This is a genomic window from Clostridium sp. AF35-15 (genome assembly GCF_003477745.1).
Taxonomy (GTDB): domain Bacteria; phylum Bacillota; class Clostridia; order Lachnospirales; family Lachnospiraceae; genus Otoolea; species Otoolea fessa.
Genome location: NZ_QUDY01000008.1, coordinates 1 through 115343 on the forward strand (window position 1 = coordinate 1; position 115343 = coordinate 115343).

The 115343-nt window shown below is 49.3% G+C and carries 106 protein-coding genes, 1 pseudogene, 2 riboswitches and 1 other annotated feature (1 of these 110 running past the window's edge); of the genes and pseudogenes, 95 read left to right on the forward strand and 12 right to left on the reverse strand.

Annotated features, from left to right (window positions below; translation table 11 throughout):
* Window positions 1–579, forward strand: a 579-nt coding sequence (locus tag DWZ76_RS10065; RefSeq protein WP_243017810.1) for a virulence-associated E family protein, incomplete at its 5' end; no start/stop codon positions are given.
* 29 nt (window positions 580–608) lie between these two features.
* Here the strand turns inward: DWZ76_RS10065 and DWZ76_RS10070 are convergent.
* Window positions 609–806, reverse strand: a complete 198-nt coding sequence (locus DWZ76_RS10070) for a tweety protein (RefSeq protein WP_082868657.1) — start codon at window positions 804–806, stop codon at window positions 609–611.
* A gap of 15 nt (window positions 807–821) precedes the next feature.
* On the opposite strand from DWZ76_RS10070, the gene DWZ76_RS10075 reads away from it, so the two are divergent.
* From DWZ76_RS10075 to DWZ76_RS10090, 4 genes and pseudogenes are all read left to right on the forward strand, one after another.
* The gene (locus DWZ76_RS10075) at window positions 822–1055 is read left to right on the forward strand and encodes an excisionase (protein WP_016218019.1); all 234 of its coding nucleotides are present in this window, start codon (window positions 822–824) and stop codon (window positions 1053–1055) included.
* Window positions 1056–1165: 110 nt separating this feature from the next.
* Window positions 1166–2365, forward strand: a complete 1200-nt coding sequence (locus DWZ76_RS10080; protein ID WP_066562017.1) for a site-specific integrase — start codon at window positions 1166–1168, stop codon at window positions 2363–2365.
* Between the two features lie 185 nt (window positions 2366–2550).
* Complete coding sequence (locus DWZ76_RS10085) at window positions 2551–3015, forward strand: low molecular weight protein-tyrosine-phosphatase (RefSeq protein WP_118472572.1); 465 nt, start codon at window positions 2551–2553, stop codon at window positions 3013–3015.
* Between the two features lie 45 nt (window positions 3016–3060).
* Window positions 3061–3285, forward strand: a pseudogene (locus DWZ76_RS10090) (SAM-dependent methyltransferase); the annotation flags it as partial.
* On the opposite strand, the gene DWZ76_RS10095 reads toward DWZ76_RS10090, so the two are convergent.
* Entirely contained in the window at window positions 3282–3548 is a 267-nt protein-coding gene (locus DWZ76_RS10095; RefSeq protein ID WP_118472573.1) for a phosphopantetheine-binding protein, read from the reverse strand. The pseudogene DWZ76_RS10090 and the gene DWZ76_RS10095 overlap by 4 nt on opposite strands.
* A 716-nt stretch (window positions 3549–4264) precedes the next feature.
* On the opposite strand from DWZ76_RS10095, the gene DWZ76_RS10100 reads away from it, so the two are divergent.
* From DWZ76_RS10100 to DWZ76_RS10125, 6 genes are all read left to right on the forward strand, one after another.
* Complete coding sequence (locus tag DWZ76_RS10100; protein ID WP_118472623.1) at window positions 4265–5434, forward strand: iron-containing alcohol dehydrogenase; 1170 nt, start codon at window positions 4265–4267, stop codon at window positions 5432–5434.
* A 17-nt stretch (window positions 5435–5451) separates the two neighbouring features.
* Window positions 5452–5649: a tautomerase family protein gene (locus tag DWZ76_RS10105; RefSeq protein ID WP_117796107.1), complete on the forward strand. Its 198-nt coding sequence runs from the start codon at window positions 5452–5454 to the stop codon at window positions 5647–5649.
* Window positions 5650–6147: 498 nt separating this feature from the next.
* Window positions 6148–6507 carry a metalloregulator ArsR/SmtB family transcription factor gene (locus DWZ76_RS10110; protein WP_022358591.1) on the forward strand — a complete coding sequence of 120 codons (360 nt, stop codon included), beginning with the start codon at window positions 6148–6150 and terminating at the stop codon, window positions 6505–6507.
* A gap of 127 nt (window positions 6508–6634) precedes the next feature.
* On the forward strand, window positions 6635–6853 hold the full coding sequence (locus DWZ76_RS10115; RefSeq protein ID WP_022358590.1) for a cation transporter: 219 nt from the start codon (window positions 6635–6637) through the stop codon (window positions 6851–6853).
* Window positions 6854–7022: 169 nt separating this feature from the next.
* A complete protein-coding gene (locus DWZ76_RS10120; RefSeq protein WP_118472624.1) occupies window positions 7023–9026 on the forward strand; it encodes a heavy metal translocating P-type ATPase in 2004 nt (667 codons plus the stop codon).
* A 286-nt stretch (window positions 9027–9312) separates the two neighbouring features.
* Window positions 9313–10992, forward strand: a complete 1680-nt coding sequence (locus tag DWZ76_RS10125; RefSeq protein WP_118472574.1) for a DUF5722 domain-containing protein — start codon at window positions 9313–9315, stop codon at window positions 10990–10992.
* Between the two features lie 219 nt (window positions 10993–11211).
* Here the strand turns inward: DWZ76_RS10125 and DWZ76_RS10130 are convergent, their stop codons facing one another.
* The gene (locus DWZ76_RS10130) at window positions 11212–12555 is read right to left on the reverse strand and encodes a butyryl-CoA:acetate CoA-transferase (protein ID WP_118472575.1); all 1344 of its coding nucleotides are present in this window, start codon (window positions 12553–12555) and stop codon (window positions 11212–11214) included.
* A gap of 505 nt (window positions 12556–13060) precedes the next feature.
* On the opposite strand from DWZ76_RS10130, the gene DWZ76_RS10135 reads away from it, so the two are divergent.
* The 7 genes from DWZ76_RS10135 (at window position 13061) to DWZ76_RS10165 (ending at window position 21266) form a co-directional block, all read left to right on the forward strand.
* Window positions 13061–14242, forward strand: coding sequence for an acetyl-CoA C-acetyltransferase (locus tag DWZ76_RS10135; RefSeq protein WP_022358586.1), 1182 nt, complete (start codon window positions 13061–13063; stop codon window positions 14240–14242).
* 101 nt (window positions 14243–14343) lie between these two features.
* Window positions 14344–15120, forward strand: a complete 777-nt coding sequence (locus DWZ76_RS10140) for an enoyl-CoA hydratase-related protein (protein WP_022358585.1) — start codon at window positions 14344–14346, stop codon at window positions 15118–15120.
* Window positions 15121–15160: 40 nt separating this feature from the next.
* A complete protein-coding gene (locus DWZ76_RS10145) occupies window positions 15161–15997 on the forward strand; it encodes a 3-hydroxyacyl-CoA dehydrogenase NAD-binding domain-containing protein (RefSeq protein ID WP_117796102.1) in 837 nt (278 codons plus the stop codon).
* Between the two features lie 130 nt (window positions 15998–16127).
* Window positions 16128–17279 (forward strand): acyl-CoA dehydrogenase, encoded by a 1152-nt coding sequence (locus DWZ76_RS10150; RefSeq protein ID WP_107001362.1) that lies wholly within the window; start codon window positions 16128–16130, stop codon window positions 17277–17279.
* A gap of 71 nt (window positions 17280–17350) precedes the next feature.
* Window positions 17351–18142, forward strand: a complete 792-nt coding sequence (locus DWZ76_RS10155; protein ID WP_107001363.1) for an electron transfer flavoprotein subunit beta/FixA family protein — start codon at window positions 17351–17353, stop codon at window positions 18140–18142.
* A gap of 29 nt (window positions 18143–18171) precedes the next feature.
* Window positions 18172–19227 (forward strand): electron transfer flavoprotein subunit alpha/FixB family protein, encoded by a 1056-nt coding sequence (locus tag DWZ76_RS10160; protein WP_117796101.1) that lies wholly within the window; start codon window positions 18172–18174, stop codon window positions 19225–19227.
* A 665-nt stretch (window positions 19228–19892) separates the two neighbouring features.
* Window positions 19893–21266, forward strand: coding sequence for an MBOAT family protein (locus tag DWZ76_RS10165; RefSeq protein ID WP_337955608.1), 1374 nt, complete (start codon window positions 19893–19895; stop codon window positions 21264–21266).
* On the opposite strand, the gene DWZ76_RS10170 is transcribed toward DWZ76_RS10165, so the two are convergent.
* The gene (locus tag DWZ76_RS10170) at window positions 21263–21994 is read right to left on the reverse strand and encodes an SDR family oxidoreductase (protein WP_118472577.1); all 732 of its coding nucleotides are present in this window, start codon (window positions 21992–21994) and stop codon (window positions 21263–21265) included. The two genes, DWZ76_RS10165 and DWZ76_RS10170, sit on opposite strands and share 4 nt — an antisense overlap.
* Window positions 21995–22310: 316 nt before the next feature.
* Here DWZ76_RS10170 and trxB point away from each other — a divergent pair, with 316 nt between their 5' ends.
* The 4 genes from trxB (at window position 22311) to DWZ76_RS10190 (ending at window position 27657) form a co-directional block, all read left to right on the forward strand.
* On the forward strand, window positions 22311–23228 hold the full coding sequence (trxB, locus tag DWZ76_RS10175) for a thioredoxin-disulfide reductase (protein ID WP_107001366.1): 918 nt from the start codon (window positions 22311–22313) through the stop codon (window positions 23226–23228).
* Window positions 23229–23439: 211 nt separating this feature from the next.
* Window positions 23440–24966: an SH3 domain-containing C40 family peptidase gene (locus DWZ76_RS10180; protein ID WP_118472578.1), complete on the forward strand. Its 1527-nt coding sequence runs from the start codon at window positions 23440–23442 to the stop codon at window positions 24964–24966.
* A 254-nt stretch (window positions 24967–25220) separates the two neighbouring features.
* On the forward strand, window positions 25221–25865 hold the full coding sequence (locus DWZ76_RS10185; RefSeq protein WP_118472579.1) for a cyclodeaminase/cyclohydrolase family protein: 645 nt from the start codon (window positions 25221–25223) through the stop codon (window positions 25863–25865).
* Window positions 25866–25989: 124 nt separating this feature from the next.
* Complete coding sequence (locus tag DWZ76_RS10190; RefSeq protein WP_118472580.1) at window positions 25990–27657, forward strand: formate--tetrahydrofolate ligase; 1668 nt, start codon at window positions 25990–25992, stop codon at window positions 27655–27657.
* Between the two features lie 181 nt (window positions 27658–27838).
* Here DWZ76_RS10190 and raiA read toward each other — a convergent pair whose 3' ends face one another.
* Both raiA and DWZ76_RS10205 read right to left on the reverse strand, forming a co-directional pair.
* Complete coding sequence (raiA, locus tag DWZ76_RS10195) at window positions 27839–28366, reverse strand: ribosome-associated translation inhibitor RaiA (protein WP_022360630.1); 528 nt, start codon at window positions 28364–28366, stop codon at window positions 27839–27841.
* Window positions 28367–29040: 674 nt separating this feature from the next.
* Window positions 29041–29883: a LysR family transcriptional regulator gene (locus tag DWZ76_RS10205; RefSeq protein WP_117796095.1), complete on the reverse strand. Its 843-nt coding sequence runs from the start codon at window positions 29881–29883 to the stop codon at window positions 29041–29043.
* 373 nt (window positions 29884–30256) lie between these two features.
* Between DWZ76_RS10205 and DWZ76_RS10210 the strand changes: the two genes are divergently transcribed.
* From DWZ76_RS10210 to DWZ76_RS10250, 9 genes are all read left to right on the forward strand, one after another.
* Window positions 30257–31381 (forward strand): PrpF domain-containing protein, encoded by a 1125-nt coding sequence (locus tag DWZ76_RS10210; protein WP_117796094.1) that lies wholly within the window; start codon window positions 30257–30259, stop codon window positions 31379–31381.
* A 126-nt stretch (window positions 31382–31507) separates the two neighbouring features.
* Complete coding sequence (locus DWZ76_RS10215) at window positions 31508–32761, forward strand: SLC13 family permease (protein ID WP_118472582.1); 1254 nt, start codon at window positions 31508–31510, stop codon at window positions 32759–32761.
* Between the two features lie 134 nt (window positions 32762–32895).
* Window positions 32896–33945: a lactonase family protein gene (locus DWZ76_RS10220; RefSeq protein ID WP_118472583.1), complete on the forward strand. Its 1050-nt coding sequence runs from the start codon at window positions 32896–32898 to the stop codon at window positions 33943–33945.
* A 98-nt stretch (window positions 33946–34043) separates the two neighbouring features.
* The gene (locus tag DWZ76_RS10225; RefSeq protein WP_118472584.1) at window positions 34044–36314 is read left to right on the forward strand and encodes a hydratase; all 2271 of its coding nucleotides are present in this window, start codon (window positions 34044–34046) and stop codon (window positions 36312–36314) included.
* Window positions 36315–36487: 173 nt separating this feature from the next.
* Complete coding sequence (locus DWZ76_RS10230) at window positions 36488–37273, forward strand: RraA family protein (protein WP_207661054.1); 786 nt, start codon at window positions 36488–36490, stop codon at window positions 37271–37273.
* A 335-nt stretch (window positions 37274–37608) separates the two neighbouring features.
* Window positions 37609–40191, forward strand: a complete 2583-nt coding sequence (gene secA / locus DWZ76_RS10235) for a preprotein translocase subunit SecA (RefSeq protein ID WP_117796090.1) — start codon at window positions 37609–37611, stop codon at window positions 40189–40191.
* A 212-nt stretch (window positions 40192–40403) separates the two neighbouring features.
* The gene (gene prfB / locus DWZ76_RS10240) at window positions 40404–41531 is read left to right on the forward strand and encodes a peptide chain release factor 2 (protein WP_117796089.1); all 1128 of its coding nucleotides are present in this window, start codon (window positions 40404–40406) and stop codon (window positions 41529–41531) included.
* Window positions 41532–41735: 204 nt separating this feature from the next.
* Entirely contained in the window at window positions 41736–42179 is a 444-nt protein-coding gene (locus DWZ76_RS10245; RefSeq protein WP_107001373.1) for an ACT domain-containing protein, read from the forward strand.
* 5 nt (window positions 42180–42184) lie between these two features.
* Complete coding sequence (locus DWZ76_RS10250; protein ID WP_107001374.1) at window positions 42185–43402, forward strand: homoserine dehydrogenase; 1218 nt, start codon at window positions 42185–42187, stop codon at window positions 43400–43402.
* A 93-nt stretch (window positions 43403–43495) separates the two neighbouring features.
* Here DWZ76_RS10250 and DWZ76_RS10255 read toward each other — a convergent pair whose 3' ends face one another.
* Complete coding sequence (locus DWZ76_RS10255; RefSeq protein ID WP_107001375.1) at window positions 43496–43876, reverse strand: hypothetical protein; 381 nt, start codon at window positions 43874–43876, stop codon at window positions 43496–43498.
* 232 nt (window positions 43877–44108) lie between these two features.
* Between DWZ76_RS10255 and DWZ76_RS10260 the strand changes: the two genes are divergently transcribed.
* The 33 genes from DWZ76_RS10260 (at window position 44109) to DWZ76_RS10420 (ending at window position 75265) form a co-directional block, all read left to right on the forward strand.
* A complete protein-coding gene (locus tag DWZ76_RS10260) occupies window positions 44109–46262 on the forward strand; it encodes a Tex family protein (RefSeq protein WP_107001376.1) in 2154 nt (717 codons plus the stop codon).
* Window positions 46263–46355: 93 nt separating this feature from the next.
* Entirely contained in the window at window positions 46356–46853 is a 498-nt protein-coding gene (locus DWZ76_RS10265) for a YcxB family protein (protein WP_107001377.1), read from the forward strand.
* Entirely contained in the window at window positions 46850–47275 is a 426-nt protein-coding gene (gene tsaE, locus DWZ76_RS10270) for a tRNA (adenosine(37)-N6)-threonylcarbamoyltransferase complex ATPase subunit type 1 TsaE (RefSeq protein WP_022360622.1), read from the forward strand. Before DWZ76_RS10265 ends, tsaE begins: the two co-directional genes overlap by 4 nt.
* 23 nt (window positions 47276–47298) lie before the next feature.
* On the forward strand, window positions 47299–48048 hold the full coding sequence (tsaB, locus tag DWZ76_RS10275; RefSeq protein WP_107001378.1) for a tRNA (adenosine(37)-N6)-threonylcarbamoyltransferase complex dimerization subunit type 1 TsaB: 750 nt from the start codon (window positions 47299–47301) through the stop codon (window positions 48046–48048).
* On the forward strand, window positions 48048–48536 hold the full coding sequence (gene rimI, locus DWZ76_RS10280) for a ribosomal protein S18-alanine N-acetyltransferase (protein ID WP_107001379.1): 489 nt from the start codon (window positions 48048–48050) through the stop codon (window positions 48534–48536). Before tsaB ends, rimI begins: the two co-directional genes overlap by 1 nt.
* 85 nt (window positions 48537–48621) lie before the next feature.
* Entirely contained in the window at window positions 48622–49026 is a 405-nt protein-coding gene (locus DWZ76_RS10285; protein WP_022360619.1) for an ACT domain protein, read from the forward strand.
* Between the two features lie 116 nt (window positions 49027–49142).
* The gene (locus tag DWZ76_RS10290) at window positions 49143–49385 is read left to right on the forward strand and encodes a hypothetical protein (RefSeq protein ID WP_181357235.1); all 243 of its coding nucleotides are present in this window, start codon (window positions 49143–49145) and stop codon (window positions 49383–49385) included.
* Between the two features lie 221 nt (window positions 49386–49606).
* Entirely contained in the window at window positions 49607–50518 is a 912-nt protein-coding gene (locus tag DWZ76_RS10295; RefSeq protein WP_107001381.1) for a ribonuclease Z, read from the forward strand.
* A 5-nt stretch (window positions 50519–50523) separates the two neighbouring features.
* Window positions 50524–51693, forward strand: a complete 1170-nt coding sequence (gene tsaD, locus DWZ76_RS10300) for a tRNA (adenosine(37)-N6)-threonylcarbamoyltransferase complex transferase subunit TsaD (protein WP_233430265.1) — start codon at window positions 50524–50526, stop codon at window positions 51691–51693.
* A gap of 114 nt (window positions 51694–51807) precedes the next feature.
* Window positions 51808–52575 carry a 2-C-methyl-D-erythritol 4-phosphate cytidylyltransferase gene (gene ispD, locus DWZ76_RS10305; RefSeq protein ID WP_107001382.1) on the forward strand — a complete coding sequence of 256 codons (768 nt, stop codon included), beginning with the start codon at window positions 51808–51810 and terminating at the stop codon, window positions 52573–52575.
* Window positions 52576–52612: 37 nt separating this feature from the next.
* Window positions 52613–52747, forward strand: a sequence feature (ribosomal protein L10 leader region).
* 47 nt (window positions 52748–52794) lie between these two features.
* Window positions 52795–53283: a 50S ribosomal protein L10 gene (gene rplJ, locus DWZ76_RS10310; RefSeq protein WP_022360614.1), complete on the forward strand. Its 489-nt coding sequence runs from the start codon at window positions 52795–52797 to the stop codon at window positions 53281–53283.
* A gap of 104 nt (window positions 53284–53387) precedes the next feature.
* Window positions 53388–53759 (forward strand): 50S ribosomal protein L7/L12, encoded by a 372-nt coding sequence (gene rplL, locus DWZ76_RS10315; RefSeq protein ID WP_107001383.1) that lies wholly within the window; start codon window positions 53388–53390, stop codon window positions 53757–53759.
* A gap of 167 nt (window positions 53760–53926) precedes the next feature.
* Window positions 53927–54589: a hypothetical protein gene (locus DWZ76_RS10320; RefSeq protein ID WP_107001384.1), complete on the forward strand. Its 663-nt coding sequence runs from the start codon at window positions 53927–53929 to the stop codon at window positions 54587–54589.
* A gap of 165 nt (window positions 54590–54754) precedes the next feature.
* Window positions 54755–55429: a uracil-DNA glycosylase gene (locus tag DWZ76_RS10325; protein ID WP_107001385.1), complete on the forward strand. Its 675-nt coding sequence runs from the start codon at window positions 54755–54757 to the stop codon at window positions 55427–55429.
* A 12-nt stretch (window positions 55430–55441) separates the two neighbouring features.
* Entirely contained in the window at window positions 55442–56281 is an 840-nt protein-coding gene (locus DWZ76_RS10330; protein WP_022360611.1) for an undecaprenyl-diphosphate phosphatase, read from the forward strand.
* Window positions 56282–56515: 234 nt separating this feature from the next.
* The gene (locus tag DWZ76_RS10335) at window positions 56516–57223 is read left to right on the forward strand and encodes a polysaccharide deacetylase family protein (protein ID WP_182431311.1); all 708 of its coding nucleotides are present in this window, start codon (window positions 56516–56518) and stop codon (window positions 57221–57223) included.
* A 9-nt stretch (window positions 57224–57232) separates the two neighbouring features.
* On the forward strand, window positions 57233–58555 hold the full coding sequence (locus tag DWZ76_RS10340) for a replication-associated recombination protein A (RefSeq protein ID WP_118472586.1): 1323 nt from the start codon (window positions 57233–57235) through the stop codon (window positions 58553–58555).
* Between the two features lie 372 nt (window positions 58556–58927).
* Complete coding sequence (gene rho, locus DWZ76_RS10345) at window positions 58928–60739, forward strand: transcription termination factor Rho (protein ID WP_118472587.1); 1812 nt, start codon at window positions 58928–58930, stop codon at window positions 60737–60739.
* Window positions 60740–61055: 316 nt separating this feature from the next.
* Entirely contained in the window at window positions 61056–61265 is a 210-nt protein-coding gene (rpmE, locus tag DWZ76_RS10350) for a 50S ribosomal protein L31 (RefSeq protein WP_022360607.1), read from the forward strand.
* Window positions 61266–61351: 86 nt separating this feature from the next.
* Window positions 61352–62308 (forward strand): DUF1385 domain-containing protein, encoded by a 957-nt coding sequence (locus tag DWZ76_RS10355; RefSeq protein WP_118472588.1) that lies wholly within the window; start codon window positions 61352–61354, stop codon window positions 62306–62308.
* Window positions 62309–62340: 32 nt separating this feature from the next.
* Window positions 62341–63339, forward strand: coding sequence for a HemK/PrmC family methyltransferase (locus DWZ76_RS10360; protein ID WP_118472589.1), 999 nt, complete (start codon window positions 62341–62343; stop codon window positions 63337–63339).
* An 18-nt stretch (window positions 63340–63357) separates the two neighbouring features.
* Entirely contained in the window at window positions 63358–64434 is a 1077-nt protein-coding gene (gene prfA, locus DWZ76_RS10365) for a peptide chain release factor 1 (protein WP_118472590.1), read from the forward strand.
* Between the two features lie 31 nt (window positions 64435–64465).
* Complete coding sequence (locus DWZ76_RS10370) at window positions 64466–64954, forward strand: deaminase (RefSeq protein WP_022360603.1); 489 nt, start codon at window positions 64466–64468, stop codon at window positions 64952–64954.
* A complete protein-coding gene (locus tag DWZ76_RS10375) occupies window positions 64944–65702 on the forward strand; it encodes a class B sortase (protein ID WP_182431312.1) in 759 nt (252 codons plus the stop codon). Before DWZ76_RS10370 ends, DWZ76_RS10375 begins: the two co-directional genes overlap by 11 nt.
* Before the next feature lie 177 nt (window positions 65703–65879).
* The gene (gene rfbA, locus DWZ76_RS10380; RefSeq protein WP_022360600.1) at window positions 65880–66773 is read left to right on the forward strand and encodes a glucose-1-phosphate thymidylyltransferase RfbA; all 894 of its coding nucleotides are present in this window, start codon (window positions 65880–65882) and stop codon (window positions 66771–66773) included.
* A gap of 14 nt (window positions 66774–66787) precedes the next feature.
* On the forward strand, window positions 66788–67810 hold the full coding sequence (gene rfbB / locus DWZ76_RS10385; protein WP_022360599.1) for a dTDP-glucose 4,6-dehydratase: 1023 nt from the start codon (window positions 66788–66790) through the stop codon (window positions 67808–67810).
* Entirely contained in the window at window positions 67810–68664 is an 855-nt protein-coding gene (gene rfbD, locus DWZ76_RS10390) for a dTDP-4-dehydrorhamnose reductase (protein WP_118472592.1), read from the forward strand. The genes rfbB and rfbD overlap by 1 nt, the downstream gene beginning before the upstream one ends.
* Before the next feature lie 179 nt (window positions 68665–68843).
* Window positions 68844–70196 (forward strand): phosphoglucosamine mutase, encoded by a 1353-nt coding sequence (gene glmM / locus DWZ76_RS10395; protein ID WP_118472593.1) that lies wholly within the window; start codon window positions 68844–68846, stop codon window positions 70194–70196.
* A gap of 3 nt (window positions 70197–70199) precedes the next feature.
* Window positions 70200–70703, forward strand: a complete 504-nt coding sequence (greA, locus tag DWZ76_RS10400) for a transcription elongation factor GreA (protein WP_118472594.1) — start codon at window positions 70200–70202, stop codon at window positions 70701–70703.
* A 29-nt stretch (window positions 70704–70732) separates the two neighbouring features.
* Entirely contained in the window at window positions 70733–71245 is a 513-nt protein-coding gene (locus DWZ76_RS10405; RefSeq protein WP_118472595.1) for a nitroreductase family protein, read from the forward strand.
* A 360-nt stretch (window positions 71246–71605) separates the two neighbouring features.
* On the forward strand, window positions 71606–72751 hold the full coding sequence (locus DWZ76_RS10410) for an SEC-C metal-binding domain-containing protein (RefSeq protein WP_182431313.1): 1146 nt from the start codon (window positions 71606–71608) through the stop codon (window positions 72749–72751).
* Between the two features lie 21 nt (window positions 72752–72772).
* On the forward strand, window positions 72773–74065 hold the full coding sequence (locus DWZ76_RS10415; protein ID WP_118472597.1) for a 2-hydroxycarboxylate transporter family protein: 1293 nt from the start codon (window positions 72773–72775) through the stop codon (window positions 74063–74065).
* Between the two features lie 114 nt (window positions 74066–74179).
* Window positions 74180–75265 carry an ethanolamine utilization protein EutH gene (locus DWZ76_RS10420; protein ID WP_118472598.1) on the forward strand — a complete coding sequence of 362 codons (1086 nt, stop codon included), beginning with the start codon at window positions 74180–74182 and terminating at the stop codon, window positions 75263–75265.
* A gap of 210 nt (window positions 75266–75475) precedes the next feature.
* On the opposite strand, the gene hypD is transcribed toward DWZ76_RS10420, so the two are convergent.
* The gene (gene hypD / locus DWZ76_RS10425) at window positions 75476–77923 is read right to left on the reverse strand and encodes a trans-4-hydroxy-L-proline dehydratase (protein WP_117796067.1); all 2448 of its coding nucleotides are present in this window, start codon (window positions 77921–77923) and stop codon (window positions 75476–75478) included.
* Window positions 77924–77928: 5 nt separating this feature from the next.
* Window positions 77929–78849 (reverse strand): trans-4-hydroxy-L-proline dehydratase activase, encoded by a 921-nt coding sequence (locus DWZ76_RS10430; RefSeq protein WP_118468393.1) that lies wholly within the window; start codon window positions 78847–78849, stop codon window positions 77929–77931.
* Between the two features lie 724 nt (window positions 78850–79573).
* Window positions 79574–79695, forward strand: a riboswitch (molybdenum cofactor riboswitch).
* Between the two features lie 127 nt (window positions 79696–79822).
* On the opposite strand from DWZ76_RS10430, the gene DWZ76_RS10435 reads away from it, so the two are divergent.
* The 12 genes from DWZ76_RS10435 to DWZ76_RS10490 all read left to right on the forward strand — a co-directional run bounded on the left by DWZ76_RS10435 (window position 79823) and on the right by DWZ76_RS10490 (window position 93372).
* Window positions 79823–80743, forward strand: coding sequence for a substrate-binding domain-containing protein (locus DWZ76_RS10435; protein ID WP_022360332.1), 921 nt, complete (start codon window positions 79823–79825; stop codon window positions 80741–80743).
* Window positions 80744–80953: 210 nt separating this feature from the next.
* Window positions 80954–81637, forward strand: a complete 684-nt coding sequence (locus tag DWZ76_RS10440) for an ABC transporter permease (protein WP_022360331.1) — start codon at window positions 80954–80956, stop codon at window positions 81635–81637.
* The gene (locus tag DWZ76_RS10445; RefSeq protein WP_118472599.1) at window positions 81624–82334 is read left to right on the forward strand and encodes an ABC transporter ATP-binding protein; all 711 of its coding nucleotides are present in this window, start codon (window positions 81624–81626) and stop codon (window positions 82332–82334) included. Before DWZ76_RS10440 ends, DWZ76_RS10445 begins: the two co-directional genes overlap by 14 nt.
* A gap of 142 nt (window positions 82335–82476) precedes the next feature.
* Window positions 82477–82617: riboswitch (molybdenum cofactor riboswitch) on the forward strand.
* Window positions 82618–82866: 249 nt separating this feature from the next.
* Entirely contained in the window at window positions 82867–84096 is a 1230-nt protein-coding gene (gene glp, locus DWZ76_RS10450) for a gephyrin-like molybdotransferase Glp (RefSeq protein ID WP_118472600.1), read from the forward strand.
* A gap of 74 nt (window positions 84097–84170) precedes the next feature.
* The gene (locus tag DWZ76_RS10455; protein ID WP_118472601.1) at window positions 84171–86078 is read left to right on the forward strand and encodes a molybdopterin biosynthesis protein; all 1908 of its coding nucleotides are present in this window, start codon (window positions 84171–84173) and stop codon (window positions 86076–86078) included.
* A gap of 13 nt (window positions 86079–86091) precedes the next feature.
* On the forward strand, window positions 86092–86544 hold the full coding sequence (locus DWZ76_RS10460) for a hypothetical protein (RefSeq protein WP_118472602.1): 453 nt from the start codon (window positions 86092–86094) through the stop codon (window positions 86542–86544).
* Window positions 86544–86930 (forward strand): 4Fe-4S binding protein, encoded by a 387-nt coding sequence (locus DWZ76_RS10465; protein ID WP_022360326.1) that lies wholly within the window; start codon window positions 86544–86546, stop codon window positions 86928–86930. Before DWZ76_RS10460 ends, DWZ76_RS10465 begins: the two co-directional genes overlap by 1 nt.
* Before the next feature lie 15 nt (window positions 86931–86945).
* Window positions 86946–89156: an aldehyde ferredoxin oxidoreductase C-terminal domain-containing protein gene (locus DWZ76_RS10470; protein WP_207662794.1), complete on the forward strand. Its 2211-nt coding sequence runs from the start codon at window positions 86946–86948 to the stop codon at window positions 89154–89156.
* A gap of 39 nt (window positions 89157–89195) precedes the next feature.
* The gene (gene thiS / locus DWZ76_RS10475; RefSeq protein ID WP_022360324.1) at window positions 89196–89393 is read left to right on the forward strand and encodes a sulfur carrier protein ThiS; all 198 of its coding nucleotides are present in this window, start codon (window positions 89196–89198) and stop codon (window positions 89391–89393) included.
* A 20-nt stretch (window positions 89394–89413) separates the two neighbouring features.
* On the forward strand, window positions 89414–90169 hold the full coding sequence (locus tag DWZ76_RS10480; RefSeq protein WP_182431314.1) for a HesA/MoeB/ThiF family protein: 756 nt from the start codon (window positions 89414–89416) through the stop codon (window positions 90167–90169).
* A gap of 204 nt (window positions 90170–90373) precedes the next feature.
* Window positions 90374–90967: a TetR/AcrR family transcriptional regulator gene (locus DWZ76_RS10485; RefSeq protein WP_107001407.1), complete on the forward strand. Its 594-nt coding sequence runs from the start codon at window positions 90374–90376 to the stop codon at window positions 90965–90967.
* Window positions 90968–91113: 146 nt separating this feature from the next.
* Window positions 91114–93372: an excinuclease ABC subunit UvrA gene (locus DWZ76_RS10490; RefSeq protein WP_118472604.1), complete on the forward strand. Its 2259-nt coding sequence runs from the start codon at window positions 91114–91116 to the stop codon at window positions 93370–93372.
* A 52-nt stretch (window positions 93373–93424) separates the two neighbouring features.
* On the opposite strand, the gene DWZ76_RS10495 is transcribed toward DWZ76_RS10490, so the two are convergent.
* Complete coding sequence (locus DWZ76_RS10495) at window positions 93425–94978, reverse strand: BCCT family transporter (RefSeq protein ID WP_118472605.1); 1554 nt, start codon at window positions 94976–94978, stop codon at window positions 93425–93427.
* 347 nt (window positions 94979–95325) lie between these two features.
* Window positions 95326–96219, reverse strand: a complete 894-nt coding sequence (locus tag DWZ76_RS10500; RefSeq protein ID WP_118472606.1) for a glycyl-radical enzyme activating protein — start codon at window positions 96217–96219, stop codon at window positions 95326–95328.
* A gap of 270 nt (window positions 96220–96489) precedes the next feature.
* On the opposite strand from DWZ76_RS10500, the gene DWZ76_RS10505 reads away from it, so the two are divergent.
* The 10 genes from DWZ76_RS10505 to DWZ76_RS10550 all read left to right on the forward strand — a co-directional run bounded on the left by DWZ76_RS10505 (window position 96490) and on the right by DWZ76_RS10550 (window position 106082).
* Window positions 96490–96822, forward strand: a complete 333-nt coding sequence (locus DWZ76_RS10505; RefSeq protein WP_118472607.1) for a hypothetical protein — start codon at window positions 96490–96492, stop codon at window positions 96820–96822.
* Window positions 96823–97039: 217 nt separating this feature from the next.
* Window positions 97040–98485 carry a sodium:proton antiporter gene (locus tag DWZ76_RS10510; RefSeq protein WP_243017811.1) on the forward strand — a complete coding sequence of 482 codons (1446 nt, stop codon included), beginning with the start codon at window positions 97040–97042 and terminating at the stop codon, window positions 98483–98485.
* A gap of 13 nt (window positions 98486–98498) precedes the next feature.
* The gene (locus tag DWZ76_RS10515) at window positions 98499–99713 is read left to right on the forward strand and encodes a cytidylate kinase-like family protein (RefSeq protein ID WP_227589680.1); all 1215 of its coding nucleotides are present in this window, start codon (window positions 98499–98501) and stop codon (window positions 99711–99713) included.
* A gap of 244 nt (window positions 99714–99957) precedes the next feature.
* Window positions 99958–100437 (forward strand): acyl-CoA thioesterase, encoded by a 480-nt coding sequence (locus tag DWZ76_RS10520; protein ID WP_107001412.1) that lies wholly within the window; start codon window positions 99958–99960, stop codon window positions 100435–100437.
* An 88-nt stretch (window positions 100438–100525) separates the two neighbouring features.
* Window positions 100526–100807 carry a sporulation transcriptional regulator SpoIIID gene (gene spoIIID / locus DWZ76_RS10525; protein ID WP_117796058.1) on the forward strand — a complete coding sequence of 94 codons (282 nt, stop codon included), beginning with the start codon at window positions 100526–100528 and terminating at the stop codon, window positions 100805–100807.
* A gap of 219 nt (window positions 100808–101026) precedes the next feature.
* Window positions 101027–101821: a sirohydrochlorin cobaltochelatase gene (locus DWZ76_RS10530; RefSeq protein ID WP_118472608.1), complete on the forward strand. Its 795-nt coding sequence runs from the start codon at window positions 101027–101029 to the stop codon at window positions 101819–101821.
* Between the two features lie 170 nt (window positions 101822–101991).
* Window positions 101992–103308 carry an ABC transporter substrate-binding protein gene (locus DWZ76_RS10535; protein ID WP_118472609.1) on the forward strand — a complete coding sequence of 439 codons (1317 nt, stop codon included), beginning with the start codon at window positions 101992–101994 and terminating at the stop codon, window positions 103306–103308.
* Between the two features lie 36 nt (window positions 103309–103344).
* Window positions 103345–104421 carry an iron ABC transporter permease gene (locus tag DWZ76_RS10540; RefSeq protein ID WP_181986215.1) on the forward strand — a complete coding sequence of 359 codons (1077 nt, stop codon included), beginning with the start codon at window positions 103345–103347 and terminating at the stop codon, window positions 104419–104421.
* 28 nt (window positions 104422–104449) lie between these two features.
* Window positions 104450–105592, forward strand: coding sequence for an ABC transporter ATP-binding protein (locus tag DWZ76_RS10545; RefSeq protein WP_117796055.1), 1143 nt, complete (start codon window positions 104450–104452; stop codon window positions 105590–105592).
* Between the two features lie 55 nt (window positions 105593–105647).
* A complete protein-coding gene (locus DWZ76_RS10550; RefSeq protein WP_118472610.1) occupies window positions 105648–106082 on the forward strand; it encodes a protease complex subunit PrcB family protein in 435 nt (144 codons plus the stop codon).
* Between the two features lie 120 nt (window positions 106083–106202).
* On the opposite strand, the gene DWZ76_RS10555 is transcribed toward DWZ76_RS10550, so the two are convergent.
* On the reverse strand, window positions 106203–107147 hold the full coding sequence (locus tag DWZ76_RS10555) for a D-2-hydroxyacid dehydrogenase (protein ID WP_022360306.1): 945 nt from the start codon (window positions 107145–107147) through the stop codon (window positions 106203–106205).
* Between the two features lie 697 nt (window positions 107148–107844).
* Here DWZ76_RS10555 and DWZ76_RS10560 point away from each other — a divergent pair.
* From DWZ76_RS10560 to DWZ76_RS10600, 9 genes are all read left to right on the forward strand, one after another.
* The gene (locus DWZ76_RS10560; RefSeq protein WP_118472611.1) at window positions 107845–108798 is read left to right on the forward strand and encodes a hypothetical protein; all 954 of its coding nucleotides are present in this window, start codon (window positions 107845–107847) and stop codon (window positions 108796–108798) included.
* A gap of 114 nt (window positions 108799–108912) precedes the next feature.
* On the forward strand, window positions 108913–109200 hold the full coding sequence (locus DWZ76_RS10565) for a hypothetical protein (RefSeq protein WP_243098996.1): 288 nt from the start codon (window positions 108913–108915) through the stop codon (window positions 109198–109200).
* 20 nt (window positions 109201–109220) lie between these two features.
* Window positions 109221–109403: a DUF4250 domain-containing protein gene (locus DWZ76_RS10570; protein WP_022360303.1), complete on the forward strand. Its 183-nt coding sequence runs from the start codon at window positions 109221–109223 to the stop codon at window positions 109401–109403.
* A complete protein-coding gene (locus DWZ76_RS10575; RefSeq protein ID WP_118472612.1) occupies window positions 109375–109818 on the forward strand; it encodes a type II secretion system protein in 444 nt (147 codons plus the stop codon). Before DWZ76_RS10570 ends, DWZ76_RS10575 begins: the two co-directional genes overlap by 29 nt.
* Before the next feature lie 296 nt (window positions 109819–110114).
* Entirely contained in the window at window positions 110115–110858 is a 744-nt protein-coding gene (locus tag DWZ76_RS10580; RefSeq protein ID WP_117796051.1) for a lysophospholipid acyltransferase family protein, read from the forward strand.
* A gap of 3 nt (window positions 110859–110861) precedes the next feature.
* The gene (locus DWZ76_RS10585) at window positions 110862–111986 is read left to right on the forward strand and encodes a bifunctional chorismate mutase/prephenate dehydratase (protein WP_117796050.1); all 1125 of its coding nucleotides are present in this window, start codon (window positions 110862–110864) and stop codon (window positions 111984–111986) included.
* A 106-nt stretch (window positions 111987–112092) separates the two neighbouring features.
* Window positions 112093–113391: an ATP-binding protein gene (locus DWZ76_RS10590; RefSeq protein WP_181986214.1), complete on the forward strand. Its 1299-nt coding sequence runs from the start codon at window positions 112093–112095 to the stop codon at window positions 113389–113391.
* 1 nt (window position 113392) lies between these two features.
* Window positions 113393–114958, forward strand: coding sequence for an HD domain-containing protein (locus DWZ76_RS10595; protein ID WP_107001430.1), 1566 nt, complete (start codon window positions 113393–113395; stop codon window positions 114956–114958).
* Between the two features lie 2 nt (window positions 114959–114960).
* Window positions 114961–115343: the 5' portion of an RNA degradosome polyphosphate kinase gene (locus DWZ76_RS10600; protein WP_118472613.1), read on the forward strand. 1747 nt of this gene lie beyond the right edge of the window; 383 of the gene's 2130 nt are visible here — the first part of the coding sequence; it begins with the start codon at window positions 114961–114963; the stop codon falls past the right edge of the window.

Genomic DNA, 115343 nt, shown 5'->3' on the forward strand with positions numbered 1-115343 from the left:
CGTCAGTGCGTGTTTGGCGGCACTTCCAATGCCCTTGACTTCCTGCCCCTTGATCGTTCCGGCAACCGCCGCTTTATCCCGGTCATGGTGTACCCGGAGCAAGCCGAGGTTCACATTTTGGAGGACGAAGCTGCTTCCAGAGCCTATATCGAGCAGATGTGGGCAGAAGCGATGGAGATTTACCGAAGCGGCAGGTTCAAGCTGGCTTTCAGCCCCGCCATGCAGCGGTATCTCAAAGAACACCAGCGGGATTTTATGCCGGAGGACACCAAAGCCGGAATGATACAGGCGTATCTTGATAAGTACACCGGGAGCATGGTCTGTTCCAAGCAGCTCTATAAGGAAGCCTTGAACCATGCTTTTGACGAGCCGAAGCAATGGGAAATCCGGGAAATCAACGAGATTATGAACCAGTGCATTTCCGGCTGGCGCTACTTCCCAAACCCAAGAATGTTTTCCGAATATGGCAGACAAAAGGGCTGGGTGCATGAAAACCCGGCAACGGACTCCGGCAACCCGTCTGAAAAAACGATGGACGGTTTTGTGGAGGTCACAGAACAGATGGAGCTTCCATTCTGAAAATGACAGCCCGTTGCCCCCCCCTGTTGCTATCCCGTTGCCGAGCCGGTTGCCGGGAAAAACCCCTTATTTCCGGGCTTTTCTCCCTTATAACAACCAAAACAACAGAAAAATAAAAGAAAAGTATAAATAGTAACCATCGCCAGATTGAGATTGTTTGCAAGGTCTTTTGAAGCCCGTTGCCGGACTTCGTTGCCGACACCCTCTGTCTGGCTATTTTCATGCATGGAGGATAACTGCCTATGGCGAATAATAAGATGAATATTGAAGGAAAAAATTACTCGGATATTCCGGTGTGGCGTAGATATACGCTTACCATTGAGGAAGCAGCCAGATATTATCATATCGGCGAAGGAAAATTGAGAACGCTTATTGACACACATCCCAATGAGGATTTTTATGTGATGAACGGCAATCGTGCCCTCATTAAGCGTGAGAAATTTGAGAGGTATCTGGATCAGGCTACTGCTGTGTAAACAGAGCTGACAGATTTACCGATTTCACATGATATAACTATGCGGAGAGCTGGATTTGTGCTATGATAAGAGCGCAAGTCTGGCTCTCTTTTTTGAAAGGAGAGTTCACGATGAGTGAGAAAAGACGAGATAACCGTAATCGGATTTTGCGAGAGGGCGAGTACCAGCGTAAAGATGGGAGGTATCGGTTCCGCTATATTGATGAGGACGGAAAAGAGAAAAATGTATATAGTTGGCGTTTGGACAAGAATGACCCAATGCCAAAAGGGAAGAAGCGGGAGCCTTCCCTGCGTGAGAAAGAAAAACAGATTGAAGCGGATTTGTTTGACCGTATCGTAACCAACGGTGGCAACTATACTGTTTTGGAACTGGTAGAAAAGTATGTTTCATTGAAAACAGGAGTTCGTCACAATACGGTTGCCGGATATAAAACGGTCATCAATATGCTGAAAAAAGAGAGTTTTGGGAATCTGCGAATTGATAAGGTGCGTTTGTCAGACGCAAAGGCATGGTTGATTAAGCTCCAACAAATTGATGGACGAGGATACAGTTCCATTCATTCGATCCGGGGAGTTCTCAGACCAGCATTTCAGATGGCAGTAGATGATGACCTGCTTCGCAAAAATCCATTTGAATTTGAGCTGGCATCCGTCATTGTTAATGATTCTGTTACCAGAGAAGCGATTACCCGAAAGCAGCAGAGAGATTTGCTGAAGTTTATTCAGGAGGATAAGCATTTCAGCAGATACTATGATGCAATCTATATTCTTTTTCACACAGGGCTTCGTATTTCAGAGTTCTGTGGGCTGACGATTTCGGAGATTGAGTTTGGAGAAATGCGTATTAAGGTAGACCATCAGTTACAGCGTACTGCACAGATGCAGTATGTAATTGAAGAACCAAAAACTGACAAAGGTATTCGCTATGTGCCGATGACGGAAGCTGTCGCAGCGTGTTTTCGCAGAATTATTGCCAACCGAAAGACACCAAAAGTTGAACCGATGGTGGAAGGATACGCTGGATTTTTATTTTTGGATAAAAACGATATGCCGATGGTTGCCCTTCACTGGGAGAAGTACATGGAGCATATCATTCAGAAATACAACAGGATTTACCGTATCCAGATGCCGAAAGTTACCCCTCATGTATGCAGGCACACCTTTTGCTCTAATATGGCAAAATCCGGGATGAATCCGAAAACCTTGCAGTATATCATGGGTCACGCAGACATCAGTGTAACCTTGAACACTTACACCCATGTGAATTTTGATGATGCAAAGGAAGAAGTATATCGGATAGCGAATAGTTAAAAAAGCCCGTTGGTAAGGACGCTTGCTTTACCAACGGATTTACCAAGATTGCAGGGAAAAACACAAGAAAATACGAGAAGATTTGAGAAGATACCTTGAAAAGAAAGGAAAACTCAAAAGTCGGAAAACCCTGAAATATCAAGCGTTTGAGAAGAAATACAAGATTTAAATGGAGATATAAAAAGATGATTAAAGTATTATTTGTTTGCCACGGCAACATCTGCCGTTCCACCCTAGCCCAAAGTGTCTTCACCCACAAAGTCGCATCCCAAGGGCTTTCCGCCCACTTCCTTATCGACAGCGCCGCTACAAGCACCGAAGAAATCGGCAATCCACCGCACCGGGGGACGGTGAATAAGCTGAGGAAGGTTGGAATTCCTCTGGTGCCGCACCGGGCGCGGCAGGTGACGTGGGCGGATTATGAGAAATTTGATTATATCATAGGTATGGACAGTGCCAATATCCGAAATTTAAACCGGATGCTGAAAGGCGATCCGGAGGGGAAAATATATAAATTCCTCACATTTGCAGGTTCAGACCGTGACATCGCAGATCCGTGGTATACGGGTGATTTTGACGCGACGTATGAAGATGTTCTGGAGGGCTGTGTGGGTTTTCTGGCATATCTGAAAGAACAGGGACAGATATAACCAAAAGTTTGATGAGTATCCATTTCAGGTTAAGATGGAAGGAACGGACTGTTTCTGCTGCAATTTATCAGTGTGCTGGAGGAACATCCGGGCGATTCGTGGATTAAAAAATATATTTTCCCGGGCGTAATGGTTCTAAGTCTCTGGGAAATGATTTCTTGTGGTTCAGCAGATGGATTTTATATCCTGGATATGGAAAATCTGCGTCTGCACCAGATTTTATTTACAAAAGGAATTAATAATGACTTGCCGATGACACGCTGGTATTAATAAGTGGAGTGCTTTTTTATTTCCAGCTGAATCCGTTCGCAGAGATCCCTGACCGTGACAAACTCGATAAAATCCGTTTCCGGAATATCGATCTCGAAGCAGTCTTCGATCTCTGTGATAAAGTATACGATCAAAAATGAATCCAGCCCCAGATCGTCGATCAGGCGGTCAGCCGGTGTCAGCGGGCGGGTGATTTCTACGTATTCTGATAGAATGTCTTTTATTTCAACCAGGATTTCTTCCTGCGTCAGTTCGTGTTTCATGAGAAGTTCCTCCTAATATATGTGATTCATGCAGCTATTTTTATTGTAAATTTAACATAGAATCTGTGTTTGAGAGATGATTCTATTTGTGTGTTTATTTTATCATGAAACTGCCCGCTTGAGTAGATATATCCCTTAAAATAGGAGGAGCCGACAGGAACGGACTCCTGTCGGCGTAGGTATGAAAAAGTATATTATGAAAGGTCTTTTGCCTTTACGCGTATTACTATATCGAAAAAATGTGATAAAAGTATGTTCGGAATGTGAAGAAATCATAAATTTCGGAAAATATTTTGGAAGTGGATGGGGGAATAAAAATGACACGCAGATATAAGTTTGTGCAACTTTATTCATAAAAATGAAAATATATGCGTGAAATTTCTGAAAAAGATAGAATGTAAAAAGGTAATATGATATAATGAGCGCAAGTGAGCCAGAGAGCTGCTTGTAGATTTATGGCGAACGGCGAATGGCGATCACGATAGCTGCGTCAGCAGCGGTAAGCATCGAAGATGCGAATCGTGATATAATATGAACACTTACAGAGAACTTGTCAAATCTAGCGTGAGTTATAGCTGAACATTTGATGAATCTGAGATAAAGGAGAAAAATAATCAAAATAAAGATTCAAAAAAACATATCTACAAAGAAGAAGGCAGAACATCAGGCGGATGCAAAAGCATTTGCCGGAACGGGTTCAGAAAGGACAGGGAACGATGCGGGCGTTTACATTTGAAAATGCGACAAAGATTTATTTTGGCGGAGGCTGTGTGAAAGAGCACCTGCTGGAGGCGGTGAAGCCGTATGGGGAAACGGTGATGCTGGCATATGGCGGCGGCTCGATCAAGACGAATGGCATTTATCAGGAAGTGATGGATGTCTTAAAGCTGGCTGGAAAACAGGTGATAGAATTTTCAGGCATCATGCCGAATCCGACCTACAGCAAGGTGATGGAAGGGAAAAAAGTCGTACAGGAAAATCAGGTAGATCTGATTCTGGCAGTGGGCGGCGGTTCGGTCATGGACTGCAGCAAGGCGATCTCAATGGCGGCTGCGACGGACAAGGACGTCTGGGAGGAATACTGGATCAAAAAGGGCGAGATTGATTTTGAGCCGGTTCCGGTGGGCGTGATTGTGACCGTGGTCGGCACTGGAAGCGAGGTCAATGGCGAGGGTGTAATCACCCATGAGGAACAGAAAATTAAGACGAGCCGGAATTATCCGCGCTGCAATCCGGTGTTTGCGATGATGGACCCGAAATATACCTACACGGTTTCTCCACTCCAGACGGCAGCGGGCGGTTTTGATATGCTCAGCCATGTGATGGAGACATATTTCAGTGCACCGGATGAGGATAATCTTTCGGATGCGATCTCGGAGGCGTTGATGCGGAGTATTATTGCGAACCTGCCGGTGGCGATCCGGGAACCGGAAAATTATGAGGCGCGCAGCAACCTGATGTGGGCGTCCACGATGGCGGAGATTGGCATTATCAAATTAGGAAAACAGTGTGATTTTGAGGCGCATATGATTGAACATCAGATGGGGGCTTACACGGACTGCAACCACGGCATGGGACTTGGCGTGCTCCATCCGGCGTATTATCGTCGAATTTGCCGGGACGGCATCAAGAAATTTGTGAAATTTGCCGTAAATGTCTGGGGAATGTCACCAGATGGCGGCGATGAGGAAGAACTGGCATTTGGCGGAATTGATGCATTGCAGGCGTTTATTCATGAGATTGGTTTGCCGGGGACGCTGCGGGAACTGGGGATCACAGATCAGAGCCTGCTGAAAACGATTGCTGATTCATGTATCCGTAATGACGGCGGGTATCGGCAGCTGACGCACGCGGAAATCTTGGATATTTTGGAAGAGTGCTATTAGTACAAAGGAGGAAAATCATGCCACACATTGCAATATCTATGTACCCGGGACGGAGCCGGGAAGAGAAGGCAGCGCTGGCTGAGAAGGTCAGAACGCTGGTATCAGAAGAATTAAAGAAGGATCCGAAGGTTGTGACGGTATCGGTTCATGATGTACCGGCTGAGAAATGGCAGGAACATTTGGATGCGATTCCGGGCGAGGAGAGATTCTATTAGAAGTCTAAGTCGGGGTTGCAGAAAGAGGCAAAAGATCATCAGACGATGGATAACCAATGGATAATATAGCTCAAGCAGTGTCAAAAAAATAAACTGCAAAAGATATATAATAATGAATAAAAAAGAACGGACTGTTCATAAATAGACAAAAAAGCATAGGATGTAGAGAATAGATATTTGAACTGTGCAGGATTACAGAGTATCATCTGTAATCCGGGCAGAAAGAAGCACATTTACGCGCATTACTTAGTGGATTTTGTCTGTATGAACAGTCTTTTTTGCAGCATTTTATAATTGAGAAAACATTTCATTTACTCCTTTTAAATTCCCACAAATATTTCTTGACATTTCCCAGTTACATTCATATAATGAACATATGAACAATGATTCATATAAAGAAAAATATTTCAAAGAAATCTTGATAAAATCCTGCAGACTGCTTTCACGAAAGAAGCAGTGAAGCAGGGCAGAAACGCGTAGCATGAAGGGAGAAATTGGATGGCAATTCATGATGTAGAGTGCTGTGAGGAGTGTGCTGTTCACGATGAGGTTGTGCAGTCGGTCCGGGGAATGCTGCCGGATGACGATGATTTGTATGATCTGGCGGAGCTGTTTAAGGTATTTGGTGATTCGACGCGGATCCGGATTTTGTTTGTGCTGTTTGAGTCGGAGATGTGTGTCTGCGACATTGCACAGCTGCTTAATATGACGCAGTCGGCGATTTCGCATCAGCTTCGGATTCTCAAGCAGTCGCAGCTTGTCAAGAGCCGCCGGGACGGAAAGTCGGTGTTCTATTCGCTGGCAGACGACCATGTTTACCGGATTATCAACCAGGGCTTTGAGCATATTAAAGAATAGCACGTTCCTTGAATGATGATAATGGATTGAATGAATGTGAAAGCGGTGCTATCTGTAAAGAAAAAATTGCAGGTCTCGGAAAGCAAACATTAAAAATTTATAACTCAATAAAAAGAGGAGGATTATCATGAAGAAGAAATTTAAATTAACTGATCTGGATTGTGCAAACTGTGCAGCAAAGATGGAGGATGCGATCAAGAAGCTGGATGGAGTCAATGATGCGAGTGTCAGTTTTATGATGCAGAAAATGACGATCGATGCGGATGACGCACGTTTCGACGAGATCATGAAAGAGGTTGTAGAAGTGTGCAAGAAGGTGGAACCGGACTGCATTATTAATATGTAAAATTGGAAAAGGAATAATCGGATCAAAAGCTGCTTTTTAAAAGAATAAAATCAGATTGTGTAATGCACAGAAGGGCAAAGTAAAAAGATATAGGCAAATGAGCTGTGCCGGCACATTTTCCTATATCTTTTTTTTCAGGGAACGTGTTTCCAGAATGAAGGGAGGCTTTATGAATCAGAAGCAGAAAACGATGCTGAAGCGGATCGTCGCGGCGGCAATCGTATATATCGCGGCGGCAGCAGCGAAAAAAATGAATGTATTTGCCGGAATGCCGCAGCCGTGGACAGAGTTAGTCGTATTTTTAATTCCGTATCTGATTATTGGATGGGATATTGTATACAAGGCGTTCCGGGGGATTAAAAATGGTCAGGTGTTTGATGAGAATTTCCTCATGACAGTAGCGACGTTCGGGGCGTTCGGTGTGGGCGAGTTTTCTGAGGCGGTTGCGGTTATGCTGTTCTATCAGGTTGGCGAGCTGTTTCAGAGTTATGCGGTCAACCGTTCGCGCCAGTCGATCAGCGATCTCATGAATATCTGCCCGGAATATGCCAATATTGAAAAAGATGGACAGATAGAGCAGGTCGATCCGGATGATGTGGAAGTGGATGACATCATCGTGGTACAGCCGGGAGAGCGGATTCCGCTGGATGGCGTGGTGGTAGAGGGTGAATCGATGATCGATACCTCGGCGCTGACTGGTGAATCGGTACCGCGCCGTGCGGCAGCCGGGGATGAAATCATCAGCGGATGTGTCAATGGCAGCGGGCTTCTGCGGGTGCGCGTGACGAAAGAATTTGATGATTCGACGGTGGCGCGGATTCTGGAGCTGGTGGAGAATGCCAGCAGCAAGAAGGCGAAGGTGGAGAACTTTATCACCCGGTTTGCCAGATATTATACGCCGGTGGTCGTGATCGCGGCGGTTGCTTTGGCATTTGTGCCGCCGATTGTGCTGGGCGGAGAATTTGGCGAGTGGATTCAGAGAGCTTGTATTTTCCTGGTAATTTCCTGCCCGTGTGCGCTGGTGATTTCGGTTCCGCTTAGCTTCTTTGGCGGCATTGGTGCTGCATCCCGCATCGGTGTGTTAGTCAAGGGAAGCAATTATCTGGAGGCAGTTTCGGAGCTGGATACGGTTGTATTTGATAAGACAGGCACCCTGACGAAGGGCGAGTTTAAAGTGACGGAGCTGCATCCGGCGGGAATCAGTGAGGATGAGCTTCTGGAGCTGGCGGCGTATGCCGAGAATTATTCGACGCATCCGATCGCGGAATCGATACGGGAGGCGTATCGTGAGAGAAAAGGCAGTTTGGCAGAAGCAGAAACTCAAAAGGCGAATGCGGGAACAGCAGAAATCGTTCTGGATACTGACAATGACACAATAAAAGAGGTGCAGTCCAAAGAGGGTGTGCAGGGAGTGGTACGCAAACCCCTGATCGACTTAACCCGCATCGGTGAAACCAACGAGATTTCCGGTCATGGTATCGAGACAACGATCGACGGTCACATAGTTCTGGCGGGTAATGGACGCCTGATGAAGAGTAAAAATATACCGTATCAGGAATGCGACGGCATCGGCACTGTGATTTATCTGGCAAAGGACGGAAAATTTGCCGGAAGTATCCTGATTGCCGATACGATCAAGCCGGAGACGGAGGATGCGATCCGTGGACTGAAGGCGGCTGGAATCCGCCGTACTGTTATGCTGACGGGCGACCGGAAAGCGGTCGGAGAGGCGGTGGCTGCGAAGGTTGGCATCGATCAGGCGTACACGGAGCTGCTTCCGGCGGATAAGGTGCAGAAGGTCGAGGAGATGCTGGCGGAGATGACCGGAAAGCGGAAGCTGGCATTTGTCGGCGACGGCATCAACGATGCACCGGTTCTCTCCCGCGCAGATGTCGGTATTGCAATGGGAAGCATGGGAAGTGACGCGGCGATCGAGGCGGCGGACATTGTCCTGATGGATGATAACCCGGCGAAGATTGCAGGTGTGGTTAAAATCGGACGCAAGACAATGGCAATCGCGCACCAGAATATCGTGTTTGCCCTGGCGGTTAAGGCGGTTGTGCTTCTGATGGGCGCGGCTGGAGTGGCTAATATGTGGGAAGCCGTGTTTGCGGACGTCGGTGTTTCCGTCATTGCAATTTTAAATGCGATGAGGGCATTAAGAACTAAATAATCGGTAATATCAAAAAGCTATGGCGGAAGGAATACTTGATGGTTCCGGAAACTGTAGCTTTTTAAACTTGCGGCTCTAAGGGATTTATATATAAAACCAATATTTGCAAGTGGTAAAAGAATAGGAATAAGAAAGAAATCAAGGCTTGGAAAAGATAAAATGCTGGGAATCATACAGGATTTCCAAAATAGTTGTAATAATCCTTAATAAAATAGTAATTGAATCTGACGGAAGAATGAAGTATGATCAAATACCATAGGATATTAGACGGAAAGGAAGGAACAGGATGAAAAAATGGATGAAAACGGCGCTTGTCCTGGCTGCAGCGGTCTGCCTGAGTGTGGCGGCTGCGTTCACAGCACTGGCGGCGCAGACGTTTCAGATAACCGCTTCGATCGGCTCCTGTCTGATTGGTTCGGGGCAGAATACAGTGGATATTTCACTTTCAAGCAACGGTGATACAACGGGGACGGACGGAAAGATTTATCTGTTTGAATTGCGGCCGTATGAGTCGGAGATTGGAAGCCGGACTGATTATGTCAGCAGCGTAGGCGCAGGGGAAACGAGGACCGTCTCGATTCCTTTAAACAAGGGAACTGCCCAGGACCGCCTTTACAGCCGGTTTGTTCCGGCAGTGTTTGACGGAACTACATTTACGGCAGTTGGCGTGGCACATTATATCACAAATCCGGAGGTGGTTGCATCCAATCAGGATGCGTTTAAGACGCCGCTGACGAAAAAGGGCTTGAATATCCAGTTAAATATGCTCAACGATGCATTTACACTGGGTGTCAAACATGTGGCGGTCAATATCGCATTTTCCCAGTTTTTAGGAAGTGGCATTGATTATGAGTACGATGGAAAAACGTATCATTTTAATAAGTCGGTGGTTGAAAATTATGACAAGGTGATCAGTACATATGTCGGAAAAGATATATCCGTGACGGCGATCGTTTTAAATGACTGGAATGACGCGCACCCGGAACTGGTTCATGCGGGAACTGCGAAATCTTCGAGCGCCAATTATTATATGTTTAACACGAAGACACAGGAAGGATTTGAGACAACGCGTGCGATCTTCGCGTTTTTGGCGGATCGTTACAGCGGCAAGAATCATAATTCAAATTATGCGAAGATTTCCAACTGGATTCTGGGCAATGAGATCAACAACCAGATTTGGAACTACATGGGACCGGCAGATTTGAATACATATGTATCCACGTATCAGCAGGCATTCCGCACGTTCTACACGGCGATCAAGAGCACAAGCGCGAATGACCGGGTTTATTTTTCACTTGATTTCTGGTGGGGAGCTCCGTATGAGAACCTGAACGATCAGGTGCATTATACGGGCAAAGGCATTGTTGATACGTTTAACGCCTTGGCAGTAACGGAAGGCCAGATGGACTGGGGCATTGCCTACCATCCGTATCCGTACCCGATGACGGAACCGGAATTCTGGGATGATCCGGCAACGGGGCTGGTAACCGAGAGTGCAGATTCACCGGTTGTCAACTTTGCAAACCTGCATGTACTGACCGATTATCTGAATCAGGATTCGATGAAGACAGCATCTGGCGAGGTGCGCCATGTCATTCTGACGGAGGAAGGATTTACTGCACAGAGTCTGACGCGCGGCGATGTGTCGGATATCCAGGCGGCAGCATTTGCATATTCTTACTATATCGTGGACAGTAACCCGTATATCGACGCGTACATTCTGAGTCGTCAGGTCGATGCGCCGTCAGAGGTAAGGGCAGGCTTAAGCTTCGGTCTGTGGTCCTGTGATATGAATCAGGGCAATGAGATTGTAGCGGTAAAGGATCGAAAGCTCTGGAGAGTTTTCCACGACATTGATCAGAAGAGATACACGCTGGAAACTTCGAATTTTGCAAAATCAATCATCGGAATTAATAAGTGGTCGGATGTGATTCCGAACTTCCGGTGGAAGTCTCTGGAACAGTAGCGGATGGTAGACAGAGACTTGTAGAACAAAAACTATAAGAAAAAAGTATAAATAAAAAAGTGCCTTTCTTCTCGAAGAAAATTTCTTGAGAGGAAAAGCACTTTTTTTAGAAAATAAACGTATCTGGTGTATCGGAGAACCGGGAGTTTCAGATACCATAGATGGTTTGCTGGATTTTGTCTCCGAATTCTGCCGATTTTATCAGATCTTGAGTCCTTATCAGATCTTATTGCTCTGTCTCCAGATATGCATCTTCTCAGCTTCCTTAATCAGCTGATCGCGGAACTGCGGATGTGCAACGGAGATGATAGCCTCGCATTTCTGCCAGGTTGCAAGACCCTTTAAGTTTACTTTACCGTACTCAGTTACCAGGTAGTGCAGGTTTGCACGTGTATCGGTTACGATGGAACCCTGATTTAAAGTCGGGAGAATACGGGACTGCAGCTCGCCAGCCTTGTTCTTGAAGGTGGAGGAGCAGCAGATGAAGCTCTTTCCGCCCTTGGACAGGTAAGCGCCCAGAACGAAGTCAAGCTGTCCGCCTGCACCGCTGATGTGCTTGATTCCTGCGGACTCTGCATTTACCTGACCGAAGAGGTCGAGGTCAACCGCGTTGTTGATGGACATGAAGTTGTCCAGGGCTGCGATGGTGCGGACGTCGTTGGTGTAATCAACCGGAGCACTCATGCAGGCCGGGTTGTTGTTTAAGTAGTCATACAGTTTCTTGGTACCAGCGCCGAATGCGTATACCTGACGGCCTTTGTCCAGTGCTTTGTGAGCGCCTGTGATCTTGCCGGCTGCGGCAATATCAACGAATGCGTCAACGTACATCTCGGTGTGAACACCCAGATCCTTTAAGTCAGATTTCGCAATCAGGGAACCAACTGCGTTCGGCATACCGCCGATACCTAACTGTAAGCAGGCACCATCCGGGATCTCGTCTACGATCAGTTTTGCAACTGCTTCATCGACATCAGTCGCTGCTGCGCCGCCTCCCATCTCTGCGATGGTCGGGTTGCTGCCCTCTACGATCATGTCTACGTTGGAGATATGAACGCCGTTCTCAAATCCGCCGAGGCAGACCGGCATATTTTCATTGACCTCTACGATGACAACCTTGGAAGTCTCGCAGCAGGCTGCCATATGGGAAGCATTTGGTCCGAAGTTGAAATAACCGTGCTCGTCCATCGGAGCGACCTGGAATACAGCTACATCCGGTTTGGTTGCGGACTCACGATAGTATCTCGGAAGCTCGGAATAACGGATCGGAGCATAGAAGCTGAATCCCTGTGCGATTGCCTTTCTCTCGATACCGCTCATGTGCCAGGAGTTCCAGGTCATATGAGCTGCCGGGTTTTCGATCTTGAAGATCTCCGGTACCCACATCAGGATACCGCCGCGGAAGTTTACATTCTCCAGTTCCGGAAGACGTTTTGCGATAGCAGCATCGACTGCTACCGGAGTGCCGGTGGTCCAGCCATAGTCAACCCAGTCGCCAGATTTAACGACGGAAGCAGCTTTTTCAGCGGAAACCAGCTTTTCTGCATACAGTTTCTTGTAATCCATACTTATTCACCTTGTCCTTTTTAATAATATGAAGAAGTCCGTACAAATGCGTGATTCGGACATCCCCCGTTGTTTATCAGTGTATCATCTCCACTACCCCTTGTCAACGAAAGAGGCGGAGGACAAAATAGGGGAAAATGACGACATATTCATATTTATGAATTACAGATATAAGTGTATGTAAATAGAAGAAGAATGACTTTGTCTATTAATTCACAAACAAAATACCACGTTGGTTATAATGCCAGAGAAGACCACTTTTATTGAGAAAACGGAAGAAAAAAATTGTGCATTCCGCCTAAAGGCGATCAGAACGATGTAGAAATAAGTGGATTGTACGCGGAAAAATGAGAATCTTAAATCTTTATAAATCCATTGATAATTATTTGACAGGAGCCGCGTGGGGTGTTAAGATACAAATACACTATCATATTTATCACTATTTTACTATTTACTGCAGTTGTGTTATTTACGTGGTGGATCATTTTCAAGGAGGATTTTTTCAATGTCTAAGAAAGTCGTAATTGCAAGTGCATGCCGTACCGCAGTAGGTTCTATGGGTGGCCAGCTCAGTACTGTTCCAGCAGCTGAGATGGGTGCCGTAGTTATCAAGGAGGCTCTGAAGAGAGCAGGCGTTGCTCCGGAGCAGGTTGATCACGTATACATGGGATGTGTTATCCAGGCTGGCCTTGGTCAGAACGTAGCACGTCAGATGTCTCTGAAAGCTGGTCTTCCGGTAGAAGTTCCGGCAGTTACCCTGAACGTGGTTTGCGGTTCTGGTCTGAATGCTGTAAACGCAGCAGCAGATATGATCCTTGCAGGCGATGCTGACATCGTAGTAGCTGGTGGTGCAGAGAACATGTCCGCAGCTCCGTATGCTCTGATGAAGGCTCGTTACGGATACCGTATGAACAATGCGACCATGATCGACACCATGGTAAATGACGCTCTGTGGGATGCATTCAACGATTACCACATGGGTATCACCGCTGAGAACATCTGCGATCAGTGGGGTATCACAAGAGAAGAACTCGATGAGTTTGCAGCAGCTAGCCAGCAGAAGGCTTGCGCAGCTATCGAGGCTGGACGTTTCAAAGACGAGATCGTTCCGATCGAAGTTAAGAAGAAAAAAGAGACTGTTATCGTAGATACCGATGAGGGTCCGCGTCCGGGTTCCACTGTAGAGATTCTTGGCAAGCTTCGTCCGGCATTCAAGAAAGACGGACGTGTAACAGCTGGTAACGCTTCCTCCATCAACGATGGTGCAGCAGCTGTAGTTGTTATGAGCGAAGAGAAAGCAAAAGAACTGGGTATCAAACCGATGGCTACATGGGTAGCAGGCGCTCTGGGCGGTGTAGATCCGAGCATCATGGGTATTGGACCGGTTGCAGCTACCAAGAAAGTTCTGAAGAAGACAGGCTGGAAGGTAGAAGACTTCGACCTGATCGAGGCAAACGAGGCATTCGCAGCTCAGTCTATCGCTGTAGCTCGTGACCTTGGCTTCAACAAAGACATCCTGAACGTAAACGGCGGTGCAATCGCTATCGGACATCCGGTAGGAGCATCTGGCTGCCGTATCCTGACAACTCTGTTATACGAGATGCAGAAACGTGACGCTAAGAAGGGTCTGGCTACTCTGTGTATCGGTGGCGGCATGGGCTGCGCAACGATCGTTGAGAGAGACTAATTTCTGACGCAGAACCGGAGTCGTCGGGGCTTATCCCCGGCGCTCCGGCTGTTTCTGGTTTTACGTATTTCAATTCAAGAGCTTTTTAGGAGGAACTGGAAGTGGGATTTGTAGACTATGAGGTAGACGGACACGTCGCAGTCATAACTATTAATCGTCCGAAGGCACTGAACGCGTTAAACGAGGATGTGCTGAAGGATATTGAAGCTGCATTTGATGCAGTAGACCTTTCCGAAATTCGTGCAATTATCCTGACCGGCGCAGGAGAGAAATCTTTCGTAGCCGGTGCTGACATCGCTGCTATGAGCGTGATGACCAAGGAGCAGGGCGAGCACTTCGGTAAATTCGGCAACGATATTTTCCGCAAGATCGAAACTTTCCCGGTTCCGGTTATCGCGGCAGTAAACGGTTTCGCACTCGGCGGCGGCAATGAGCTTGCCATGAGCTGTGATATCCGTATCTGCTCGGACAATGCATTATTCGGACAGCCTGAAGTAGGTCTTGGTATCACACCAGGCTTCGGCGGTACACAGAGACTCGCACGTCTCATCGGACCGGGCAAGGCAAAAGAGATGGTATTTGCGTCCCGCAACATCAAAGCGGATGAGGCATACCGTGTCGGACTTGTAAATGCTGTTTATACACAGGAAGAGCTGATGCCGGCTGCGAAGAAGCTGGCAGGCGCTATCGCAAAGATGGCTCCGATCGCTGTCAGAAACAGCAAGAAGGCGATGAACGACGGACTTCAGACTGATATGGATCAGGCTATCGTGATCGAGGAAAAACTGTTTGGCGGATGCTTCGAGACAGAAGATCAGAAGAACGGTATGCAAGCATTCCTTGAGAAACGGAAAGTGGAGCAGTTTAACAATAGATAGTTAGTTAAATTATAGTTGTATAATTTCAGGAGGATTTGTCATGAAAGTTGGTATTATTGGTGCAGGAACCATGGGTTCCGGAATTGCTCAGGCATTTGCCCAGGTAGATGGATATGAAGTATGCCTGTGTGATATTAACGAAGAGTTTGCTTCCAACGGCAAACTGAAAATTTCCAAGAACTTTGAGAAGAGAGTAGCAAAAGGAAAGATGGCAAAAGAGGATGCAGACAAGATCCTTGCCAGAATCCATACCGGCGTTAAGACTATCTGCAGCGACTGCGATCTCGTAGTTGAGGCAGCAATCGAGAACATGGAGATCAAAAAACAGACCTTCAAAGAGCTGGGCGCTATCTGCAAGGCAGACTGCATATTCGCTACCAACACCTCTTCTCTGTCCATTACTGAGATCGGTGCAGGTCTTGACCGCCCGGTTATCGGTATGCACTTCTTCAACCCGGCTCCGGTTATGAAGCTGGTTGAGGTTATCGCAGGCTTAAACACTCCGGTAGAGATTGTTGACAAAGTTAAGAAGATCTCTGAAGAGATCGGCAAGATCCCGGTACAGGTAGAAGAGGGCGCTGGTTTCGTAGTAAACCGTATCCTCATCCCGATGATCAACGAAGCTATCGGTATCTACGCTGAGGGCGAGGCTTCTGTAGAGGGTATCGATACCGCTATGAAGCTGGGTGCTAACCATCCGATGGGACCGCTTGAACTGGGCGACCTGGTAGGTCTGGACGTTGTTCTGGCTATCATGGAAGTACTTCAGTCTGAGACTGGTGACCCGAAGTACCGTCCGCAGCCGCTTCTTAGAAAGATGGTTCGCGGCGGCAAGCTTGGCCGTAAGTCTGGCGAAGGCTTCTACAAGTACAACTAATATGTACATAAGTCTGGCTTCTTGACCAGATGAAAACATAATAGAGTACCAGATTTTTAAGAACCGCAACGGGGCGGCGCTTAAAGCCGCCTCTTAAGCGTATATAAGAAAATGATGGAGGAATAGACACATGGATTTTACATTAAGTAAAGAGCATGAAATGGCGAGAAAGTTATTCCATGACTTCGCCGAGAACGAAGTAAAACCTTTGGCACAGGAAGTTGACGAGACAGAGCACTTCCCGGAGGAAACCGTTAAAAAGATGCAGAAGCTTGGCTTCATGGGCATCCCGGTTCCGAAGGAGTATGGCGGACAGGGCTGTGATCCGTTAACATACGCTATGTGCGTTGAGGAGCTTTCCAAAGTTTGTGGTACTACCGGCGTTATCGTATCTGCACACACATCTCTGTGCTGCGATCCGATCCAGACTTTCGGTACTGAAGAGCAGAAACAGAAATACCTGGTTCCGCTTGCTAAGGGCGAGAAGCTTGGTGCTTTCGGTCTTACTGAGCCGGGTGCTGGTACAGATGCTCAGGGTCAGCAGACCAAGGCTGTATTAGACGGCGACGAGTGGGTATTAAACGGCTCCAAAGTTTTCATTACCAATGGTAAAGAGGCTGACATTTACGTTATCATCGCTGTAACAGGCGTTGTTGAAGTAAAGGGCAGAAAGAAAAAAGAGATCTCTGCATTTATCGTAGAGAAAGGAACTCCGGGCTTCACCTTCGGTACCAAAGAGAAGAAGATGGGTATCCGTGGATCTGCTACATACGAGCTGATCTTCACAGATTGCCGTATCCCGAAAGAGAACCTGCTTGGCCAGAAGGGCAAAGGTTTCCACATCGCTATGCATACCCTGGATGGCGGACGTATCGGTATCGCTTCCCAGGCACTTGGTCTTGCAGAGGGCGCTCTTGAGAGAACTGTTGATTATGTAAAAGAGAGAAAACAGTTTGGTCGTGCTATCGGTCAGTTCCAGAACACTCAGTTCCAGCTGGCAGATATGGCTACCAAAGTTAAAGCAGCTCAGCTCCTTGTTTACAGAGCAGCCGTTGCTAAGAAGACACAGAAAACCTATTCTGTAGAAGCAGCTATGGCTAAACTGTATGCAGCAGAGGTTGCTATGGAAGTTACAACCAAGGCTGTACAGCTTCACGGTGGTTACGGCTACACGAGAGAGTACGACGTAGAGCGTATGATGCGTGATGCTAAGATCACTGAGATCTACGAGGGTACATCTGAGGTTCAGAGAATGGTTATCTCCGCTGATCTGTTAAAATAATTCAGTCTGCAGAGAAATCAGAACAATCTCAGTCCTAGAGAAAAAAGAAAAAAATAAGGAGTGAAAATACCGTGAAAATTGTAGTTTGTGTAAAACAGGTTCCGGATACCAAAGGCGGAGTTAAATTTAACCCGGATGGTACTCTTGACAGAAGCGCAATGCTGGCAATCATGAACCCAGATGATAAAGCAGGTCTGGAGGCAGCGCTTCGCTTAAAAGATCAGTATGGTGCAGAAGTTACCGTAGTTACTATGGGTCTTCCGAAGGCTGAAGAGGTTCTTCGCGAGGCTATGGCTATGGGCGCAGACAATGGTGTTCTTGTAACTGACCGTGTACTTGGTGGTGCAGATACCTGGGCTACTTCCCAGACAATCGCAGGCGCACTTCGCAACCTGGATTATGACTTAATCATTACTGGCCGTCAGGCTATCGATGGCGATACCGCTCAGGTAGGTCCGCAGATCTCCGAGCACCTTGGCCTTCCGGTAATCAGCTACGCTCAGAAGATTCGTGAAGTAAACGAAGCTGAGAAATACATCGTAGTTGAGCGTCAGTATGATGATAGATATCATGTAGTAAAAGCACAGCTTCCGTGTCTTTTAACCGCTCTTGCAGAGTTAAACGAGCCGCGTTATATGACTCCGGGCGGAATCTTTGATGCATATGCAAAAGAGATCACCGTTTGGGGCAGAAAAGATCTGAAAGAGGTTGAGGATTCCAACCTTGGTCTGAAGGGATCACCGACACAGATCGCAAAAGCTTCCGATAAGGTAAGAAAGGGTGCTGGCGAGAAAGTAGAACTTGATCCGGCAGCTTCCGCAGATTATATCGTTGGCAAACTGGCAGAGAAACACATTATCTAATTATTTTATAGAAAAGAGTGGTGAATAAGATGAACAACTTAGAAGCATATAAGGGCGTATTTGTCTTTGCACAGCAGGTGGATAATGTTATCAGCAATATCGCTTTTGAGCTGATTGGCAAAGGTAAAGAATTAGCAAAAGATTTAGGAGTAGAGGTAACCGCTGTTTTAGTTGGTTCTGACGTTAAGGGTCTTGCAGATCAGTTAGCAGAGTACGGTGCAGACAAGGTTATCGTTGTAGACGATCCGGAGTTAAAAGAGTACCGTACAGAGCCGTACACACATGCAATCGCATCTGTTATTGAAGAGTTCAAACCGGAAATCTTCCTGATCGGTGCTACTGCAATCGGTCGTGACCTTGGTCCGCGTGTTTGCGCTAGAATCCATACAGGTCTGACTGCAGACTGTACAAAACTTGATATCGGTGATTTCCCGATGAATCCGGTTCCGGGTAGAGAGACAAAGCACAATCAGCTGCTTATGACTCGTCCGGCATTCGGCGGCAACACCATCGCTACCATCGCTTGCCCGGATTTCCGTCCGCAGATGGCAACCGTTCGTCCGGGTGTTATGCAGAAGGCTCCGAAGGAAGCTGGCAAAAAAGCTGTTGTTACTGAGTTCAATCCGGGATTCACAAAGAACAACAAATATGTTGATATTCTGGAAGTTGTTAAGGCTGTATCCAACACCGTTGATATCATGGATGCTAAGATCCTTGTATCCGGCGGTCGTGGCGTAGGAAGCCCGGAGAACTTCAAGATTCTGGATGATCTGGCAGAGGCTATCGGCGGTACCGTAAGCTGCTCTCGTGCAGTTGTAGATGCTGGCTGGAAGCCGAAGGATCTTCAGGTAGGTCAGACAGGTAAGACTGTTCGCCCGAACGTATACTTTGCAATCGGTATCTCCGGTGCTATCCAGCATCTGGCAGGTATGGAAGAGTCTGACATCATCGTTGCTATCAACAAAGATGAGTCTGCTCCGATCTTCGATGTTGCTGACTACGGCGTAGTAGGTGACTTAAACAAGATCGTTCCGATGCTGACTGAGAAGATTAAAGAAGCAAAAGCAGCAGCTAAGAACAACTAATTAAAATTAGGAAGAGAAATCTTCTTAGCATATAGCAGTAGAGTTTTGTATGTTTTTCTCTGATAAATATATGAGACAGCGCCGGCTGGACGGATTTACTCCACCCAGTACTCCGCAGTCCCGTGCCAGCGAGTAAAGAGAACCCTGTTTCCGAGGTGATGAACCTGGGAGGCAGGGTTTTTTTGTGTAATAGGAAATTGCGTCCTATGAAACAAAAAACGCTCCGCGAGGATGCGCACTCGCGCGAAGCATAAATATGTCGCAAGCGACCGCGCTCGGCGCGAGAATGTGCCAAGGCACATTCTTTTTCATGTAATAGAAAATTCCTTGGAATTCCTTATTACACAAAAGTCACATTCTTTATTCTGGTCAAAAACACTTGACAGATTAAGGGGGATTACCCGTATAATAGAGTGTCTGGAATATAGATATGATTTATCTGCTATATAAGAAAATACAGGTTACTGTTCACGGGTAGGCACTTTTGGAACCGAAAGTGCCGTAAGAAAACGTGGTGGTGGCAGGAATTTGCCGTATTTAAATGCGAAGCCACGGCAAATTCCGTTACTGGGCACGTATGTGTGAACAGCAACAAATACAGGATGGTATGGTTTATGTTATTTAGTTCCCTTGTGTTCCTATGGTATTTTTTGCCAGCGGTATTTTTGCTTTATTTTATAACGAAAAATCTGCATATCCGCAATGGCGTCCTTCTGGCTGCCAGTCTCTTTTTTTATGCGTGGGGCGAGCCGAAGTATGTGATTCTGATGCTTGTTTCGATCGGGCTGAATTATTTCTTTGGATTGTGGATTGGGAGGATGCAGAGTAAACACAGAATGCGCCTTGCTGTTACAACTTGCGTGTTTTTAAACCTCCTTCTTCTGGGCTATTTCAAATATTTTAACTTCGCAGTCGAGATTGCAAATTCTCTGTTAAGCCGCTTTGCGGGCGGCGCACATACACTTTCTTTCCGCGAGATTGCTCTTCCGGTCGGAATATCCTTCTACACGTTTCAGGCGCTTTCCTACGTGGTGGATGTGTACCGGGGGACGATTCAGGCGCAAAAAAATATCTTTCATCTGGCGCTTTATATTTCTTTCTTTCCGCAGCTCATCGCGGGACCGATCGTCAAGTATCACGATGTCTGCGAACAGATTGGGAACCGGCAGTGTACGGCGGAGGGGATGGCGTATGGAATCAAGCGCTTTTCCTACGGACTGGCGAAAAAAATGTTGTTTGCTAATACCTTTGCGGCGACGGTAGACTGGATGATGGAGAAACCGCTGGCACAGCTGGGAACGGTCAATGCGTGGATGTTGGCGGTTTTGTACACACTTCAGATTTATTTTGATTTTTCGGGATATTCGGATATGGCGATCGGATTGGGAAAAATGTTTGGATTTGATTTTATGGAGAACTTCAATTATCCGTATATCTCTACCTCGATCCGCGAGTTCTGGAGACGCTGGCATATTTCACTCTCGACCTGGTTTAGGGAATATCTTTATATCCCGCTGGGCGGCAACCGGAAAGGGCAGGTGCGGACGTATATTAATCTGCTGATTGTCTTTTTTGCGACCGGGCTCTGGCATGGCGCTGGGGCAACCTTTATCATCTGGGGATTGTACCATGGGCTGTTTCTGGTGGTGGAACGCATGGGACTTGGGAAGCTATTGGAGAAGAACTGCTTCCGGGGACTGAATCACATCTATACGGCGTTGGTTGTAGTGGTTGGCTGGGTGTTCTTCCGCGCCGATACGCTGGCGGATGCGAAAGTGATCCTGCATCAGATGTTTACCTGGGAGAACGGCATCTATCCGGCGTCGCTGTTCGTGAATCGGAAGGTGATTTTTCTTGCGGTGCTGGGCGTGCTGCTTTCGGGCATCGTGCAGAGTATATGCCCGAAGCTGCGGGAGCATTTGTATGAGAAAGAAGTGACAAAGACAGTGGATATTGTGATTATGGCTGTGCTGCTGTTTTTGTGTACCATGTATCTCGTCAGCAGCACGTATAATCCGTTTATTTATTTCAGGTTTTAGATCCAGCCGCCGTCCAGTTGAATTATCTGTCCCGTTAAATAGGAGTTCTCGCTCCCCAGCTGGTATGCCAGTTTTCCGACTTCCTCGGCACGCCCCATACGTCCGGCTGGAATTTCTTCCAGCAGGGCATTCCGTTCTTCTTCATCGAGAAACTGGTTCATTTCGGTGTCAATAGCGCCGCAGGCGATCGCGTTGACCTGGATGCTGCTCGGCGCAAGTTCCTTCGCGAGGGCGCGCGTCATGGCGTTGATGCCGCCTTTGGTGGCAGAATAGGCGACTTCGCAGGAAGCGCCGCAGACGCCCCAGACGGAGGAAATATTGAGAATGCGTCCCGATTTGCGTGACACCATCATCGGAACAGCGAGGCGGCAGCAGTTGAAGACGGAGGTCAGGTTGGTATTGAGAATGTGGTTCCACTCGTCCGGCGTCATATCCTGGAACAGACCGATGTAGGAAATCCCTGCATTGTTGACGAGGACATCCAGGAAACCGAAGCGCTCCCGGATCGCGTCAAACAGGCGGGAACAGCTCTCAAAATCGCCCGCATCGCCCATCCAGGCAAGGCAGGAAACGCCCAGCGCTTCGATTTCGCGCTGGGTCTTTTTTAATTCTTCTTCCCGCCTCAGGCAGGTAATCACGACATCCCAGCCATTCCTGGCGTAGGTTAATGCAATCGCTTTCCCGATTCCGCGGGAAGCGCCGGTTACGAGGATAGTTTTATGATTCATGGCAGTAAACTCCTTATATGCGAATGTTTTTAAGAATTGCGGGAGCACGCAGTGCAGAGCAATTCGGTATTAGAGGGGTCAAAAGCTTTTGACCCCAACATCATATTTGATTGAATTATAGCATGTATTTAAAATTCATGAAATAGTTTCATTTTTCTGCCTGTCATAAAATCGTAAGAAATTTTCATCCATTTTTTGCTCTTCTGCGTGTTTTACAGCATTGTATGAAAGTGCCAAAATGTGTTATACTAAAACCAAATGGATCTGACACAGCGATAGAGCGGATCAATTACCGAACAGATTCGGAAGAAAGGAACTGTATACCATGTATGATATAATAATCATTGGTTCCGGACCAGCTGGCTTGAGTGCGGCGATTTATGCACAGCGGGCATGTCTGGACACGATTGTGATAGAGAAGAATGGAATCAGCGGCGGACAGGTGCTGAATACCTGGGAGGTGGACAATTATCCGGGATTTCCGGGTGTGACCGGCTTTGAGCTTTCCAGACAGTTCCGGGAGCATGCAAACAAGCTGGGAGCAAGAGTTGTACAGGATGAGGTCGTGCAGGTCGAGCTTTCAGGAAATGTGAAGAAAGTAGTCTGCGAGGAAGAGACGTATGAGGCACGCTGTGTGATTCTGGCATCCGGAGCACATCACAGGACGTTGGAGGTGCCGGGAGAAGAGGAACTTCGCGGGGCAGGCGTTTCATACTGCGCGACCTGCGACGGGGCATTTTTCCGGGGAAGGACGGTTGCCGTTGTGGGCGGCGGCGACGCGGCGCTGGAAGATGCAATTTTTCTTGCACGGATGTGTGAAAAAGTATATATCGTCCACCGCAGAGACAAGCTTCGCGGGGCAAAACGGCTGCAGGAGCGCTTACAGGCGCTTGAAAATATTGAATTTGTCTGGAACAGCGAGACGGTTGCGATTGAAGGGAACGCTCAGGTGGAGGCGTTGCGGCTGAGACAGACCAAAACCGGAGAAGAGAGGCGGCTGGACGTGGATGGTGTCTTTATTGCGGTCGGAATCGCACCGGAGAGTGAGCTGTATGCGGGTCAGTTAGAGCTTGATGAGCAGGGCTACATCCGGGCGGATGAGAGCGGTCAGACGAGCGTTCCGGGCGTATTTGCAGCCGGAGATGTCCGGACCAAGGCGTTGCGCCAGATTTTGACAGCGGCATCGGACGGTGCAAACTGCGTGGCATCTGCAGAGCGATATCTTCAGGCATAACTCATTTTTAACATAGAAGAAAACAGAGTAACTGTTTAGTAGGTCTGCGCATTTACTGCGCTGACCGTACGAAAACATGGGTCAGCAGGCAAAAATCCCATTGCCGTAGGCAATTTTTAATGGATTTTTGCGCGTGACTGTGAAGGTACTGAACAGTTACAGTTTGAGATAAAACGACGGAACAGAATGGACAGAAGAGTAGGAGGTTCTTATGAGAAAAACGCTGAAATTTCTGATAGCATCAGGAGCGTGCCTTGTGATGGCAGGGACGGGACAGATGAGCGCCCAGGCGGCGATGAATCTGGAGACGGATGCCCCGGTCGCTGGTGCGTCAGTGGCGATCAATAATTACTATGCGAGCAGCTTGAACCCGGAAAAAGAGCTGGCGGAGGCATTTGCTTCTAAAGAAGTTCTGGCAGTGGCGGGAGCCGGTCAGACGGGCGTGGCAGGCGGCGCGCAGACAGCCAAACCGGCACAGGTGGCAGCAGAGACGAAAGCCCAGCCAAAGGAGACAACTGGCGAGACTGAGGCGGTTGTCCGCGCGATGTCCAAGTCGATCTACGATAATATCGCGATTTCCCGTGTGACCAATTATGTCAATGTTCGCGCACAGGCGAGCACAGGCAGCGAGGTAGTCGGAAAGATTTACAATAACTGTGCGGCGACAATTCTGGACACGGTGGACGGCGAGGGCGGCAAATGGTACCATATCCAGTCGGGTTCCGTGACCGGTTATATTAAAGCACAGTATTTTGTGACCGGTGAGGAGGCGTCCAAGATTGCCAGGGAAGTCGGCACAACCTACGCGAAGGTTACAAATACCTCTACGCTTCGCCTGAGAGAGACGCCGAGCTTAGAGGGCAAGACGCTGGATCTTCTTTCTGCCGATGCAGAGTATGAGGTGATCGGAGAAGAGGGCGATTTTGCCAAGATTTCCGTCGATAATGATCTGGTCGGATATGTGTATAAAGATTATATTACGACGCAGGTAGACTTTAAGCAGGCAGTTTCCGTAGCTGAGGAACAGCAGCAGAAAGCTGAAGAAGAAAAACTGAAACAGGAAGCGAATGCGGCGATCGAGAACCTGGAACAGGTAAAGAAGAAAGCCGAGGAAGAGTCGAGGGCAGCGGAAACCACGGCAGCTGCCAAAGAGACGACCAAAGCACCGGAGACTTCCTACAGCGGAACAATAGAGGCGAATCCGAGCGAAAGCAAGGCAGCTGGGACGACAGCGGCAGCCAAGGAGACGACAAAGGCAGCTGAGACGAAAGCGCCGACTACCGCGGCAGCGACGAAAGCGACCACTGCAAGCGGCGTTGGACCGGGCGGCGGACCAGGCACAGGCGGTACGTCTTCTTCTGGAAATGAAGTAACAAATGCTACCCGTTCTGCGGTTGTGGCATATGCAAAGCAGTTCCTTGGAAATCCGTATGTATACGGCGGAACCAGTCTGACAAACGGCGCGGACTGTTCCGGATTTACAATGAGTGTATTTGCACATTTCGGTATTTCAACCGGACGAAGCTCGAGAGATCAGGCGGCAAAGGGCAAGGAGGTTGCGGTCAGCGCAGTACAGCCGGGCGATCTGCTTTTTTATGCGAGCGGCAATTATATCAATCACGTAGCACTTTACATAGGCAATGGACAGGTTATCCACGCAAGTACGGCAAAGAGCGGCATCAAGATTTCGCCGTCCAACTACCGAACACCGTGTAAGGCAGTTTCATTCTTAAATTAGTAAACGCAGATAAAGGAGTATATCGGTTCTTACGGAACGATTTCATATCCGTAGGGCTCGGTGGGAATACCGCAAAATTACGTTGCCAGCGGGGCAGAAGATTTCTGATCGGTGAGACAAGCAATTTTGCGGTATTTTTTCATTTTCATAGGAAAATGTATGCACTCGCGCGAAGCAGAAACATGTCGCAAGCGACCGCGCTCGGCGCGAGAATGTGCCAAGGCACATTCTTTTTATAAAAAAGGAGAAAAATCATGGCAGAATTAAGAGAACTTTCCGTAAACCAGTTTGTAGAAGAAACTGCTTCGAAGGCGTCTGTACCGGGCGGCGGAAGCGTGTCGGCGATGGTGGGAGCGCTGGGTGCGGCATTGATGGAAATGGTGGCAAATCTGACGATCGGAAAGGAAAAATATGCCGGGGTGCAGGAGGAAATGCAGGCACTGGCAGCTGAGGGCGCTGCGCTGCATGAGGAGTTGCTGGCAGGGATCAAAAAGGACAGCGAATCGTTCAATGGATATATGAGAGCGCTGAAGCTTCCGAAGGAGACGGAGGAGGAGAAAAAAATCCGCACTGCCGCCCTGCAGCAGGGGTTAAAAGAGGCGACCGAAGCGCCGCTTGCGATTGCGGAGTCAGCGGTAAAGATTTTTCCGATGGCGGAAGCGGTCGTAAAGAGGGGCAATAAAGGTGCCGTTTCCGACGGTCTGATTGCGGTGATGTTAGCCCGGACAGCGGTTGTGGGTGCGCTCTTTAATGTGAAGATCAATCTGGCATCGATCAAGGACGAAAGTTATGTATCAGAACTTGAGAAAAGAGTAGAAAAACTGGAATCGCTTGCAATTTTTTGTGAAAAATCAATTTTGTGTCTTTCCAAATTGTCAGACACAGTATATAATAGATAACATTCACAGCCTTTCCGGGAAATTCACAGGGGGATCTTTTTTACAGAAGATAAAGCAGATAACATTCACTGTGTGAAAACTTCCGGAACAGGCAAAACCGCAAAAACAGGGAGGTACAGGAGTAATGATGACAGATATTGAGATTGCACAGGCAGCGAATCCACTGAAAATCGGTGAGATTGCACAGGCGGCAGGCGTAGACGAGAAGTATCTGGAGCAGTATGGAAATTATAAGGCAAAGGTTGACTACAATCTTCTGAAAGAGACCGAGGGCAAGGATGGAAAATTGATTCTGGTGACCGCGATCAACCCGACTCCAGCCGGAGAAGGAAAGACCACGACCACGGTCGGTCTGGCAGACGGATTGAAACGTCTTGGCAAAAAGGTAACTGTAGCGCTTCGTGAGCCGTCGTTGGGACCGGTCTTTGGTGTCAAAGGTGGTGCAGCTGGCGGCGGATATGCACAGGTCATTCCAATGGAGGATATCAACCTCCATTTTACCGGTGATTTCCACGCGATCGGCGCAGCAAACAACCTGCTGGCAGCGATGCTGGACAATCATATCTATCAGGGCAATGCACTCCGCATCGATCCGAAGCGCATTACCTGGAAGCGTGTTGTCGATATGAATGACCGTCAGCTCCGCAACATCGTAGATGGTCTGGGACGCCGCGTGGATGGCGTGACCCGTGAGGACGGATATGACATCACGGTTGCCAGCGAGATCATGGCAGTTTTGTGCCTGGCACGCAACATTACGGATCTGAAAGAACGCCTTTCCAAGATTATCGTAGGTTATACCTATGACGAGGAACCGGTCACTGCCGGTGATCTGAAAGCAGCGGGCGCGATGACGGCTCTTTTAAAGGATGCCCTGAAACCAAACCTGGTACAGACCTTAGAGCATACACCGGCATTTATCCACGGCGGTCCGTTCGCGAACATCGCGCATGGATGTAACTCCGTCATTGCGACAAAGATGGCATTAAAGCTGGGTGATTACACGATCACAGAGGCTGGCTTCGGCGCCGACCTGGGTGCGGAGAAATTTCTGGATATCAAGTGCCGGATGGCAGAGCTGAAACCGTCGGCGGTCGTTGTAGTAGCGACGGTACGTGCCCTGAAGCATCACGGCGGCGTGGCGAAGGCTGACTTAAACGCAGAGAATCTGGAAGCACTGGAGAAGGGACTTCCGAACCTGATGCAGCATGTAGAAAATATTACCAAGGTATATGGACTTCCGTGTGTCGTAGCGATCAACCGCTTCCCAATGGATACCGAGGCAGAATTAAAGCTGATCGAGGACAAGTGCCATGAGGTCGGTGTCAATGTGGCTCTGTCCGAAGTATGGGCGAAAGGCGGCGAAGGCGGCGAGGAGCTGGCAAAAGAAGTCATCCGCCTGTGCGAGACTGAGAGCGATTTCCACTATTGCTACGAGACCGATACAACCATCGAGGAGAAGCTGGATGCGATCGTGAAGAAGATCTACCACGGTGACGGCGTTGTACTCACGGATGCAGCAAAGAAACAGGCAAAACGCCTGACTGAGCTTGGATTTGGTAACTATTCGATTTGTATGGCGAAGACGCAGTACAGCTTTTCGGACAATGCGAAGCTGCTCGGCGCACCGAAGAACTTTACGGTAACTGTCCGCAACCTGAAAGTATCCGCGGGCGCAGGATTCATCGTAGCGTTGACCGGCGACATCATGACGATGCCAGGACTTCCGAAGATGCCAGCGGCAGAGAAGATCGATGTCGATGAGAATGGACGGATCACGGGTCTGTTCTAAAAAAAGAAGTAACTGTTCAGTAGGTCTGCGCATTTACTGCGCGTGACTGTGAAGGTACTGAACAGTTACGAAAAGAAATAGAATATGAATGGAACTTAACACAACGCAAAAAGGGGAACTGCCACATGGCAGCTCCCCTTTTTGCCAGGAAACTTGTCTACTTATAGTACGAAGCGATGAATTAAAATTCTGGTTCAATCAATCCGTAGGTGTTGCCTTTACGTTTGTAAACAACATTGACCTGCTCGGTCTCGGAATTCAGGAATACATAGAAACTATGTCCTAAGAGTTCCATCTGTACACAAGCCTCTTCCGGATCCATCGGCTTCATAGCGAATTTCTTTACTTTGACGATATCTACTTCGTCGTTGGAATCATATTCTTCGTTTATGAAGAGGTCAGAGAATGCAACGGCTGCCTGTTTTTTGTCTACGATTTTATTCTTATATTTTTTGAGCTGACGCTCGATGATTTCTTCTACCAAATCAATCGATACATACATATCGTTGCTTTCCTGCTCAGCACGGATGATGGTGCCTTTGACAGGGATGGTAACCTCGATCTTCTGACGATCTTTCTCAACCGTAAGTGTGATATTCACTTCAGTGTCCTGATTGAAGTATCGCTCTAACTTTCCGATCTTCTCCTCTACAGCTGCTTTTAACCCCGGGGTAACATTGATATTTCTTCCAGTAATCTTATAACGCATAATCATCGCTCCTTTTTATTGGGATGGCTATAGTATACCACTTTTGGATGTTAAATTCAACCTTTTTCACAAAATTGTCAACACAATTAATTGAAAAACAGGTCGAAATACTGTGTCGTTTGATTTTTCACGAATTGCTGTTGTTTTATAAGGGATTTGCGCGCGGTTTGTGCGGCGGACAATGAAATATGAAAAAAGAGTCTTGCAGGATAGGGCAGAATGGGTGTGTTTTTGCAACAGAAAAAGGTCGAAAAAGCTAGAAAAAACGGGGGTTTGGAGGCAATGCAAGGGTTCTTCATTTGTCAATAGATCTGCTTGTATTTTTGGAAGAAATATGCAAGTTTATGAGATCTGAACAAAAAAGAAATCAAAATGCGCCGGGGAAAACGGGGGCTTCGTGAACAGACGGAAATTGTGGATAATGTGGATAAGTCGGTGTAAAACTCCATTTTCCCTAAAAAAGGGAGAAAATGGGTGTGCAAAACTTATCCACAAAACTGGGGACAAAATGTGGATAATGTGGACAACAAGAAAGTCGAACATATATTTTGTGCAACTTGTCTGGTTTACCATAAAGTTGGCGGGATGGCAGAAGAAAAAACGTTTTACCTGGATAGGCAGGGAGGCGGCGTTTTACAGCAGGCATCCTGAACGGGAGCGAAGCAGGGTGGCATTTAGAGAAGTTCCAGAAACTTCTTGACCTGCGGAAGCCGATCACTGGTGGGCTGGCAGAGCAGATACGTATTGCGGACGAAGGGCGTGCCATCCTGCCAGAAAAGTGCCTCGGTGTAGCCGTCAAAATTATTCAGGCAGATGGACGGCAGGATACTCCAGCCAAGCCCATACCGCACCATTTCCTTGCAGGTATCGATGCTGTCGATCTGGAAATTCCGTCGGATGCCGGTCAGTCCACGCGCTTCGAACCAGGAGAAAAGCTGGGAATTTAAGCCGGAGTCGGTGTTGTGGCTGATGTACGGATAGTCGGTCAGAGGACGCCCTGCGTCCTCGCGGCTGCAGATCAGGCACATGGGTTCGGAGGCGAGAAGAATCTTTTTGCCGTCCCAGTTATATTCGCCGCGCAGGATGGCGAGGGAGATTTCTTCTTTGCAAAGCATCTTGTAGAGCTGGCGGCTCTGCTCGGTCGTGATATGCACCTCTACTTTGGGATAGCGGTCTGTGTAGTCCTTGAGGATTGCCGGGAGGCGGTAGTGGGCGTAGTTCAGAGAACAGCCGAGTCGCAGCGTGCCGCAGATATAGTCCTGGCTGGCGGCAGCGAGTTCTTCCATCTGCTCCATATTTTTTAGGATCGTGCGGGCGCAGGGCAGCAGGCTTTCGGCTGCCGGGGTGAGGAGCACGCCGCGCTTGGAGCGGATGAGCAGCGGACAGTGCAGTTCTTCTTCCATCTTCTGAATCCGCTTGGTGATGGCAGGCTGTGTCATATAGAGAGACTGCGCCGCCTTTGTTATATTTTTGTGCTGGTCGAGCGCCAGCAGCAGTTCATAGTCACGTTTATCCATATCGAACTCCTTATCATTCCAAATCGTTATGAAGTTTGATAAGATCATACCATTTTACAGCGGATGGGGCAATGAGTTATAGTATGTATAAGAAAAAATTAATAGTAAGTTGGTTGCTGTTCACAGGTAGGCACTTTTGGAACCGAAAGTGCCGTAAGAAAACGTGGTGGCAGCAGGAATTTGTAACTGTCCACAGGTGGGGATTTTCTGAACTGAAAATTTCGTGCGATACAGGTCAGGAGCCAAGGAAAACTCCGTTCAAAACACAGCACAAGGGCAGCTGCAGATGTGAAAGTAAAAACACAACGTAGAAGCAGTGAAACAAAAAAGAAGGTTCAATGAAAATAAGCATTATAGGAGAAGGAGGAGAATTATGTACATGAAAAAATATCCATGTGTCTACATGAGAGGAGGTACCAGCAAAGCGGTATTTTTCCACGAGAAGGATCTGCCGGAGGATAAGAGTCTTTGGGATGATATTTTCCTGAAAGTCATGGGTACCCCGGATGTGAAGCAGATTGACGGCATGGGAGGAACGGTTTCCTCGACCAGCAAGATTGCGATCATTGCACCGTCTGACAAGCCGGGCGTGGATGTGGAATACACATTCCGTCAGGTGGATATCGTGATTCCGAGAGTGGACGGAAGTGCAAACTGCGGAAACATCTCATCGGCGGTTGGTCCGTTTGCGATTGATGAAGGTCTGGTTCCGGCGGTTGAGCCGATCACGGTGGTGCGCGTGTTAAATACGAACACCAATAAGATCATTGAGGAACATGTCCGCGTTGAGGACGGCCATGCGATGGTACACGGCGACGAGGTAATTCAGGGGGTTCCGGGAACAGGTTCCCGCATCGATATGTATTTTGAGGATCCGGCTGGTTCCAAGACCGGAAAGCTGTTCCCGACCGGTCAGAAAAAAGAGGTATTCGATGTACCGGGATATGGTCCGGCGGAAGTGACTGTACTTGATTGTTCGAACCCGATGGTATTTATCAAAGCATCGGATCTGGGAATTAAGGGATCTGAGCTTACGGAACTGAATCAGAATAAAGATGTGATGGAACACATCGAGCGTATCCGCGGCATGGCGGCAGTGAAATGCGGTTTCGTGGAGAACTGGGAGGACGCGCGGACGAAATCGACGTCGGCTCCGAAAGTTTCCATCGTCTCTGCTCCGCAAGACTACATTAATATGGATGGAAATGAAGTAAAAGCGGATACGATGGATCTCTGTTGCCGGGCGATCTCGGTCGGCGCACTTCACAAGGCGTACCCGATGACTGTAGCAGTCGGAACAGGCGCAGCAGCACGGATTTCAGGCACAATCGTCAATGAGATTGTCAACCCGGCGCCGGATCAGGATATTATCCGTCTGGGACATGCGAGCGGCGTGACCGAAGTGGATGTTAAGATGGACGGCGAAAAAGTCATCAAGGGCGGCGTGACACGGACGGCGAGACGTATCATGGACGGCTGGGTGTATGTGAGAGACTAATGCAGGAAATGAAAGTGGAAGATAGCTGGAAAAGTAAAAAAGCAAGCTTTTCCACATTGCAATGGACGTCGTAAAAGAATAAAGGTAACCTGGCAACAAACACAAGATAGAAGAGGGAGAATGATTATGGGACTTCAGGTAATAGCACTTGGATGCCTGATTGGGGCGATTGTACTTGGATTTGTGAAGAAAACAAATGTAGGTCTGGTCTGCTTCGGTCTGGCTTTGATACTGGGAAAAATTGGCGGCATGGGTGCGTCAGATATCTATAAGGGATTTCCATTTAAGCTGTTTGCAACCTTGCTCGGAACGATGCTGTTTTTCAGCCTCTTACAGCAGAATGGAACTCTGGAAAAAATATCGGATCGTCTGATAGGACTTTGCGGGAAACATTTATTTTTAGTACCGATTATTATTTATGTAGTTAGTTTTGGTTTATCTGCAGCCGGACCGGGCGCGATCAGCGTGCAGTCGGTTACCGTCCTTTTTGCAGTTGCATTGGCAGTACAGATGAAGGTAAGTCCGATTTTGATGGGCGTCATGGCGATTCTCGGTGCGGTCGGCGGAACGGCTTCCCCGATTGCCCTGACAGGTATTATCGTAGGTGATATGATGACAGAGATGGGAATTGAAGGTTCCATCAACAATATTTTCATCGGTGTCAGCGTCAGCAACTTTGTCTGTGCAGTTGCGATGTATATCCTTTTAGGCGGCTACAAGCTGCGCGGAAATGCAGAGAGCGGCGAGAAAAAGGTAGAGAAATTTACGCGGGATCAGTGGCTCAGCCTGATTGCTCTGGTAATCATGGTTGTGCTGGTTGTCGGCTTCTCCTATGATGTAGGACTTCTCTGCTTCACACTGGCAATGATTCTGATTTTACTTGGAACAGCAGATGAGAAAAAAGCGATTAAGGCGATTCCGTGGAGTGTTCTGATTCTGATTGCAGGTGTCAATGTTCTGATGAATATTACCCAGACAATGGGCGGCATCGACCTGCTTTCCTCCATCCTGGCATCCTTTATGACGAAGCGGACGGCTGGTCCGATCATGGGCTTTACGGCAGGCTTAATGTCCTGGTTCTCCAGTGCAAACGGCGTTGTATTCCCGACTCTGATTCCGACGGTTCCGGATATCGCATCCCAGGTGGGCGGTGCATCCGTCATGCAGATTATCACTGCAATCGTGTGCAGCGCAACCGTTGCAGGTATCAGCCCGCTTTCAACCGGCGGCAGCCTGATTCTGGCAAGCTATGCACAGGAGACGGACTGCGGAGATAAAGAGCAGCAGAAGATGTTCGGTACTCTGTTTGCGCTGTCTGCGACGGTCGTTGTGATTGTGTGTGTACTGACCTTCGTTGGAGTGACAAGTTTTGTTGGATAATTGACAGAGTCAAGAGGAGAAAGCCGAAGTTCAGAAACTTGAATGCCATTTTGAATGGATTTGGTGTTGAAAATGGAACAGGCAGGTTTCTGAACAAACGTTAAGTGAAAGTTTAAGGAAAGGGAGAATCTACCATGAAACAGTTCGCATATGTAGGATGCCGCACCACCAAGGAGCGCAACGCCCGCGGCAAAGGCATCCGTATTTTCGAAATAGAAAATGGAACCTGGAAACCGGTTGGACTTTTAGAAGGTCCGGTGAATCCGTCCTATTTTTGTCTGAATGAAGCACAGGACATGCTGTATACCATTCATGGTGATTACAGCGAAGTCAGCGCTTATCGAATCCAGCCGGATGGAAAACTTGTCTACTGCAATACAGTGGGCACACATGGAACGAATCCGGTGCATCTGGTGCTTGACAGAAGCGGAAAATGGTTGTATGTGGCAAATTTACAGACCGGTGCAGTTTCACTGATTCCGGTGCTGAAGGATGGAAGTCTTGGAAAAATCAAGGAATTGTATTTCATTTCCGGTAACGGCGGTCCGGGTTATATTTCTCATCCGCATCAGACGATGCTTGACCGGAGCGGACGCTGGCTGGCAGTTCCATCCCAGGGACGGCTTCAGGGTGTCGGAAAAATTACATTATTTGAAACAAACGGAACAGAAGGAACACTGAGAGAGCATTTTGCCATCAAGGGACGCACAGGGGCAGAGCCGAGACACTGCGTATTTGCACCGAGCAATCGTTTCTGCTATTGCGTGAATGAGAAAGACAGTACGGTAGCGGCGTACCGGTTTGATGAGAACGAGGGAACGCTGGAGCCGATGCAGATTTTGACGAGTCTGCCGGAGGACTATGCTGGAGACGGCTGGGCGAGCGCTATCGATATGGATGCAGAGGGAAAGACCCTGTACGTATCGAACCGCAAGCATGACAGCGTGAGCGTGTACCATCTTGACGCTGAGACAGGCCGGATGAGCTGGATGCAGAACATTAAGACCGGCGGTGAACAGCCAAGATTTTTGACTGTCAGTCCGGATGGAGAGTGGGTTGCTGCAGCCAATGAGGTAACAGACACCATTGTATGCTTCAAGAGAAATGAGAATGGAAGTTTACAGGAAAATCCGGTGGTAGTAGAAACGGAGAGCCCCGTCTGCATAGTATTTAAGACCCGGTAGAGAAAAAAGCCGAGATATTTTTGAATTGAAAAGCCGATTTTTAGCAGAAAAATGAGAATGATTCGATTGGCACGAATCGTAACGAAAGGAGTACATATATGGTAACCTTACATGAGGGAAAACAATTCATTATAAATAACGATCACATTGCAAGTGCAGAGGAAGCTGCAAAGCTTTCTGAAGAAGCAGCAAAGAAAGAAACACTGACCTGGCAGGTGCTTTCAAAACACAATCACTCAGACAATATGGAACATCTGGAAATCCAGTTTGATTCTATGGGTGTGTATGACAATACCTACGTCGGCATTCTCCAGACAGCTTACGCAAGCGGTCTGAAAGAGTTCCCGATGCCGTGTGTATTTACAAACTGCCATAACTGTCTGTGTGCAGTCGGAGGTACTATTAACACCGATGTCCACAAATATGCAGAATCTGCCTGCCGCAAATCCGGTGGTATCTTCGTTCCGCCGCATGAGGCAGTCATCCATCAGTACATGCGTGAGATGATCGTTAACTCCGGCGATATGTCGATTGTATCCGATTCCCACACCCGTTATGGTACACAGGGTTCTGTCTCCATCGGCGAAGGCGGTCCGGAGCTTGCAAAGGCAATGCTGGGAAAATACTATGAGATCGACTATCCGGGTGTGATTGCCGTTCTTTTAACCGGTACCCCGAAGCCGTGGGTTGGTCCGATGGATGTGGCTTTGAGCATCATCGGCAAGGTATTTAAGAATAATTTTGTGAAGAATAAAGTCCTTGAGTTCATTGGACCGGGCGTACACAGCCTCTCAATGGATTTCAGAAACGGTATTGATACGATGACAACCGAGTCTGCCTGTCTGTCTTCTGTGTGGGCGACGGATGATAAGGTAAAAGAGTATTTTGAGATTCACAAGCGTCCGCAGGGCTTCAAGGAGATGGTTCCGGGCAATGCAGCACTTTATGACGGCGTAGTAGAGGTAAATCTGGATACGATCGTTCCGATGATTGCGCTTCCGTTCCATCCAAGCAATGCATATCCGCTGGCAGATGTCATCGCTGAACCGGAGAAATATTTAAAGATGGTAGAAAAAGAGGCAGAGCGTGTTTTCGAGAATAACAAGGATATTCATCTGGATCTCTGCTCCAAGATTCATGACGGCAAGATCAAGGTTGATCAGGCGGCGATCGCAGGCTGTGCAGCCGGTTCCTTCGAAAATATCTATGCGGTTGACCAGATCGCGAAGAAGATGGACAAAGGACTGGGAACCTTCCCATTCAATATTTATCCGGCATCTCAGCCGATTATGTATGAGTTAAACAAAATCGGTGTCTTAAATGACCTGATGGGATATGGGGTGCGTGTGAAGACAGCATTCTGCGGACCGTGCTTCGGCGCATCGGATGCACCTGGAAACAATGATTTCTGTATCCGTCATAGCACTCGTAACTTCCCGAACCGTGAGGGAAGCAACCCGGCAACCGGTCAGATCGCATCGGTTGCACTGATGGATTCCAAGTCAATCGCGGCAACTGCATTTAATGGCGGCTATTTAACCTCTGCAGAGAACTGCCCGGTTGTATTTGAAACACCATCCTATGAATTCAATGAGCACATTTACGAGAACATTGTATACAATGGATTTGGAAAAGCAAAACCGGAGACAGAGATCGTTTATGGACCGTCCATCAAGGACTGGCCGGAGATGGAGCCGTTAAAAGAAAATCTGTTATTACAGGTAGCCAGCGTAATCCGTGACGAAGTGACAACCACAGACGAACTGATTCCGTCCGGTGAGACAGCCTCCTATCGTTCTAATCCGTACAAGATTTCAGAATTTACCCTGATTCGTAAGGATCCGAAGTATGTTGGCCGTGCGAAAGCGGCACAGGAGTATGAGAAGGCTCGTCTGGCTGGTGACAGCGCTAAGGCTGGTGAATTTTATCAGGTACTGCAGGCAGCTGGCGTTACAACATCGCTTGAGGAGCTGATGCAGACAACCGGTATTGGTTCCGTACTGTATGCAAAACGTCCGGGTGATGGTTCTGCCCGTGAGTATGCAGCAAGCTGTCAGAAGGTGCTTGGCGGTCTGGCTGACATCTGTATCGAGTACGCAACCAAGCGTTACCGCAGCAACTGCGTCAACTGGGGTATCCTTCCATTTACCTGTGATGAGGCGGAAATTAATCTGGAAGCTGGCGAGTATGTATATCTGCCGGGTATCCGTGAAGCAGTTGAAAAGGGTGCAAAGGAATTTGAAGCAACCGTTATCGGAACAGACGGCAGCAGCCGGAAGCTTATGCTGGCTCTCAAGGATGTGACCGAGGCGGAGAAGGAAGTTCTGCTGGCGGGAAGCTTGATTAACTTTTACAAAAACACAAAATAAAAATGGGAATCGGGCGGTTGCTTGTGAGTATTGTGAGTAGACGCTGAATCCTGTCTGTACGCCCGGAATCCCGGATGCCCGATGGGGCGGGGACTGCGGGCGTATAATCAGTCGCGAAAGATTGAAACAGCCAAAACGTGAGAAATAGTTTAAAAGAAAGGGAAAGAGAGTCTATGAATATAGAAGAAATGCAGGCGCAGAGAGACGCTGATTATGAAAAATATAAGGCAGAAGGGCGCATCTGGGGCACAGTTCCGCGCGAAAAGATTGTGCAGATTCAGATTCCACGTACCAGCAAAGAGGTGATTGACCGCTACTATGCGCTGGAAGATATGAGTACGGCTGTATCGGACATTCTGGATACTTACGGCATTCACGGTGCTGTTCCAAACACCTGCTTAAAGCCAGTCAAGGCAGGCTCACGCCTGGTGGGAACAGCTGTCACGGTCCGCAGCATCCCGTCCCGCAAGACGGCGACGCAGGGACAGCGAGACAAAGATAAGATTTTGATGTCCACGAAGGATATTTTCTACCTGGGCGAGGCGGGCGATGTGCTGGTGTCCGATTTCGGAGGCAATCTGGAGTATTCCAATATCGGTGGCCAGAGCTGCCATCTGGCGAAAGTACGTGGATTTGCAGGCTGCATCGCTTATGGAAGCTGCCGCGATACGGAGGAGATCAGCCGGATGGATTTCCCGGTCTTTTCCTGCGGCGTGACGCCGATGACCGGAAAATACCGCATGGAGTGTGCAGAAGTGAACGGACCGGTCAGCCTCTGCGGCTGCCTTGTCATGCCGGGCGACCTGATCGTGGCAGACGGTTCGGGTGTCTGCATTGTTCCGAATGAGCTTGTCGAGGAAGTGCTTGAAAAAGCGGAGAAGTCCGCGGCAAAAGAAGAAGAATTTTCCCGGATTCTGGAAGCAGGCGGCGGGATTGAGGAACTGAAAAAAGCAAAATAATAAATAGGTATTTTCGGGGGATATATTTCATAGAAACAGGGATTTGTTTACCATGCTGGAAGCGAGGTAAGCAGGTCCCTTTGTTCGTGTATGGAGGGGCTTATTTTATGGCTGGGATTTTCCGGATACGGCAGGTTCGGGTTATCTCAGCCGGGCGCGAGCGCAGCGTAAATGTAAAAAAATAATGAAATCATTGAATAAAATCCCCGTTAGTGTTAGAATAAATAAGATTGTATAACTATGCCTATATGATCTTTATGTATTAAAACATATCATTTATGATGGAATGAAATAAAATAACTAGATTTAGAATGTAAGAAATAGGAGAGAAAAGCATGAATCTGATAGAGAAAGTGTTTGGTACCCACAGCGAACGCGAGCTGAAGCTGATCCGCCCGATCGTGGATAAGATTCTAGGTATGCGCGAGCAGATGACTGCCTTATCGGATGATGAACTGCGTGACAATACGCGCAAGTTCAAAGAGCGCCTTGCGAACGGCGAGACGCTGGACGACCTTCTGCCGGAGGCATTTGCAACCGTGCGTGAGGCGGCGAGACGAGTATTAAATATGGAGCATTACCCGGTTCAGCTGATCGGTGGTATCGTCCTGCATCAGGGACGTATCGCAGAGATGCGTACTGGTGAGGGTAAAACCCTGGTTTCTACCGCACCGGCGTACTTAAATGCGCTGGCTGGAAAGGGTGTATTCATCGTTACCGTCAACGACTATCTGGCAAAACGAGATGCAGAGTGGATGGGCGAGGTTCACAGATTCCTCGGTCTGACGGTCGGCGTGGTTTTAAACTCGATGAATTCCGACGAGCGCCGGGAAGCTTACAACTGTGATATTACCTACGTTACCAACAATGAGCTTGGTTTCGATTATCTGCGTGACAACATGGCGATCTACAAAGAGCAGATGGTTATGCGGAATCTGGACTATGCGATCATCGATGAGGTCGATTCCGTCCTGATCGATGAGGCGAGAACCCCGCTTATCATTTCCGGACAGAGCGGCAAGTCCACGAAGCTCTATGAGGTCTGCGATATTCTGGCACGTCAGTTGGAAAAGGGCGAGGAATCAGCAGAATTTTCCAAGATGGCAGCCATCATGGGCGAGGAGATCGAGGAGACAGGCGATTTCGTAGTCAATGAGAAAGATAAAGTAGTCAACCTGACCGAGGCTGGTGTGAAGAAGGTTGAAGATTTCTTCCACATCGAAAACCTGGCGGATCCGGAGAACCTGGAGATCCAGCACAACATCATTCTGGCACTGCGTGCCAACTACCTGATGTTCCGCGATAAGGACTACGTGGTAAAAGATGACGAGGTTCTGATCGTCGATGAGTTTACCGGACGTATCATGCCGGGACGCCGTTATTCCGATGGTCTCCATCAGGCGATTGAGGCGAAGGAGCACGTACATGTGCGCCGTGAGAGCCGCACGCTGGCAACCATTACCTTCCAGAACTTCTTCAACAAGTTCAACAAGAAGGCTGGTATGACCGGTACGGCACAGACCGAGGAGAAGGAATTCCGTAACATTTACCAGATGGACGTTATCTCCATCCCGACGAACCGACCGGTACAGCGTATTGATTACGAGGATGCGGTTTATAAGACGAAAAAAGAGAAATTCCATGCGGTTGTCGAGGAAGTGGCAGCAGCCCATGAAAAGGGACAGCCGGTTCTGGTTGGTACCATTACGATCGAGACTTCCGAGCTTCTGAGCAAGATGCTGACAAGACGCGGCATTCCGCATAAGGTATTAAATGCGAAGTTCCATGAGCTGGAGGCTGAGATCGTAGCAGATGCAGGTATCCATGGTGCCGTTACGATCGCGACTAATATGGCAGGTCGTGGTACGGATATCAAGCTGGATGAGATTTCCAGAGAACTGGGCGGCTTAAAGATTATCGGTACAGAGCGTCATGAGTCCAGACGTATTGATAACCAGCTGCGCGGTCGTGCCGGACGTCAGGGCGATCCGGGTGAATCACGTTTCTACCTGTCCCTGGAGGATGACCTGATGCGTCTCTTCGGTTCAGAGCGTCTGATGAATATGTTCAACGCGATGGGCGTACCGGAGAATGAGCAGATCGAGCACAAGATGCTTTCCAAGGCGATTGAGAAAGCACAGATGAAGATCGAGACCAACAACTACGGTATCCGCGAGAACCTGTTAAAATACGACGAGGTTATGAACGAGCAGCGTGAGGCAATCTACGCAGAGCGCCGCCGTGTACTGGATGGTGAGAATATGCGTTCTGTTATCATGAAGATGATCACGGATATCGTAGAAAACGCCGTAGATATGTCCATCTCTGATGAGCAGGAACCGGCTGAGTGGGATCTGTCCGAGTTAAATTCCCTGCTGCTTCCGGTTATCCCGTTAGAGCCGATTCAGCTGACGGAAGACCAGCAGCATATGAAGAAAAACGAGCTGAAACATATGCTTAAAGAGGCGGCAACGAAGCTTTATGAGACACGCGAGGCAGAGTTTACAAGCGCGGAACAGGTACGCGAGATGGAGCGCGTGATCCTTCTGAAAGTGGTTGATGCAAAGTGGATGGCTCATATCGACGATATGGATCAGCTGCGCGAAGGCATTGGTCTGCAGGCATATGGTCAGAGAGACCCGCTGGTTGAGTATAAGATGAGCGGCTATGAGATGTTCGACAGCATGACGGCAGCGATCCGTGAGGATACCGTCCGTATTCTGTTCCACATCCGTGCAGAGCAGAAGGTCGAGCGTGAACCGGCTGCCAAGGTAACGGGAACCAACCGTGACGACAGCACCGTGCAGGCACCGAAGAAGCGTGAGGAGAAGAAGATTTACCCGAACGATCCGTGCCCATGCGGTTCCGGCAAGAAGTACAAACAGTGCTGTGGACGGAAGCTGTACGCGAAGAATTAATAGATGAAAGAAGGCAGGCTGCTGTGATTTTGCAGCAGTCTGTGCAGAAAATTCCCGAAACTATGGCGAAATACCTGGTTCCGGGAATTTTTCCAAATATAAAAAAGAGTTACGGTCTATATGTGTGTGATCCGTAACAAAATATAACTGAAAGAATGCTGAACCGTTGAGAAAAATGGCAGCAGATAGATGAGAATGGAGAAGGTGAGAGCATGGTTGAATTAGATCAGTTTAAGTATACGTTATCAACCTACGATGAGACGCTGAAAGAGGTCAAGGATTCCCTGGATCTGGAAAATAAGGAGCGCCGCATCACGGAGCTTGACAAATCAATGGAAGAACCGGGCTTCTGGGATGATCCGGAGCGCTCGACCAAGACGGTCCGTGAGGCGAAAAATCTCAAAGATACAGTGGATGGCTACAAGCACCTTGAACAGCAGTATGAGGATATCCAGGTCATGATCGAGATGGGCTATGAGGAAAATGACCCGGCGATGATTCCGGAGATTCAGGAGATGTTAGATGAGTTCGTCAAAGAGCTGGAAGAACTCCGCACAAAGACACTCCTGTCCGGCGAGTACGACGGCTGCAACGCGATCCTCAAGCTGAACGCGGGCGCGGGTGGTACCGAGGCGATGGACTGGTGCAGTATGCTGTATCGTATGTACCAGCGCTGGGCGGACAAAAAGGGCTTTACGACCGAGGTGCTTGATTTCCTGGATGGCGACGAGGCGGGACTTAAGTCCATCACACTGCAGGTCAACGGCGAAAATGCCTACGGCTACCTGAAATCGGAGAAAGGCGTCCATCGTCTGGTCCGTATTTCCCCGTTCAACGCGGCTGGCAAGCGTCAGACCTCGTTCGTTTCCTGTGATGTCATGCCGGATATTGAAGAAGATCTGGATGTGGAGATTAATCCGGACGATCTGCGGATCGATACCTATCGCTCGAGTGGTGCCGGTGGACAGCATATCAACAAGACGTCCTCCGCGATCCGTATCACGCATCTGCCGACCGGTATCGTCGTACAGTGCCAGAATGAGCGTTCCCAGTTCCAGAACAAGGACAAGGCGATGCAGATGTTAAAGGCGAAGCTGTACCTGCTCAAACAACAGGAAAATGCCGAGAAGTTGTCCGACATCCGCGGCGATGTCAAGGACATCAACTTCGGAAATCAGATTCGTTCCTACGTTATGCAGCCGTACACGCTCGTCAAGGATCACCGGACAAACGCGGAAAATGGCAATGTGAACGCGGTGATGGACGGTGATATTGATCTGTTTATCAGTGCGTATTTAAAGTGGATCAGCCTGAAAAACCAGAAGACAGAAGAAGCATAAAAGAAGATAAAACAGCCTGGATTGGCGGCACAAAAGTTTGACGGAGAAGAAAGCGCTCTGTCGAGTGCCGTCAGTTTGGGCTGTTTTTTTACAGATACAATTCGACTATAATGAAAGAAATAGATTGCAGAGTGTCAATAAATGTGATAATATCTTTCTGGTAAACACAAATGTATTTCTGGTGCGTACACAAGCGGAGATGGAATGGAAGAAAAAACAAAGTATTATCTGTTAAAGCAGAAAGCAGTGCCGGAAGTCCTTTTGAAGGTGGCGGAAGCGAAGAAGCTCATTGCGTCAGAAAAAGCGATGACGATTCAGGAGGCGACCGACCAGCTTGGGATCAGCCGGAGTTCCTTTTACAAGTATAAGGACGATATTTTTCCATTTTATGACAACGCCAAGGGCAAGACGATTACCATGGTGCTGCAGATGGATGATGAACAGGGACTTTTATCGGATCTTCTTCATATCGTAGCGATTTACAAGGCAAATATTCTGACGATTCATCAGAGTATTCCGGTCAACAATGTGGCGACGCTGACACTCAGCGTGGAAGTCCGTTCGGATACCGGAAATATATCGCATATGGTCGAAGAGATGGAAGAAAATTCGGGAGTACACAACGTAAAAATTATAGCCAGGGAGTAAAGATTATGATTCAGGTAGCAGTGATGGGCTATGGAACAATTGGTTCCGGAGTCGTAGAAGTATTAGAAACCAACAAAGACAAAATCACAGAAAAAACCGGCAAAGAGATTGCAGTAAAATATATTCTGGATCTGCGTGAATTTCCGGGTGATCCGCACGAAGCGCAGATTGTTCATGATTTTGAGATCATTGAAAAAGACGAAGACGTAGAGATCGTTGTAGAGGCGATGGGCGGCGTCAATCCGGCATACAAGTTTGCAAAAGCGTGCCTGTTAGCCGGTAAGCACGTTGTGACCTCCAACAAGGCACTTGTAGCGGCACACGGCACCGAGCTTCTGGCGATTGCACGCGAGAAGAACTTAAACTTCCTCTTCGAAGCCAGCGTAGGCGGCGGCATCCCGCTTCTGCGTCCGCTGACCCAGTCTCTTGCAGGCGAGAAGATCGAGGAAATCAGCGGTATCTTAAACGGTACAACCAACTACATCCTTACCAAGATGGCAAGAGAAGGTCAGACCTTTGAGGAAGCCCTGAAGAAAGCGCAGGAACTCGGATATGCAGAGCGCAACCCGGAGGCAGACGTAGAAGGCTACGATACCTGCCGCAAGATCACGATTCTTACCTCACTGGCAACTGGAAAAGAAGTAAATTACGAAGATGTGCCGACCGAGGGCATCACAAAGATTACCGATACTGATTTCAAATATGCGGCAAAGCTGGGAACCTCGATTAAACTGTTTGGAACCAGCCGCATGGAAGGCAATAAAGCCAGCGTCTATGTATGCCCGATGATGATTGGAACGGATCATCCGCTCTTTGCAGTCAATGACGTATACAATGCAGTCATGGTTCGCGGCAATACACTTGGAACCGTCATGTTCTACGGCAGCGGCGCCGGAAAACTCCCGACCGCCAGCGCAGTCGTCAGCGACATCGTAGAGATCGCCGGACACATGGAAGACAACATCCCGACCGGCTGGACCGACGAAAAACAGCCAGTTGCACCGATGGGCGAAGTAACCTTCAGCTACTTCCTCCGACTGGCAGGCAAATCAGCCGACAAACTTGCCGATGTGCGTGCAGCCTTCGGTGAAGCAGAAACCATCGAACTCCCGGAGATGGACGAATTTGCGGTCATAACCGGAGAAATGACCGAAGCACGCTTCCGGAAACTGGCAGCGGCATTCGAGGAAGATATCCGCCAGACGATTCGCTATACAAAATAGGATATAAAGTAAAAAGCACGCCAAAGTCATTCATGACGCGGTGTGCTTTTTAACGCAAGAAATACACAGAAAAAGGTCCCCTTGCCAATCATTTTATTGTAACGGACAAATCAAACTCTCATACAACTCCATTGCCTGATCAAAAAACGGCGCATATTGCGGATCCGTAATCATATGGTACACCTGGATCAGGCAGAAAAACTCAACTACTCCAAAGATGGTAGACATAACTCCCAGTATCAGCCCGACCACTGCGCTGCCGCGCCGCGGCTGTCCTTCCTCCTTGGATAGGACAAACAGTACATTCGCCGACATTCCGAGCAGAATCGCGGCGGAAAAACTCAAAAACAGGGAGAAAAATGCGAAGATGCCGCACATCATTGACATCGTGGCATAGCGGCGCGAACGATTGCGCCGGGTTTCATTTGTATCTGAATGTTCCTTCGGAGAAGGTGTTTCATCGTAATAACTCATCGTATATCTAATCCTTTCATAACTGTGAAAAAAGAAAACAGCTACATCCTTTTCTGAAAATTAGAGACAGCCGCTGAATAGGGCAAAACAAAATCTATGCCCATCTGGCGGATTGAATCCGATAAAAGTGTATCATGAATAAAGCCGCTTGTCCAGTTAGGCATTGACTTGCGAAATATGCGCTGGAATGGTATGATTAAACAGCGTATTGATATTGAAGGAGAGTTTTTGCATGGATATTATACAGGCATTGAAAGAAGAGCTTCAGATAGGGAGAAATCAGGTCGAAGCGGCGGTAAAGCTGATCGATGAGGGAAACACGATCCCGTTCATCGCGCGCTACCGCAAGGAGGCGACCGGTTCCCTGAATGATGAGGTGCTGCGCCAGCTAGATGAGCGACTGCGCTATCTTCGGAATCTGGAGGATAAAAAGGAGCAGGTGATCGGTGCGATCCGCGCCCAGGAGAAGCTGACTCCGGCGCTGGAGAAACAGATCCGCGATGCGGCGACGCTGGTTGCGGTGGAAGATCTTTATCTTCCGTACCGCCCGAAACGGCGCACCCGTGCCGGAATTGCCCGTGAGAAAGGGCTGGAACCGTTAGCAGTCTGGATTTACAAGCAGGAAGCGGGCGGCAGCCTGGAGGCGGAGGCGGCGAAGTATGTGTCGGAAGAAAAGGGTGTTGCAGATGTTTCAGAGGCAATAGACGGCGCGCGTGATATTCTGGCTGAGCAGATCAGCGAGATGGCAAAATACCGCAACTACGCACGTAAAAAGACGATGCAGGACGGTCTTTTGGAGGCATCCGCAAAGGATGAGAAGATACAGTCGGTGTACGAGATGTACTATCATTTCTCCGAACCAGTCAAAAAGCTGGCGGGACACCGTGTGCTGGCGATCAACCGCGGTGAGAAAGAGAAGATTCTGAGCGTGAAGCTTATAGCGCCGGAGGAGCAGATTGTCCGGTATATGGAGAAACAGCTGATTATCCGCCCGGATGGGGATGCGGCGCGCGTGATGGAAGAAGTGATTCTGGACAGCTACCGCCGCCTGATCGGACCGGCCATCGAGCGCGAGATCCGCGCAAGGCTGACAGAAACGGCAGAGAACGGCGCGATTCAGGTATTTGGCAAGAACCTGGAACAGCTCCTGATGCAGCCGCCGATCGCAGGATGCGTGGTGCTCGGCTGGGATCCGGCATTCCGGACGGGCTGCAAGCTGGCAGTTGTGGATGAGACGGGAAAAGTGCTCGATACGACGGTCATTTACCCGACTGCGCCGCAGAACCGCGTGGAAGAGTCGAAGGAGATCGTGAAAAAGCTGATCCGCAAGTACGGCATTTCCCTGATCTCAGTGGGGAATGGTACGGCAAGCCGAGAATCTGAGCAGATCATCGTGGAACTCTTAAAAGAAATTCCGGAGAAAGTTCAGTATGTCATCGTCAATGAGGCGGGCGCGTCGGTTTATTCGGCGAGCAAGCTGGCGACGGAGGAATTTCCGCAGTTTGACGTCGGACAGAGAAGTGCGGCATCGATCGCGAGACGCCTGCAGGATCCACTGGCGGAGCTGGTAAAAATTGATCCGAAATCCATTGGAGTCGGTCAGTACCAGCATGATATGAACCAGAAAAATTTAAGCGAGGCGCTGCAGGGCGTGGTGGAAACGTGCGTAAATAAGGTCGGCGTGGATCTGAATACGGCATCGGCGCCGCTGCTCGCCTATATTTCCGGCATTAACAAGACGATTGCGAAAAATATCGTGGCATATCGGGAGGAGAATGGCGCATTTTCAACGCGCCGTGAGCTTTTGAAGGTGGCGAAGCTGGGACCGAAGGCGTATGAACAGTGCGCCGGATTTATGCGGATCCAGGGCGGCAAGAATCCGCTCGATGCGACGAGTGTGCACCCGGAGAGCTATAAAGCAGCGGAGGCACTTTTAAAGCAGCTTGGACATGATCCGAAGGAGATCGCGGCGGGCGGCATCCGCAATATCCGCAAGGAGATCGCGGATACGGCAAAGCTGGCAAAAGAGCTTTCGATCGGCGAGCCGACCTTACTCGATATCGTGAGCGAGTTGGAAAAACCGGCGCGCGACCCGCGTGAGGAGATGCCGAAGCCGATTCTCCGCACGGATGTGCTGGAAATGAAGGATTTGAAGCCGGGCATGATTTTAAAAGGAACCGTGCGGAATGTCATTGATTTCGGTGCGTTTGTGGATATCGGCGTGCATCAGGATGGTCTGGTTCACGTGTCCCAGATGACAGACCGCTATATCAAGCATCCGCTGGAGGCGGTCAGCGTCGGGGATATCGTGGAGGTCAAGGTGCTGGCGGTTGATGTGGCGAAGAAGCGCATTTCGCTGACGATGAAAATCCGGGAGACGAAGTAAACCACGGCAGATTCAGCCGTTGGTTATAGGATGCAGGAGCGCTGACTGGAATGGGGCGGCGGATAAGGCATAGAAAATTAGGGAGAAGATAAAATGGACTTACGTGTAAAAATACAGCCAAAAGAGATTTTTATTTATTCGATGTACAATTTCTGGGCGGGACTGCGTGGAATCGGATGCATCATACTGACGGTGCTCGTTATTATTGCAGCGGCAGCCAGCGAGGAACGTCTGGGAACGCAGGTGACGAATCTGGTGATTCTGGGAGTGATTGCCTTGACAGGCTTTCAGATTTTTGCAATCTGGAAACAGGCAGAGCGCACCGCCCGGGATGCGAAAACGGGAGCTGAGATTGTATTTCACATTGGAGACGAGGGCATCCGTGCCCGCCAGGCGAACGGCAAGGGTGAGATCAGCTGGGATAAGCTGGTAAAAGTGAAAAAGATCGCGGGAATCTATGTGCTTTACCTAGGTCGAGACAAGGCGTACCTGATGCCGAAGCGCGTGTTCAGAGGTTCGGAGGAGCAGATTTTTCTCAGTATGCTTACAAGAAATCTGCCGCAGGAAAAGAGAAGAGGAATTCGAGCATGATGATAGAAACAAACAGCCCGGAAGAGACGTATGCGTTTGGAAAAAAGCTTGGAATGGAAGCGCAGGCAGGGCAGGTGTATTGTTTGAATGGTGATCTGGGCGTAGGAAAGACGGTTTTTACGCAGGGGTTTGCCGCGGGACTTGGAATTCAGGAACCGGTCAACAGCCCGACTTTCACGATCGTGCAGGAGTACGACGATGGGCGCCTGCCGCTCTACCATTTTGATGTATATCGTCTCGGCGATGTGGACGAGATGGATGAGATTGGCTATGAGGACTATTTCTACGGCGAGGGCATCTGCCTGATCGAATGGTCGGAGCGCATCCGCGAGATCCTGCCGGAACATCCGATCCAGATCACGATTGAAAAGGATCTGGAAAAGGGCTTTGATTACCGGAAAATTTCAGTAAACGAGCAGTAGCCGGCGACAGGAGGAAAGAGAAAATGAGAATTTTGGGAATCGAAAGCGCATCCCTGGTGGCATCGGTTGCTATTGTTACGGATGATGTGATCACGGCGGAATATACGGTGAATCAGAAAAAAACGCATTCGCAGACACTTCTTCCGATGATTGATGAGATTGTGAAAATGCTGGAGGTGCCGTTGGAAAGCATCGATGCAATCGCAGTATCCGGCGGTCCGGGCTCTTTTACGGGGCTTCGGATTGGCTCTGCGACAGCGAAAGGACTGGGACTGGCGCTTGGGAAGCCGCTGATCCATGTGCCGACGATGGATGCGATGGGATATTGTCTGTACGGGGCTTCGGCGCTCATCTGCCCGATGCTGGATGCGAGACGGCAGCAGGTGTACACGGGGCTCTATCGGTATGAAGAGAAGTTCGAGATTGTGAAAGAACAGTGCATTACGGATATCCATGCGTTGATTGCCGAGTTAAATGAGCGCGGCGAGCGCGTGATTTTCCTGGGGGACGGTGTGCCGGTCAACCGGGCGGTGATCGAGGAAGAGATGAAGGTGCCGTATTCGTTTGCACCGGCACAGGCGAGCCGTCAGCGAGCTTCGGCGGTGGCAGCGCTTGGCGCAGTGTATCTGGCAGAGGGAAAGACCGAGACGGCAGCCGAGCATAAGCCGGATTATCTGCGGAAATCGCAGGCGGAGCGCGAGCGCGAGGTCGCAGAGCGCCAGGGCGAGATGGATAAGCTGGCAGCCGGTATTGTGGTCGTGGAGAAGAAATAATGGCGGCAGGAACGGGAACGCAAAAAGAGCTTTGTGTTCAGATAGTGGATTTACAGCCGGGGGATCTTCCTGCGGTCCGGGCACTGGAACTGGAATGCTTTTCGGATGCATGGTCGGAGAAGCTTTTACAGGATCTGCTGACGAGCAGCTGGGATAAAGCCTGGGTGCTGAAAGAGGATGAAACCGTCTGTGGCTACAGCAATTTCCGCGTCATTGCCGGGGAAGGCGAGCTGATGCGGATCGCGGTTCACGGCGCGTGCCGGGGGCGCGGCTATGGGCGGCTTCTGATGGAACGGCTGTTAAGGGAAGCAGAGGAAGAAAACGTCGAGGATATCACCTTGGAGGTGCGTGCATCCAATGCCCCGGCGATTGCGCTGTATGAGGCGTATGGCTTTCAGAAAGAGGCGGTTCGGAAGAATTATTACAGCGGGCCGACGGAAGATGCGCTGATTTATTGGAAAAGAAGCGGAAAAAGCATTGACAGATGAAATGGAAATGAGTATACTGTTTAACAGATAAAAGCGTAACACTTTACAGTGTTAAATTAAAAGAAAAGAACGGTAGGAGGTTCATATGCTGAGTCAGGTATCTATTTTTGCAGAGAATAAGAAAGGACGTTTACAGAATATTACATCCCTTCTTCAGAAGGAGAATATTAACATCTGGGGTTCGATCACGAATGACAGTGCGGAGTACGGTATTATCCGTATGGTTGTTTCTAATCCAGAGCACGCGGAGAAAGTGCTGGCGGAAGCTGGTTATCTCTGTCGTCTGACAGAGGTGCTTGGCGTCGAACTGGATGACGAGGTCGGAGCACTCAACCGTCTGTTAATTTCCCTCGAAGAGAGCAATATCAATGTAGATTACCTGTATCTCTCCTTCAATCGTGATTCTGGCAAGCCGGTTATGGTGCTTCACACGGACGATGTGAGGGAGGTCAGCATCTGCCTGACATCGAAGGGATATAAGGTACTGTAAGTATTTCCAGCACTTTCCGCTTAAAAACCGGTATAAAAAACAGTATAATGATGGAGAAGCTGTGGAGGACATGGCTTCTCCATTTTGCGTATATAGAAGAGAAAGGCGAGGAGAGCATGAGAAAATATGGAGAGAGCGGCATTCTTCTGTCGGTTGTCTGCAACCGGTGCGGGAAGAAGCTGGCGGTGAAAGAAGGCATTCTGCGCGAAGGAGCGGCGCATTTTGATGTGGCATGGGACTATTTTTCGGAGAAAGATGGGGAGGTGCATCATTTTGATCTGTGCGAGGAGTGCTATGATGGAGTGACGCGGGAATTTCTGATTGAGGCAGATAAGGAGGAGAGGACGGAACTATTGTAGAGTCGTGAGGGGAACGGAGAAACGCGGGACAGGCGGTGCGCCATCTGCGTCTCGCCAGTGAATTGGATTGCTGAATTTCTGGCTTGCAACATAGTATTTCTTTATGATATTATTAAATGATATGGGAGTTAGGAGAAAAGCTGTTTTGACAGCTTTTTGCATGACTTTTAATTAAAAAGATTTATTATGAATCATTTATTTAATAGAAAAGAGGATGTTCCATGTTAGATGTATGTTTGCTGGGAACGGGCGGGATGATGCCGCTGCCGTATCGGTGGCTGACGGCTTTGATGGTCCGCTGCTCGGGCAGCAATTTGCTGATAGACTGCGGGGAAGGCACGCAGATTGCGTTGAAAGAAAAGGGCTGGAGTCCGAAGCCGGTGGATGTGATTTGTTTTACACATTATCACGCGGATCATATCAGCGGTCTGCCGGGACTTTTGTTGACGATGGGAAATGCGGAGCGGACGGAGCCGATCACGATGATTGGACCGAAGGGACTGGAACGCGTGGTGACGGCACTGCGGACGATCGCGCCGGAATTGCCGTTTCAGCTTGAGTTTATCGAGCTGACGGAGCCGAGACAGCAGCTTCAGATTGGACCGTATGTGATCGATGCGTACCGGGTCAACCATAATGTGACCTGTTATGGGTACTCGATTTCGATTCCGAGAAAGGGACGGTTCGATGTGGAACGCGCGCGGGCGCAGGAGATTCCGCAGAAGTTCTGGAGCCGCCTGCAGAAGGGGGAGACGATCGAGGAGGAAGGCAGAACGCTGACACCGGATATGGTGCTCGGAGGTGACCGGAAGGGAATCAAGGTGTCATACTGTACCGATACGAGACCGCTTCCGGTAATTGCGGAGTACGCGAAGGATGCGGATCTGTTTATCTGTGAAGGCATGTACGGCGAGGACGGGAAAGAAGCCAAGGCGAGAGAATACAAGCATATGACATTCCAGGAGGCGGCGCACCTGGCGAAGGAGGCCCAGCCGAAGGAAATGTGGCTGACTCATTACAGCCCGTCGCTCATCCGTCCGGATGATTATATGGATAAAGTGCGTGAGATATTCCCGAGAGCGAAAGCCGCCCGCGATGGCTGGACGGCAGAGCTGGGATTTGATGAGGAGTAAGGGCGATGCAGACGGAAGAAAAGAGAGAGAATATAGAAGAAAAGAAGGAAGAACGGATGGAAATGCCAGTTTCAGGAGCATTGGAACAGGGACCAGGGAAAGCTCCGGTATCGGGGGCAGAGATTTCCGTGCATGATACAGAAAACGGACACCCATCAGAAGATGTTTACATTCTTGCAATCGAGAGTTCCTGTGATGAGACGGCAGCTTCAGTCGTGAAAAACGGACGTACCGTTCTTTCCAATATCATATCTTCCCAGATCGATCTTCACACGCTGTTTGGCGGCGTTGTGCCGGAGATTGCGTCGAGAAAGCATATCGAGAAGATCAACCAGGTTATTGAAGAGGCGCTGACAGAGGCACATATGAGTCTGGAGGAGATGACGGCGATTGCAGTTACCTACGGTCCAGGGCTGGTTGGCGCGCTTTTGGTCGGTGTGGCGGAAGCCAAAGCACTCGCGTATGCGGCGAAGAAGCCGCTGGTCGGCGTACACCATATCGAGGGGCACGTATCGGCAAATTTCATCGAAAATCCGGATCTGGAACCGCCGTTCATGTGCCTGATCGTGTCAGGCGGACATACACATCTGGTGATTGTGAAAGATTATGGCGAATTTGAGATTCTGGGACGCACCCGAGACGATGCAGCAGGCGAGGCCTTTGACAAGGTGGCACGCGCGGTCGGGCTCGGTTATCCGGGCGGCCCGAAGGTCGATAAGGCGGCAAAAGAGGGGAATCCACATGCGATTGAGTTTCCACGGGCAAAAGTGGGCGACAATCCATATGATTTCAGCTTCAGCGGCTTAAAATCGGCGGTCTTAAATTATATTAACCATGCGAAAATGATGGGCGAGGAGATCAATGTGCCGGATCTGGCGGCTTCGTTCCAGAATGCGGTTGTGGAAGTATTGGTATCGCGCACGATCGAGGCGGCGAAACAGCACGGCTATAAGTGCGTGGCGATCGCCGGCGGTGTGGCATCCAACTCCGCTCTCCGGGCGGGCATGGAGAAGGCCTGTAAAGAGGCGGGCATCCAGTTCTTCCATCCGTCACCGATCTTCTGTACGGACAATGCGGCGATGATCGGCGCGGCGGCGTACTATGAATATAAGAAGGGCGCGCGCGCAGGCTGGGATCTGAATGCGGTGCCGAATTTGAAGCTGGGCGAGAGATAATACAAATTTTTTCAGGAAGAATTGTTTTGCGGTTAATTTTTTTAAAAGATTGATTTGACAAAAAGTGGAAAAAGAGTGTTTTAAGAGATCGTTCTGGCATGGAGGAGAAACGAGATGGAACATACATTGGATCAATTTGGAAAAGAGAAAATTACACCGCATCCGACCCGCACCGCCGCTATCGTTCTGGCAGCCGGACAGGGAAAACGGATGAAAAGCAATATTCAGAAGCAGTTTCTCCTTCTGGAGGAAAAGCCGGTCATCTGGTATGCACTTCACGCGTTTGAGGAGAGCCGGGTCGATGATGTGATTCTGGTGACCGGGGCGGATGAGATCGCGTACTGCCGGGACGAGATTGTAGGAAAATATGGATTTTCCAAGGTGCGCGCTATCGTTGCGGGCGGAAAAGAGCGCTACCATTCGGTCTACGAGGGGTTAAAGGCGCTCGGCAGCCAGCTTTCCTATGGGGAGGGGGACTGCGTCCTGATTCATGACGGGGCGCGTCCGTTTGTGGACGAGCCGATGATTGAACGTATCGTATCAGATATACGAAGTTATAGCGCAGCAGTGGCAGGCATGCCGTCAAAGGATACGGTCAAGCTGGTGGATGCGGACGGATTTGCCTCTGTGACGCCGGAACGGGCGCATGTCTGGATGATTCAGACACCGCAGGGATTTACTTACCCGCTGATCCGCGCGGCGTATGACAAGATGATGAGTCGGGAAGAGTACCAGCAGGGAGTGACGGATGATGCGATGGTGGTCGAGACGATGACCGATCACAAGGTGCGCCTGACCGAAGGTTCTTACCGGAATATCAAGGTGACAACGCCGGAGGATATGGAGGTTGCGGCTGCATTTTTACAAAATAAAAAAAGTTAATAGGTCTATTGACAACCCTTGACTTCTATGTTATAGTACTTATCGTGTTTAACTGCCGAAGACAGCAGGTGCCGAAAGGCATAAGGTTAATACGCCTGCCGAGGGAACTGATATCGTTGTATATTTCTATCCCCCTGTCCTGCGAGTGACGGAGGGATTTTATTTTACAGAAAACGTTTACCAGGCGGTTATAGAAATAAAACAGGAGGTAAACCAATCATGGCAAAAGTTGAATTAAAGCAGCCGGTTGTTGCTGAAATCGCAGAATTATTCAACGGCGCTAAGGGCGCAGTAGTAGTTGACTACCGTGGACTGACAGTTGAGCAGGACACACAGCTCCGTAAGCAGTTAAGAGAAGCTGGTGTTACTTATAAAGTATATAAGAACACCATGATTCGTTTCGCTGCTAAGGGTACCGCGTTCGAGGCTCTGGAGCCGAATCTGGAGGGTCCGACCGCTCTGGCTGTATCCAAAGAGGATGCTACAGCTCCGGCAAGAATTTTAGCTGAGTTCGCTAAAAAAGCAGACAAGCTTGAGATCAAGGGCGGCGTTGTAGAGGATACTTACTACGATGCAAAGGGCATGCAGGTTATCGCAACCATCCCGTCCAGAGAAGTTCTTCTTGGAAAACTTCTTGGAAGCATGCAGTCTCCGATCACAAACTTCGCTCGTGTTATCAAACAGATCGCAGAGCAGCAGGAGGCATAAGACCCTTACCTGCAAAGCAGGGTGTAAGGTGCGTGAGAGCCGCATAGTAAAGCAAGAGGCCGCATAAGGCCGATTTAAAATTCAATCACAGGAGGAATATTAAAATGGCAAAGTTAACAACAGCTGAGTTCATTGAGGCAATCAAAGAATTATCCGTATTAGAGTTAAACGATTTAGTAAAAGCTTGCGAGGAAGAGTTCGGTGTATCCGCAGCAGCAGGCGTTGTTGTAGCAGCAGCAGGTGCAGCTGAGGCAGCAGAAGAGAAGACTGAGTTCGACGTAGAGCTGACAGAGGTTGGCCCGAACAAAGTTAAAGTTATCAAGGTAGTTCGTGAAGCTACAGGTCTTGGTCTGAAAGAGGCTAAGGAAGTAGTTGACGGTGCTCCGAAGGTAGTTAAGGCTGGCGCTTCCAAGGAAGAGGCTGAGGACATCAAGACTAAATTAGAGGCTGAAGGCGCTAAAGTTACCTTAAAGTAATTTAAGTAATTTCGCATAGAGCTAATTGCATTACAGATGGGGAGTCTGGCGTGTGCGTGAGCGCATGCCGGGCTCTTTTTGTGTAATAGGAAATTCCTTGGAATTTCTAATGATGCGCACTCGCGCGAAGATGCAGACTCTTTTTTATACGGGGGAATCAGATTAAGATGGCAGAGAAGACAGAAAATGAAATGGCAGCAGATGCAGAACTTAAAACGCTTCGGGAGCGGATTAAGGCGTGCGAATTTCTGCTGATTGGGCTTGGAAGTGAATGGGAGAAGGCGGGAGGCGCGGAGGTACAGGAGGCATACCGGGCGCTGGCAGCGATGACAGAGGGGAAGGATTATTTTATCGTGACAACCGCAAAGGATGCGCGCATCTTTGAAAGTTCGTTGGATGAAGCGAAGATCACGGCGCCGTGCGGTAATGTGAACTGGCTTCAGTGTTCGAAAGGCTGTACGAAGGATATCTGGGAGCGCGGCGAGGTGGCGGATGGTATCTGCCCGCACTGTGGGGCGCCGCTGACAGAAAACACAGTTCTGGCGAATCCGTATATCGAGGAGGGTTATTTGAAAAGCTGGAATCTCTACCGGGAATGGCTGGCTGGAACCTTAAACCATGCGCTTCTGATTCTCGAGCTGGGAGTGGACTTCAAGACGCCGACCGTCATCCGCTGGCCCTTTGAAAAAACGGTCTTTTTTAACCGCAAATCGCATATGTATCGGATAAATCAGAAGTTTTACCAGATTGTCGGAGATATTCAGGAGAGGACCGTATCGATTCCGCAGAATTCGGTCGGCTTTATCCGCAATTTTTCTTCCTGTGATTGAGAGCCCACTTAGTTACTGGGCACGTATGCGTGAACAGTAACGTCCACTTATCTGCGGAGGGGACATTTGGGAAGCAAAACTTGAGAAACCGCTTCGATTGTGCTAAAATGGAACCATCGTTTGACAGAAAACGACAGAAAATGACATGGACGAGAGGATAGGGCAATGGGAGCAATCAGTAATGACTGGCTGGCTCCGCTCAGCGGAGAGTTTAAAAAGCCATATTACAGAAAGTTATACGATACTGTGAAACGGGAATATGAGGCGCATGTTGTATATCCGGATGCGAATGATATTTTCAATGCATTTGATTTTACCCCTCTTTCCGAGGTAAAGGTGGTTATTTTAGGTCAGGATCCCTACCATGGTCCGGGACAGGCGCATGGGCTTTGCTTTTCGGTAAAGCCGGATGTGGAAATCCCGCCGTCCCTGGTGAATATTTATCAGGAATTGCACGATGATCTCGGCTGCTACATCCCGAACAATGGCTATCTGACGAAATGGGCGAAGCAGGGAGTCATGCTGCTGAACACAGTTCTGACCGTCCGCGCGCATCAGGCTAATTCCCACCGTGGAATCGGCTGGGAGGAGTTTACGGATGCTGCGATCAAGATCTTAAATGAGCAGGACCGTCCGATGGTATTTATTCTGTGGGGACGTCCGGCACAAGCGAAGAAATCGATGCTTAACAATCCGAAGCATCTGATTCTCGAAGCGCCGCATCCGAGCCCGCTGTCTGCGTACCGCGGATTTTTCGGCAGCCGCCCGTTCAGCAAGACCAATGAATTTTTAAAAGAACATGGTGTTGCCCCGATAGACTGGCAGATAGAAAACGTGTAGGAAGGAGCAGACATGAGTTTTGTTGAGATTTTAAAGGTAATTGTACTGGGAATCGTGGAAGGTTTCACGGAATGGCTTCCGATCAGCAGTACCGGGCATATGATTCTGGTGGATGAGATCATCCATCTGGATGTCAGCGAGGCGTACCGGGAAGTGTTTATGGTTGTCATCCAGCTGGGTGCGATTCTGGCGGTTATGGTGCTGTATTTCAATAAATTGAATCCGTTTTCACCGCACAAATCGATGGCGCAGAAGCGCGGTACAATTCGTTTGTGGATAAAAATTATTATAGCCTGCATTCCGGCAGCGGTGATTGGGCTTCCGCTTGACCATTTCATGGATAAGCTGATGAACGGCTATGTCGTAGCAGCGATGCTGATTCTCTACGGCGTTTTGTTTATCGTACTGGAAAATCGAAACGTGCACCGTCATTTTCCGATTGAGCGCGTGACGCAGATTTCGTTCCAGACAGCGGCGCTGATCGGCTGTTTCCAGGTGCTGGCGATGATTCCGGGTACTTCCCGTTCGGGCGCGACGATTCTGGGCGCGATGCTGATCGGCTGTTCACGTCCGGCGGCGGCAGAATTTTCATTCTTCCTTGGGATTCCGGTTATGTTCGGTGCGAGTTTTTTAAAGATTGTGAAATTTTTCATTCAGGGCGGCGGATTTTCTTTCGCGGAGTTCATTTATCTGGTTCTTGGTATGGTGGTCGCATTTGGCGTGTCCGTGTACTCGATCAAGTTCCTGATGGGATATGTCCGCAAGCATGATTTCAAGTTTTTCGGATATTATCGGATTGTGCTTGGTATCGTGGTGCTGTCCTACTTTGGTATTTCGGCGCTAGTAGGTTAAAATGTACGCTCGGAGTCTTTCCTGCACTTGCTTTTGCGGCTGGCGGAAAGATTCCGAGAGCACATTAAATAGAAAAAGAGGATTCAGACCTGACAGAAATGCGGAGGTCTGGATCCTTTTTTGCGTTCATATAATACATGGAAGCGGAAACGCAAATATAAAGGGGATGCCCTGTCACAGTTCAGGGCTGACACGTCTAAAATGGTAAATCGGATCATTCAAAATAAGGGTTCCATGAGGAAAAAACTGCTCTGCCTGTGCACGGCAGTGCTGCTGGATCTGTGTTTCTTAGGAATCGTGTGCAGGCTGGCGGTGGGGATGCAGTGGGAAGATTTGGCGGAAGTGGAGCAGGCGGACCAGACGGTTTCCTCCCCGGAATGCTTTTCCGGTGGGGAGCTGGCGCTGACCTTCGACGATGGACCGCACAGGGTGTACACGAAAAAGCTGCTGGACGGCTTGCGCGAGAGGGGCGTGAAAGCCTCTTTTTTTCTGGTCGGGGAAAATATTCCGGGTAATGAGGAACTGGTGCGACAGATGGCTAAAGACGGTCATCTCATCGGGGTTCACTGCATGGCACATGTGGATCTGGCGCGCCAGCCGATTGAAAAGAGCGTGGAGGAGATTCGGGAGACGGCCGATTGGATCGAGGCGGTCACGGGAAAACGTCCGGAATACATACGTCCGCCGTATGGTTCATGGAGTACGGAGCTTCAGGAGAGAGTGTCGATGACGCCGGTGTTCTGGGACGTCGATACGCTGGATTGGAAAAGCCGGAATACGGCGCGGATTGTGAAGCATATCTGTAAAAATGCGGCGGTTCACACAGTGGTGCTGATGCATGATGCATATCAGACTTCGGTCGATGCAGCGCTTGAAACGATTGACACATTGACGGCGGAAGGATATACTTTTGTTACAATAGAAGAATGTCTGATTGATTGAGAGGATACGATGGATTTATTTGATTATATGCGGAAAAATACGATCGAGCAGGAGGCACCGCTGGCATCCAGGCTGCGCCCGTCCACGCTTGACGAGGTGGTGGGACAGAAGCATATCATAGGAAAGGATAAGCTTTTGTACCGGGCGATCAAGGCGGATAAGCTCGGATCGCTGATTTTTTACGGACCGCCCGGAACGGGCAAAACGACGCTGGCGCGCGTGATTGCCAACACGACGAGCGCGCGTTTTGAGCAGCTCAACGCGACGGTGGCGGGGAAAAAAGATATGGAACAGGTCGTGCAGGATGCCAAGGATGCGCTGGGGATGTACGGAAAGCGCACGATCCTGTTTATCGACGAGATTCACCGCTTTAATAAGGGGCAGCAGGACTATCTTCTGCCGTTTGTTGAGGACGGGACGATTCTGCTCATTGGTGCGACGACGGAGAATCCGTATTTTGAGGTCAACGGGGCGCTGATTTCCCGATCCCGTATTTTTGAGCTGAAACCGTTGGAAAATGCGGATATCCGCGAGCTTTTAGAGCGGGCGATCCATGACAAGGAAAAGGGCATGGGAAGCTATCGCGCGGAGGCGACGGACGAGGCTCTGGATTTTCTGGCCGATATGGCAGGCGGAGACGCGCGCGCGGCGCTCAATGCGATCGAGCTTGGTATTCTCACAACGGAACGGAGTGGAGATGGGCTGATTCACATTACACTCGATGTGGCGCAGGAGTGCATCCAGCGCCGTGCCGTGAAGTATGACAAGACGGGGGATAACCATTACGATACGATCTCAGCGTTTATCAAGAGTATGCGCGGTACCGATCCGGATGCGGCAGTTTATTATCTAGCGAAGATGCTGGATGCAGGCGAGGATATCAAATTTATTGCGCGGCGTATCATGATCTGTGCGTCGGAGGATGTCGGCAATGCGGATCCGCAGGCGATTCAGGTTGCGGTCAGCGCGGCATTGGCAGTGGAACGGATTGGTCTGCCGGAGGCGCGGATTATCCTGTCGCAGGCAGCTACCTATGTGGCGAGCGCGCCGAAGAGCAACGCGGCGTATGTGGCGGTCGATGAGGCACAGGAGGCGGTCAGGTTAAAGGGAAACTTTACGGTGCCGTCCCATCTGCGCGATCGCCATTACAGCGGGGCGGAGAAGCTGGGGCATGGCGACGGGTACAAGTATGCACACGATTATCCGAATCATTATGTGAAGCAGCAGTACCTGCCGGATGGACTGGAGGGCAGCACATTTTACCGCCCGTCAGAAAATGGGTATGAGAAGAAGATTGGGGAGTGGCTGCGCTTCCTGAAGGGCTCTGAATGAGAAAAGCTTCTTTTCAGATGGATTTTGCCGATGCTACGCATTCCAAATCGGCAAAATCTGCTGCCGGAACTGTATCGTACGGAATTTTCAGTTCAGAAAATTCCTACCTGTGAACAGTTACTATGTTCCTGAATTGATATGTATGAAGAAAATGTCTACTTGAATTTTTATGAAAACCGTTTATAATAAAACCAAGGTGGCTGCAGGATAAAGAGCAGTCACAGCATAAAAGGCTATGTTAAAAAGGTATGCCGGGCAGGTATCTGCCTGTCCGGTTTCGTGTAAGTACCTGGAAGACATCCACACGTTTCTTATTTCTGATTTTTGAATCCCAGAGAATATGACACAATTAAACAGGGCAAGGAGAATTATATGAGAGAAAAATTAAAGACACTCCCTCTGGTGCAGCTTCGGGAAATGGCGAAGGCACAGGGGTTAAAGGGGATCAGCACCCTGAAAAAGGCGGAGATCATAGACCGGCTGTGCGAACTTGAGAAGCCGGTGGAAGAGGGACAGAAAGAAGAAACGCCCCAGGCTTCTGTCAGTGAGCATCCGGCTGGATCGGCGGAACCGGCAGAGAGAACGGAAATGCACGTGCAGCCGCGCAGAACTGATGCAGGGCAGAATACATCGGCACAGACGTATTCGCAGCCGCGGAGATCTGCCAACGGAGAACGGGCTGCGGGAGGGCAGAATTCCAGTTATGAGCGCCGCAGCGAAGGCGGATACCGCCGGAATGAATACGGCTCCTATACACGCCGTGAGAATAATAATACCCGTTATCAGGATAATCGCAGACGCGAGTACACGCAGCGAGAGGGGTATCAGAGAAATTCCTATGTGCCGCGTAACAATTACAATGAAGCGATGAGCGCAAGAAACGAGTATAGCCAGCCGGAACATACCGCACCGGCATCGCAGATGGCAGAAGCAGCCTCCGAGTACAGTCAGCCGGAACGTACCGCGCCGGTGCAGCAGATGGAAAGCACCCGTACTGAGGTGGAAAATGCACGCATGGAGGATCTGAAAAATGAATTTCAGGAGCTGGACAGCGGCATCGAGGCGAACGGAATCCTGGAGGTTATGCCGGATGGATTTGGATTTATCCGTTGTGAAAACTTCCTGCCGGGTGAAAATGACGTCTATGTGGCGCCGTCCCAGATCCGCCGTTTTAATCTGAAAACTGGTGATATCGTGCGCGGAAGCCGTCGTGTGAAGTCGGCGACGGAGAAATTTGCCGCATTATTATATATTAATTCGGTCAATGGATACCCGACCAGCGTGGTGGAAAAACGTCCGAATTTTGAAAATCTGACGCCAATTTTCCCAAATGAACGTCTGCACCTGGAATATCCGGGGGTTAAGACTTCCATGGCGATGCGTGTGATGGATCTGCTGTCCCCGATCGGAAAAGGACAGCGAGGCATGATCGTATCCCCGCCAAAAGCCGGAAAGACCACCCTGTTAAAGCAGGTGGCGACGACCATCACAAAGAACCATCCAGAAATGCACCTGATCATCCTTCTGATCGATGAGCGTCCGGAGGAGGTGACAGATATCCGTGAGACGGTAACGGGAGAAAATGTCGAGGTCATCTATTCGACGTTTGACGAGCTGCCGGAGCGTCATAAACGTGTGTCGGAGATGGTAGTAGAACGGGCGAAGCGCCTTGTCGAGCACGGAAGGGACGTTATGATTCTTTTAGACAGTATCACCCGTCTGGCGAGGGCTTACAACCTGGTGGTTCCGCCGAGTGGACGAACTCTTTCAGGTGGTTTGGATCCGGCAGCGCTGCATATGCCGAAGCGCTTCTTCGGTGCGGCGAGAAATATTCGCGAGGGCGGCAGCCTGACGATTCTGGCGACCGCGCTGATTGAGACGGGCAGCCGCATGGACGATGTTATTTACGAGGAATTTAAGGGAACCGGCAACATGGAGCTGGTGCTTGACCGCAAACTTTCCGAGAAGCGCATCTTCCCGGCGATCGATATCCTGCGTTCCGGTACGCGAAGAGATGATCTGCTTCTTTCGTCCGCCGAGGCGGAAGCGGTCGATATCGTCCACAAGGCGACCAACACGCAGAAACCGGAGGATACCGTCGAGCGGATCCTGGATCTGTTTGCCAAGACGAAGAACAATACGGAATTTGTGGAGATCACGCGGAAAAAGGGGTCATTTTACTAAAAATCATGTTTCACCAATAGCGCATCTGTGAGGACTTTCTTCCAGGCAGGAAAACAGGACTGTAAGAAGAAAAATAGTATTGAAAAATAGATAAAATTGCTTGCTAAAAAGTACACACCATGATATAATTATAAGGCTGTATTAACAGACGGTAGTTCTGACATCTGCGTGAGTCGTCCTTACGAGTGGAAGGAACGCTTAAATGATGGAATAGCGTGCCTGGATGTGCGGAGCTTTATATAGAGCCGTTTTAAGACGGCTTGCAATTAAAAAAGCGGTCGGAAATCGCAATGAAAAATTCAGAGAGGTGAAAGAAATGAGAGAAGGAATCCATCCAGCCTATTATCAGGCAAAAGTAGTTTGCAACTGTGGTAACGAGTTCGTAACTGGTTCTACCAAGAAAGACATCCACGTAGAGGTTTGCTCCAAGTGTCATTCATTCTACACAGGCCAGCAGAAAGCAGCCGCTGCCCGCGGACGTATCGATAAGTTCAACCGCAAGTACGGCATCAACGCAGGCAAATAAGTTTGAACCATGTAAAGGTTGGGTTTTAGTGGCGACATTAAACTCAACCTTTTTGTTTTCTTCTTTTTTTATTTTGAAAGGACAGCATGAAGTATTCAGGAATTGGCGGTCAGGCGGTAATTGAAGGCATCATGATGATGAAAGGCGAGGACTATGCAGTGGCAGTCCGCCGGCCTGACAAAGAGATAGAAGTAAAAAAAGACACATACCAGAGTATCACGAAAAAAGCGAAGATTTTACAGCTCCCGTTTGTGCGCGGCGTGTTCCGGTTTGCAGATTCGATGATCATCGGCATGCGGAGTCTGTCGTATTCCGCCAGCTTTTTTGAGGATGATGAGGATGCAGAGCCGGGAAAATTCGAACAGCTTTTAGACCGTGTGTTCGGCGAGAAGCTGGAGAGTGCGATCATGGCAGCAGTGCTGGTAATTTCGTTTATCCTGGCAATTGGTATTTTTATGCTCCTGCCGCTGGGGATTGCGAACCTGTTTAAGGGAGTTATCACATCGGATCATCTGATGGCAGTGCTGGAAGGTGTGATCCGGATCGCGATTTTTATTATCTATATTAAACTCGTTTCGCGGATGGAGGACATCCGGCGGACATTTATGTACCACGGGGCGGAGCACAAGTGCATCAACTGTGTGGAACACGGACATCCGCTGACGGTAAAATATGTGCGCGAGAGCTCGAAGGAGCACAAGCGCTGTGGTACCAGTTTCATATTGATTGTCATGGTGATCAGTATTCTGATGTTTATGGTGATCCGGGTCGATACGATCTGGATGCGGATTCTGAGCCGTATTATTCTGGTTCCGGTCATTGCAGGTATATCATATGAGGTATTGCAGTGCGCCGGACGGAGCAATTCGAAGTTTATGGATCTGGTGAGCCGTCCGGGTATGTGGATGCAGGGTCTGACGACGAAGGAGCCGGATGACTCGATGATTGAGGTGGCGATCGCGGCGACCGAGGCAGTTTTTGACTGGAGAGAATACCTGACGGAGAATTTCCCAGGCTGGGAAAAGCAGCTGGAAGAGTCATAAATAGAACACGGTACGACAGAGGGGATGAGTCGATGAGCGAGGAAAACGGAAGAACAGACCTGACCTGGAGAGAACTGTTGGATGAGGGCGGCGCGCGCTTAAGTGAGGCGGGTGTACCGGACGCAGGGACGGATGCCTGGTATCTGATGGAAGCGGCGTTCGGGATTGACCGGGTGCATTATTATCTGGATCAGAACCGTCCGATCCATGCGGAACGCCTGGAAAAGGGCTATGGGCGCTATCAGGAAATGCTTCAGAAACGGGCAGAGCGCATTCCACTGCAGCAGATTCTGGGAATGCAGGATTTTATGGGAATGACATTTTCTGTCGATGAAAATGTCCTGATTCCGCGCCAGGATACGGAGACGTTAGTTGAGCGGGTTCTTCGGGATTACCCGGAAAAGGATCTGAAACTTTTGGATATGTGTACCGGATCCGGCTGTATCGCGATCAGCCTTGCCGTGCTTGGCGGCTACCAGAACGTGACGGCGGTGGATATTTCCGAGGCGGCGCTGCGCGTGGCAAAGAAAAATGCGAGACGTCTCTTTTTGATTCAGAAGGGAACTGCGCGGTCAGAATCGTTTCAGGTATCGGAGGATCCGTGGTGCATCCGCCTGAAAACGTGGCTGGCAAAGGGACCGCGCCTGCAGGCAGAGATCGAGGAACACAGCCTGACACTTTTGCAGAGCAATCTGTTTCAGGCGGTGGAGGCGGATGTCATGTACGATGTGATTGTGTCGAATCCGCCATATATCCCATCGGCGGTGATCGACGGTCTGGAACCGGAGGTACGCGACCATGAGCCTCGGCTGGCGCTGGACGGCAGCGAGGACGGTCTGTATTTTTACCGGGTTCTGGCGCTGGAGTGCAGCAAACATCTGAACAAGGGCGGCTGCGTATATTTTGAGATAGGATATGACCAGGCGGAGGCGGTCAGCCGGATACTGACCATCGCCGGGTATCGGGAGATAGAAGTGATAAAGGATGAGCCGGGGCTTAACCGCGTGGTAAAGGCACGGTGGAACCGTTAGACGATAGAGGAGGATATCATGTTTGACAGATTGGATGATTTGCTGATCCGTTATGAAGAGCTGATGGAAGAGCTCGGCAGCCCGGAAGTGGCAAGCGATACAAATCGTTTCCGCAAGCTGATGAAGGAGCAGTCGGATCTGGCTCCGATTGTGGAGGCATATAAAGAGTATAAGAAGGCAAAACAGGACGTAGAGGACAGTCTGGCGCTTCTGGATGAGGAATCCGACGAGGAGATGCGCGAGATGGCGAAGGAAGAGTTAAATACTGCGAAAAAGCGCATTGAAGAGCTGGAGCAGGAATTAAAAATTCTGCTTCTTCCGAAGGATCCGAACGATGAAAAGAACGTTATCGTTGAGATCCGTGCAGGTGCAGGCGGCGATGAGGCGGCATTATTTGCGTCCGAACTGTACCGTATGTATGTGCGCTTTGCAGAGCGCAACCGCTGGAAAACTGAGCTTGTCAGCGTCAGTGAAAATGGAATCGGCGGCTTCAAGGAGGTCGTTTTCATGATTACCGGCCAGGGCGCTTACTCCAAGATGAAGTACGAGAGCGGTGTCCACCGTGTACAGCGTGTGCCGGAGACCGAGTCCGGCGGACGTATCCATACCTCGACCGCGACGGTTGCCGTGATGCCGGAGGCAGAGGATGTGGACGTTGTCATCGATGATAAAGATATCCGTATTGACGTTATGCGTGCGTCCGGAAACGGTGGACAGTGTGTCAACACGACTGACTCCGCGGTACGTCTGACCCATATTCCGACCGGTATCGTGATCTACAGCCAGACTGAGAAATCGCAGTTACAGAACAAGGAAAAGGCGTTCCGTCTTCTGCGTTCCAAGCTATATGATCTGGAGCTGGAGAGACGCCAGAACGAGGAAGCGGCAGAACGCCGCAGCCAGATTGGTACCGGTGACCGTTCCGAGAAGATCCGTACCTATAACTTCCCGCAGGGACGTGTGACCGAGCACCGCATCAAACTGACCTTGTATAAGATCGATTCGATCATGGACGGCGATCTGTATGAGATCATTGACAGCTTAATTGCAGCCGATCAGGCGGCGAAGCTGGCGAAGATGAATGAGGGCATCTAAAGAATTAGAGAAAACGGAAGGGGGATCCTATATGGAAAGAAGAGATAAAGTCAATTATTATTTGGATCTGGCGGAAATGGTTTCGCAGCGGAGTACCTGTCTGCGAAAGCACTACGGGGCAGTGATTGTGAATAACGATGAGGTTATCTCGACCGGCTATGTGGGCGCCCCGCGCGGACGGAAAAACTGTTCCGATATCGGTCGCTGCATCCGCGAGGAGCTTCATGTGCCGCGCGGCGAGCGGTACGAGTTGTGCCGCAGTGTCCATGCCGAGGCCAACGCCCTGATCAGTGCCTCCAGAGAGCGCATGATCGGCGCGTCGCTGTATCTGACCGGTGTCGATGCGAGAACCGGCGGGTATGTGGAAAAATCGAGCTGCTGTTCGATGTGCAAGCGCATGGTAATCAATGCCGGAATTGAACATGTCTATATCCGTGATACGAAAAATGAGTACCGAAAAGTTGATGTAGAAGATTGGATCCGCGAAGATGAATCGCTGGAAGGAAAATTTGGGTACTAAGAAGCGCACAGGAGACGGCGCTGCCCGCTGGGCACGCCGCATCTTCTGTGCTTTTTTGATCGTGATTGGATGTCTGGTTCTGGCGGATGGTGTGGGGGATGCGGTTAGAAGGGCGGAAAACAGAGATTCCCAATCTGAAGGAAATGTAGAGCAGAATTTATCTGGAAAATCTGATTCAGATGCGTCAGAGCCGATATGGCAGCCAGATTTCGCAGCCTTAAAATGCCAGAATGCCGACGTCATCGCCTGGATTCGCATTCCCGGTACTCACATCGATGAACCGATTGTCCAGACAACCGACAATGAATCGTACCGCAGCATCGGGCTGGGTGGAAAACCAGATCCAGCCGGGACTGTCTTTCTGGACTGCGAGAGTGCACCGGATGCATCGGATTTTCATTCGATTTTTTACGGGCATCATATGAAGGACGGAAGCCGGTTTTCCGAGCTGATCCGCCTGAAAGACGAAGATTTCTTCCAGAAGCATCGGACGGCTTATCTCTATTTCCCAGATGGGAAAAGGCGGACACTCCGTCTGATTGCAGCGCTCACTGCGGGCAGTCAGGGGGAACGGCGTAGGACGGAATTTGCGGATCAGTCGGAGATGCATTCTTATATAGAAGAAATGACGGAGGGATGTCGGTTTCGCGAACTGCCAGACGAGGAGGTTTCCCACTTGTATTCCTTTGTGACGTGCAGTTATGAATTTGCGGATGCGCGGACGATTGTGTATGCAGTGGATGAGTGATGCTCATAGATTGTACAATGCAAGAACAGTAGAGGGAAAAAACGTGTAAACATAGAAGAAGTGCAAAGCAAATAAATTTGCAAGCAGCAGGCAAATGTGGTATATTACTTATAGTGATGAGATCTGCCTTTTTTTAGAAAAGAGGCGTGAAAATAAAACATATGAGGAGAACAAGATATGAAGGGTATCGTTTTAGCAGGCGGTTCAGGCACACGCCTTTACCCGCTGACACGCGTAACTTCCAAACAGCTGCTTCCGATTTATGACAAACCGATGATTTACTATCCGATCTCCGTTCTGATGAACGCGGGAATCCGGGATATTCTGATTATTTCGACACCGGATGACACACCGCGTTTTAAGGAATTGTTGGGCGATGGACATCAGTTTGGTTTACATTTAAGCTATGCCGTGCAGCCAAGTCCGGATGGACTGGCACAGGCATTTATCATCGGCGAGGAGTTCATCGGGGATGATTCCGTAGCGATGATTCTGGGGGACAATATTTTCCAGGGTCAGGGACTTGTGAAACGCCTGCGTGCTGCTTCTGCCAAGAAAGAGGGCGCGACTGTATTCGGCTACTATGTCGATGATCCGGAGCGCTTCGGTATCGTAGAATTTGACGACCAGGGCAAGGCGATCTCCATCGAGGAGAAGCCGGAGAAACCGAAGTCCAATTACTGTGTAACGGGTCTGTATTTCTATGACAACCGGGTAGTAGAGTATGCGAAACAGTTAAAACCGTCTGCCAGAGGCGAGCTTGAGATCACCGATTTGAACCGCATCTATCTGGAAAATGGCGATCTGGATGTCATTCTTCTGGGACAGGGCTTTACCTGGCTCGATACCGGTACACATGAGTCCTTAGTTGAGGCAACCAATTTCGTTAAGACAGTAGAGACCCACCAGCACCGCAAGATCGCGTGCCTGGAGGAGATTGCGTACTTAAACGGCTGGATCAGCAAGGAAGAGGTGCTGGAGGCATACGAGGTATACAAGAAAAACCAGTATGGCAAATATCTGAAAGACGTACTGGATGGGAAATATGTTGATAAAATACATCAGAATTAAAAGGAGTTAAAACAATGAAGATTATCGTGACAGGCGGAGCCGGATTCATCGGCGGAAACTTCGTACACCATATGGTAAATAAATACCCGGAGTATCAGATCATCAACCTGGATCTTCTGACCTACGCGGGCAACTTAGAGACACTGAAACCGGTTGAAAACAAACCAAATTACAAATTTGTACACGGCGATATCGCAGACCGCGACTTCGTGTTTAAGCTCTTCGAGGAAGAAAAGCCGGACATTGTGGTAAACTTTGCAGCAGAGAGCCACGTAGACCGTTCCATCACGGACCCAGAGGCGTTTGTCCGCACCAACGTCATGGGAACGACCACCCTGCTGGATGCCTGCCGCACCTATGGAATTAAACGTTATCATCAGGTATCGACCGATGAGGTATACGGCGATCTGCCGTTAGACCGCCCGGATCTCTTCTTCACAGAGACGACCCCGCTGCATACCTCCAGCCCGTACTCTTCTTCCAAGGCGAGTGCGGATCTGTTTGTACTGGCATACCATAGAACCTACGGACTTCCGGTGACAGTATCCCGCTGCTCCAACAACTACGGTCCATATCATTTCCCGGAGAAGCTGATTCCGTTGATGATCAGTCGTGCGCTGGCAGACGAGGAACTTCCGGTATACGGCGACGGCGCGAACGTCCGCGACTGGCTGCACGTATCCGATCATTGTGAGGCGATCGATCTGATTCTCCACAAGGGACGCGTCGGTGAGATTTACAATATTGGCGGACACAATGAGAGGACCAACCTGGAGGTTGTCAAAACCATCCTGAAAGCGCTGGACAAGCCGGAAAGCCTGATCCGTTACGTCAAGGATCGTCCGGGTCATGACCGCCGTTATGCGATCGATCCGACCAAGATCGAGACGGAGCTTGGCTGGAAGCCGAAATACAATTTTGACACCGGCATTCGTCAGACGATTGACTGGTATCTGAACAATCAGGACTGGTGGAAACACATTTTAAGCGGTGAGTACAGCCAGTACTTCGAAAAAATGTATGGAGATAGATTATAATGAGAGTATTAGTGACAGGCGTTAAAGGCCAGCTTGGCTATGACGTGATGAATGAGCTGAAAAAACAGGGTCTTACTGGCATCGGTGTGGATGTCGATGAGATGGATATTACCGATGCAGAGGCATGCCGCCGCGTGATCACCGAGGCAAAGCCGGATGCAGTGATCCACTGCGCTGCATATACTGCAGTAGACGCAGCGGAACAGAACATGGAACTCTGCCGTAAAGTCAATGCAGATGGAACGAGAAATATCGCTGAGGTCTGCAAAGGTCTGGACATCAAAATGATGTACATCAGCACCGATTATGTATTCAACGGTCAGGGCACCCGCCCGTGGGAGCCGGATGACCACCGGGAACCACTCAACGCCTACGGTCAGTCGAAGTATGAGGGTGAGCTGGCAGTCGAGGAGCTGGTAAAGAAGTTTTTCATCGTCCGTATCGCGTGGGTATTTGGCGTGAACGGCAAGAACTTCATCAAGACGATGCTGCGCGTTGGCAAAGAGCGCGGGGCAGTCAGTGTTGTGGATGATCAGATCGGTTCCCCGACTTACACATACGATCTGGCGCGTCTGCTGGTTGATATGATTCAGAGTGATAAATATGGTCGTTACCATGCGACGAATGAGGGACTTTGCAGCTGGTATGAATTTGCAGCTGAGATCTTTAAGCAGGCGGGCATGGACGTCAAGGTGACGCCGGTCAGCACTGCTGAGTATACAGCTACTTATCCGGGTCAGGCAAAACGCCCGATGAACAGCCGGATCAGCAAAGAAAAACTTTCGGACAACGGATTTGAGCGCCTTCCGTCCTGGCAGGATGCGGTAGGTCGCTATCTGAAAGAAATTCAGTAAAAAATGTGCAATCAGACATAGAAAGCAGCAGCGGCAGAAAGTGTGAAGCGCCGTTGGCTGCAGGATTTTCTTCAGGTTGGAATCAAAATCGTAGAAGGTCATGTATGTTAGTGGGGTATTTCCATAAATGTACATGACCTTTGGACTCTGTATTTGATGATGTAGGAGGAACTCTCAAAATGGGTAAATATTTTGGAACAGACGGATTCCGCGGCGAGGCAAATGTGACGCTGACCGTGGAGGACGCCTATAAAGTAGGTCGTTTCCTGGGCTGGTACTATGGACAGAAGACGAAAGCAGATCGCTGCCGGGTCGTGATCGGCAAGGATACGAGACGCAGCAGCTATATGTTTGAGTATTCGCTGGTATCGGGACTGACCGCTTCCGGCGCAGATGTCTATCTGCTTCACGTGACAACTACTCCGAGTGTATCGTATGTTGTACGCACTGAGGAGTTTGACTGCGGTATCATGATCTCCGCAAGCCACAATTCATACTATGACAACGGAATCAAGGTCATCAATGGACGCGGCGAGAAACTGGAGGAGGAGACGATCGAGAAGATTGAGTCGTATCTGGATGGCGAGATGGGCGAGATTCCATTTGCCAAACGCGATGCGATCGGACGCACCGTTGACTATGCGGCGGGACGTAACCGCTATATCGGTTATCTGATTTCCCTGGCAACACGGTCTTTCAAAAATATGCGGGTAGGTCTTGACTGTGCAAACGGAAGCGCTTCCGCGATTGCGAAAAACGTATTCGACGCACTGGGCGCGGAGACACATGTCATCAACAACACGCCGGATGGTCTGAATATCAATACAAATTGCGGTTCCACCCACATCGAGGGACTGCAGAAATATGTGGTTGAAAATCATCTGGACGTTGGATTCGCTTATGATGGAGATGCGGATCGCTGCCTGGCAGTGGACAGTGAGGGCAAGCTGGTGGATGGCGACAAGATCCTCTATGTATGTGGAAAATACATGAAAGAACAGGGGACGCTGGTCAACAATACGGTTGTCACCACGGTTATGTCGAACTTCGGTCTTTATAAGGCATTTGAGCGCGAGGGCATTTCCTATGAGAAGACGGCGGTTGGCGATAAGTATGTCTATGAAAATATGTCCCAGAACGGTCACTGCCTGGGAGGCGAGCAGTCGGGCCATATCATTTTCAGCAAGCACGCGACGACCGGAGATGGCATTTTGACATCATTAAAGCTGATGGAAGTGATTCTGGAGAAGAAAGAGACACTTGCAAAGCTGGCTGATGAGGTGCAGATTTATCCGCAGGTTCTGAAAAATGTCAGAGTCAAGGATAAAGAGGCGGCGCAGGCAGACCGCGACGTGCAGGCGGAGGTTCAGAAGGTATCAGATGCGTTGGGCGATACCGGTCGAATCTTAGTTCGTCCGAGTGGCACGGAGCCGCTGATCCGCGTGATGGTCGAGGCACCGACGGATGAAATCTGCGGAAAATATGTAGCGCAGGTTGTAGAAATGATAGAGAAAAAGGGACTGGCAGAGTAGGACATGAGAGAGCAGTTGACAGAAAGTGATGTAAAGAAGATTCAGGAAGAGATCGACCATCGGAAGCTGGTGGTCCGCAAAGAGGCGATCGAGGCGGTCAAGGAGGCGCGCGCGCAGGGTGACTTGAGCGAAAACTTCGAATATTATGCTGCTAAGAAGGATAAGAACCGGAATGAAAGCCGTATTCGCTATCTGGAAAATATGCTGAAGCACGCCAAGATCGTATCGGAAGAATCCCGCCCGGATGAGGTCGGAATGAATGATACGGTTACCCTATATTTTGAGGATGACGACGAAGAAGATGTATACCGTCTGGTAACGAGCATCCGGGGCAATTCCCTAGAAAACCGGATCAGTATCGAGTCGCCGCTCGGAAAAGCGATCGAAGGACACCATGTGGGTGACCAGGTGGAAGTGAAGGTCAACGATAAGAGCAGCTATGTGGTGGAGATCCGGAAGATCGAGAAGACGGGGGAAGAGGATTCGGATCGGATTCGGAGTTATTAGTTGTAACGCAAAGGAGAGTTTTGATTACTATGAAATTTGAAGAATTATGTGATGCACGTTATTCACTTCGTAAATTTGACAGCCGTCCGGTTGAGGCAGAAAAATTACAGAAAGTGCTGGAGGCAGGACGCAAAGCCCCGACGGCACATAACTTACAGCCACAGCGCTTTTTCGTGATGCAGAGTGAAGAGGCGCTGGCGAAAGCGGATGCATGTACGGCGTGTCATTTTCATCCGCCGGTCGTGATTGTAGCGGTCTATGATCCGGAGATCGCCTGGAAACGGGAAGAGGACGGGAAAAACCATGGAGAGATCGATGTGACACTGGCGGTTTCCCAGATGATGCTGCAGGCAGCAGAGCTGGGACTGGGAACGACGTATGTTGGTATGTTTAATCCAGAAAAACTGCTGGAGCAGTTCCCGGAGATGAAGGGCTTACAGCCGACGGCCTATCTGCCGCTTGGATATCCGGCAGAGACGGCTCATCCGTCCAGGCTGCATGCAGATCGCAAGCCGCTAGAAGAGCTGGCAGTATTTCTGTAAAATATAGACAATCCGTAACTGTCCAGTACCTTCACAGTCACGCGCAAAAATCCATTAAAAATTGCCTGCGGCAATGGGATTTTTCCCTGCTGGCCCATGTTTTCGTACGGTCAGCGCAGTAAATGCGCAGACCTACTGAACAGTTACGACAATCCTTTATTTACCATAATCCTTAATTGATACAGTCTGTTTCCTGAAAAGCTTGGAGACAGGCTGTATTTTTGTGTAATGCCAATGATGCGCACTCGCGCGAAGCAGAAATATGTAACGATATATCTTGCAATCCATGTGCATTTAAAAGTATAATAAAAAAATATGAAGAGAAGCATGAAACGATGTAGGATGAGAAAAGGAAATTGTATGTTATTAAGAGAATATTTAAAAGAATGGACCAAAGAAGACTTATTAAACGAAGCAAGAAGCTACGAGTTAAAGAACTGTTCCCGGCTTAAAAAGGATGACCTGATTGACCGAATTGTAGAATATTTAACGACAAAAGAGGCACTCCGGGGCAGACTTTCATGCCTGACGAAAGAGCAGATGGTGCTTTTTTGCAAAGCCTGTACCGAGCCACAGAAAATTTCTGCAGAAGAGATTATGGATGGAATGCAGTTATATAAATACGTACTTGGAAGTTTTGAGGAAGTGAGTGACTGCTTTACTGTCTTTGAAGAGATTGCACAGGGTTTTAGCGGGATTGACGATGAGGCATTCCGGGCGGTTCAGAGCAAAAAAGGCTGGCTGATGAAGTGTATCAGCTTCTTTATCGATTATTATGAGATTGCGCCGCTGGAAATTTTGTATGAACTGTACAAATTGAAGGTGAAAGGCACGATCGAAGAAATGATCGGGATGCTGGAGGAAATGCCGGAGGACATCACAGAATCCTGCATTTTCCCGATGGAGAAACTGGGAATGCAGGACCTGCCGAAAGAGAATCCGCTTTATTCCGAGAGGGGCTTGTATGTACATCTTCCAGTTTTTGAGGGTGATGGACTCACTGCTTTGTTGAAACAGCAGCAGAATAAAAAATTCTATATTCCGTCTGCACAGCAGTTGGATGAAATCTGTCAGAAAGGGTATGAGGCAGGGGTACTGGCTTATAAGGAGCTGGAGTCCTATTTCATAAAAAAATTGGATGTGCCGTATGAGAAAGCGGCTAGATGGTGCTTTGAGACGTGGACCAGCAGCTATGAAGGAAAATCACCGGCAGAACTGATGAATAAGATGCATGAAGAAGGGATTGTCTTCCAGAGCGAGCAGCAGATGGGCGAATTTTTAAGACTTCTCATGGATGCGTTCAACAATACGAGAACAAAAGAAAACCGCGGAAATAAACCGTGGGAATTAAGTGAGAGAGGTATGATCGGCGGCATGCCGGCGATGGTGCCGGAAATGTCCCAGCCAGCACCGGTAACCGCGAAAAAGGTGGAGAAGATTTATCCGAATGATCCGTGTCCTTGCGGATCTGGGAAGAAATATAAGAAGTGTTGTGGAAGAAATTAATACTCAGAGGTGAAATGAAAAATGCAGCAAGAGAGGAAAGAAATATCTGGCAAAGCTAATACGATCGCTGGTTTTTCCATCCCTCTGTATCTAGGCATCTTGGCGCTGGTGGTGGTCTGTATGTATATGGACTGTCTTCCGGCAGGCTTGGTCGGCGGCATGATTGCGCTGATGGTGCTGGGCGAGGGACTCAATTTTTTGGGAAATCATACACCGGTTGTGAAAACGTACCTGGGCGGCTCGGTCATCTGTATTCTGGGGGCGGCAGTCATCCAGGCGCTGGGGCTGATTCCAGAGCAGACGCATGAGATTCTGGACAATTTTGTCAACAAAGAAGGATTTCTGGTCTTCTATATCTCAGCGCTGATCACAGGAAGTCTTTTCAATATCGACCGCGGGCTTCTGATCCGCGCAACGGTGAAACTGCTTCCGACAGCTGTCATATCGCTGGCAGTCGGCGTGATACTTTCAGGTCTGCTCGGTATGGTGATGGGGGATAGTTTTCTGGAAGGCATCCTGTATATCGGTATTCCGATGACGAGCGGCGGCATGACGGCGGGAGCAGTGCCTCTGTCGGCAATGTATTCGTCGGTTCTGGGGACGGACGCCGGACAGATCCTGACGCGGATCGCACCGGCGACGGTGCTGGGAAATTGTGTGGCGATCATTTTTGGCGGTTTAGCCAATAATATCGGCGAGCGAAAGCCATCCCTGACCGGAAATGGCTGCCTTGTCAATGACGGTCACGAAGTGAAGAAACAGCCTCCGATGAAACCGACCTTCGCACTCTTATGTACGGGGCTTATCATTTCAATGGCATTTTATGAACTGGGGGCGATCTGCCATCATTTTATTTCGATTGTACCGACGTATGCGTGGATGATTGTAGCAGTTGTGATTGTGAAGGGAACGGGAATCCTTTCAGAGCGCCTGGAGGACGCGGCGAGAGAGTGGGGACAGTTCGCGATCCACAGCTGGACAGCGGCGGCGCTGACCGGAATCGGGGCGACGCTGATTGATTTAAAGACGATTTTACACACGATCACTCCATTTTATCTGCTCAGTGTCGTGCTGATTGTCGGGGCGATCACACTGACCGCCGGATTGATCGGCATCAAGATGGGATTTTATCCGTTGGAATCATCGATCGCAGCGGGGATGTGTACAACGAACATGGGCGGCTCCGGAAATGTAGCGGTGCTCAGCAGTTCGAAACGGATGGAACTGCTTCCGTTTGCACAGATTGTGACGCGTTCCTGCGGGGCACTGATGCTGACCATTGGGGGCGTGCTGATACAGCTGCTGGCGAGGTAAAAAAAGAATGGTGCTTGACAGAGAAATGTACCTGATAGAGGGAAAATAAGTGGAAACAGAGGAATAGAGAAATAGAGAAATAGAGAAATAGGAAAAAGCTGGGAGGTACGGCTTATGAACATATTCATTGCGATCATGCTGGTGTTTGCGGCAGCCGGTCTTGTGGATGAGATGCTGGGAGGAAAGCTGGGGCTGATGCCGAACTTTGAAAAGGGGCTTGCCACCATGGGCGGTCTGGCGATGTCCACGGTCGGATTTTTTGCGATCGGAGTTACATATGTGCAGACCCACGCGGAAGCGATTGCAGAGGCGGCAAAGCATATGCCGTTTGATCCGGCGCTCATTCCAAGCTGCCTTCTGGCGCCGGATATGGGGGCGCTTGGCATGGCACAGAAGCTGGCGGCGACACCGGCTCTGGCGGCATTTACCGGTGCGATGGTAGCAGGCAGTCTGGGAATGACGGTCGGATACCAGCTGCCGGTCTTTCTGGCAGCTGTTCGAAAAGATGAAATAGGAGAGCTGATGCGGGGGTTCATCTTCGGTCTGATTGCCATACCGTCTGGTCTGGCGGTCGGAGGTCTGATGCTGGGTCTGCCTGTCCGTCAGCTCTTTTTTAATATGATCCCGGTGCTGGTGCTGTGCATGGTGCTGATTGCGGCATTTGTGCTGGTTCCGGCGCTGACGATGAAGATCATGATTTTCCTCGGAAATGCGATCCGTATTTTTAGTTTTCTCCTGTTTGGTGTGGCAGTCTTCGGAATTTTCATGCCGAAGTATGCGGTTGTCGAGGATGCCTTGATTGAGGAAATGCTTTTTATGGTACTCCGTATGGTCATCGCAGCGTGCGGCGGTCTGGTGCTGTCGCAGGTGGCGTTAAAACGTCTCCAAAAGCCGATCCAGCGTATTGGGGCGGTCCTGGGTATCAATGAGGAGGCAGTTGTCGGACTGTTCCTTTCCTTTATACAGAGCCTTGCGATGCTGCCATTGTTTTCCAAGATGGATAAGCGCGGAAAAGTATTAAATGCCGCTTTCTCTGTGGCTGGTGCCTATGTGGTAGGCGGTCAGATGACCTTCGTAGCCTCCCTGATACCGGGAAACTGGGTAACAGCCTATATGATCAGCAAGGTGCTGTCAGGCGGTCTGGCAGTTGCCCTGGCGTTTATCTCAGTCGAGAAGATTCCTGCATTAGGTGGCGAGTAACAGCAAATTTGACTAAAATTATCTAAGAAGGACAAAAATGATAACAGAGTAGAGCGGAATATCTGATATTGAGATAAAGATAAAGAAATAAGAAAGCCCCGGCAGTTTCGCTGCCGGGGCTTTCCGCCCTTTTGGGGCTATATCATTTTCATAGAAGGCATTAATAGGTTACAATGAAGACTTTTAGAGTTGTCAAACGGTTGCGAGCAATTAACAGCAGCCACAGCCTCCAAAGCTCTGCTCGGTTCTCTCAATGATCTCGTTCTGAAGCGGTTTATCCAGGTTACGGAAGTAGTCACTGTATCCGGCTACACGGACGATCAGTTCTTTGTATTCCTCCGGGTTCTTCTGAGCTTCAATCAGAGTCTGGCGGTCGATAACGTTGAACTGCATATGATGTCCGTTCATAGCGAAGTAGGAACGAATCAGAGCAGCCAGGTTGTCAATACCCTTCTCGCCTGCGATAGCAGCCGGAGTAAATTTCTGGTTCAGCAGAGTACCGCCGGTTTCACAGTGGTTCATCTTGGAGCAGGATTTAACAACTGCGGTCGGTCCGTTGATATCAGCACCCTTCTCAGGAGAGATACCCTCAGACAGAGGATTATGAGCCAGACGGCCGTTCGGAGTAGCGATCATAACATCACCGAAGTATACGTGGCAGGTGGTCGGAAGCATATCTACATGATATACACCGCCTCTGGTGGTCGGTCTGCCGGTAATATAATCTTTGTACTCATTGAATACACTTACCATGATGTCATCTGCATAATCATCATCGTTGCCGTATTTCGGAGTTTTATTCTTAACCAGGTTCAGAATGTCCTCATGGCCCTTGAAATCGTCGTTCATAGCGTCGATGAGTTCTTTCATGGTAAACTTCTGATTGTCAAATACGTTGAACTTGATAGCGGAGAGTGCATCGGAAATAGTGCCGATACCAACACCCTGGATGTAGCTTGTGTTGTATCTCGGGCCGCCTGCGTTGTAGTCTTTACCTTTCTTGATACAGTCATCGGTACAGATGGAAAGGAACGGAGCCGGCATCATCTGAGAGTAGATTCTCTCGATAACCAGGTTGCCGCGCATCTTAACATCGATGATGTACTCAAGCTGTGTCTTGAATGCGTTCCACAGTTCGTCATAGGATTTGAAGTCTTCTGCTTTGCCGGTGTGCGGTCCGATCTGTTTTTTGAACATTACATCGTAGCCATCATACAGAGCGAGCTGTAAGCACTTAGGGATGTTTAAGTAACCGGTCAGCCAATAAGCCTCGGTTCCCCATGCACCTGTCTCAACACATCCGGAGCATCCAGCGTTTCTTGCATCTACCAGAGATTTGCCCTGATTTACCAGCTCCTGAATCAGCTCATCGGTATTGTAGAATGCCGGCTGGCCCCAGCCCTGACGAGCGATCTCGCAAGCTCTCTTTAAGAACTTATCCGGAGTAACTTTGGAAATCTGTACGTTGGAGTTCGGCTGGTTCTGTCTCATATCTTCCATACAGTCAAGGATTAAGTAAGAAACAGCGTTAACTGCATCAGTACCATCTTCCTTAACACCGCCGGAGTTGATGTTTGCGAAGTCTACGTATGTACCGGACTCTTTTAAGGTTACGCCAACTTTAACCGGAGCCGGAGAGTTGAACAGTTTAACCCAGAGGCACTCAAGAAGCTCAAGAGCTCTTGTATCATCCAGAGTACCTGCAGCGGTATCTTTCTCATAGAACGGAATCAGATGCTGATCCAGACGGCCCGGTGTAAAGGCATCCCACGGGTTTAACTCGGTTGTAACGCCAAGGTGTGTAAACCAGTACATCTGAAGTGCCTGCCAGTAGGTCTCCGGTTTGTGCTCCGGAACAACGGCACAGTTAGCTGCAATCTGCTCAAGCTCTGCTTTTCTGACCGGATCCTTCTCCTCAGCAGCCTTCTCAAGAGCCAGATCATGATATCTCTTACCTAAGATAATGATAGCATCGCAGCAGATATCCATAGCGCGAAGCTCCTGCTCTTTGTCATAAGCTTCCGGATCATTGAAGTAGTCAAGATCTTTGATAGCCTGCGCGATCTCTTTCTTGTAATCGCCGTAGCCCTTGATGTAGAAGTTCTTGCCGCCGGCTGTATGGCCCGGTCCACGCTGCTCCATGAACTCGGTAAACATACCAACCTCATAGCAGTCTCTCCATTCCTGGGTCATAGCTTTTAAGAGATGCTCTCTGACTGCACGGTTCTTCCAGTACGGAATGATCTCTTCTTCCTGAAGCTTTAGATCGTCTTCGGTAACAGTGAAGTTAACCAGTTTACGATCATTCATGATGTGCATATCTTCGATGGTGTGACAGCACAGCTCCGGGAAAGTCGGTGAACACTGCGGGTCTTTGCCCTTCTCACCAACTAACAGCTCATCCTCGCCTAAGTAAAGAGTTTTTCTGGAGAAGTACTCTTTCAGAACGAGAGCTCTTAAAACCGGTACAGATACGGAACCTTCGTACTCTTTGTAAACATCGGTTTCAATTTTTGCTCTTTCCAGATCCAGATGCGGCTGGGTGGAATGGCTGATTCTTCTCAGTCTTTTAATTCTCTCGGTACATCCGCGGTCGTTGTCTTTTAACAGACCTTCTGGTGTGTTGATTACGAATGAAGTATCAATTTTCTCTGCCATTTAAATCATCCTCCTATATTGACTTTGTTGAATCCCTGTTCTTCGAACATGGACTTAAAGTGTTCCATAAGCTCGGACACCGGTACGCTCATCTCATCATCATGGTACTCCATGTCGAGGCTGGCGTATTTACCCTTTCCGATGTCATGATAAGGTAAAAGGTTTACCTGACGTGCGTGAATATTATTTTCCTTCAGGAAATGGATGACACTTTCAATGTGTTCATCGGTTGCGTTGACCTGCTGGATAATCGGAAGCCGGATGTAAAGACCAGCGCCCTCATCACTTAATTTCTTTAAGTTCTCAAGAATCAGTGAATTGTCAACGCCGATATATTTCTTGTGGTCTTCCGGATCCATCACCTTGATGTCGTAGAGAAAAACATCTACGTAAGGAAGAATCCGCTTCAGATTCTTATAATCTGTGTAGCCGCTGGTGTCGATGAAAATGCTGACACCGTTCTCGTGGAGCTTGCGACAGACTTCTTCCACATAGTCCATATGCTGGGAAGCCATAACCTCGCCGCCGGAGAGTGTTACACCGCCGCCGGACTGCTCATAGAAGATTTTGTCCTTCATCGCTTCCTTGACAAGTGCATCTACCGTGTATTCCTTACCGGCCAACTCCCGGGCCTCTGTGATGCACCAGTCGGTACAGACGCCGCAGGCGGTACACTTGGAACGGTCAAATACAATCTTGCCGTCTACGATGGAATTGGCTCCCTGTTTACATTTTGCAACGCATCGGCCGCAGGTGGTACATTTGTGCTGATGAAAAATCAGTTCCTTATAATAATGCTGACTCTCCGGGTTGTGGCACCACATGCAGCGTAAGGGACATCCCTTGAAGAAGATCGTGGTGCGGACACCATCGCCGTCGTGCGTTGAAAATTTCTGGATGTTAAATATGTAAGGAGTTTCTGCCATTCTTTCCCCCTCCTTTGCAAAAAAACTAGACTGTGTTCTAGTTCTGAGTCTATAATACTACAACCATCTCAAGAATACAAGAGTAAATTGAAAAAAATGTATTAATTTAATTTTTAACAGACGAATCTGAAAAATAATCATCCGATCACGCTGAAACAAGCGGAGTGCGGAATGACTATAAAAGAAAATTAATATAACATATAAGATACCATAGAAAAATGGGGCTTACAATCGGCAAAAGTGAGGATATTATGCGTGAAAAGAAAGTGAAAATTGTAGAAAAGATAAAATGGTGTGAATATTCATAAAATACAAAACAAAAACAAAAAATTAAGCACAGTTAAAAAGGCGTCGCACAAATATGAAAAGTGAAAATCAAGATAGAAGTGAAAAAAAGCTAAAAAACCAGAATAACACGTAGAAAAGAGCAGTAGAAAACAAAATGAATACGAAGCTTGAAATAATGGATACTGTTTCACAGGTAGGCACTTTTGGAACCGAAAGTGCCGTAAGAAAGCGTGGTGGCAGCAGGAATTTGCCGTATTTAAATGCGAAGCCACGGCAAATTCCGTTACTGGGCACGTATGCGTGAACAGTAACAAAAAATGAAATAATTTCGCTCATGTGAAAGTTGCCCGGTTGACAAGAGGAATTTTGACATGGTATAGTAAAAATGTATAAGGATGTTTCGGGAAGTATTAGAAGAACCCGGACAGCAGAAGCCAGGAAAACTATATTTCGAGCTGAAAAACCTAACACAGTATATTGTCAGGGTTTACAGCCAATGGGTATCAGGGGAAACTCGGATGCCTCCCGCATTTGGAAAGAAATGCATTGGAAAGAGAAGTAGGACCTGCTGCTTATTAGGAAGAAAGGCAGCTGGTAAAAGGCGGCGCATCCTCTGCCAGAGTCTCGTTCCGATGAAATGTTTTTCAGCGTATTCTTAAACAAAAGAAGGGAGAAGAACAATTTCATGAAGAAGACAAACAGAATCATTGCATTGGCAATGGCGGCCATGACAGCATTGTCTATGACAGCCTGCTCCGGAAGCGCAAAAGAGACAACGGAGGCGGAAAGCGCCGCAGAGACAACCGCAGAGGCTGCTGAGGAAAGCAGTGCAGAGGAGACCAAGGAAGCATCCGGAGAGACGCTTCTGATGGCAACGACGACCAGTACCGATAATACAGGTCTTCTGGATTACTTAAAGCCAATCTTTTTAGAGGATACAGGTATTGACTTACAGTGGACGGCAGTAGGAACCGGTGATGCGATTCAGAAAGCAAAAGATGGTGAAGTCGATGTGATACTGGTTCATTCTAAAGCAAAAGAAGAAGAATTTGTGGAGAGCGGCTACGGTGTAGAGCGCTTCCAGGTTATGTATAATGATTTCGTGATCGTAGGACCGAAGGATGGTCCGATTGCAAAGACGGATGATATCAACGCTGCATTTAAGCAGATCATGGACGAGCAGCTGACATTTGTGTCCCGTGGAGACAACTCTGGTACCCATAACAAGGAGACCGGAATCTGGGAGAAGCTGGGAATTACAGATTATGAGAGCAATCCAAATTATGTATCGGCAGGCGCTGGAATGGCTGATACACTGGCGATGGCAGATGAAAAAGGTGGCTACTGCCTGTCTGACCGCGGTACCTGGCTTGCCAAGAAGGCAGATTTCCCGGATATGGATATTGTATGTGAAGGCAGCAAGGAACTTTTAAACCAGTACGGCGTTATCGCAGTAAATCCGGAGAAATATCCGGATGTCAACAACGAGGCGGCGAATACGTTTATCAAGTGGATCTGTTCTCCGGAAATCCAGACGCTGATCGGTGAATACGGCGTAAAGGAGTACGGCGAGCCGTTATTCTTCCCGAATGCAGAGCAGAAGTAAAATACTGCCGGATGATATGTGGTAGTGCTGGAATTAGCGTATTTAAACGAATAAAGCAGGCAGTTGAACCTTGCAGAATTTATAATGTATAAACAGGAAACCGGAGAAGGGAGGATGCACTTTTTCCGGTTTTTCTGTCATTAAGAATTGAGAAAATGAGAACGCCTGCAGAACATAAGGTGTTTCAGTGGATATGCTGGGAGAAAAAATATGGGAAACCTGTTTTCAAAATTTTTTGGTACGGTCGGAGTGATAGATTCTATCCGGGTAACGCTGGTGATGTCTTTCTGGTCAACCTTGATTGCGTCCATGCTTGGAATTTTTCTGGGACTTGTGCTGGAGCAGACGAAATTTCCAGGAAAAAAGCTGGTAGTCCGCGTGAACCGGACCTTGATGGGAGCACCTCCGGTTGTCATCGGACTGCTCACATATATGCTTTTGAGAAAAAAAGGTCCGTTTGGGGCGCTTCGATGGGTATTTACGATCAAAGGAATGGTGGCAGCTCAAGTTCTGATCATTACTCCGATCGTCTGTGGAATGGTATATTCATATGCGGTCCGCACGGCGCCTTCGATCCGGGCGTTTGCCAGGACGATGGGAGCTGACCGGCATCAGACCGCGCGGCTTCTGCTGCGTGAAATGAAAAATGAAATTTATTTTGCGGTTGTGTCTGGATATGGGCGTTCCATCAGTGAGGTCGGGGCGGTCTTTCTGGTAGGTGGAAATATAAAAAACAGCACCCGGACAATGACGACTGCGATTTCAACCCTGAAAGGTGCAGGCGATTATTATGAAGGGGTATTTTTGGGAGTGATCCTGATGCTTCTGGCATTTGCGGTACAGACATTGGCAGAACATTTCAGACAGGAGGAGACACCGGATGAAAATCTCTAAGCTGCAAAAGAAGATGGGTCAGTTTACGCTTCAAATCGAGGAACTGTATCTGGAGAGCGGGAAGGTTCATGGTCTGATAGGAACCAATGGCTGCGGAAAAACAACACTTTCCAAGCTGATACAGGGGATATTGGTTCCAGATGGCGGGAGGATTGATTACGAGGGACTGACACCCCGGGATATCACGATGACAACACAGAGACCGTATCTTTTGCATGATACGGTGTATCAGAACCTGATCTATCCGCTGAAAATACGGGGAATCCGCCCAGATGAGGCGAAGATGGATGCCTGGCTGGAACGATGTGGGCTTCTGCAGAAAAAAAATCAGTATGCCCGTTCCCTGAGCAGCGGGGAACAGCAGAAATTATCATTTATCAGGGCTCTGGTATTTGACCCTGCGTTTGTGATTGTTGATGAGACACTTTCCAACCTGGATCCTGACAGTACAGAATTGTTTGAACAGCTGATGCGGGAGCAGCAGACGAAAAATAAGATGACATGGCTGCTAATCAGCCATCAGCTGGTGCATGTCCGCAAGATTTGTGACCAGGTACATTTTATGGAACAGGGGAATGTTCTGGTGTCTGGAACACCGGAAGAAATCCTTCTTCACCCCTCTCACCCGTCCATACGTCGATATCTGGCAGATACAGAGGTTTCATATCGCGAAAATGAAAAAAGTTCAGAAATATGAATAAAAATGCGAGATGATTGCGCTGAATGTGAAAAAAATGGAAAGAGTTTTGCTTGGGATGATTGACACAGTTTGTGAAAATGTGGTATAATTTCTGGTAGAAAATCATGAGAAAGAGAATTGTCGCACGAGAGCGGCAGTTATACAGAGTTGATTTCGAGCTTTTCTGCCTAAGCTGTGAACTGATTCACAGGATGGAAGAAAAGCCAATGGGTATCCGGGGAAACGCGGGTGCCTCCCCGCATCAGACGATGCATTGGAAAGGAATAGCTCTCGGATGACCGGGATGAAGACCCGGAAGTTCTGGAAAAGAGCAGTAAATTCCGCCAGCCCAAGCAAAGCCTGATGTAGATAAGTGAATATCAGCAGAAAGCCGTAAGAGGCAGACTGCATCATCAGGAACGGATACAGAGAGCGGAATGTTTTCTGTATTCGTTTTTTTGTTTCATTCGGAGAGGCGGCCTATGAATCAAAAGCACTTCGCGTGGATGCGTACCTTCGCGAAGAAGAATCATGCCGCAAGGGAGGAATTATGAAGTTATTGAAAGTTGATACGCTGGCGCAGGCGCGGGAACGTCTGCTTGAAGCGGCAAAAGAGTGCCTGCCGGAGACGGAGCGGGTTGCGCTTGCAGATGCGTCTGGCTGTATTTTAGCAGAAGATATTGTCTCTGGGGAAATGATTCCTGCATTCCGCCGTTCCAGTGTAGATGGGTATGCAGTCTGTTCAAAGGACACGGCGGGCGCAACAGAAAGTATCCCGGTTTTTCTGAAGGTGCTGGAAGAAGTAGAGATAGGACATCCGGCGGTATCAAAGATTGAACCGGGCACCTGTGCCTATGTGCCGACCGGCGGCATGGTTCCGGAAGGGGCAGATGCCATGGTGATGGTAGAATACAGTGAACGGTTCGGAACAGATGAGGTTGCCCTGTATGAAAATGTTCCGTATGGGAAATGCATCGTGCTTCCGGGAGAAGATGTAAAAACCGGGGATATAGTCCTTAAAGCGGGAACCCGGATTGGCCCGGCGCAGGCGGGAACATTGGCAGCGCTTGGCGTGGTTCAGGTTCCGGTTTTTAAACCGTGGAAGGTGGCAGTTCTATCGACGGGCGACGAACTGGTCAGGAACGATCAGGTTCCTGGACCGGGACAGGTGCGGGATATTAATACATGGGCGCTGTCCTGTTATGTGAAGAAGACAGGTCTGGAGCTTGTTTCGGCAGAGGCAGTGAGGGATGAAGAGGTACTTTTAGAGGACAAAATCAGGGAGGCGGTCAAAGCCTGTGATTTGATTCTGATCTCCGGAGGAAGTTCCCAGGGAAAGAAGGACATGACTATGGAGATATTAAACCGCATCTCCAAGGAGGGAGTATTTACCCATGGGCTGGCACTGAAACCGGGAAAACCGACGATTCTGGGATATGATAAAGAGAAACATACGCTGTTAGGAGGACTTCCTGGGCATCCGGCAGCAGCGCTTACCGTTTTCCACTTATTATTTGTGTGGCTCTGGAAGCAGGTAACCGGTCAGCCAGATCAACCTCCGCTAGAAGCCTTTATGACAACGAACCTGGCGGGGGCACCCGGAAAAACAACCTGCCTGCTGGTAAAGCTTCAAATAGCTCCGCAAGGGCTGGAGGCAGAACCGGTATTTGGAAAATCAGGCTTGATTTCGACGATGGCAGAGGCAGACGGCTACGTTCTGATTGATATGAATCAGGAGGGACTGAAGAAAGGTGAGCAGGTGAAGGTATACCGTTTTTAAAATGAATTGCTTCCAGAAGGGCGACGGAGAATAAAGGATCGGCAGAGCCTGGTGGAAACAGAATAGAGGCAGAGATGGGAAAGAGAAATTTATATCTGAATAATACACCGGTGGAGGAGGCAAAAGCCCTTTACCAGAAAGCACTGGAGGAATTATTAAGACCCAAGGCAGAATGGATTCCCGTGACGGAAAGTCTGCACCGGATTACAAAAGAGGCAGTCTATGCGAAATATTGTTCTCCGCTTTACAATGCGGCGGCGATGGATGGAATCGCGGTTGAGGCAGAGAAAACAAAGGGAGCATCGGAGCGGAAACCACTTACCCTATATCCAGGTACAGATTTTACAGTGGTGGATACGGGCGATCCGATTCACGCACCATGCGATGCAGTTATCATGGCGGAGGATCTGCTGGAGCAGGAGGATGGCTCGGTGCAGATTACGGATGCAGCTGCATCATGGCAGCATGTGCGCCCGATCGGAGAAGATATCGTAGCGGGTGAGATGCTGATGCCCGGTTATCATGAGATACGCCCGATTGATATAGGTGTTCTCCTGTCTGGCGGAATTACAGAGATTGAGGTGTTGAAAAAGCCGTCGATAGCGATTTTTCCGACGGGAACCGAAATCATAGAGCCGGGACAGGAACCCAGGGATGGGGACATCATCGAATCGAATTCGAGAGTGTTTGAGGCACTGGTAACGGAACATGGCGGTGCGCCCCATCGTTTTCCGCCGATTGCGGATGAATATGAAACATTGAAAGCAAAGGTGGCAGAGGCGGTTGAAAACTATGACATGGTAATTGTCAATGCCGGCTCCAGTGCTGGAACCGAAGATTTTACGGTTCATGTACTTCGGGAATTGGGGGAGGTTCTGGTACACGGGGTGGCAATCAAGCCGGGAAAACCGGTAATATTGGCGATTGTCAATGGAAAACCGGTGATCGGACTTCCGGGATATCCGGTATCCGCCTATATCAACTTTGAAAATTTTGTAATTCCTGTGCTGCAGAAACTGGCAGGACGTACAGAAACAGCCGGCACGACGGTGCGGGCTGTCATATCTAAACGCCTTGTATCATCCCTGAAACATAAAGAGTATGTGCGGGTGAAAGTAGGAGAAGTGGGCGACAAGCTCGTCGCTTCTCCACTGGCGCGCGGGGCGGGAGCAGCGATGAGCCTGGTGCGGGCAGACGGGTTCTGTGTGATTCCTCAGAACAGCGAGGGGGTCGAGGCGGGAGATACCGTTGACGTAGAGCTATACCGTTCTCTGGAGGAAATTGGAAGTACGGCAGTGGCAATCGGAAGCCATGATCTGATTCTGGATGTGATGGCAGATTTGCTGCCGTGTATGTACCCGGGTAATTACCTTTCCAGTACGCATGTAGGCAGTATGGGCGGTTTAATGGCATTAAAGCGGGGAGAAGCGCATCTGGCTCCGACCCACCTGCTGGATGAAGAGACAGGAGAATATAATATTGCGATCCTGAAAAAACTGTTTGCGGGTGAAAAAATGGCACTTGTCAAGGGCGTTGAGCGAATTCAGGGAATTATCGTAAAAAAAGGAAATCCGCTTGGAATCCATGAAATTGAAGATTTACGTGGCTTGAATTATGTCAACCGACAAAGAGGAGCGGGGACAAGAGTTCTTTTTGATTATAAGCTGAAGGAAGCCGGTATTTCACCGGAAGAAATTCACGGATATGACAGAGAGGCGGCAACGCATATGGCAGTGGCGGCTGCCGTGTCCGGCGGCGATGCAGACGCGGGCATGGGAATCCAGTCGGCAGCCAGGGCAATGGGACTTGATTTTATTGAGGTTGGACGGGAAGAGTATGACTTTGCGATTCCAGTCAGATTTTTGGATTTTCCACCGGTACAGCATTTTCTGGCGGTTTTGAAAAGCCGGGAGTTTGCAGAGAGAGTGGAGAAGCTCGGTGGTTATGGGCTGGCAAGAACCGGAGAAATTTTATATTTATAAAAGAGGGGATTAGATGGGAGCAGTTGTGCGTGAATTATATGTGTTCCGGCAGAGGGGACAGCCGGGAGAAGCCGTGGAGAGCGCCTGGTTCCGAAGGGGGATCGGAATGGAGGGTGACCGGCATGCAGCGGGAGGTGAAAGGCAGACTTCGCTGTTGGCGGGAGAAACCCGGGACTGGATGGAGAAGCAGACAGAACCGGGACTCTGCTTCCGCCGCTACAAGGCAAACCTGATAACGGAGGGAATAGATACCACTCAGTTAAATACGGGGGATCTTCTGGCGGCGGGAGGGGCGGTGTTCCGCGTCTCCGGGTATGGAAAAAAGTGTTTTCCAGAGTGTATTTACCATGAAAAAGGAGTTTTCTGCCGCCTTTCGGCAGGAGCCATATTTTTGGAAGTGATTCGGGACGGATATGTATCTGTTTCGGATGAAATAATGAAATTAGGCAAAAAGGAGGAACTGTGATGAGACGATTAGAGAAAGATGAATCACTCTGCATTGGCTGCCACCAGTGCGAAGAAGCCTGTTCGAAGGCATTTTACAAGGTTTCGGATCCAATGAAATCCTGCATCCGCATTACCGACAAGGAGGATGGAAGCCATCATATTGCTGTGTGCACACAGTGTGGAAAATGTTCTGAAGTGTGCAATACAGGTGTGATTACGGAGGATGCGAGAGGCGTTTACCGGCTGAACAAGAAAGAATGTGCCGGCTGTCTGATGTGCGTTGGATTCTGTCCGGAGAATGTTATGGTACAGTGTGATGATTATCTGGAGCCGTCCAAATGTACGGCGTGCGGATTGTGCGTAAAAGCATGTCCGACCGGAGCGATCCGTCTGGTAGAAGAGTAAAGGGAGGAGAAAGGCATGATTAAAATGTGTGATCTTCCGCGTTATGCGGACGCAGATATGGAAGAAATCAAAAAAATGAAAGAGGCCCACACGGTTCTCAATCAGGTTACATATGAGCCAAAGCCGCTGTATCATGGATATACGGATAAGCGCCTTCGAATCAATGTGACAGATAACACCATCGATATGATCGACATTCCTCAGGAGGTCAAAGAAAAATTTACCGGCGGCAAAGGTTATTGCCTGCGTTATCTGTGGGATGCAACGAAGCCGGATACAAAGTGGGACTCTCCGGAAAATGCTATTACCATGTCGGCAGGACCGATTGCCGGAATTACGCAGTACGGCGGTACCGGAAAATGCCTGGTATGCAGCATTTCACCGATGACAGATATCCCGATTGATTCAAACGTCGGCGGATATTTTGGTCCATTCTTAAAATTCTCCGGATTTGATGTGATCGAGCTGACTGGAAAAGCGGAGGAAGACGTGATTATTGTCATCGATGGCAATAAGGGAACCGTTTCAATTGAAAAAGCACCGTTAGAGCATAAAGATGCACATGTACTGGGCGAAGAGCTGACAACCATGTATGCGGAGGATGACAATGATCGCAAAAACGTGGCGGTCGTATGCTCCGGTTCGGCGGCGGATCATTGCAACCTCTCTATGTTGAATTTTACATTCTATGATCCGAAAAGAAATGTAGTCCGCTTAAAACAGGCTGGACGTGGTGGTATCGGACGTGTCTTTGCGGACAAGCACATTAAAGCGCTGGTATGCCATTTTAAAGGCGTAAAAGCAAATCTGAACCATGTATATGATATCAGTATCCTGAACCGGGATGGCCTGAAATTCCATCGTGAGGTGGCGACACAGGATGACAAACAGAATTCAATGCGTAAATCCGGAACGGCATACTCCCTGCGTATCATGAGCGATTATGATATTCTGCCGACGCGCAATTATAAATATGGCGGAACGGATAAGATCGATGAGATGGCACCGGAGGTATGGAGAAATAAATGGCTGACCCAGGGCGGAGCGGACGGATGTTGGTATGGATGTTCGATGGCGTGTGCTAAAACAGCCGATCAGTTTGAATTAAAGACAGGTCCGTATAAGGGACATAAAGTATGTGTGGATGGTCCGGAGTATGAGACAGCAGCCGGTGTTGGTCCGAACTGCGGCGTAACCGATCCGCAGGTAATCCTGGAAGTGAATTTCTACTGTGATACATATGGCATTGATACGATTTCCTTTGGCACCATGACTGCCTTCCTGATGGAATGCTATGAAAATGGTATCCTGAATAAGGAGAGAACCGGCGGTCTGGAGCTTGTATGGGGCAATGCAGAGGCGGAGCTGGAGCTGCTGCACCAGATGGCGCGAAACGAAGGCTTTGGCAAGATTGCGGCACTTGGAAGCCACAAGCAGAAAGAGTATTTTGCAGCGCAGGGCTGGGGCGATATGGATTTCATGAATGATATTGCGATGGAACAGAAGGGACTTGAATATTCAGAGTATGCTTCCAAAGAATCCCTGGCGCAGCAGGGCGGCTATGGTCTGACCAATAAGGGACCGCAGCATGATGAGGCATGGCTGATTTTCATGGATCAGGTAAATAACCAGATTCCTACCTTTGAGGATAAGGCGGAGGCGCTGTATTACTATCCGATGTTTAGAACCTGGTTTGGTCTTCTGGGACTTTGCAAGCTGCCGTGGAATGATATTGTACCGGCTGACAACAGCCTGACCGATGAACCGGCGAAGGTACCGGAGCACGTAGATAACTATCTGGATCTTTATTATGGTGTTACTGGGGTCAAGATTGATAGGGATGAGATGATTAAAATGTCCGAGCGTGTCTACAATTTCCAGCGTGTTTTCAACATTCGTCTGGGCAAGGGACTGCGTGCGAACGATGCGATTCCATACCGCTCCCAGGGACCGGTTACGGAAGAAGAATATCTGTCCCGTCAGGAGCGCTACGATGGTCAGCTGGTAGAGCTGGTTGGTTTTACAAAAGAAGAAGTCGAAAAAATGTCCTTAAAGGAAAAGATGGCTGCGACCAGAAAGCACAGAGAAGGGGAATATGAGAAGCTGATTGATGCGGTATATCCGAAGCGCGGCTGGAATTTAAACGGCGTTCCGACAATTGCACACCTGAAAGAGCTTGGCATGGATCTTCCGGAGCTTTTGGAAGTAGTTGAGCCGCTTCAGTAAGACTATTCATTAATACGTTGCAGAAGGGAAGTGGATATAATGGTACTGAATAACCGTCCATATCCGGACTGGCATGAAGGACTGACAATCAGGGGTGTGATGGAACACATGAAATTTACCTGGCCCAAGCTGGTCGTGAAGGTAAATGGGCAGCTGGTCTGGCCAGAAGACTATGATAAAGTAACACTTGAAGAAGCAGATGATTTGAAGATTTATCATTTACTGGGGGGCGGTTGATTCAGAAAGGAGACGCTGGTTTGGAGATAGACAAAGAACGCTATAAAAGAAATATTCTCCTGCCGGAGGTAGGAGAAGAAGGACAGAAAAAGCTGGCGGAAAGCCGGGTGCTGGTAGTCGGGGCGGGGGGACTTGGATCTCCCGTCAGCCTCTATCTGGCAGCAGCAGGAGTCGGTACGATCGGGATTGCTGATTTTGACCGGGTGGATGTCAGCAATCTGCAGCGGCAAATCCTTTACCGGGAACAGGACATTGGAAAGGCAAAAGCAGAACTGGCGGCGGAGCAGCTTCAGAGCCGGAACCATTCGGTGCAGGTAGAAGTATACCCAGAGGGAATTACAGCTGAAAATGCAGAAGAAATTCTTGCAAAGTTTGATGTGATTGTGGATGCTTCGGATAATTTTCCAACCCGCTATCTGCTGAGTGATACATGCATGAAGCTGGGAAAGCCGGATGTATATGGAGCTATCTGTGAATTTGCGGGACAGGTTACCGTGTTCGCATCGGACGGACCATGTCTGCGCTGTCTCTGTCCGGAGGCAAAGGACCCATCCGGAAACCCGAATTCGGCTGCTTATGGTGTGCTTGGCGTGATTCCCGGCATGATCGGGTGTATGCAGGCGGCAGAAGTATTGAAGCTTCTTTTGGGCAAGGGAGAGGCGCTGATTGGAAAAATGCTGTTCATTGATGCCAAAACGTGGTCCACGGATCTGATAGAAGTTCCGGTGCATCCCCAGTGCAGCTGCCATGCACATACCAAAGTTCACCGGATGTGAAAACGGTATTAAAAATAGACATATGGAACAATCTCTTTACTTCACAGGAAAAGAATGATAAAATAAATTAAATTGTCGAAAGCAGATGAGGAAGATTATCCACTCTGCTTTCGGCTGGATTCAGGTAAACAAAAAGGTAAATTAGATGACCAGGAATGTTTCCCTGAAATTACGATTATTGAGAAGTTAAGAGGTAAAAGGCAAATGGCGAAGGGTAATAACACAAAAGCAAAAATTGCCCGTGTTGCATGGAAATTGTTTCATGAGAAGGGATATGAGGAGACGACGATCGATGAGATTATCCTGCAGTCTGGAACATCAAAGGGAAGCTTCTATCATTATTATAGTGGAAAGGATGAGCTTCTGGCATCTCTCCCAGAGATCTTTGATGCAAAGTATGAAGAGGTAATGCAGGCGCTGGATCCGGAGATGGACAGCTTTGACAAGCTTATGACGCTCTGCTTCAGTGTACATGATCTGATAGAGTCGGATATCCCGGTAGGGCTTCTGGCGTCACTCTATTCCTCACAGGTGGTGACAAAGGGGGATAAGCATCTTTTAAACCAGAACCGTTTTTACTATAAGATGGTAAATCAGCTGGTCGATGAGGGGCAGCGCCGGGGGCAGATTACCCGCAGTATGCCATATTACGAGATTGCACATATGTATGCACTCTGCGAGAGGGCAATCATCTATGATTACTGCATTTCAGACGGTGGCTATGCGCTTGGAGAGTATACAAGAAAGACAATGCCTTTGCTGTTCGGCGGAGTGCGTGTAAAGCAGGAAGTCAAATAAAAAAGCAGACGGAAAATGCTTCTTAGGGGTATTTTCTGTCTGCTTTTGTGCGTGATAGCCGCGTACAGATCAGGATAGCATTGAGTACCTTTAAAATAAAGGAACCTGGGACGGGAAAATGCAGCTTAAGAAAGGAAAAATGCCAGATGGAACGAGAAAATCAGGAGTACATAAGCATTGTGAATGCAACGGAAAACAACTTGAAACATGTGTCGTTGAAAATTCCGAAAAAGAAAATCACGGTTTTTACCGGTGTGTCCGGTTCGGGCAAATCATCGCTCTGCCTTGATACGATTGCGGCAGAGTCGCGGCGGGAGCTGAATGTGACATTTCCAAGTTTTGTCCAGCAGTTTCTGCCGAAATATGGTCGTCCAGAGGTTGAGCGCATGGAGAATCTTCCGGTCACGATCGTGATCGATCAGAAAAAGCCGGTGGCAAACTCCCGCTCAACGGTCGGCACATACACCGATATATATGCGCTGCTGCGCCTACTCTTCTCACGTGTGGGCAAACCGTTTGTCGGCTATTCGGACAGCTTTTCCTTCAACCATCCGAGCGGCAAGTGTGAGCGCTGTGAGGGCCTGGGCGTTGTGACGGAGCTGGACATCCACAAGCTGGTGGATTTTGATAAATGCCTAAACGATGAGGGCGTTATCCAGTGGCCGGCGTTCACGACCGGTGCATGGCGGTGGAAGCGGTATGCGTACAGCGGTCTGTTTGATTTGGACAAGAAGATCAAGGATTATTCGAAGGAGGAAATGGATTTATTTCTCTATTCGCCGCAGATCCGCCTGAAAAACCCGCCGGCAAACTGGCCGAAATCCGCGAAGTACGAGGGCATTTATCCGCGTATGTACCGCAGTATCATTACATCTAAAGAAGGACAGCTTCATAAGAAAGAGCTGGATCGCATTGTCAGCACCTTTACGTGTCCGGAGTGCCACGGGGCGAGACTGAATGCGAAGATCCGGAGCTGCCTGATTAACGGAAAAAATATCTGCGAGGTTTCGGATATGCCGATCCCGGAGGCGGCAGAGTTTATCCGCCAGATCGATGATCCGCTGGCGCGCGATATCAAGACCGAGATCCTGAAGCGGATGAATGCGCTGATTGAGATCGGACTCAGCTATCTTTCTTTAAGCCGTGGAACAGACACTCTCTCCGGCGGCGAGGCGCAGCGTATCAAGATCGCGCGTTACATCAATTCGCCGCTTACCGATATGATGTATGTGCTGGATGAGCCGAGCGTCGGACTGCATTCGCGCGATATCCAGAATCTCAAAAATTCGCTGATCAAGCTGAAAGAGCACGGAAATACCGTGATGATTGTGGAACACCACCGGGAAGTCATCGCTCTGGCGGATCACATTGTGGATATGGGACCGGAAGCGGGCATAAACGGTGGACAGATCATGTATCAGGGAAGCTACGAGGATCTTCTGAAAGCGGACACTGTGACCGGGCGAATGCTGCGGACGAAAACGCCGATGAAGATGGAGTACCGCAAGCCGACCGGATGGTATCAGGTTGAGCACGCGAAGCTTCATAACTTAAAAGATCTGAGCGTAAAACTGCCGCTTGGCGTGATGACGGTCATCGCCGGTGTGGCTGGTTCGGGAAAAAGCTCCCTGATGGAATATTTTACGAGCCAGTATCCAGGCGAGGTGATCTCGATCCGGCAGAAGGATATCGGTATCAATCTGCGTTCAACCCCGGCGACGTATCTGGATATCGCGGATGCGATCCGGGCGCTTTTTGCGAAAGCGAACCATGTCGCACAGGCATATTTCAGTTTCAATTCCAAGGGCGCCTGCCCGGCGTGCCAGGGAAAAGGTGTAATTATATCGGATATGGCATATATGGACTCGATCGAGACGGTCTGCGAGGTCTGCCATGGAACGCGGTATTCGGAGGAAGTGCTGAAATATCAGTACAAGGGAAAGAATATTGCGGAAGTCATGGATATGACCGTCCGTCAGGCGATCCAGTTTTTTGAAGATGCGGATTTTGTGAGGAAACTCGATACGCTGGTACAGGTCGGACTCGGTTACCTGCACCTGAATCAGTCGATGACGACGCTTTCCGGCGGCGAGCTGCAGCGTGTGAAGCTGGCGAGCAAGCTGGATGAGCGGGGACAGATATTCATTCTGGATGAGCCGACTGACGGGCTGCATCTCGACGATATCCGCCGTCTGATGAAGCTTTTCAACCGGATGACCGATCAGGGCAATACGCTGTTTATCATCGAGCACAGCCTGGATGTGATGAAGGATGCCGATTATATTGTGGAGCTCGGACCGGGCGGCGGACTCGCAGGCGGCGACCTGCTCTTTGCCGGGACGCCGAAGGAGATGCTGGAAGCGGAGCGGAGTGTGACACGGGAGTATCTGCGGGAGAGCTTATAGATAAAGAAAAATATCCCGAATGCATCGGAAAGTGCATTCGGGATATTTTTAATCAATCAATTCGTTCAATACCATGGCAGCTGGAAAGATATTTCTTCGCATCCTTAAAAAACGCCGCCACGATCAGGAGAATGATAAACGCGATCGGAAATGCTGCAATGATGGACACGGTCTGCAGGTTTGCCATTGAATTATCACTGAAAATGAGGACCATCGGCAGTAGAATCAGGCTCAGGGACCAGAAGGTTTTGATCGCCATGTGCGGTTCGTCCTCGCTTGTCAGGTTCTTGTAGGAGTAGGCGGAGGCAACCAGTACGATCGCGTCAAAGCTGGTGGCATAGAAGGCGATCATCGCCGCCGCGAGCAGAACGAGGACCATCGGGGCGAGCGGAAGCGTGCGGATGATGGCAGTGATTGTGGAATAGAGGTCGCCACTGGCGGCATAAAGCCCCATGACATCCAGTTTTCCGAACACCTGGAGTCCCAGGCTGTAGTTTCCGAGGATAATAAAGCTCACAAACGTGCCGCCAAGCCCGAACACGTAGCCGCCGAGGATTGTCTGCCGGATTGTACGTCCACGAGAGATGGTTCCGATGAAGAACGGGGCAGCGACGCACCAGACCATCCAATATGCCCAGTAGAACATTGTCCATGTCTGCGGAAATGAGGTGGTGCGCTGTGGGTCGGTGTAGGTGGACAGTCCGATAAAGTTCTGTACCAGATTTCCGATGGAGGAAAAGCCGGTTTCGATGATATAGCGAGCTTCACCGCCAAACAGCAGCACATAAGCCAGAAGAGCGAAGAAGAGGTAGACGCAGGACGCCGCGAGCTTCTGGATGCCCTTCATGCCACGCACGACGGAAACGGTATATACCAGGCAGGTGACTGCCAGAATCGCGATGGTGATGAGGCGGGTGTCGCCGAATCCGAAGAGTTCGGAGACGATCTGGCTCATCAGAGGGGTCGCCAGCGTAAAAGTCGTGGTTGTGCCGGCCAGCAGTGCGAAGACCGCCATCAGATCAATCAGGGTTCCGGCAAGCCCGTCTGTGTGTTTTCCGAGGATCGGGCGGCAGGCTTCGGAGTATTTCTGTTTATGGCAGCCGCGCACATGAAGCATGAAGCCAAAGGCAGCGGCGAGCACGACATAGAAGCCCCACGGGATCGGACCCCAGTGAAAGAGCGGGTATGTGCTCGCCCAGTCCTGAATACTGCCCATTTCTGCCAGATGCGGGTCATTGGCGTAGAGAACCCACTCACACAGGGAGTAAAAGAGAATGTCCGCCGCAAGTCCGGAGGTAAACATCATCGAACCCCAGGCAAAATTGGAATAGAGCGGCTTCTCATCCGGTTTTCCGAGCCGGATGGTTCCGTAGCGGGAAAAGGCGATGTAGATTGACAGAAGAAAGATGCCGAGTCCGATGGCAAGATAGCCGACACCGAAGTTTTCCCCGAGAAAGCTCCGGAGATTTTCCAACACTGCCTTGGATGCATCTGGCGCAGCCAGAAAGCAGAGACAGAGTATTATAATAAGAAGAAATGGGACGACCATCGTGGTCCAGTCCAGGCGTTTCGGCTCTGGCACTGTTTGAGATTGTGGATTTTGCATGGGAAACCTCCTTTTAAATCATTTGTAAAAATGAGGATTTTTGCAAATGGTTCATGTTCATTTTTTGATAAATAAATTAAATATTGAACACATTATAGCATTGGGTGGAAAAAAAATCAATGAAAAATTTGGGAAAAAATAGAGAAACAAGGAAATAGATGTTACCGGTTCACGGGTAGGCACTTTTGGAACCGAAAGTGCCGTAAGAAAATGTGGTGGCAGCAGGAATTTGCCGTATTGAAATGCGAAGCCACGGCAAATTCCGTTACTGGGCACGTATGCGTGAACAGTAACGAATAGATGGAAAAATGTATGGGAGGCGGCAATGGAAAAATCCTGCCGCCTCCCTACTGCTCAATCTGCACATCAAATCCCAGTCCGCGCAGCATGTTCGCATAATTCTCCATATCCTGGCCGGAGAAGGTCTGCTCGCGGGCAAGCGTCGGAGATTGCATGTATTTTTCATATTTAATGATCCCCAGATTTGAATAGGAGAGCAGAATTACATGTCTGATGTGGTGCTCAGACAAAAGGTGGGCATACCTGCGGGCATCGATGAGCGTGTCGTTGATGCCGGGGGTAATGGTAATGCGGACCGCCACTTTTTTTCCGATAGAGATGGCAAAGTCCAGATTTTCCAGAATCGAATGATTTGAGACACCGGTGAACTGGACATATTTCTTTTCAGAATAATGTTTTAAATCGATGATAATCATGTCCGCGTTGGCGATGAAGCGGGAGAAAGCCAGCGGTTTGGCGAAAGCGGTCGTCTCAATCGCGGTGCGGATGCCGTGTTCTTTACATTTTTTCAGGACAGCGGTGGCTGCTTCCGGCTGCATCAGCGGATCGCCGCCGGAGAGAATGACGCCGCCATTTCCATAGAGCTCCCGGTCGGCAAGAATTTTTTCCATGATTTCATCCATATCCATCATCTGACCGACGAAATGAAGCATTCGGGACGGACAGTGATCCGTACAGGCACGGCAGAATGTACAGGTGTCCGGGGTAAAGGTGAGACGGTTGTCTGAAAATGCCAGACTTCCGGTGGGACATTCGCTGACACAGAGATTGCAGTAGAGACAGTGCTTGCTGTCCCAGAGAATCCGGGTCGGGCGCTCATGCGCCTGCGGTGTTGAACACCAGACACAGCGCAGGGGGCATCCTTTAAAATAAATCGTAGTCCGCAGCCCGGAACCGTCAGCCAATTCATTTCGTTTGATCTTAAATATATTCGCCTGCATGAATACAATACTCCTGAAAATCCTTATGATATTTATAAAACACGATAAGACATTGAGTATTCCAGCACGGGATGGCACCGGAATTTCCGAATGGATTCGTAATACATCTGAATGCAAAATACAGGCTAACTATAGCATAAAGAAGATAAAAAGTAAATGAGACAGTTTCTCCAATTTGCTGCTTGATTTTTTTACAAAGATTTGACAAAAAAGCGGAAATAAATTTTACAAAAAAGCGCTATAATAAAACAGGTTCAAGAGAGAATATGTGTGAACGCTGCGAAAGAGCAGGTTATACAGCGGCAGATTTGCCAACTGGCACATATCGAAAAGGAAACCACGAAAGAATACCGCGAGAGATCGGGCGGCTGGCTTAAAATGAAGCGCGAAAACAGCTGCAGGAAAAAGATGGAAGATGGCGGGGAAGATATGGAATTGAAATATGAACTCTGGAAAGAGAGTATAGTTCAAGAGAAAGTTATATGTGAATGTAGGAAGCGTCTGTCGGGATATCGGCGGGCGGTTTTTTGTGTAATAGGAAATTCCTTGGAATCCCCTATTACACAAAAAGGCACTAACGTGAAATTACAGTATTATACATAATTTCTATACACAAAAGAGGTATTTGTTTATGTTATGAGCACAGGCTTACAACACTTATTAATAAGAATTAATATAAGGTACTTTTAACGAAAAATTCACGGAAAATCACGCTTACAACGTGAAAAACACGGTTGTATTTAGGAAATAAAATTGTTATAATGAGTGGCTGAAATGGAAAATGTAAAACAAAAAAGAAAAAAGTTGGGAGGTTACGAAGGTGAAAAGATTGAGTGCGTTTTGCGCGAGCCTGGGATTATTTTTGATGGCAAATCCGATGACGGCTCTGGCAGCAGAACAGGAAGGCGGTGCATCGGCATCCTCTGTGCCGCTCTGGATGTGTATTCCATTTGCGGGACTGCTTCTCTGTATTGCGATTCTGCCGCTTGTGAAGGCAGAATGGTGGGAAGAGCACCAGCCTCATGCGGTTGCTCTTTGGTCAATTCTTTTTATCATTCCGTTTGCGATGCGTTACAGTGCGGGGACAGCACTGGAAACGGTTCTGGAATGCCTGGTCAATGACTATTTGACCTTTATTATTTTGTTATTTGGACTTTTTTGCGTTGCCGGTAATATCACGATGTCCGGTGACCTGGCAGGTTCTCCGCGTGTCAATGTAGGACTACTGGCACTGGGAACCCTGCTTTCAAGCTGGATCGGTACGACCGGTGCCAGTATGCTGATGATTCGTCCGGTTGTCAAGATGAATGCATGGAGAAAGAAGAAACGTCATATCATTATCTTCTTTATTTTCCTTGTATCCAACATCGGCGGATGTCTGACCCCGATCGGTGACCCGCCTCTGCTGATGGGCTTCATGCGCGGCGTACCGTTCTTCTGGAGCTTACATCTGGTGCCGATCTTATTCTTCAATATGCTGGTGCTGCTGACAATCTTCTATTTTATTGATAAGAGGGCATATCGTCAGGATATCGCGAGCGGTCTGAAACCGGATATCAGCAAACCGGGTACCGAAGTAAAGCTGCGCGGCGCGCACAACCTGATTTTCCTGGTTATGATCGTGGCAGCCGTTATTTTAAGCGGTACCTTACCGTCCATGCCGCAGTTCCAGGATGCAGCCGGAAAGGTGCTTGGCATCCATCTGTTTGGAGAGGTAGAATTAAGCTATCCGGCCATCATTGAGATTGTGATCATTCTGGTGGCGGCCTTCCTGTCCTTCAAGACCACGAAGGTTGAGATCCGCCGTGAGAACCACTTTACCTGGGGCGCGATTCAGGAGGTTGCGGTTCTGTTTATCGGTATTTTCATCACGATGCAGCCAGCCCTGATGATTCTGAAAGCAAATGGCGCGAACCTGGGCATCTCCGAGCCGTTTGAAATGTTCTGGGCGACCGGTCTGCTGTCCAGCTTCCTGGATAACACGCCGACCTATCTGGTATTTTTAACAACGGCAGGTGCGCTTGGATTTACGGAGGGCATGGTGACGACGTTAGGAACGGTTCCGATCAAGATGCTGATGGCGATCTCCTGTGGTGCGGTATTTATGGGTGCGAACACCTACATCGGAAATGCACCGAACTTCATGGTTAAGTCGATTGCGGATGAAAACGGTGTGCGTATGCCGTCCTTCTTCGGATATCTGCTCTGGTCGTTCGGTATTCTGGTTCCGGTCTTTGCACTTGATATGCTGTTATTCTTTTTATAGGGGGTGAGTGACGATGAGCAACAATCAGGAACATACCAATACAGATAATATGGAAAATCAGACGCAGCAGGCGCTTGAAAAGGACAGCGCCCAGTATGCGAATGAAGTAACGGGTGCGGAAAATGCAGCCGAAAAGGATTCAGCAGGGAAGAAGCCGGGCAGCACGGTGCCTGGAAGAGATGAAAAACGAATCCGTGAACTGGCGGAGAGTATTTACGATCTGGATGCGGAGGTTTATGCACAGTTAGGTTCTTCTCTGGGACGTGTTTTCAATCGTGACCGGAAGCGCTGCGTGGATGAGCTGACTCATCTGATGCTGACACGCCCGCAGGGTAACCTGGTTCGAAGTGAGATTGCCCTGATCGGAAACATGGCGCGTACCATCGAGAATAAGGAAGAGCGGAAGCTCGTCATGACCGAGTACAACCGGATTCTGACCGAAGTCATGAGTCTGCCGACCAGTTTCGCGAGCGGCGACGTTATCAACGCAGAGCTGGCGAAGCTGAATACATTTAACCTGAAAAACCGTTTCTCCGAAAATGACCACCTGATCGTATGTATCAGCTGGACCTACGGAAGCGGCGGTGTAAATATCGGATTTAAGCTGGCAGATAAGCTGAAAATCAATTTCTACGACGCGGAGATCTTTGAAGCGGTTCTGAAACGTCTCGAGGCTCAGAAGGATTCTATACAGGATTCTGTCAGCTACGGAATCAAGCCGGGAATCAAGAAAGAGCCGGCGCACGATCAGGATGCCAATGTAAACCCGAGTGAGGCATTCATCCCGGAGCGCCATCTGACCCTGCGCCAGCGCATGCGTGAGTTCAGCCGTTTCCACGGACTGCCGAAGCGGGATGCGGTCTTCTTCAACGAGAGCGACCTTCTGGTTGACATGGCGAAGAAGGAAGATTTTGTTATTCTGGGACGATGCGGAGATGCCATCATGGCAAACAACAATATCCCGCATATCAGTATCTACATCACGGCGCCGTTTGAGCAGCGTATCAAACGTGCGATGGAGATTGACAGTTCCCTGACGGTCAAGCAGGCACGCCATATGTTAAAGCATCTGGATCATGTCCACAGCCAGTACTATCATTATTATACAAACCGAAACTGGGGACATTCCAACAACTATGATCTCTGTATCAACAGTGCCAGCTACGGTATCGATGGAACCGTGGATTTCATCTATCGGATGATCATGGCGCGGGAAGAGGATAAATAAGAGAACGGCTGAAGATGATGGGAGTCAGCGAAAGACAACAGACGCTGCTCCCAGATTCTTCGGTCGTTTTTTTACATTTATAGTTTACTGCCAATAGAATGTATAACTAAAAAGATTCAGAATTTTTGCGGCGGAATACTTGCAAATTTGAGGGAAAGCCAGTATACTAGGTACCATATCACAGGGAAGTCCTTCGAAAGCGGGAGATTGGAAGAGGCATCCTTCTCGAAAGGAGAAATAAATTATGGAAGAAAGAATTATGCGCCGCGTAGCGGATTCAGCTGTTATCCAGACACAGCTTGTATTAAATAGTCACTTAAATGGTGCTGGTCGTTTGTTTGGCGGTCAGCTGATGGAATGGATCGACGTTGTAGCGACCGTTGTAGCGCGCCGCCACGCGCACTGCAATCCGACAACTGCATCGGTTGATAACCTGCAGTTCAAAGAGGCAGTCCACCTGAACAATACCCTGATTATCGAGGGTAAGCTGACTTACGTTGGAAGAACCTCCATGGAAGTGCGTGTCGATACATTCGTAGAGTCTTTAAGCGGTGCGCGTAAACTGGTTAATACCGCTTATGTGGTTATGGTAGCGCTGGATGAAAACGAGCATCCGATGGAAGTTCCGGGACTGCTTGTCGAGACCGATGAGGAGAAGGCAGAGTGGGAAGCTGGCGTGAAGAGAAACGACTTGCGGAAACACCGCCGTGCGGAGAACTACTAATCGGCAGTGTTTTTGTTTGGGAAAGGGAATTTGCATAAACCGGAAACAGATGTAATAAGATGTAAAAAACGTTCTCAGGGGAACTCCCATGAAGGAATATATCGAGGAACGGGCGGTTGCGATCGCTAATTACATCATAGACTACAATGCGACAGTGCGGCAGGCGGCCCGGAAATTTGGGATCAGTAAATCTACCGTGCATAAAGATGTGGCCGAGCGCCTTTCCCATATCAATCCGCCGCTTGCATCCCGGGCGCGTGTAGTACTGGACATCAACAAAGCGGAACGCCATATCCGGGGCGGGATGGCGACGAAAGAAAAATATGAGCATGAGCACCAGCTGCGCGCGTGCAGCCGGGACGAGAAATAGAAAAGCTGGTAAAATTGGAGCTGAAAGCAGAAAAAGGGGCATTCCGCCTGGACGGGCGGAGTGCCATTTTTTCTGCTTCATTGCAAACTATTTCAAAATATGCTATAGTAGCTTCGATTCATGAAGCTATATGTCAGCCAGATTCAGGCATATGGCAGCGTAGGGGGAACGGGAAAATTCTGAATTGAAAGATAAAAAACAAAGAGGAAGAATGGATAGATGGAACCAAGACAGGCAATCCTGGTAGTCAGCTTCGGGACAAGCTACAATGACAGCCGGGAAAAGGCGATCGGAGCGGTTGAGCGTGCAGTGGCGGAGGCATTTCCGACCTATGAGGTGCGCCGGGCATTTACCAGCCAGAGGATCATTGATAAATTGAAAAAGCGGGATCAACGGTCGATCGACAATTTGAAGGAGGCACTTGACCGGGCAGCAGCCGATGGGATTAAAAGTCTGATTGTGCAGCCGACCCATCTGATGGATGGATTTGAATACATGGATGTAAAAGCGGAAGTGGAAGCGAATCAGGGGCGTTTTGAACGGCTGGCGCTGGGAGCACCGCTTCTTGCCAGTGAAGCGGATCTGGATGCGGTGATCCGGGCGATGGCAGGAGAACTGGGCGGATATGATGATGGAAAAACGGCACTCTGCCTGATGGGGCATGGGACGGACGCGGCTTCCAATCAGGTGTATCAGAAGATGCAGGATAGGATGATCGCGGGCGGCTATGCAAATTATTACATCGGAACCGTGGAGGCGCAGCCGGATTTACAGGCGGTGATCGAGAAATTGGGCGAGCAGAAACACTATCAGAGGGCAGTGCTGCAGCCGCTCATGGTGGTTGCAGGCGACCATGCGAATCAGGATATGGCAGGTGAAGAGGAGGATTCCTGGAAGAGCCGCCTGGAACGCGCCGGATACCAGGTGGAATGCCGCATCCGGGGACTGGGAGAGGTTGAGGCGATCCGGAAGCTGTATGTGGCGCACGTGAGAGAGGCAGAGTGGGAAAAATGAAGAAAATAGGATGGATAACGGGAAAGAAAAGGTTACTGTACACGGGTAGGCACTTTTGGAACCGAAAGTGCCGTAAGAAAACGTGGTGGCAGCAGGAATTTGCCGTATTTAAATGCGAAGCCACGGCAAATTCCGTTACTGGGCACGTATGCGTGAACAGTAACAAGAAAATGGCACTTAGGATGGCAGGACTGTCGCTTATGGGGGTGCTGCTCTTGAGTGGCTGTGGAAATATGGGAAAGAGTGCGGTGGCGGCAGCGTCGTCTACATCCGCCAGTGAGATATCCAATGAGGCGGGTAAAGGTACGAAAGTGTCCCAGCCGGCAGAAAACGTGGATGCACAGGTGGCGGAGGCATCACTTCCACAGCCGGGTGAGGCGATCAGTGCGTCCCTGGCCTGGAAATCGCGGATGGAGCTTGCCTATGCGACCCAGTTTGCGGTCGATACCTATGAGGATGCGGACGGGATGCAGTACGAAGCAGTTTCGGTTGCGGATGGAAGCCGTTTTCTTCTGATTCCAGAGGGCGGAAAGGTGCCGGAAGATCTTCCGGATTCGATCCAGGTGCTTAAGCGCCCGGTCAAACAGATTTATCTGGTAGCGACCGCGACCATGGATATGTTCCGGATGCTGGGAGCGCTCCCGGATATCCGGTTTTCGGGAACCGATGCGTCGGGCTGGTACATCCCGGAGGCAAAGGAGGCGATGGAGAATGGGTCAATTCTCTACGCAGGCAAGTACAGCGAACCGGATTATGAGCGGATTGTCTCGGAGGGCTGCGGTCTGGCAATAGAAAATACGATGATTCTCCATTCGCCGGAGGTAAAAGAAAAGCTGGAAAGTTTCGGAATCCCGGTGCTTGTGGATCATTCCAGCTACGAAGCACATCCGCTGGGGCGGACGGAATGGATCCGCCTGTATGGAGTGCTGACCGGTAAAGAAAAAGAGGCGGAAGCGGCATTTGCAAAGCAGGAAGCGGCTTTGCAGCGAGTTACAGAAGAAGGTTCGGATGCGGAGAACGCAGGCGGGAGCGTAAAAACAGAACAGACGGCACAGGCGGAAAAGCCGTCGGCGGCATTTTTCTATATTACGAACCAGGGCAGCGTGAACGTGCGCCGTTCCTCTGATTATATACCGAAAATGATAGAATTAGCGGGCGGCAGATACATATTCGGGCATATGGGGGATGACGGAAAGCGGTCTTCGACCGTCAATATGCAGATGGAAGAATTTTATGCAGCCGCGAAAGAATCCGATTATCTGATTTATAACAGTACAATCGACGGGGAGATTCACTCAATTTCGGAGCTTTTGGCAAAAGCGCCGGTTCTCAAGGATTTCAAGGCGGTACAGGCGGGAAATGTCTGGTGTACGACGAAGAATCTCTATCAGGAATCCATGTCAGTTGGAGCGATGCTGGAAGATATCCATGCGATTTTCAGCGGAAGCCAGGAAGATGGGACATATCTGTATAAATTGCAGTCGTGAGGAAGGAAAGTGTAATAAAGATAGATAGGAGAAACGATGCGTTCAGTATCAGAAGCAAACAGACAAAAACAGGAAAAAAAACAAAGAAACCTGGCGCAGTCAGGCAGACAGGTGCGGATCGCAGGTGCATTTCTGCTTCTGATTATGCTTCTGCTCCTGTCGCTTATCTGGAGTGCCTGTTCAGGCAGTGTATCGGTTCCGATCATGGAATTTTTACAGGAACTGCGGGAGCCTAAGCTGCGTGGAATGGCGTGGACGATCATCTGGGAGATCCGTCTGCCGCGCGCGCTGGCGGCGCTGATCCTTGGCGGGGCGCTGGCACTGTCAGGGTATCTGTTACAGACCTTTTTCCACAATCCGATCGCGGGTCCCTTTGTGCTGGGAATTTCTTCTGGTTCAAAGCTTTTGGTAGCACTTGTGATGGTCGGATTTCTGGAATGGAATATTACGATCAATTCGGGGATGCTGGTGGCAGCGGCATTTGCCGGAGCGCTTCTCTCTATGCTGTTTGTGCTCCTGGTCGCGCGGAAGATGGAACAGATGGCGATGCTGATCGTCGGGGGCGTGATGATCGGCTATATTTGCTCAGCAATCACGGATTTTGTTGTGACCTTCGCCAGCGATGCGGATATTGTCAACTTGCATAACTGGTCGCGCGGAAGTTTTTCTGGTATGACCTGGGAAAATGTGGCAGTCATGGCGGGCGTGACCTTTGTCTCAGCGGCAGCGGTGTTTCTGTTATCCAAACCGATCGGCGCATACCAGATGGGGGAGACGTATGCGAGAAGCATGGGAGTCAATGTCGCACATCTGCGTTTCTTTATGGTGATTTTGTCCAGCATCTTATCTGGCTGCGTAGCGGCATTTGCCGGTCCGGTTTCCTTTGTTGGAATCGCGGTTCCGCATCTGATCCGCTGGCTGTTTGCCGATACAAGACCGCTGGTGCTGATTCCGGGCTGTTTCCTGGGCGGAAGCGTGTTCTGCCTGTTCAGCGACTGGCTGGCGCGGACGGTCTTTGCCCCGACGGAATTGAGCATCAGCACGGTAACAGCTGTCTTCGGTGCGCCGGTCGTGATTTTTGTGATGATGCGGAAACATCGAAAGAGCACCTGAAGCATAGAGCAGCAGAGGAGAAAATACCATGAATCCAGAAACTGAGGAGAAGATCTACTTTTATACAGAGAACTTACAGGTTGGATACGGTGGAAAACAGATCTTAAATCCAGTCCGGATCGGGATAAAGAAGGGTGAGATCCTGACTTTAGTCGGACCGAATGGAGCCGGAAAATCGACCATTTTAAAGAGTGTCGCCGCGCAGCTTCCCCCTCTGGGAGGCGCGGTTTACCTGGACGGCGCGGACCTTCTGGGAATGAAGGGAACGGAGCGCGCACGGCGGATGGCGGTCATGTTTACGGAAAAGGTCCATGCAGAGTGGATGACCTGCCGGGATGTTGTGGCAGCCGGGCGTTATCCGTACACGGGGCGGTTTGGTGTCCTCTCGGAGGAGGACTGGAAGGCAGTTGATGAGGCGATGGAGGCAGTGCAGGTATCAGAGCTTCGGGAGCGGGACTTCCAGACGCTCAGCGACGGTCAGCGGCAGCGGGTGATGCTGGCGCGGGCGCTCTGTCAGGAGCCGGAACTGCTGCTTCTCGATGAGCCGACTTCCTATCTGGATATCCGTTATAAGCTTGAATTTATGTCGGTCTTGCAGGAGCTGGCGCGCCGCAAGAAGGTGGCAGTCATTTTATCCATTCATGAACTTGATCTGGCGGAGCGCGTCTCCGACTGGGTGCTGTGCGTCAGCCCGGGGCAGGAAAGCCGGTTTGGACGCCCGGAAGAGATGCTGACTCCGGAACATCTTTCCGAGCTTTTCCAGATCGAGGAAGGGCGCTTCCGTCAGACAGGCGGCAGTATGGAGCTTCCGCGTCCGGAGGGGGCGCCAGAGGTATTTGTGCTGGCAGGAGGAGGAAGCGGGCGCGCTGTCTTCTGGCAGCTTCAGAGAGCTGGAACTACGTTTGCGGCAGGGATCGTATCGGAAGCCGACTTAGATTATCCGGCGGCTTGTACATTGGCGTCCAGATTGATTGCAGTCCCCGCATTTGAAGAAATATCAGAGGAAAAGGAACAAGAAGCCAGAGAATGTCTGGATGCGTGCCAGTGCGTGATTGCGTGCCGCAGGCAGTATGGGGGCTGGGCGGCGGCGAACGACCGGCTGCTGGCGTATGCCAGGGAAAAAGGAAAAAAGATAGAATATCACAACCTTCCGCTTCATAAAATGCAGTAAATCAAAGCATTTTGCCGCGTGGCTGCGTGCAGGGGAGCGGGAGGTTTTTTATTTGATGAAAAGTAAGAAAAGCAGGAAAAAATGGCTTCTAAGCCTTATGGCTGTGATGGGAATCTTTCTGGCGGGGGTCTATGCGGTTGCATGCGGCGGTGAAAAACAGGCAGAAAAATTGCGGGATCTGGAATTTGCCGTCATAGGTCCCGATGAGACGCCGCAGGAGCTGGCGCAGATCATAGAAGAAAAGAAGAACGATTCCTTCCGCCTGACTTACACAAGCGGAAATGACCTCTACATAGCTGCCGGGTACGGCAAGCAGGAGACCGGCGGCTACAGCATTACGGTTCCGGAGTTGTACCTGACGGACAATTCGATCGTCGTCAAGACCGAGTTAAAAGGACCGGAGAGAAGCGAGCCGACCGGGGAAGAGCCGTCGTATCCGTATATTGTGCTGCGGACGGAACTGCTGGAGGAACCAGTGGTATTCCAGTAGTTTCCTATGAAACAAAAAAACAGGAACCGGCGAGAGTATCATCCGGTTCCTGTCTTTATGCAGTTTCTGCAGAACGATTTCCGCAGGATTTCCTATATGAGTATAAGACTGGTTTCCTGATTACAGGGAAAGAGCCTCTTTTACCTTGGAAATGATGTGAAGTCCGATGTCTCTGGAAGCATCTACGGACTGAGCGCCGATGTGCGGGGAAACGATGAAGTTGTCGCACTCGAACAGCGGGCTTGCGAATGTATCATCACCTGTCAGACCGCTGCCAGCCAGCTCGTTCTCCATAACGTCTGCTGCGTAGCCGCCGATCTTGCCAGCTTTCAGAGCCTCGTACATATCTTTCTCGTTTACGATACCACCACGGCTCATGTTCAGAACAACTGCATCATCCTTCATCTCAGCGATGGACTTAGCGTTGAACAGATCCTTTGTCTCTGGTGTCAGCGGTACGTGGATAGATACGAAATCAGCTACCTTTAACATCTCGTCTACGGACATGCCAGTTGCATGCTCTTTCTCGAAATCTTCCGGTTTCAGGAATGGATCGTAAGCAACGACAGTCATACCAAATGCACGACCAAGTTCGCCGACTCTCTTACCGATACGACCGAAGCCCATAACACCCAGAGTCTTGCCGCGAAGCTCACGACCTTCGAATTTATATTTGTTCCACTCGTGTTTTACTTTTACATCGTAGTTAGCTGTGAAAGTACCACGGGAGATATCTAACATCTTGGAAATGGTCAGCTCTGCAACTGCGTTAGCGTTTAAGCCCGGTGCGTTGAAGATCTGGATTCCTTTGGATTTTGCATAGTCCATATCAATGTGGTTCAGACCAACGGAGCAAACGCCGATAACCTTCAGGTTCTTAGCAGCGTCGATGATCTCCTGATCGATCTTCGGATCTACACGCATGATCAGAACGTCTACGTCACCGATTTCAGCTAATAACTGATCCTTGGTGGACGGCAGATTCTCTGCAGTTTTAACTTCCATGTATTTGCTGAGTTCTTCAGCAATACCAGCGTATACTTTGTCAATGATAAGACACTTCATAGTTTAATTTCCTCCGCTCTTATTTTGTAAAATGTACCTATATGCAAGTATACCTAAAATCTGCTGTCCAGTCAAGTCATTTTGCCGTACCAAACAGAAACTCGTATTCGATTTTTTGTATAACACTTATAAGTAAATGCTGGATGAAAAGGGGTTTTTGTAGAAAATGCCGCGGGAGCGATTTATAAATTGTATTTTGAGATAGGGCAGACTATAATAAAGGTACGATGCAGTTCAAAGTCCGGTTCCGGACGGCATTCGATGATTCTGCCCGCAAAGAGGGCATCTGTGATTCACAGAAATATCCGGGTATTTATGAAATTTCATAATGCATTTTTTGTTTCAGGGGAAACTGCGTCCTATGAAACAAAAAAGCAGTCATATGATTTCGTGGTGCTGAATATAAGTATCATATCGGCATTTAGAAAACATGGCATCTTATATCTTGAATGATATTTGTGTGTGATGTGGTATTTTATGCCGATTTAAACTCAGCACAGAAAATTTCAGGTTACTGTTCATTTAATGCGAAGCCACGGCAAATTTCGTTACGGGGCACGTATGCGTGAACAATAACAATTTTAGAAAGGATGGAGAAGGTTGAGAGAGGAGTACGGAAATTTAGAACGTGCTTACGAAAGAATGCGGTTCGGCTGGCAGGAGACATTTGCCGGGGAATGGCAGAAAGGGAGAATGTATGGGGAAAAGAGAAGACAGAAGATATGGCTGGAGGCTGGCAGTGCTGACATTTGTGCTGCTGTGCCTGCAGGGCACCGGCGGACAGGCTTACGCACAGGAAGATAAGGCGGGAGAACGGCGGATCCGTTATTCTTCTTCCTATTTGAAAGAGGCTGAGATACCAGAAGCGCCGGAAGAATATCTGGAAGAGGGGGAAATAACCTATCGGCTTGTGGGGACAGAGATAGAGGCGGTGCCGGTGCGCGGCAGAACGCGGGAGGTTTCGGGGGAGATGGTCTATCCGTCCGTGACGCGGGAACAGGAGATCCCGGCGAGAGCGCCGATGGAGGTGGAGGATCGGGAGAGCCAGAAGACGGTATCGGTTATGCTGGATCTGAAAAGAACCTCTTATGAGAACGAACACTGGCAGGATGGATTTGAGATTTCGGTCGTATTTCACGAATACGGGGCGGATACATACCAGCTGGGTGGGGCTGTCGTGATGCATGATGAGAAAGTGCCGCCATTGGAGGCGTGCAGAGAAGAACTGCTTGCAAGTGTGGGGCTATCGGAGGATGATGTGCAGATTGAGTCCGCAAGCTGGGAGGGAGATGCCTATCAGGATGAGGCTGGCATCTGGTGCCGCAATGCGGCGGTACAGGCAAAACGCCGCGTATGGGACTGCCGGGCAGTGTACGGGGGAACGGTCAGACTTCCGGCATATGAGCGTTACCGGAGGCGGATGGAGTATGAAAAAGCGGAACTGGATGTGGAAGAGATGACAGAAATAGAAGCGGATCCAGGAACTCTGGTGGAAACAGAGACTGCGCCGGTGGAAAACCTCCCGCTTCCGTTCTGGAGACGGTGGATTCACTACGGACTGACGATCAGTGTAAGTCTGTTGCTGCTTTTACTGGCATGGCTTGGATTTCGGCAGCTGCGGCGGATGGCGCGTGAAAAAAACGAACGGTAGGTTATGTGGGCGCAGTTGATAAAAGGAAAAAAGTGCCGTATACTAGAAAACTGGTAAGCTGGCGGTTATGGTTCGTGTAAAAAAATTTTGAAATCAGAGGCACGGCGTGAGGATATGCCAGCAGCCAGAATCGGGGATCAGACCAGAAAGAAGAGGGAAAACGGCGTGACAAGAGATGTTGTATTTAAAATGGAACGTCCGGGACTGGTAGAAGTCGGACAGACAGTAGAGGTGACGGAGTCGGTGACGCCGTTTAATGTCAATTATATGATTGAACCGGCGGTGGCGATGTCGGGGCTTTTTAAGCTGAATGACCGGATTCCCGCCGATCACGGCGTGGTAAAGGCGATCGAGGAAAATGACCGCGGTTACTATGTGACGGTTACGTTTGAGTATGAATAAAAGGACAGAAAGGGAAAAAGATGGCAGGAAAAATACCGAACGATCCGATTATGTGCCTGAGTTTTGTGAACACACAGCTCAGAGATTTTTACCCGGATTTAGATGAATTATGCAGTGCGTTTGATACAGAACGGTCGGAGCTTGAGAAGAAGCTGCAGGCGGTGGGATATACCTATGACAGAGAAAAGAACCAGTTCCGCTAGGGCACGGTCAGGCTTTACGCTGGCAGAGCTGCTGATCGTGACCGGGATTGTGGCGATTCTCGTTGCAGTTTCGATCCCGATCATGTCCGGACAGGTACAGAAAGCGAAGGAAGTGCGGGCGAAAGCCGAGGCGAGGATTCTATGCATGGCGCTCTGGATGTATCTACATGATTTGGATGAACAGGACATTCATCCGGAAAGCTGGGAGCTGATGATGGATCTGGGTGGTTCTTTCCGGGATCTGGGAGAAAATCCGCTGGAAAACTATCTGGATGGAGAGATTTCTGAGGATGTGTCTATCTACAGCGTGTATTACAGCGATACACTGGAAAGCTATGAGGGAATCTTGTGCGAGATAGGTGGAATCGAGGTGGAAGCGCTGATCAGCGGAAAGACGGAGATTGTGAATCCATAAAAAATAGAGAGGCAGGTTACTGTTCACAGGTAGGCACTTTGGGAACCGAAAGTGCCGTAAGAAAACGTGGTGGCAGCAGGAATTTGCCGTATTTAAATGCGAAGCCACGGCAAATTCCGATACTGGGCACGTATGCGTGAACAGTAACAGAGGCAGGATGTCTTACAAGGAAAGTCTTGTAAAACCCTGCTTCTTTCTATATAATGAGACAGTAAAGCAGTCTGTCTGGAAATGAAAATAGCAGGATAAAAACCAGACGGTTTCGGACAGATACAAGAGAAAAGAGAGGTATCAGTATGTTTCGCGCGATAAAGATAGTAGGAACGATCGTCAGCTTCCTTGTTGGTTCCATCGGCACATTGCACCGTATGGATAAACAGGGACAGGTAGATCCGGTCGCAGTGGAGGAAGAAAGCACCCAGATGGTGCGTAATATTTTTGAAAAACTGCTCAAAATGGCAGGTGTGACGGTAGAGGTGCGCGGATATGAAAATATTCCGCAGGATCGCCCGGTGCTCTATGTGGGAAACCACCGGAGCTATTTTGATATCCTGGTTGGCTATACGACGGTTCCGGGACTGATGGGATTTGTGGCAAAGAAAGAGATGGAGAAGATTCCGCTCTTGTCAAAATGGATGCTCAATGTCAACTGTCTGTTTTTAGATCGGAATAATATAAAAGAAGGTTTAAAAACGATTCTGGCGGGGATCGAGAAGGTGCGCCGCGGCGTTTCTGTCTGGATTTTTCCGGAGGGAACCCGCAATAAAAATGAACAGCTTTCAGATCTGCTTCCATTTAAAGAGGGAAGCTTGAAGATTGCAGAGAAAGCTGGCTGTCCGGTTGTTCCAGTGGCGATCAAGGGAACAGCGGAGGTCTTTGAGAAGCATATTCCGCTTATTTGTCCAAGCCATGTCGTGATTGAGTTCGGCGAGCCGTTTATCGTGAAAGAGCTGGATCCGGAGAACCGGAAGTTTGTCGGCGCATATACGAGAGAAAAGATCGCAGGGATGCTTTCAGAGATGGAAAAGGAGAACAGCTAAGAGATGGATTTGCTGGAGATAAGAGGGCGTCTGGACCAGATTGACACCCAGATAGAAAAGTTATTTGAGGAGAGAATGCGCCTTTGCAGCGAGGTGGCAGAGTATAAGATCGCGACCGGAAAGGCGGTTTACGACGCCGAGCGTGAGAAACAGAAGATCGAGTCAGTTCAGGCGATGGCGGAGAGCGAGTTCAACAAGCAGGCGGTTGCCGAACTGTTTTTGCAGATGATGACGCTGAGCCGCCGGTATCAGTATCAGACCATTGCAGGGCGCGTCGGCGGTCCGGATCTGGGCTTCCATAAGGTGGAGAAGCTTGAAACAGCCGGAAAACGCGTGGTGTTCCAGGGATTAGAGGGTGCTTACGGTCATGCGGCGGCGCTGCAGTTCTTTGGAAAAGACGCGGATATCCATCATGTACGCCGGTTTGAGGATATGATGGTGGAGATTCAGGAGGGAAAAGCTGATTTTGCGGTGCTTCCGATTGAAAATTCTTCCGCCGGTGCCGTGACGGACAACTATGATCTGCTTTTAAAATACGACAATGTGATCGTGGCGGAAACATTTCTGCCGGTACATCACTACCTGCTTGGCACACCGGACGCGGAACTTTCCGATGTGAAGCGTGTTTTTGCCCATCCGCAGGCGTTGATGCAGAGCAGCGACTTCTTAAACCAGCACGACTGGCAGCAGCTCAGCATGGAAAATAATGCTGTGGCGGCACAGAAGGTACGCGATGAGAAAGATCCGTCACAGGCGGCAGTCGCAGGTGAGGTGGCAGGTGAGATTTACGGACTCAAAAAGCTGGCAGGTCCGATCAACAACTGTCCGGACAATACGACCCGTTTCCTGATTTTGGCGAAGGATCGCGTCTATCAGGCGGGTGCAGAGAAAATCAGCCTCTGTTTCGAGCTGCCGCACCGCAGCGGTACGCTGTACAGTATGCTCGGCAATTTTATTTTCAATGACGTCAATATGCGTATGATCGAGTCCCGTCCGATCCCGGAGGAGAGTTGGCAGTACCGCTTCTTCGTGGACATCGAGGGAAACCTGGAGGATGCCGGTGTGCAGAATGCACTGTACGGAATCATGCGCGAAGCGAAAAATGTAAAAATATTAGGAAATTACTAGACTCTTTAGCTTAGGACAAGACAGAATGGGTTGCTGTCCACGGGCAGGCATTTTTGAGACTGAAAGTACTGTAAAAAAATGTGATGGTAACCGGAAAGGCAGAATAATGGAAGAAAAAAGAAAAAATACGATGATTTTATACCGCAACCTGCGGTATCAGCAGTTATTTGACGATATGTGCAGCCTCTTAAAACCAGAGGAAGGCGAGGCACGCCCGGATGCATATGCATGCGCGAGTCAGCTCATCGATCTGGCAGTGACCTATGGATTCCGCGGAAACCTGTGGCATTGTTTCCTGGCGTTCTGCATGGCAAACAATGAAAATGCCTACAGCACATCCTGCGAGATCATCGGACCGGTCGGCGGCAGTTTGAGCGAGCTTGCACGCCACGATTTTGCACAGGTCAGAGAGCTTTTTTCCCTGGATATTGCCCGTCTGGACGAGACTGAGAACGGCATCTGGTCGGAGATGAAGCATTACGAAAATGCGCTGGAAAACAGCAAGGCGTTCAACCACCGCATCCGCGACCGGATCGTTGAATTATCGGTTTCCCTGGAGCATGCGGAGAGTGATCAGGAATTTCAGGATATCGTGACCGAATTTTATAAAGAATTTGGTGTTGGCAAGTTTGGCCTTAACAAAGCATTCCATATTATCATGGATGAGGAGGCAAAACAGGTTGATATCGAGCCGATCACGCGCGTAGAACATATCAAGCTTAACGATCTGGTCGGCTATGAGCTGCAGAAAGCCAAGCTGATTGAGAATACCGAGGCATTTATCGAGGGGCGCGCGGCAAACAACTGCCTGCTTTTCGGTGACAGCGGTACCGGTAAATCATCCAGTATCAAGGCGATCTTAAATCAGTATTATGACCGCGGACTCCGCATGATCGAGGTGTACAAGCACCAGTTCCGCGGACTGTCAGATGTCCTGGAGCAGATCAAAGACCGCAACTACAAATTTATCATTTATATGGACGATCTTTCCTTTGAGGAATATGAGCTGGAATATAAATATCTGAAAGCAATCATTGAAGGTGGTCTCGGCATTAAGCCGCAGAATGTCCTGATCTATGCGACATCGAACCGCCGCCACTTAATCCGCGAAAAATTTAGTGATAAGCGCGAGCTGGACGACGATCTGCACTCCAACGATACGGTGCAGGAAAAACTGTCTCTGGTTGCGCGTTTTGGCGTCACGATCTACTACGGCTCACCGGACAAGAAAGAGTTCCAGAACATCGTCCGCGTACTGGCAGACAAATACCACATCCATATGCCGGAGGCAGATCTGCTTCTGGAAGCCAACAAGTGGGAGTTAAGCCACGGCGGACTGTCCGGACGTACTGCCACCCAGTTTATTGCAAATTTACGCAGCAAGCTGAAAGGAGAGATCAAGTAATATGACCGTTAAAACCTTTGCCGCTATTGATGTGGGTTCCTTCGAACTGGAGCTGGGAATTTTCGAGATTTCTGCTTCCGCCGGAATCCGCGAGATCGATCATGTGCGCCATGCGCTGGCGCTTGGCAAAGACACGTACAATGACGGACGTTTGAGCCACGAGATCGTGGAGGAAATGTGCGAGGTCCTGAATAAGTTCCGGGAAGTGATGAAAACATACCGGGTATCGGATTACCGGGCATTTGCGAGCAGCGCGCTTCGGGAGGCGCGGAACAGCCAGATGGTACTGGACCGGATTCTGGTGCGTACCGGACTCCGGGTCCGCACGATGAACAACTCGGAGCTTCGTTTTAAGAGTTATAAAGCCGTTGCAGCCAGGGAGGAAGAATTCCAGCACACCGTGAAAAACGGTGCGGCGCTGATGGATGTCGGATTCGGAAGCACCCAGATCTCCCTCTTTGATGAGGAGGTACTGGTATCAACGCAGAACCTTCTGCTCGGCGTGCTGCGCTTAAGTGAAATGTCAGCACACTGGCGCGTCGATTACCGGAAGATCCCGGCGATCATCGATGAGCTGGTAGAAAATGAATTATACACATTTCGGAAGATATTTTTAAAAGAGCATCAGATCGAGACACTGATTGCAACCGGCGAGACAATGAACTATATGATCAGCCGCGGCATGCATGAAAAAGGCGGGGCGCGGTTCACGGCAAAGGAATTTGGCGTGTTCTGCGAGAAGCTGATTGGGATGTCCTCGGAGGAGATTCAGGAGCGCTATGAGCTGCCGCAGGATTACGCAGAAGTGCTGATTCCAAGTGCGATTCTCTACCGGAAGGTATTAGACATGACGGGTGCTTCCTATATCTGGGCACCGGGGACGACACTCTGCGATGGTATCGCGGCAGAGTATGCACAGGAAAACCGTCTGGTCCGCTTCCATCATGATTTTGAGGCAGATATCCTCTCAACGGCGCGCCAGATGGCGAAGCGCTACCGCTGCCACGGCGCACATGTGCGCGAGGTAGAGCGGTCGGCGGAGATGATTTTTGATGCAACGAAAAAATACCATGGTCTGGGAGCGCGGGAACGGCTGCTTTTAAAGATCGCAGCGACCCTGCATGACTGCGGCAAGTTTGTCAGCATCACGCGCGGTTCGGAAAGCTCGTACCAGATCATCATGGATACGGAGATTATCGGAATTTCCCATCTGGAGCGCGAGGTTGTAGCCAATATTGTGCGCTACAACATTCAGGAATATGCCTACGATGAGGTCATCCTGGAGTCGGATCTGTCCCAGTATGCGGGGCTTGGAACCTCCCGGAGAGAGCTGACGATCCTGATTGCGAAGCTGACGGCAATTTTGCGTCTGGCCAATTCGATGGACCGCAGCCACCGCCAGAAGCTGAGCGACAGCCGCATCGCTGTGCGGAACGGCAGTCTGGTGATTACGACGGACTGTCCGGAGAGTATCGTGCTGGAGCAGTATTCATTTGACCAGAAGGCAGATTTCTTTGAGGAAGTCTTTGGAATACGGCCTGTACTCAGGCAGAAAAGAGGGGTATAAGGATGTCGGATGCAGTGTTGAAATACGGAGAACCTGAAAATTATGTAAACCGTGAACTGAGCTGGCTGGAATTTAACTACCGGATTCTGGGTGAGGCGCGTGACAAGACGACCCCGCTGTTTGAACGTCTGAAATTTTTAAGTATCACGGCGTCGAACCTGGATGAGTTTTTCATGGTCCGCGTGGCATCCCTCAAGGACATGGTTCACGCCAATTATACGAAGCGGGATATTGCGGGTATGACGGCACAGGAACAGCTGGATGCGATCGATGGAAAAACGCATGAGCTGGTCGAGAATCAGTACCGGATCTATAACCGGATGCTTCTGCCGCTCTTAAAACAGCACGGTCTGCGTGTGGTCACTGAGCATGAGAAGCTGACGAA

Excerpts from the sequence above, each read along its gene's own strand:
- DWZ76_RS10070 (WP_082868657.1), bottom strand. The coding sequence starts at position 806 with ATGCATGAAAATAGCCAGACAGAGGGTGTCGGCAACGAAGTCCGGCAA.
- DWZ76_RS10075 (WP_016218019.1), top strand. The coding sequence starts at position 822 with ATGGCGAATAATAAGATGAATATTGAAGGAAAAAATTACTCGGATATT.
- DWZ76_RS10080 (WP_066562017.1), top strand. The coding sequence starts at position 1,166 with ATGAGTGAGAAAAGACGAGATAACCGTAATCGGATTTTGCGAGAGGGC.
- DWZ76_RS10085 (WP_118472572.1), top strand. The coding sequence starts at position 2,551 with ATGATTAAAGTATTATTTGTTTGCCACGGCAACATCTGCCGTTCCACC.
- DWZ76_RS10095 (WP_118472573.1), bottom strand. The coding sequence starts at position 3,548 with ATGAAACACGAACTGACGCAGGAAGAAATCCTGGTTGAAATAAAAGAC.
- DWZ76_RS10100 (WP_118472623.1), top strand. The coding sequence starts at position 4,265 with ATGCGGGCGTTTACATTTGAAAATGCGACAAAGATTTATTTTGGCGGA.
- DWZ76_RS10105 (WP_117796107.1), top strand. The coding sequence starts at position 5,452 with ATGCCACACATTGCAATATCTATGTACCCGGGACGGAGCCGGGAAGAG.
- DWZ76_RS10110 (WP_022358591.1), top strand. The coding sequence starts at position 6,148 with ATGGCAATTCATGATGTAGAGTGCTGTGAGGAGTGTGCTGTTCACGAT.
- DWZ76_RS10115 (WP_022358590.1), top strand. The coding sequence starts at position 6,635 with ATGAAGAAGAAATTTAAATTAACTGATCTGGATTGTGCAAACTGTGCA.
- DWZ76_RS10120 (WP_118472624.1), top strand. The coding sequence starts at position 7,023 with ATGAATCAGAAGCAGAAAACGATGCTGAAGCGGATCGTCGCGGCGGCA.
- DWZ76_RS10125 (WP_118472574.1), top strand. The coding sequence starts at position 9,313 with ATGAAAAAATGGATGAAAACGGCGCTTGTCCTGGCTGCAGCGGTCTGC.
- DWZ76_RS10130 (WP_118472575.1), bottom strand. The coding sequence starts at position 12,555 with ATGGATTACAAGAAACTGTATGCAGAAAAGCTGGTTTCCGCTGAAAAA.
- DWZ76_RS10135 (WP_022358586.1), top strand. The coding sequence starts at position 13,061 with ATGTCTAAGAAAGTCGTAATTGCAAGTGCATGCCGTACCGCAGTAGGT.
- DWZ76_RS10145 (WP_117796102.1), top strand. The coding sequence starts at position 15,161 with ATGAAAGTTGGTATTATTGGTGCAGGAACCATGGGTTCCGGAATTGCT.
- DWZ76_RS10150 (WP_107001362.1), top strand. The coding sequence starts at position 16,128 with ATGGATTTTACATTAAGTAAAGAGCATGAAATGGCGAGAAAGTTATTC.
- DWZ76_RS10160 (WP_117796101.1), top strand. The coding sequence starts at position 18,172 with ATGAACAACTTAGAAGCATATAAGGGCGTATTTGTCTTTGCACAGCAG.
- DWZ76_RS10170 (WP_118472577.1), bottom strand. The coding sequence starts at position 21,994 with ATGAATCATAAAACTATCCTCGTAACCGGCGCTTCCCGCGGAATCGGG.
- DWZ76_RS10180 (WP_118472578.1), top strand. The coding sequence starts at position 23,440 with ATGAGAAAAACGCTGAAATTTCTGATAGCATCAGGAGCGTGCCTTGTG.
- DWZ76_RS10185 (WP_118472579.1), top strand. The coding sequence starts at position 25,221 with ATGGCAGAATTAAGAGAACTTTCCGTAAACCAGTTTGTAGAAGAAACT.
- DWZ76_RS10190 (WP_118472580.1), top strand. The coding sequence starts at position 25,990 with ATGATGACAGATATTGAGATTGCACAGGCAGCGAATCCACTGAAAATC.
- raiA (WP_022360630.1), bottom strand. The coding sequence starts at position 28,366 with ATGCGTTATAAGATTACTGGAAGAAATATCAATGTTACCCCGGGGTTA.
- DWZ76_RS10205 (WP_117796095.1), bottom strand. The coding sequence starts at position 29,883 with ATGGATAAACGTGACTATGAACTGCTGCTGGCGCTCGACCAGCACAAA.
- DWZ76_RS10210 (WP_117796094.1), top strand. The coding sequence starts at position 30,257 with ATGTACATGAAAAAATATCCATGTGTCTACATGAGAGGAGGTACCAGC.
- DWZ76_RS10215 (WP_118472582.1), top strand. The coding sequence starts at position 31,508 with ATGGGACTTCAGGTAATAGCACTTGGATGCCTGATTGGGGCGATTGTA.
- DWZ76_RS10220 (WP_118472583.1), top strand. The coding sequence starts at position 32,896 with ATGAAACAGTTCGCATATGTAGGATGCCGCACCACCAAGGAGCGCAAC.
- DWZ76_RS10225 (WP_118472584.1), top strand. The coding sequence starts at position 34,044 with ATGGTAACCTTACATGAGGGAAAACAATTCATTATAAATAACGATCAC.
- DWZ76_RS10230 (WP_207661054.1), top strand. The coding sequence starts at position 36,488 with ATGAATATAGAAGAAATGCAGGCGCAGAGAGACGCTGATTATGAAAAA.
- secA (WP_117796090.1), top strand. The coding sequence starts at position 37,609 with ATGAATCTGATAGAGAAAGTGTTTGGTACCCACAGCGAACGCGAGCTG.
- prfB (WP_117796089.1), top strand. The coding sequence starts at position 40,404 with ATGGTTGAATTAGATCAGTTTAAGTATACGTTATCAACCTACGATGAG.
- DWZ76_RS10245 (WP_107001373.1), top strand. The coding sequence starts at position 41,736 with ATGGAAGAAAAAACAAAGTATTATCTGTTAAAGCAGAAAGCAGTGCCG.
- DWZ76_RS10250 (WP_107001374.1), top strand. The coding sequence starts at position 42,185 with ATGATTCAGGTAGCAGTGATGGGCTATGGAACAATTGGTTCCGGAGTC.
- DWZ76_RS10255 (WP_107001375.1), bottom strand. The coding sequence starts at position 43,876 with ATGAGTTATTACGATGAAACACCTTCTCCGAAGGAACATTCAGATACA.
- DWZ76_RS10260 (WP_107001376.1), top strand. The coding sequence starts at position 44,109 with ATGGATATTATACAGGCATTGAAAGAAGAGCTTCAGATAGGGAGAAAT.
- DWZ76_RS10265 (WP_107001377.1), top strand. The coding sequence starts at position 46,356 with ATGGACTTACGTGTAAAAATACAGCCAAAAGAGATTTTTATTTATTCG.
- tsaE (WP_022360622.1), top strand. The coding sequence starts at position 46,850 with ATGATGATAGAAACAAACAGCCCGGAAGAGACGTATGCGTTTGGAAAA.
- tsaB (WP_107001378.1), top strand. The coding sequence starts at position 47,299 with ATGAGAATTTTGGGAATCGAAAGCGCATCCCTGGTGGCATCGGTTGCT.
- rimI (WP_107001379.1), top strand. The coding sequence starts at position 48,048 with ATGGCGGCAGGAACGGGAACGCAAAAAGAGCTTTGTGTTCAGATAGTG.
- DWZ76_RS10285 (WP_022360619.1), top strand. The coding sequence starts at position 48,622 with ATGCTGAGTCAGGTATCTATTTTTGCAGAGAATAAGAAAGGACGTTTA.
- DWZ76_RS10290 (WP_181357235.1), top strand. The coding sequence starts at position 49,143 with ATGAGAAAATATGGAGAGAGCGGCATTCTTCTGTCGGTTGTCTGCAAC.
- DWZ76_RS10295 (WP_107001381.1), top strand. The coding sequence starts at position 49,607 with ATGTTAGATGTATGTTTGCTGGGAACGGGCGGGATGATGCCGCTGCCG.
- tsaD (WP_233430265.1), top strand. The coding sequence starts at position 50,524 with ATGCAGACGGAAGAAAAGAGAGAGAATATAGAAGAAAAGAAGGAAGAA.
- ispD (WP_107001382.1), top strand. The coding sequence starts at position 51,808 with ATGGAACATACATTGGATCAATTTGGAAAAGAGAAAATTACACCGCAT.
- rplJ (WP_022360614.1), top strand. The coding sequence starts at position 52,795 with ATGGCAAAAGTTGAATTAAAGCAGCCGGTTGTTGCTGAAATCGCAGAA.
- rplL (WP_107001383.1), top strand. The coding sequence starts at position 53,388 with ATGGCAAAGTTAACAACAGCTGAGTTCATTGAGGCAATCAAAGAATTA.
- DWZ76_RS10320 (WP_107001384.1), top strand. The coding sequence starts at position 53,927 with ATGGCAGAGAAGACAGAAAATGAAATGGCAGCAGATGCAGAACTTAAA.
- DWZ76_RS10325 (WP_107001385.1), top strand. The coding sequence starts at position 54,755 with ATGGGAGCAATCAGTAATGACTGGCTGGCTCCGCTCAGCGGAGAGTTT.
- DWZ76_RS10330 (WP_022360611.1), top strand. The coding sequence starts at position 55,442 with ATGAGTTTTGTTGAGATTTTAAAGGTAATTGTACTGGGAATCGTGGAA.
- DWZ76_RS10335 (WP_182431311.1), top strand. The coding sequence starts at position 56,516 with ATGAGGAAAAAACTGCTCTGCCTGTGCACGGCAGTGCTGCTGGATCTG.
- DWZ76_RS10340 (WP_118472586.1), top strand. The coding sequence starts at position 57,233 with ATGGATTTATTTGATTATATGCGGAAAAATACGATCGAGCAGGAGGCA.
- rho (WP_118472587.1), top strand. The coding sequence starts at position 58,928 with ATGAGAGAAAAATTAAAGACACTCCCTCTGGTGCAGCTTCGGGAAATG.
- rpmE (WP_022360607.1), top strand. The coding sequence starts at position 61,056 with ATGAGAGAAGGAATCCATCCAGCCTATTATCAGGCAAAAGTAGTTTGC.
- DWZ76_RS10355 (WP_118472588.1), top strand. The coding sequence starts at position 61,352 with ATGAAGTATTCAGGAATTGGCGGTCAGGCGGTAATTGAAGGCATCATG.
- DWZ76_RS10360 (WP_118472589.1), top strand. The coding sequence starts at position 62,341 with ATGAGCGAGGAAAACGGAAGAACAGACCTGACCTGGAGAGAACTGTTG.
- prfA (WP_118472590.1), top strand. The coding sequence starts at position 63,358 with ATGTTTGACAGATTGGATGATTTGCTGATCCGTTATGAAGAGCTGATG.
- DWZ76_RS10370 (WP_022360603.1), top strand. The coding sequence starts at position 64,466 with ATGGAAAGAAGAGATAAAGTCAATTATTATTTGGATCTGGCGGAAATG.
- rfbA (WP_022360600.1), top strand. The coding sequence starts at position 65,880 with ATGAAGGGTATCGTTTTAGCAGGCGGTTCAGGCACACGCCTTTACCCG.
- rfbB (WP_022360599.1), top strand. The coding sequence starts at position 66,788 with ATGAAGATTATCGTGACAGGCGGAGCCGGATTCATCGGCGGAAACTTC.
- rfbD (WP_118472592.1), top strand. The coding sequence starts at position 67,810 with ATGAGAGTATTAGTGACAGGCGTTAAAGGCCAGCTTGGCTATGACGTG.
- glmM (WP_118472593.1), top strand. The coding sequence starts at position 68,844 with ATGGGTAAATATTTTGGAACAGACGGATTCCGCGGCGAGGCAAATGTG.
- greA (WP_118472594.1), top strand. The coding sequence starts at position 70,200 with ATGAGAGAGCAGTTGACAGAAAGTGATGTAAAGAAGATTCAGGAAGAG.
- DWZ76_RS10405 (WP_118472595.1), top strand. The coding sequence starts at position 70,733 with ATGAAATTTGAAGAATTATGTGATGCACGTTATTCACTTCGTAAATTT.
- DWZ76_RS10410 (WP_182431313.1), top strand. The coding sequence starts at position 71,606 with ATGTTATTAAGAGAATATTTAAAAGAATGGACCAAAGAAGACTTATTA.
- DWZ76_RS10415 (WP_118472597.1), top strand. The coding sequence starts at position 72,773 with ATGCAGCAAGAGAGGAAAGAAATATCTGGCAAAGCTAATACGATCGCT.
- DWZ76_RS10420 (WP_118472598.1), top strand. The coding sequence starts at position 74,180 with ATGAACATATTCATTGCGATCATGCTGGTGTTTGCGGCAGCCGGTCTT.
- hypD (WP_117796067.1), bottom strand. The coding sequence starts at position 77,923 with ATGGCAGAGAAAATTGATACTTCATTCGTAATCAACACACCAGAAGGT.
- DWZ76_RS10430 (WP_118468393.1), bottom strand. The coding sequence starts at position 78,849 with ATGGCAGAAACTCCTTACATATTTAACATCCAGAAATTTTCAACGCAC.
- DWZ76_RS10435 (WP_022360332.1), top strand. The coding sequence starts at position 79,823 with ATGAAGAAGACAAACAGAATCATTGCATTGGCAATGGCGGCCATGACA.
- DWZ76_RS10440 (WP_022360331.1), top strand. The coding sequence starts at position 80,954 with ATGGGAAACCTGTTTTCAAAATTTTTTGGTACGGTCGGAGTGATAGAT.
- DWZ76_RS10445 (WP_118472599.1), top strand. The coding sequence starts at position 81,624 with ATGAAAATCTCTAAGCTGCAAAAGAAGATGGGTCAGTTTACGCTTCAA.
- glp (WP_118472600.1), top strand. The coding sequence starts at position 82,867 with ATGAAGTTATTGAAAGTTGATACGCTGGCGCAGGCGCGGGAACGTCTG.
- DWZ76_RS10455 (WP_118472601.1), top strand. The coding sequence starts at position 84,171 with ATGGGAAAGAGAAATTTATATCTGAATAATACACCGGTGGAGGAGGCA.
- DWZ76_RS10460 (WP_118472602.1), top strand. The coding sequence starts at position 86,092 with ATGGGAGCAGTTGTGCGTGAATTATATGTGTTCCGGCAGAGGGGACAG.
- DWZ76_RS10465 (WP_022360326.1), top strand. The coding sequence starts at position 86,544 with ATGAGACGATTAGAGAAAGATGAATCACTCTGCATTGGCTGCCACCAG.
- DWZ76_RS10470 (WP_207662794.1), top strand. The coding sequence starts at position 86,946 with ATGATTAAAATGTGTGATCTTCCGCGTTATGCGGACGCAGATATGGAA.
- thiS (WP_022360324.1), top strand. The coding sequence starts at position 89,196 with ATGGTACTGAATAACCGTCCATATCCGGACTGGCATGAAGGACTGACA.
- DWZ76_RS10485 (WP_107001407.1), top strand. The coding sequence starts at position 90,374 with ATGGCGAAGGGTAATAACACAAAAGCAAAAATTGCCCGTGTTGCATGG.
- DWZ76_RS10490 (WP_118472604.1), top strand. The coding sequence starts at position 91,114 with ATGGAACGAGAAAATCAGGAGTACATAAGCATTGTGAATGCAACGGAA.
- DWZ76_RS10495 (WP_118472605.1), bottom strand. The coding sequence starts at position 94,978 with ATGCAAAATCCACAATCTCAAACAGTGCCAGAGCCGAAACGCCTGGAC.
- DWZ76_RS10500 (WP_118472606.1), bottom strand. The coding sequence starts at position 96,219 with ATGCAGGCGAATATATTTAAGATCAAACGAAATGAATTGGCTGACGGT.
- DWZ76_RS10515 (WP_227589680.1), top strand. The coding sequence starts at position 98,499 with ATGAGCAACAATCAGGAACATACCAATACAGATAATATGGAAAATCAG.
- DWZ76_RS10520 (WP_107001412.1), top strand. The coding sequence starts at position 99,958 with ATGGAAGAAAGAATTATGCGCCGCGTAGCGGATTCAGCTGTTATCCAG.
- spoIIID (WP_117796058.1), top strand. The coding sequence starts at position 100,526 with ATGAAGGAATATATCGAGGAACGGGCGGTTGCGATCGCTAATTACATC.
- DWZ76_RS10530 (WP_118472608.1), top strand. The coding sequence starts at position 101,027 with ATGGAACCAAGACAGGCAATCCTGGTAGTCAGCTTCGGGACAAGCTAC.
- DWZ76_RS10535 (WP_118472609.1), top strand. The coding sequence starts at position 101,992 with ATGGCACTTAGGATGGCAGGACTGTCGCTTATGGGGGTGCTGCTCTTG.
- DWZ76_RS10540 (WP_181986215.1), top strand. The coding sequence starts at position 103,345 with ATGCGTTCAGTATCAGAAGCAAACAGACAAAAACAGGAAAAAAAACAA.
- DWZ76_RS10545 (WP_117796055.1), top strand. The coding sequence starts at position 104,450 with ATGAATCCAGAAACTGAGGAGAAGATCTACTTTTATACAGAGAACTTA.
- DWZ76_RS10550 (WP_118472610.1), top strand. The coding sequence starts at position 105,648 with ATGAAAAGTAAGAAAAGCAGGAAAAAATGGCTTCTAAGCCTTATGGCT.
- DWZ76_RS10555 (WP_022360306.1), bottom strand. The coding sequence starts at position 107,147 with ATGAAGTGTCTTATCATTGACAAAGTATACGCTGGTATTGCTGAAGAA.
- DWZ76_RS10560 (WP_118472611.1), top strand. The coding sequence starts at position 107,845 with ATGGGGAAAAGAGAAGACAGAAGATATGGCTGGAGGCTGGCAGTGCTG.
- DWZ76_RS10565 (WP_243098996.1), top strand. The coding sequence starts at position 108,913 with ATGCCAGCAGCCAGAATCGGGGATCAGACCAGAAAGAAGAGGGAAAAC.
- DWZ76_RS10570 (WP_022360303.1), top strand. The coding sequence starts at position 109,221 with ATGGCAGGAAAAATACCGAACGATCCGATTATGTGCCTGAGTTTTGTG.
- DWZ76_RS10575 (WP_118472612.1), top strand. The coding sequence starts at position 109,375 with ATGACAGAGAAAAGAACCAGTTCCGCTAGGGCACGGTCAGGCTTTACG.
- DWZ76_RS10580 (WP_117796051.1), top strand. The coding sequence starts at position 110,115 with ATGTTTCGCGCGATAAAGATAGTAGGAACGATCGTCAGCTTCCTTGTT.
- DWZ76_RS10585 (WP_117796050.1), top strand. The coding sequence starts at position 110,862 with ATGGATTTGCTGGAGATAAGAGGGCGTCTGGACCAGATTGACACCCAG.
- DWZ76_RS10590 (WP_181986214.1), top strand. The coding sequence starts at position 112,093 with ATGGAAGAAAAAAGAAAAAATACGATGATTTTATACCGCAACCTGCGG.
- DWZ76_RS10595 (WP_107001430.1), top strand. The coding sequence starts at position 113,393 with ATGACCGTTAAAACCTTTGCCGCTATTGATGTGGGTTCCTTCGAACTG.